Raw genomic sequence first — 114,043 nt, forward strand, 5'->3', positions numbered from 1 at the left:
CCCCGATCGGGGCCCTCGCCATATCCGCCGCTCCCCAACGCCAGTGGCCTGCTTTTACTCCGCCACGCTGGCCTGGAATCCGACCGCCGTTGACAGGACGAACATGCACTCAAGCGACGGTGAGCATCTTCACCGTTTGCCGCTCAGGAGAGAAGTTTCTTCGGTCGGCGGGATCGGTTCGATGCCCTCCGCCATCGCCTCCTCCATCTCCCTCACGCTGAACTTATTCTGCCGAAATGAGCTTTTGAGCTGGCGCTCCCCATCGCCCGCTTTCTTGGGTGAAAGCATTGCCCCAAACCAATCCGGGCCGAACTCGCCCCAGCCGCCTTTCGCGATGACCTTCTCGATCAAATCGACAGTGAGTTCCTCGCCCCTACGCCGTTTTCCCCAGCCCTTCGCATAGGGCCACATGACGTGGGCGAGCCATACGCGCTGCGGGATAAGGTTGCGCTTCTCCGCGCTGGAAGCTGCGCCGCGTTCCGCGACGAGCACCCGGCTATCGTCCATGATATAATTCAGGGTGTGGCCGTAGCTGCACATCAGCACGCCCCACGCTTGGGCAAACTCGGGCGTCAGTTGCCGCTCGGAAATCAGGACCTCCAAGCGATCGATCTGGCCATTTCCTAAATTATAGAAATAGTCGCGCTGATCATTCTCCGACGAGGCTCCGCGATAGGGAATGAACGACGGAAGAAAAGCATCGTAAGGCTCGGATTGAAGCGCTTCTTCACGAGTTTGCAGCGGAAATGCGAAAATCTGCTTCGCCGCCACGAAATTCTCGTCGACCATCCTCCAGAAATCTTGTTCATCCGCTGGGGCCTTTGTCACGTCTTCATACAGCATCGTCATCGTCTGCCCTGAATGCGCTACCGCCGAACGGATGGGAGCTGGAGGCTACTCTAACGGTCACTCGACCCTACTGCAGCCTCCCGCGTATGCGCGCGCGTAGCTGCCGCCTGTGGAGTATTCTGGTACGCACGAACGGGGCGTCAGGGGGATATGACGCAGTACGCTCAAGCGCAAGGCAACTGCTCGGAAAGCCAGCTTCTTTGCAGCCAAATAAGCGGTACGACCGCGCCTAAATCCATGCCACTTGGGTACAGCGTACCGGTCTTTAGAGGAGCGTTCGCCAAATGTCGGGCGGCGCTCAGCCTGTATTCGGAGCGCGACGAAGGCCAAGAATCGCTGCCGCACGTTACCCTGAGGACGGTCGGATTCGGTGCCGCAGATAGTCAATGAAGATGCGGATCTTCGGCGGAACCAACGAAGTGCTCTTGTAGGCCGCGTAGATCGGCATCGCCTCCTGCGGCTCGAATTCACGGAGGATCGGCTCGAGTCGACCGGCTCTGATGTCCTCCAGCACCCGAAGATCCGTCATGCGGCCGATGCCAAGGCCGGCGATCACCGCCTCGTAGTTGCCGTGCCCGCCGTTCACCACATAGTTGCCCTGGACCTTGAGCTTAAGCGGCGTTCCCTCGACGACGAAGGACCACTCGTTGGCATTCATCCCAAGGCGGCTCATCAGGACGCAGTTGTGACCGAGAAGATCCTGGGGCGCGGCCGGCAGTGGAGTGCGCCCCCCTGAGGCGGACAGTGTGACGGCGAACAATTGAACGGGGAGCCGGGCTTTCGAAGGATGGAAGCCCATGGCCCAACACCACACCAACAGCATCGAGTTCAAACGCCAGGTGGCACAAGATTACCTGGCCGGCGAGACGCTCCATAGCCTCGCCCGCCGGCACGACCTGTCACGCAACCTGGTCCGGATCTGGATCCAGAAGTTTGAAACCGGGGCTTTCGACGACGAGGCGGCCGCCGCCGATAAGATCGAAGCCTACGAGGCGCGCATCGCCGCTCTGGAGCGGCTCGTTGGCAGACAGGTGCGGATTCCGATTCCGACCGGCCATCATTCCGATAATTGACCGGTCGGGATTCCGATAATTCTCCGGCCACCATTCCGATTAATGACCGGCCACCCGCCGGGGGTATGAGCGCTCTGGGTCAGCCACTCGGGCATCAGGATTTTCGTTTCATCCGAGACGGAGCCGGTGATGCCGATGAAGAGGAAGCTGACGATGAGAGAACTGCGGCAGATGCTGCGGCTTGCATATGGCGGGGTGAGCGCCCGCGAGATCGGTCGGGTGCTGGGGATTGCCCGCAGCACCGTCCAGGAGAACCTCGGGCGCGCGACCCAGGCGGGGTTGAGCTGGCCGCTGCCGGCGGAGCTGACGGACGATGCCCTTGCTGGCAGGCTGTTCGCGCGATCCGGCACGAAGACCGGCCAGCGGCGGCGGGTCGAGCCGAACTGGGGCGAACTGATCGTCGAGTTGAAGAAGCCCGGCGTGACGATGGCGATCCTGTGGGAGGAGTATCGCGCCGTCCACCCGCAGGGTTACGGCTACAGCCGGTTCTGCGGGTGGACGGCGCGGTTTCCAGCGCCGGCTATCGCCGACGATGCGCCAGGAGCATGTCGCCGGCGACAAGGTCTTCGTCGACTATTCCGGCAAGAAGCTCGGCATCGTCGATGCCCGGACCGGCGTCGTCCGGGAGGCGGAGATTTTCGTCGGTGTGTTCGGCGCCTCGAACTTCACCTTCGCCGAGGCGAGCTGGACCCAGGCCCTGCCGGACTGGATCGGCTCGCATGTGCGGATGTTCCGGTTTTTCGGCGGCGTCCCGCGCCTGATCGTGCCGGACAACCTCAAGGCTGGGGTCAACAAGGCCTCGTTCTACGATCCGCAGCTCAACCGCAGCTATGGCATGATGGCCTCGCATTACGGCGTCGGCGTGCTGCCGGCCCGCGTCCGCAAGCCGCGCGACAAGGCGAAGGTCGAGAACGGGGTTCGCTTCGCGCAGAGCGCCATACTGGGACACTTGCGCAACCAGACCTTCTTCTCGCTGGCCGAGGCCAATGCCGCGATTCGCGATGCCGTCGACCGGATCAACGACCATGTCATCCGTCGCCTCGGCGTGACCCGTCGCCATCTCTTCGAGACCGTCGAGCGGCCGGCCCTGGCGGCGCTGCCCGAGGATTATGAGTTCGCCGAGTGGCGCCTGGCTCGCGCCGGCGTCGATTACCATGTCGAGTATGACGGCTATTTCTACTCCGTCCCCCACGGGCTGATCCGCGAGCAGGTCGATCTGCGGGCCACCAGCCGCACGATCGAGGTTTTCCATCGCGGCCAGCGCGTTGCCGCCCACCAGCGTCGCTATGGCGGCCGCCGGCATGGCACCAACCCGGACCACATGCCAAGCTCGCACCGGCGCTATGCCGACTGGAGCCCGGAACGGCTCCGGCGCTGGGCCGCGTCGGTCGGCCCGAGCACGGAAGGCCTGGTCATCGCCATCCTGGCCAATCGCCCGCATCCCGAGCACGGCTTCAGAACCTGTCTCGGCGTGCTGCGGCTGTTCCGCGATCTCAAGCCGCCCCAGGCCGAAGCCGTTTCCGCACGCGCCCTCGAGATCGGCGCTTTTGCCTACCGCGCTGTCGCCGCCATCGCTGCCAGGCAGGCCGCGGCTGCGACCAAGCCCACCGCCGAAGCCGCCGCCATCATCGAGCACAGCAATCTGCGCGGTCCCGGCTACTTCCACTGACCAGGAGACATCATGTTGATCCATCCCACCATGGCCTTGCTCGCCGAACTCGGACTGCACGGCATGGCCAAAGGCTTCCAGGAGCTCCAGGCCCAGCTCGAACATGCCGACTGGCTCGCCCTCCTGCTCGAACGCGAGAGCACGGTCCGCCGTCAGAAGCGCTTCGAGAACCGCGCTCGCGCTGCGGCGCTGCGCCACAACGCCAGCATCGAGGATGTCGACTTCAAGGCGTCGCGCGGCCTCGATCGCGGGCTCTTCCTCAGCCTCGCCGGCGGCGACTGGATCCGCCAGCATCGCAGCTTGCTGATCACCGGGCCGGCCGGCGTCGGCAAGAGCTGGCTCGCCTGCGCCCTCGGACACAAGGCTTGCCGTGACGATGTTTCGGTCGCCTATCATCGCGCCCCAAGACTCTTCGCCACCCTGGCCCAGGCCCGTGACCAGGGCCGTTACGCCCGCCTGCTCAAGGCCCTCGCCAGGGTCGAGCTCCTGATTATCGACGACTGGGGCCCGGAAAAACTCGACGACACCCAGCGGCGCGACCTCCTCGAACTCACCGAGGATCGCTACGAGCGCCGCGCCACCATCATCACCAGCCAGATCCCCGTGGATCGCTGGTACGAGATCATTGGGAATCCCACGATCGCTGACGCCGTCATGGATCGCATTGCCCACAATGCCTACCGCATCGAACTCGCCGGCGAGAGCATGCGAAAACGCCAGCCGGGACCGTCTCCAGCCGCCCCGGCTTGACCAGCGGCACCAATCACGACATCCAGAAACAGGACCCAGAACCAACGCCCGCCATGGCCGGATAATTGTCGGAACCCCGACCGGTTAATTCTCGGAACAGTGGCCGGTTAATGATTGGATCAGGCGGCCGGTCTCATCGGAATCCGCACAGACAGGCTCTGAAGATCGAGTTCCTAAAGGGGTCTCTGAAGCACGGACCGCGGCCAAGAAGCGGGACTATATCCGTCGTCACCGGCCCCGCGGCATCTCCGTCGCAGAAAGATGTCGGCTGATGGGGATCGCGCGCTCGACCTATTATGACAAGCCGGCCGTCAGCATCGACGACACGGCGCTCGTCGAGACGATGGCGGCGATCTCCGACAGTTTCGAGGCCTATGGCTACCGCCGGATGCAGGCAGCGCTGCGCCACCGCGGCTTCGTCGTCAGTCACAAGAAAATCAGGCGCCTGATGCGCGAGCATGGTCTTCAGCCACGTCAGAAACGGCAGGGCGCATGGGATACGAACGCCGTTCTATCGTCGTTCCGCCTGGACGACGCAGGACGCCTGATCTTTGGAAGTGTCGGAGCACTGCGCTTCGGCGGACAGAAGGTCCGCAAGGAATGGGCCCAGCGGGCAATCTCACGGATCTTCCCCCAATTGCCTTGCACCAGCATCGAATTCAGCTGGTTCGGTTCGCAGCCGGCCGCCTCGCTGGGCTGAGGGAGGCGGCAGAGGCGGGAGATGTCGAGACATCGATTTCGATCTGGATCAAGAGACCTCGCTGGGACTCCGCGGAAGGCCGAGCCTGGGAGGGAGGCGCGCGCCAAGCCTTCCGCTGGAAGTCAGCTGCGATCCTCGCACTCGCGTCCGGCAACGTCGCGCCCCAGGCCTGTCCATGATCGGGCCGAAGTCGATCACGATGGTCGCGCTGCTTGTTGCCCTGGCGATTTCCGGGTGTGCGAGTGACGAGACCCCGTCCGTGACATGCCACACGCATAAAGTCAGCAATGGCGAACTGACCGAGTGTCAAAGAGGCTGAGGCGCAGTCAAATCAGCCCAAACAACCGAAGCGCCATCGCCACTACCCCTATCGGGACAGTTGCTGACATGCCCTTCTTCATCTCTGTCTCCCGATGGAGTCCTAAGCAAACCGGGGACATTTCAAGGGGCAAGGTCAGCCGGCGTCGCAACCTCGGCGGCCTATTGGAAGCCACGAAAAACGTTAAGCGGCGATGACATTCTGCCGATACGCGGGCGGCCTCAGCCTGGGCAAGAGCTGCCAAGCGCGACGGGGCGGCGACAGCACTGCCGCGATGCTCGCGCCAGGAACCCGAAGGTTGATCTGAACGGCGCGGCGGCTGCTGGCTTCAGCCAAGCTGGAAGATGTGCAGTTGCGCCGGGTTCCAGCCGACTTGCGTTCGCTCGCCTTCTCGCAGGGCACAATCCTCGGGGAGATTTATCGTCAGGCGCGTGCCGTCGGACAATACGGCCTCTCCGCGTTGATGATCACCCTTGAAGCGCAGAATTTCGAGGGTCGCCGGCAGGGCATTCGGCCCGGCGCGCTCACCGACGCGGATATGCTCGGGACGCACGCCACAGGTCACGGCCGTGCCCACCGGGAACGGGCCATGCCCGAGCGGGATCTGCAATCCAGCCGATGTTTCCAGCGCCAGCCCCGATGGCGTTTCAGCGACACGCCCCTCGATGCAGTTCAGGTCCCCGACGAAGTCGGCCACGAAGCGCGCCTTCGGCAAGCGATAGATCTCGGACGGCGTCGCGATCTGCAGGATCGCGCCCTTGTCCATCACCGCGATCCGGTCGGAAATGGTGAAGGCTTCGTCCTGGTCATGCGTGACGTATACGGTCGTGATCCCGACCTCCTTCTGGAGCTTGCGGATCTCGAGCTGGAGCTGCTGGCGCAGGCGCTTGTCGAGCGAACCTAGCGGCTCGTCCATCAGCAGAACCCGCGGGCGGAATACCAGTGCGCGCGCGATCGCGACGCGCTGCTGCTGTCCGCCGCTCAGTTGGCCGGGATAGCGTGGGCCATGGCTGGGAAGGCCGACCAGCTCCAGCGCAGCGCCGACGCGCTGCGTGATCTCCTGCCTTGACAGCTTGCGGATGAGTAGCGGGAAAGCGACGTTCTCGAAGATCGTCAGATGCGGGAACAAGGCATAGTTCTGGAAGACCATGCCGATATCGCGCTTCTCCGTCGGGAGATAGGTGACGTCCTGTCCACCGATATGGACGCTGCCGCCGGTCGGCAGCACGAGCCCGGCCAGGATGCGCAGCAGCGTCGTCTTGCCGGAGCCGCTGGGTCCGAGAAGTGTGACGAACTCCCCGCTCGCTACCGCCAGATCGACATTGTGCAATGCCGTGAAAGTGCCGAATTCCTGGCGACAGGCCCGAACCTCGATCGCCGCGCCGCTGGCAGCCATCGTCGCCGGCGATGAACTCAATGGCTGCATGACCGACCTTTCCCCAACCTATGCGAACGTCCCGGGCGAACTGCCAACTCGGCCATCAAATGCGCCCGGCCGCGCGAAGCTCGCGCTCATAGGCCGCAAGCGTATCGGCGAGTTTGCCGACGATCTCGTCGATCTCGGCGTCGGTGACGGTCAGCGCCGGCGTAATCATCAGCCACTCCCCGTAGAGCCCGTTTGCCGTGCGCCGCGAGTAGAGCAGCAGCCCGCGCTCCAGCCCGAGTTCGATGAGACGATAGACTGCCTGGCATTCGGCCGGAAGAATGGTCTTGCTGTCACGAACGGCGACGATCTCGATCGCCATCAGCAGGCCTTTGCCACGGATGTCGCCTAGGATCGCGCTGCCGCGTTGAATCTCTTCCAGCCTGCGGCGGAGATAGGCGCCCTGCGTCGCTGCCCTTGCGACGAGCCCATGGTCGATGACCTCTCGCAGCACAGCGGCACCGATCGCGCAGGAAAGCGGATTGGCTGCGTAGGTGTGACCATGGAGGAAGCCGCCGGCATTGGCGACGGCCTCGACCATCGCTGCCGGCGCCAGCACGGCCCCCATTGGCGTGTAGCCGGCCGCCACACCCTTGGCGAGGATCGCCAGATCGGGCCGCGCATCCGGCCAGTGCTCGGCGGCGAGGAAGGTGCCGGTGCGGCCGGCCCCACTCATCACCTCGTCATAGATCAGCAGCACCCCGTAACGATCGCAGATCTGGCGGACGGTGCTGTAGTAGCTGTCCGGCGCCACCAGCGCGCCCGTCGCAAGGCCGCCGACGGGCTCCATGATGAATGCCAGTACCTGTTCGGGACCTTCCGCCAGGATGGTGCGCTCCAGCTCCGCAGCACAGAACTCGGCATAGCCTGCCACGTCGAAGTTTGGTGGCAGGCGGTAGCTGAACGGCGCCGGCACCTTGGGCATGATCTGCAGCATCGGCCCGTAGCAAGCGAGCGAGACGGGATCGCCGGTCACCGACATCGCACCGAAGGAGGTGCCGTGGAAGCCCGGATCCCGGGAGATGACCTTGTGGCGGGAGGCCTCGCCGCGCACGACGGCATAGTTGCGGGCGAGCTTCAGCACAGCCTCGGTTGCCTCGGAGCCGCCGGAGACGAAAAAGGCCCGCTCGAAGCCGGATCCGGCCAGACCCGTGATCAGGTCCGCCAGCTCGATATTCGGCTCGTTCTCGAACACCGCGCGGCTGGCGAAGCAGACCTTCTGGGCCTGCTCCGTCATCGCCTGCAGGACCCGGCGGTTGCCATGGCCGATATTGGTCGCGACCGGTCCTGAGGAGGCGTCGATATACTGCCGCCCCTCGCTGTCCCACATGTAGAGGCCTTCGGCCCGCGCGATCACGGGGCGGCGCGGCGCGCCGGCCTTCGAATAGAAGGCCTGGACCGGCCCGCCCCGTTGCGGGAACCCCGTCGATGCCCTGGCGCCGTGCATACGCGTCTCCATCAACTCGCCAGTCGGCGCTTCATTGTCCCGGTCAGAAACGGTCGACCCGAAACGGTTCCAGATCCATCGATGCCGGCCGGCCCGCGATCAACTCGGCAATCACCTTGCCGGTCTGCGAAGCACCGAGCAGGCCCTGATGCCCATGCCCGAAGGCATAATAGACATTCGGGAATTTCGGCGAAGATCCGAGCACCGGCAGGCTATCGGGCGTGCAGGGCCGGTGCCCCATCCAGCGGGTATGGCCCTCGGCATTGAGGCCGGGCAGCACTTCGGCACCGACCTTCAGGAGCTTCTCGGCCCGCCGGTAGTCGGGCGGCGCGTCGACGCCCGCGAGTTCGACCGTCCCAGCCAGCCTGAGGCCCATCTCCATCGGCGTGATCGCGACCTTGTAGTCGGCCGAGAGCACCATCCGGCGCGGAGCGAAGCGCGGATCGGGCAGCGTCACGTGATAGCCGCGATGGCTCTCCAGCGGCACCTTGTGACCGAGCTGCCGAGTCAAACCATCCGACCACATTCCGGCGGCGACGACGACCGTATCGAGCGGGCGGCGCCCGCTATCGGTGATCACCGCTTCGGGTCCGTGAGGACCGAACTCGAAGCCCTTGACCTGATCGCGGAGCAGAATCCCGCCATTGCGGACGAAGTGCTCGGCCAGGCCCTGGACCAGGCCGAACGGATTCTTGCAGTGGCCATGGGTCTCGATGAAGTGCGCCTTCACGAAGATCGGGGCCAGAGCGGGCTCGAGCTGGCGGATCTCGTCGGCGTTGAGGATGTCGACATTCACCCCAGTGTCGCGCCGCAGATCGATGCCGAAGCGCTCGTGCTCGAAGGCTTCTTCCGACTTGTAGACGGTGAGCTGCCCCGTGCGATGGAACAGGTGGAGCAGCCCGGCATCGCGCAAGAGCGGCTCATAGGCGTCGAAGGTCGGCATGTTCAGCGCGGTCAGCGCCCGCGAGATCGCCTTCGCCCTCTCGGTGCCGCTGGCGCGCAGGAAGCGCAGCAGCCAGGGCAGGCACTTCGGCAGATGGCTCCATTTGATGTGCAGCGGCCCTTCCGGATCGCTCAGCCATTTTGGCACGTCCCTGAGGATGCCAGGCGTCGCCACCGGCACGACCGAGGCTGGACTGATGCCGCCGGTGTTGCCAAAGGATGTCTGCGCGCCCGGATCGCCGCGATCGATCAGCGTAACGCGATGGCCTTCGCGCAGCAGATAGCTCGCGCAGACGGTTCCGACGATGCCGGCTCCGATAATGGTGACGTCCCTGCCTGAGGTGCTCGGATTCATCGTCAGCCCTTCAGCTTCAGGATTTCACGCGCCTCATCCGCGGAAGCGAGCATCGCCCCGAGGCTTTCGAGAATAGAACGGGCCTTCGCCACCAGTTCGCCGTTGCCATCGGTGAGCTTGCCGCGGCTGATATGGACCGTGTCCTCCATGCCGATGCGGACATGGCCGCCGAGGATGTAGGACTGCGCGAGCATGGGGAAGGCGGCGCGGCCGATGCCGAAGCCGGTCCAATGCAGCCCTGCCGGCAGCCGCGACTTCGCGTAGATCATCGCCTCGGCCGTGGGTGCGAAGCCGTATTTTACGCCGAGCACCAGGCAGGCGAGCGCGGGCACCCTGAGACTGCCCTCGCGGATCAGGTCGGCGCCCATCTCGATGTCACCGGAGTCGAAGAATTCGAGTTCGGGCATGACGCCGCTGTCATAGATCGCCTGCGCCATCACCCGCGCGCTGACCGGCGTGTTGACCACGATCTCGCCACCGAAATTCATCGTATTGAGGTCGAGCGTGGCGATGTCCGGTTTCAGCGCGACAATGTGCTCGATACGCCGCTGCGGCGGCAGAAAATTGGTCTTTGGCCCCGGCACCAGCGGGTCGTCCCTGCCGGGCTCGAAGCGCCCGCCGGGGCCGGTCGTCAGGTTGATCAGCAGCGACGAGTTCTTCGCGCGGATGCGGTCGACCACGGTCCGGTAGTGCTCGACATCCATCGACTGGCGCCCGTCGGGGTGGCGCACATGGATATGGACGATGCTCGCACCGGCCTCGGCCGCCTCGAGGCAAGAATCGGCGATCTGCTCCGGGCTGATCGGGAGGTTGGGATTCATGTCGCGGCGGGTCAACCCGCCCGTCACAGCACAGGTCAATATGACACGCCGATCAGCCACCGAAATCTCCTTTGTCGATGGCGTATCGTATTCCATGTATACTCAGTATGTCAACGATGGCAGTATGTGCGAATGCGCTGCCCATGGCTGTCTGGCCACGCGCCATCGGCAGCGTGCGACAACCCACCGGAAACGACCGGGAATTGTCTCGCGTGCTCGTTGGTGGCCGTGTATACGCAGAATGCGCAGTTCGGCGAGGATTCGATGGTCAATGTCAGGGAAATGGGCGGGAAACCGCTCTACGAGATTGCGCGCGAGACGATCGAGGCCCGCATCGCTGAAGGTATTTTCAAGCCCGATCAGCCCTTGCCGTCCGTGCTCAATCTTGCTGCCGAACTCGGCGTCAGCGGTATCACCGTCCGCCGCGCCCTCACCGATCTTCAGAATGCCGGGCTGCTGCGCACCGTGCCGGGGCTCGGCACCTTCATCAACACCACCCGGCGCTTCGTCCGCCACCTGAACCGTGTGCCGGACCCTCACTATGGCGCCTTCGAGGAAGCCCTCCATATCGGCAAGAACGCAACCGTGAAGACATTGTCGGTCGAGTTGCAGAACCCCAAGGACCCGGTGTTCGCGATCTTCGGCCCTGCCGAGGGCAAGCATGTCTGCGTCAACAAGCTCGTCCTCATCGACGGCGAGGCCATGGCGCTCGAGCACACCTTCGTTGCCTTCCCTTATGACGAGGATCTCGTCGACGAACTGCGCAACGACTTGCTGACCCGCGTGCTGCGCCGGCGCAAGCTCCCGCTCGAACAAAACAGGCTCTATTTCGATGCGGCACCCGCATCGCCGGAGGTTTCGGCGACGCTCAACGTCCCTATCGGCTATCCAACGGTCCGGCTGTTCTACAATCCTGTGATGAAGGGCAAGAATGCGCCGCGCATCTATGGCGTCTCGGTCTCGCCATTCGACCGCCTTGCCTACACCGTGGACCTGCCGGGAGAAGGTTAGCCGGTACGCCTTTCGAGATGAGCGATGCGCTCCTCGTCGAGCGTAAAGCCCCAGCCCGGACGATCCGGCACGAGCGCGTCGCCGTCCCGCAGTTCGATCCGCTCGCGATAGAGCGGCTCGAACCAGGGCATGTACTCGATGAAGCTCTTGCCCGGCAGCGCCGCCATCAACTGGATGCTCATCTCCGTGAAAAGATGACTCGAAACCGGCACATCGTAGGCTTCAGCCATCCTTGCCACGCGCATGAACTCGCTGACGCCGCCGACGCGCTGGAGATCGGGCATGAGCGTATCGGCCGCGCGCAGCTCCAGCATCTGGCGGAAGGCGTAGCGGGTATAGTCGGTCTCGCCGCTGGCGATCGGCGTCGAGATCGCGGACTTGACGCGGCCGAGCCCTTCCAGATCCCATGCGGGCAAAGGCTCCTCGAACCAGGTGATATCGAACTCGTCCAGCATGCGACCGCGGCGGATCGCCTCGCTCTCGGTCAGCCCCTGATTTGCGTCGACCATGAGGCCTACCGAGGGACCGATGGCCTCACGCACGGCTTTGATACGCTCGCGGTCCTCCCGCAGCGTCGGCGCTCCGAGCCGCAGCTTGATCGTGCGAAACCCGCTGGCGACCATCCCGCCGGCCTGCTCGGCCAGTGCCGCCGGCTTCATCGAGAGCCAGAGGCCGCCGCTGTGATAGGCCGGCACGCTGCTGCGCGCAGCGCCGAGCATATGCGACAGCGGCAGCCCGGCGGCTCTCGCATTGAGATCCCAGAGCGCACTGTCGATCGCGGAGATGCCCATGATCGACACTCCCTTGTGCCCGATGAAGTTGATGGACCGCCAGGCCTTGTCCCATATCCCGGCCGTGAAGGCCGGATCGGCGCCGACGACCAGCGACGCCAGGCTCTCCACCATCTCGCGCAATACGCGGCTGCGGACGTCGTTCAGCGTGAAAATCAGGCTCTCGCCCGCAGGTCCCTCATTGGTCGTGATCCTGACAAGGATGACGCCGAATGAGTGGATCTCACCGAGCGCAAAGCCGATCGGCTCATCCAGTGGCAGCACGACATGCCGCGTGTCGACGCTTCTGACCTTCACCGCTTGTTCCTCCCTGGTCGTGTCCTGTTGGCGCGAGGGCCGATCTAGCGGCCGCCTCCCGCCCTCTTCCGGCGGAATTGCGCCTGATAGAATTCGGCCGCCCGGGCCGGATAGCCCGGGTCGAGCGGCTGGAGTTCGGCCAGCAGCCGCTTCGTCGCCGCGATCGCAGCGCGATCGCAGCGTGCGAGCCGCACCAGCAGATCGGCGCGAGCCTGTTCGAGATCGGTTTCCTCCGATATCGCCTCGTGCACGAGGCCGATCCGGATCGCCTCGACCGTCTCGATCCTGGTGCCGGTCAGGAGCATCCGCCGCGCCTGGCTGGCACCGACCCGCCTGACGAGATGCGGCGAGATTTGCGCCGGAACCGCCCCGTCGGCGACCTCGGGCGCGGCGAAGACGCTGCCCTCGCGCGCCAAGACCAGATCGCAGACGCAGAGCATGCCGAGGCCGGCTCCGACTGCGCCGCCCTCGACGAGGCCGACGACCAACTGCGGCAACCCGGCCATCGCATTCAGAAGCTCGCCCTCGCGCCGGTTCCGCCGCGCGAGCCCTTCGCCATCGGGGCCGGCCGCGATCGTCGCGCGCTCCGTGAGATCGCCGCCAGCGCAGAAATAGCCGCCCTCACCTTCCAGGACGACGATGCGCAGGCATCCATCCAACGCGGCCTCGGCAATGATGGCCTCGAGGCCTCGCAGCATGCCGTCGTCAACGGCGTTCCGCACGCGCGGCCGTGATAGCGTCGCAACAAGTGTGTCGCCGTCACGGCGCAGCCGCAGGGCCGAGGCGGTGGCGGGGATGTCCGTCACCGATCAGTAGCCGAGGCTGGTATCGACGACGTTCTCCAGCGGCTCCCCCGCCAGGAGGCGGCGCAAGTTGGCGATGAAGATGTCGATGGCGCGGGCAAGATAGGCATCCAGGTCATCAATCGCGCAATGGGCGCTGATCACGACGTTCTCCATCTCCCAGAGTGGCGAGGCTTCTGGCAGCGGCTCCACCTCGAAGACGTCGAGCACCGCTCCTCCGAGATGGCCGGACCGCAATGCCTTGATGAGGGCGGGCTCGTCGATCGCCTGTCCGCGTCCGATGCTGAGGAAGCCGGCTCCCTTCGGCAGCAGCGCGAATTGCGGTGCACCAATGCGCCTCCTCGCTTCCGGCGTATTCGGCATCGTGCTGACCAGAAAATCGGCCTGCGGCAGTACGCTTTCGAGCCCTCCGATCGGCAGCACCTGGTCGAAGCCCTCGACCGGCAGACCGCGCCGGCTGACACCGATGGCGCGCATACCGAAATGACGAGCCTGCGCCGCGAGTGCAACACCGAGCTTGCCCGTGCCGACGATCACCACCGTCTTGCCGGCGATGACGGGCGTGAAATGCGGTTCCCAGCGTCGCCTGCGCTGGCTCGCCATGAACCGGGGCACATTGCTGTTCAGCATGAGCAGGGCGCAGATGCCGTACTCGGCCGCCTTCGGAGCGTGAACGCCGCTGCCATTGGTCAGCACGACATCCGACGGGATGGATGGCGCGAGCTTTTCGACGCCGGCGAAGATCGACTGCACCCAGCGCAGCTTCGGCGCGCGCTCGCGCAGGTTCTCGGACTCGAAATTTCCGACCAGCATGACCTCCGCTTCGTGCAAGCCCTGGTCGAGCGCCGCGCGATCGGCCCCGAACGACAGATCGAGCTTCGCCAGTAGCGCGGGGTCCGCTTCCAGCGCCGGCATCAGACGCTCGCGCGTCACCTGGAAGACATCGAGCGAGCCCTTGCTCTGCTGCACGTGGATTCGAAGCCTACCTTGGTCCATTTCCCGCTCCTCAAGCCTTGCCGCAGCCTACCCGCTCATCACGCCGCTGGACACGGGTTCGATATTCCATGTATACAAAGTATGTCAACTCGCCTACAAACGATGTTGGGCCGGCGGCCCCGACCTTGTGTCCGGCGCGCCGCGGCCCCCAATAGAGGGGAAAAACCAATGTGCAGCTGGCTATACTCAAATCGATCTCGTTTGCGCTCGCTTGCCCTGCTCGGCACCGCCCTGATGGCGTTCAGCGGCGCGGCCGCGGCGCAGGACTTGCGCAGCAAATTTCCTGCCGACGTGCAGCCGCTCCTCAAAGAGTTGCCCGACGCGCTGGTGAAGGCGTTGCTGGACGTCCGCCAGTCGCCCCCCGACACGCTGATCTGGCGCGATGGCGGCGGCGCGCTCGGCGAGGCGGAGCGCAAGGCCTATTGGGACAATTGGGAGAAGATCACCGGCTGGAAGGTGCGCAATGTCTCGCCTTCGGCCAATCCACCCGATGTCGAGGCGCAAGTCCAGTCTGGCAATCCGCAGTTCGACGTGTTCGAGACCAAATCGGGCGCGAACGCCATTCTCGAACAGGAGCAGGGCCTGCTCGAAAAGCTCGATCCGGAACTTTTCGACCCGATCTTCGCCAAGTTCCCGAAAGGCTATCTGCATTCGCCCTATTGGCTCGAATACACCAAGAGCACGGGCATCGTGATCTTCAATACCAAGAAGTGGCCGCTCTCCGGCAAGCACCCGACCGATGTCACCGATCTGTTCAACACCAAGGATTTTCCAGGCAAGCGCTGCCTCTATAAATTCCTGAACGCGACCGGGACATTGGAGTATCCGCTGCTGGCCGACGGCGTGCCGCGTGACAAGCTGTTCCCGCTCGACGTGACGCGGGCGCTGAAGAAGCTCGACACGATCCGCAACGACATCGTCTGGTGGACCGGCGGCGCCCAGTCGGTCCAGCTCGTGCTCGACGGCGAATGCGATATCGGAATCACCTGGCATGGCCGGGCGGCCGCCCTCTTCGCCAAGGATCCGAAGACGCCGCTCGGCGTCGTCTGGAAGAACGCCCAGGTCGGCAACGCCCCGTTCGCCATCGTCAAGGGCACGAAGCGGGCTAAGGCCGCGCAGACCGCGCTCGCCTACGCCTTCCAGGCCAAGCCGATGTGCACGCTGCTTAACAGCCTGGGCTATGGCGTGCCGATCGACGAATCCTGCCTCAGCGATTTCGCCAAGACCTGGGCGGTCACCGCCGACAAGATTCCGCTCGTCATTCCGGCCGACAACGGCTGGTACCTCAAGAACTACAATGAGGCGACGGATCAGTTCAACGCCTGGCTGCAGAAGTAGCCGCGGCAGGCTGGTGCAGCATGAAAGGGATATCGTCGTGACGGCCGCTGATCCGACGCTGGAACGGCAAGCACCCCTTCAACTCGTCCTCGGGCTGGCGCTGCTGGCGCCAGCCCTGCTGATCCTGACCCTCGTCTTTCTTTACCCCGTGCTGGTTGTGCTGCTGCGCAGCGTCACCGTCCCGGAACCGGGGTTTCAGAACTATGTCTCGCTGTGGTCGGTGCCCGCCAATATCCTGATCATCCGCAAGACCTTCTCGGTGGCGCTGTGGACGACGCTGGCATGCCTCGTCATCGCATACCCTTTCGCCTATTACGTCTCCCAGTTGCCGAAGAAGACAGCACGGCTTTTCCTTTTCCTGAGCCTTGCGCCGCTATTCACGGCGATCCTCGCCAGGCTCTACGCCTGGACCGTGATCCTTGGCCGCCGCGGCGTCATCAACGAGACGCTGATGGCGCTCGGCCTGATCGAGCGCCCGCTCGATCTGCTCTTCACGCCCTTTGCCGTAACCGTCGGCATGGTCCATGTGCTGCTGCCCTACATGATCCTGGTGCTCTATTCGGTCATGGTGAAGATCGACGGCGCGATGCTGGAGGCGTCCCGCACGCTCGGTGCCGGCGCCTTCCAGACCTTCCGCCGCGTCTTCTTGCCGCTATCGATGCGCGGCGTCTATGCCGGGAGCCTGCTCGTCTTCATCGTCGCGCTCGGCTTCTTCATCACTCCCGCCGTGCTGGCGGGCGGCGACCACCTCACCGTCGCCGTCTATATCGAGCAGCAGATCAGCACATTGCGCTGGGGCACCGCGTCGGCCATGGCGACGATCCTGCTCGTGGCCTCGATCGCGATCTTCCTTGTCTTCGATCATCTCTTCGGCACGAAGACGCTGCTGACCGGAGGGACCCGGAAATGAGCGCCCCTGCCCGGTCCTGGTCGAACCTGCCGCTCGCCATCGTCGCCTATGCGATCCTGTTCTTTCTCATCGCGCCGCTCCTGATCGTGGTGCCGGTCTCGCTGACCGGCGGCGAGCTCTCGCGCTTCCCGCCCGACGGCCTCTCGCTGCGCTGGTACCGGGATTTTTTCCAGGACCATGAGTGGATGGAAGCCCTCTGGCTCAGCTTTTCGCTCGGCATATCGGTAGCGGTACTCTCTACGGCGGTCGGCCTCGGTGCCGCGCTGGCGCTCGCCCGCTTCATGCCGAATGCGCTGAAGCCCGTCATCCGCGTGCTCGTGCTGACGCCGATGATCGTGCCGGGCGTGGTCGGCGCCATCGCCATGTTTCTGATCCTGTCGCAGGCGGGCCTCGTCTCGACCTTCACCGGGCTCCTGCTCGCACATACGGTGCTCGCCCTGCCCTATTCGGTCATCGTGATCGAGAACGCATTGTTGCACCTGGATCCGGCGCTCGACGAGGCGGCCCGCACGCTCGGTGCCTCGAACACGGTTCGGATGCGCCGGATCACCTTGCCGATGATCGCGCCCAGCCTCGTCGGCTCGGCCGTGTTCGCCTTCATCACCTCGTTCGACGAGATCGTGGTGGTGCTCCTGGTTGGCGGAGCACGCTCGCAGACCCTGCCGGTCAAGATGTTCAACTTCCTGGAAAACGAACTGCGGCCGACGCCCGCCGTGGTGTCATCCCTGCTGATCCTCGCGCTGATCCTCGGGCAACTCGCCGCGAGGCTGGTGCGCCGGCAGATCGAACGACGCCGCGGCCTGGCCGGCGGCCAGATTGCGGAGGCATGATGAACACACCCCTTCCAAGCGCCAACCGGGCCAATGCGTATCCGGACTCCGGCTCTGCCTCGTCAGCGCTCTACGAACGCGCCTGTGGCGTCATGCCCGGCGGCAACACACGCACCACCGTCTTCATGGCGCCCTACCCGATCTATGCGGTGCGCGGCGCCGGCGCGCGCGTCTACGACGCCGACGGGCACGAACGGCTCGACTTCATCAACAACTACACCTCGCTGATCCACGGGCACGCCCATCCACAGATCGTGAAGGCCGCGAAGGAGCAGCTGGACAACGGCACCTGTTTCGCGATGCCGACGGAATCGGAGGTGTCGTTGGCGGGCCTGCTGTGCGAGCGGATCGAGAGCGCCGACGCGATCCGCTTCATGAACTCCGGCACCGAAGCGGTGATGATGGCCGTGAAGGCGGCGCGCGCCTACACGCTGCGCCCGAAGATCGCCAAGCTTGAAGGCGCTTATCACGGCAGCTACGACCTCGTCGAAACCAGCGAGGAATCAAGTCCCGAGAACTGGGGAGAAGACGCCCCCGCACGCGTGGCCTACAGCGCCGGCACCCCCGAGAGCGTCCTCAATGAAGTCGTCGTGCTGCCCCTCAACGACACGGCGAAGGCGGAGGCCATCCTGCGCGCCAATGCGCGCGCGCTTGCCGCGATCATCATCGATGCCATGCCGCCGCGTGCCGGACTGATCCCCTGTCGTCCCGATTTCCTCGCCATGCTCCGGCGCGTGGCGGACGAGTTCGGGATCGTCCTGATCAGCGACGAGGTGATCTCCTTCCGCCTTGGCTATCATGGCGCACAGGGCGCCTTCGATTTCGAGGCGGACCTCATCACCCTCGGCAAGATCATCGGTGGCGGCTTCCCGATCGGCGCGGTGGCGGGGAACGCGAAGGTCATGTCGGTCTTCGACGGCACGAAGGGCAAGCCGCCTGCACCCCATGGCGGTACCTTCAACGCCAACCCGATGTCGATGACGGCCGGACGGACGGCAATGGAGCTGATGGACCGCGCCGAGTTCGCGCGGATCGACGCACTCGGCGACCAATTGCGTGCTGACGTCACTCAGCTCTTTGCGGAAGAACGCTTTCCGGCCCAGATCACCGGCCGCGGCTCGCTCGCCCGGCTGCACATGAAGTCGACGCCGATCCTCGACTACCGCTCCGGCTATCCGAGCCCGGAGGAACGACACATGATGAACGCCCTGTTCCGGAGCTTGATCAATAACGGGATTCTCATCGGCTCGACCGGTCTCATGGCCATTTCGACCGCGATGAAGGCATCGGATATTCAGGATTTCATCTCTGCTCTGCGGGAGAGCCTACGCCAAGTTCGAGATGCGCCAGCTTGAGGTTCGCAATGGGGCGCACAGAGGCTCCAGTCGTCGCAGAATCGGATATCTGCCTCGGCGCGTGGCGCGGGTTACCTCGCGGTTGCAATCTCTGCCGTTCGCGGGATTTCACCTAAGTCGCCCGCTTCTGCTCCAGTCGCGCTGGTGCAACTTCAACCGCATCGCACTGACGCGACACTGACCGACTCGCGCGCACCCAGGTAAACCCCTGGAACAACTCGATAAATCGCTTGCCAAGGTTGGGGTCGTGGGTTCGAATCCCATCGCCCGCTCCAGACAGTCTCTGATTAAGAGAAGCATGCAAGCGTCGGGTTTCCCGGCGCTTTTTGCTTTTCTAGTCCAGTGTTCTTGGCACCTATTTGGCTAGGCGTCGAAAGGCCGTGGTTACATCGCGGTTACAGGCTTGCCTTGGCGCGCAGTCGCCGACGCTCGCACGGATCGCTAGCTAGGGGACTCATTTGAGCCACTGCGTCGCAAGAGCGGCAAGAGCGATGGCTGCAAGGAAGTTTACGGCTAGCCTGTCGTATCTAGTTGCGATGCGCTTCCAGTTTTTGAGCTTCCAGAACATACGTTCGATGACATTTCGACGCCGGTAGGCAGAGTGGTTGAGAGGATAGGCGGCATTTCGGATCACACGGCCCGGTATGACGGCTTCGATCCGCCTGTCGGCTAGCCAGTATCGCAGCCGATCGGCGTCATAGGCTTTATCTGCCAGGAGGCGCTTGGCCGGCGCGATGGCTTCCAGCAAGGGTATGGCCATGCTGTTATCGGCGATATTCTCCGGTGTCAGCACAATGGCGACGAGCCTGCCGCAAGCATCGGCCAGGCAATGGATTTTGGTCGTTCGGCCCCTCTCGATATGCCGACCACCTGCGTCCACTCCCCCCTTTTTCCGCCGGACGCGGACCGATGCGCCTTCACATGAAAGCTGTCGAGCATCAGTTCGTCGGGATTGCGCCTGCTGCGGCGACCTTGGCGAAAATCCGCTGCCAGACACCACGATCCGCCCAGCGAGTGTAACGATTGTAGATCGTCTTTACCGGGCCGTATGCGGGCGGCACATCGCGCCAGCGCGCTCCTGCCTTGAGGATGTGGAGGATGCCGCTGATGACGCGCCGGTCGTCGACACGGGGGCGTCCCGGCGGGTTATGCGGTAGGTGTGGTTCGAAACGCGCCCACGCGTCATCCGATAGCCAAAAGAGATCAAGCATGGTGCACTCCATGCCCCGCGACCCATACCCGCAGAGAATCTCTCAATCTTGACAATTATTTGGTTGGGTCCCTACCTAACGTTCATGTCGCGATCAAGACAGTTAGGCAAGAGTCGCCAAAGGGCTCGGTGAGAGCTATCCCTGATCGGGAATTTACGTTGGCGCAGCCAGCATCCCGGTCAGCACCGTTCGTAGCCGGTTACCTCGCAGGCACGACCAGCTCCCGTTTACCTATGTCGGAAGCACCGTCGCAAGATGGCCGAGGCAGTCGCCGGCTTCGACGAGAGAATATGTACGAATGCACATCGCGACACCTCCCGCGCGGAAATGCACTGGAACGGGATCGGCCCATGGAATGTCGATGTCGTGGATCAGCCCGGCCAACGCGCCAGCCTCCAGCGATTGCCCCAGGACGAATTTCGGTTCGAAGTAGCCGCGACGATCGGCAAAGGCAAAAAGGCCTGGATCGTCCATCACCAGGCGCCGGACCGGCCCGGCCGGAGGAAGGCGCGTGGGCAATATGCCGAGATGAGCCAGGACCCCCCGGACACCCCGTTCGGCGACGGCAAGGCCAGCGACGTTCACGGTGGAGCCCCCGCCGAACTCGCCCGTGAGAAAATCCACGTTGTGACGGTTCGCATAATTGCCGAGCACTCTGTCCTCGCCACTGAGCGCACGGACGGAATCAAAGTAGATCACATTCTCTGCCGCGAACGCGGCGACCAGAGCCTCGGTGCGTGCGGTCTTGTCGGGATCCGACCAGCGGGGCGCGAGCAGGGCCGGCATGTATTGCAGCGAACTCCCCCCGGCATGCAGGTCGATGAGACAGTCGGTGCGCGGCAGCAGCTCAGTGGTAACGTAATGCGCGATCATTTCGGTCGCAGTTCCGTCCTGCTTGCCGGGAAATGTACGATTGAGATTAATCCCGTCGGTCGGAGAGGTCCGCGTGCCCGCGACGAAGGCGGGGTGGTTCAGCGTCGGCAGGATGATGATCCGGCCATTGACGTCGGCGACGTCGATTTCGCGGGCGAGGCGCGAGAGTGCGACGGGGCCTTCGTACTCATCCCCATGCACGCCCCCCGTCAGCAAGACCGTCGGACCGCTCCCATTTACGAACACCGCGACCGGGATGGCGATGTGACCGTAGGCCGATCGATGCACGGAATTGGGGAGACGCAGCGTGCCGAACTGCGCACCCGGCCGGTCGTAATCGATATTGGTGGATATCATGGTCCTAGCCGTCGCCATTCGCTGAAACCTTCTGCTGATGTCACTGCGCCAGACCCAGGAACTGGCGCAATTCCGGGGTCTGAGGTGTGCCGAACACGTCCTCAGGCAGCCCGATCTCGTGAATCTGACCCTGATGCATGAACGCGACCCGTGAACAGACGCTGCGGGCAAACGCCATCTCATGTGTGACCATGATGACCGTCATGCCTTCGCGGGCCAGCTGGCGGATCACCTGAAGCACCTCTTCGACCAGCTCGGGATCCAGCGCCGAGGTGACCTCGTCGCAGAGCAGGATCAGCGGGTCCATCGCCAGCGCCCGTGCGATCGCAACGCGCTGCTGTTGTCCGCCTGAGAGCTCATGCGGCCGGGCCTGCGCCCGATGTCCCAGCCCGACCTTCTCCAGCTTCTCCATGCCGAGGGCGCGGGCCTCGGCGGTGCCCATGCCCTTGACGACCTTCAAGGCCAGGGCTGCGTTGTCGATCGCCGTGAGGTGCGGAAAGAGGTTGAACTGCTGGAAGATCATGCCGACCTTCAGCCGCAGTTGCTGCAGTTTCCTGTCGTCGCCGGCGATGGCTTCGCCATCGACGGTTATGCTGCCCTTGTTGAAAGGCTCGAGCCCGTTGATGCATCGCAAGAGGGTCGATTTGCCCGAGCCGCTCTTGCCGACCAGGGCTATGACTTCGCCACGCGCGACGCTGAGGTCGATGCCACGCAGCACCTCCATCTGTCCGTAGCTCTTGTACAGACCCTCGACGTTAACGAGTGGCATCGAGACGCACCTCCATGCGGCGGCTGACGAGCGACAGCGGATAGCAGAGGCAGAAATAGACGATCGAAACCAGTCCATAGACGACGAAAGGATCGAGAGTCACATTCGACAATACGGTTCCGGTCTTCATCAGTTCGGTAAACCCTACGATGGAAGTCAGAGAAGTACTTTTGACGATTTGTACCATGAAGCCCGCAGTCGGGGGCAAGGCCATGCGGATCGCCTGCGGCAGGACGACGTGGCGCAGGCTTTGCCGTGGCAACATGGCCAGGCAAAGCGCCGCCTCGGCCTGGCCGGGAGGCACGGCGCGGACGGCGCCACGCCACATCTCCGCCAGGTAGACTGCCGACCAGAGCGTCAGAGCGGTGCAGGCCGCTGCCCAGGCCGAGATGCTCCAGCCGAAAAGGGCCGGGCCGAAAAAGACCAGGAAGAGCTGCATCAGGAGCGGCGTACCCTGGATGAACCAGATGAACGACAGGGCGGGCACCCGCACGATGGTGCGCTTCGAGATGGTGCAGAGCATGAGGGCGAAACCCAGCAGCCCGCCCAGGACGAAGGCTGCGAGCGACAGCGCCACGGTCCATCGCGCGCCGAGGATGAGCGCCCAGAGGATTTGGGAAAGGGTGAACGTCATCACGGCATTTGCCTCGTGCCCAACAGGCGGCTGCCGACGAGTTGGAGGGCGAGGCGAACCAGCGCGGCGAGAACGATGTAGATCGCAGTTACGACGAAATAGGTTTCGAAGGCGCGGAAGGTACGCGACTGGATGAGGCTCGCCACATAGGTCAGGTCCGTAACCGAAATTTGCGAGACGACGGCGGAGCCGAGCATCACGATGACGATCTGCGACGAAAGCGTGGCCCACATCTTTTGCACCGCGGGCAGCAGGATCACATGCCAGAAAGTCTGGTTGCGCGTCATGCCGAGGCTCATCCCGGCTTCCCACTGGCCATTTGTGGCGGCCTGCACGCCCGCCCGGACGATCTCGGTGCCGTAGGCGCCGAGGTTGATGGCCATCGCGACGACGGCGGCGGTCATCTCCGACATGCTGATGCCGATCCTGGGCAGGCCGAAGAAAATGAAGAAGAGCTGAATGAGGAACGGCGTGTTGCGGATGAACTCGACATAGAAGGTCACCGCGGCGCGGACCGGGGCCGGGCCGAACAGCCGCAGCCAGTTGCAGGAGATGGCCGTAGCGAGGCCGAGCGTCGCCCCGATGGTGATGAGGATGAGCGTGACGCCGATCCCGTGCAGGATCATGCCGCCATAGCTGTGCAGGAACGTGAAATCGAAACTATGGCTCATGTTTGCGGCTTGTCTCTCCTCAAGACGAGTGCAGGCGAGCCGCGACGGCGCGCCTGCATAGGTTTGCCGGGATCAGAACTTTTCGGGGAGGTCTCGGCCCAGCCATTTCTGCGAGGCGGTCCGGAGGCTGCCGTCGGCGATCATCTCGGCAATGATCTTGTTGACGCGCTCGACCAGCGCCTTCTCGCCCTTTTTCACGCCGATATGGAGCGGCGATTTATTGAGGATGAACTTCTCGACCGGGACGCGCGCCGGCTTGCGTGCGACGAGAGCGTTGATGATGAGATCGCCGGTCGCGATAGCGTCGACCTGGCCGGACAGGAAGGCCTGCGTGTTGCCGTTCTCGTCCTCGTAACGCTTGATGGTGGCCTTCGGGGGCGCGACCTCCGTCAGCAAGGTGTCGGCGATGCCGCCGCGCAGGGCCGACACCGATTTACCAGCCAGATCGGCCGGGCCGCTGATCTTGGTGCCCGCTTCGGCGAAGACCGAGTTGTTCAGGATGCCGTAGGCATTGGTGAAGTCGATCACCGCCTCGCGCTCGGCATTCTTGCCCAGGACCGCGATAATGAGGTCCGCCTTGTTGGTTTGCAGGGCGGGTATGCGGTTCGCGCCGCCGACGGGGACGAGTTCGAGGGTGGCGCCGAGCTTCCTAGCCACATAGGCAGCGACATCAACGTCATAGCCGACGGGCTTGAGATCAGGGCCCATCATGCCGTAGCCGGAGAAGTCCTCGGGAACGGCAATCCGGATGACGCCGGTCTTGGTGATGTTTTCAAGCGAATCGGCGGAGGCGACCGCCGGCGCCAGGGCGGCGAGCGACAAAGCAACGATCACGGCTTTGATCATGCGGATGGACATTCGTGTTTCCTTTTTGACTGGCAGCAAGGGAAAGAGTTGTTCCTGGCGGCAAGAGGGATCAGCGCGACCCGCGCCCGTGATGTTGAGAGGCCTCACCTGAGGTTCCGTGCACTTCCCGAGCCAGCCGCGTGCGATGTCGCGCCACCGTCCTGCGCAGTTCGCACCATGATACGGCCCAAGGCTAGGAAAGACCCGCGGCTGTGAAAAGTTCGAATCCTCGGCCGGAGCGTGGCGGGCGAACGGAAGGGTACGGATATGAAAAAACGGGCGCTCAGATGAAACGCCCAGGATCGACAGCGCCGGTTGCATCGGGAAAGCTTTTCGCGGCCTGACGATCGAGTGCGGCTGCGGCGGGATGCCCGGCGAACCGAAGTGGAAATGATCGCCCGCCTAGTGGCTGAGGCCGGCCTGCCCGAGGGCGTCCTGAACATCGTGACGGGACGGGCTTCGGAGCGGGCGCGGCGTCGAGCATCTGGAGGAACATCTCGACACGAAGGCGATCTGGATCAACACTGAATAGCGGCGGGGCGAGACTTGCTTGACCGCCCCAAAATCGTCCAGATAGTCGCAAACTCCGCAGACCCAGGACCAGACCGGAAAGACGCCGCGGAATGGGCACGCAGAAGTGGGCGACATACGCGGATTTCTACAAAAAATCCGATTACAGGGTCTTTCCGCAGGAGCATCGCCGCTCGAAGGGCCTGTATAGTTTCAACATGATCTGCGTCGATCAGGGTCCTCATGATTTCGAGGACCCCGAGGTCCCGGAGACCATCGTCGCCCTGCCGGTGACAGTCGACCGGCATTGCACTTGGCGATGGTCGATGCTGGGCAGGCGCCATGAGGAGACCGCCACCCCCAGCCGCATGGTCGTGGTCCCCTCGGGTGTGGAAAGCCGCTGGGCAATCGACGGCAGCCGCAAGATCATCATCCTGACGATCCCTGATACGACGGCGCGGCTTGTGCTGGGCTCGTCCTCGACCGGGAAGATCCGGGAGGCGCTAATCCCGCTCTGCGCGGACAGCATCGTCGATCCGTTCGTCGAGGACCTGATCGGCCGGATGTGGGGGTGCAGCGACGGCGGCCATGCCGTCGACCGCCATATGGCGGACGGCATCCTGATGACCCTGCTCGCCGTGCTGATCAAGAAGGCCGACCGGTTCCGCTTCGAGGAACCGTTGATCGCCTTTCCGAAATGGCGGCTCGCACGGGTCGTGGACTACGTCGATGCCCATCTCGATCAGAGCATCTCGCTGGAGGACCTGTCGAACGCGGCGGGGATCAGCCGGACGCATTTCGTGCGAAGCTTCCGCAACCAGACCGGCGAGACGCCCCACAGGTGGCTGATGAAGCGACGGCTGGAAAAGGCGAAGGACCTCCTGCAATCCACCGGCGAAGACCTGCCGCAGATCGCCAGCAAATGCGGATTCTCCAGCCAGAGCCATCTGTGCACGGCGATGAAGGCGGCTGTCGGAATGACCCCCAAGGGCTGGCGCGATCGCTTCAGGTTCTGAAATCGCGCGCTAGCGCGTCCGTCCCGAAACCTTCAACGCCATCGCCATGTCGCTGAGCAACCCGTAAGCGGCGCCCGCCTTCCGATGCCTGCGGGCGGCGGCGGCCTGCCGCTCGACGACGATGCGACGGTCGCCGCGCGCCGCCGGCCCGCTCAGCCCCGCCCGGGGATCCAGTACCAGCACGTTCTCGACCGTGGAGGCACATCGCCTTCGATGCCGTAGAGCGTTCCCGGAAAATTCCCGATCGCTATCGCAGGGTTGGCGAAGGAGAAGACGGGATGAGCGCTCGCGAGCCGGCATCCGCAAGGTCGAATCCAGCAATGACGTCGAGCAATCGACCATGACCGCTCTCTGCCGCAGAGCCGACAGCACGCCATCGGCGCCCTTCAGCACCGCCTCGACCTGGGGAGCCCCCGTGACGCAAAGAATCTGGACCTCGAACGCCGTGGCAACCTCCGCGGGCGTAGACGCCGACCGCGCGCCGAGGCTCAAAAGCTCGCCCACCGACTGATTGCACGCGATGCCGTGCCCCACGAGCTCGACGCCGACGATGCCCGTTCACGCACCGCTCCTTCGGGTCAGCCCGCCGCGCGCGGCGGGACATCGATCCGCCAGCCGTAAGGGTCGGGGCCGGGCATGGTATGAAGCCGGGTGATCGCGTCGTAAAGTCGCTGCGTGACCGCCCCGGTCCTTCCGCCACCGATCACCACGCTGCGGTCGCTATAGGTCAATTGTCCGACTGGCGAGACGACGGCCGCCGTCCCGACGCCCCAGACCTCGTCCACGAGGCCGGACCGAACACCGTCCATGAGGTCGTTGATATCGACCTGGCGTTCGCTGACCTTGAGCCCCCATTCGCGCAGGAGCTGGAGCGCGCTGAGGCGGGTCACACCGGGCAGGATCGAATCCGTCAAGGGCGGGGTGACGATCTCGTCACCGATCTTCATCATGATGTTCATGGTCCCGACCTCCTCGATGAAGCGCCGCTCGACGGAATCGAGCCACAGGACCTGGGTGTACTCCTTCGCTTTCGCCTCCTCGGTCGCCAGCAGGCTCGCGCCGTAGTTGGCGGCCGCCTTCGCGGCGCCGATGCCGCCGCGCGCAGCCCGGACATAGCTGTCGGAGACCAGGATATTCACCGGGTTGACACCCTCGGCGTAGTAGTTGCCGACCGGTGACAGGAACAGCAGGAAAAGATATTCCGCCGACGGGCGGACTGCCATGTAGCCTTCGGTGCCGATCATGGTCTCGCGCACGTAGAGCGCCTTGCCCTTCTGATGCGGGATCCAGTCCCTGTCGAGGTCGACCAGCTGCACCATGGCAGCGAGCAGATCCTGCGGATCGACCTGCGGCATGCACATGCGGGCCGTCGACCGATTGATCCGCTCGATATGCGCCTGCGGCCGGAAAAGGCGGACCATGCCGTCCTCGCAGCGATAGGCCTTGTAGCCGTCGAAGATCGACTGTCCGTACTGGATGGCGGAAGCCGAGGGATGCACAGGCACCGGCCCGAACGGAACGATGCGATGATCGTGCCAGCCCCGGCCGGCCGTGTAGTTCATCAGGAACATGTGGTCGGTGAAATAGGCGCCGAACGTGTCGCCAACATCCTCGGGGATCGGTTTCGGTTCGGTGGTGAGGGTTACCGGGACGTTCATGATCACGCCTTTCATGCAGACAGGTTCCGCAGCGCGGCTTGCGAAATGGGCAGCCTTGTCGCGTTTCCGCGACGGTGAAGCTGCGGGGCTTGCATTCGATTCTAATCCTGATCTTGCGCAGGAGCGTGCGATCGATTCCGGTCGCCGGCTCGTCCAGCGGCACGAGTTGCGCGTTTGCCACCGCCGCCGCGAGGGCTGACGATCCCTTATGATCGGACCGGGCATGACCTTGAAGGAACATCTAGCCAACGTCCGGAACCGACCGAACATCTAAAATGGGTTCAGACAGTCAAGGAGCGGCGCCTGGGAAGGAGGGTGGCGACCGCCGGGTTGGCCGATATGTGTCGATAGGGTGCCGCAGGCGCCTCCGCAGTCGTCGATTTCATCGTTTCCCGTTGGACTGCCGCTCGATGGGTGAACGAACCATGCCCACTTCGAGAACAGCTTTCCCGCCAACATAGCTGGAACGTATTTCGCGCGCTTTCGCCAACGGCCCACAGTTTTCACAATCTGACCACAAGCACCGTCGCTGATAGCCGACATACGGCGCTGGTGCCTGTTTGGAGAACAGCTTCTTGATGCCGGTCGTTTCAGGTCCCGCTCCTGCGCTGGAACCTTTAGGAAATCGGCCGCGCGAAAGGCTTCGACGCGGCCGTCGGGCTCATTTGGGCCGGCAGCTGGAGTGGAAATTCTCCTAAATCAAGACAGAAGCCACTGGTTGAAGCGCGGCGTGATCTTGCTGCCGTTCTCTGCCCACCAATCGTAATCCTGGAACACGCCCTTGCCGATATTCATCTCGGACGAAGGAACGTCCTTGAGCCGCTCCGGCGGCAGCAGGGCGAGCGCATTCTTGTTGACCGGGCCGTAGGGGATCAGCTTCGCATAGGCCGCCTGTTGCTCGGGCTGCAGCGCGAAGGCGATGAACTCCATCGCAGCCTTCTTGTTCTTGGCGCCCTTCAGAATCTGCATCGCGTTGGCGACGAAGAGCGACTGGTTCAATGTGAAATCGAGCGAGCCTCCCTCGGCGCGCGGGTCGTAGAGGCGCCCATTCCAGCCCATCGCCAGCGGCACCTCGTCGTCGAGCAGGATCTGGGTCGACTGGGCGCCGGTGCTCCACCAATAGAGATTGGGCTTGAGCTTATCGAGACTGCGCAGCGCCCGCTCCAGGTCGAGTGGATAGAGCTTGTCCTTGTCGACCCCATCGGCCATCAGCGCGATCTCGAGGGTCTGGAAAGGCTGCTTCCACAGGCCGCGGCGGCCCTTGAACCTCTGCTGGTCCCACATCTCGGCCCAGGTCTTCGGGGCAGCGTCGGACTTGATCGATTTGGTGCTCCAGCCGATCACCGCGGCAGCGACGTCGAAGGGGATGTAGTAGTCGCGTGGCACGCCGGGGATCAGTGCGGATTTATCGATCACGCCGAAATCAAGCCGCTCGAGCAAGCCTTGGGCACCGAAGCTCGCTGCGATCGCAGCGTCGGCGCTGACGACGTCCCATTCGATCGCATTGGCCTCGACCATCGACTTGACCTTGGCATAGACGGTCGAGGTCGTGACGATCTCAATACCGGTCTTCTTCGTGTAGGGCTCGAAGACCGCTTTCTTGAGCGCTTCCTCGGTCTTGCCGCCCGTGGTGGCGATGACCAGGCTGCGGGCTTGGGCGCGCAGCACCGTCGGCGCGGCGATTGTTCCAGCGAGCGTGGCGCCCAGGCCGGCGCGCAGCACTCCACGGCGCGACATGAAGGTCATGGTCATTCGTTCTCTCCCGTTAGGTGAAGCGGCTGGTCTTGCCTTGCTGCCCATGTGCCGCTCCCGCCTCCGGCTGCATGTCGACGGCGGGCCATGAGCACGTCGATCGCGGCGGGTGCGCCACGATCTCGCTCTTGCTGGCAGTCATTCCGGAATGATCAGGGTGTCCTTGGCCTTCCAAGTCACGCTCACGGTCTCCCGGAGATCATGCAGCCTCGCACCGCGCTCGGAGGTCGCCCTGACGATCACCGAACAGCTTGGATTGAGGCGGACGCGGTATTTCACCACTCCCGCCAGATGCACGGCGTCCTCGATCTCGCCGCTGAAGCTGTTGTCGGAGGCCGCGCTGCCCTCCGACAGCTGGATGTTTTCCGGCCTGACGCAGGCGAAGCACGGCCCCGGAAACGCAGCAGCGTGCCAGGTTTTCAGCGGCAGTCCGCTCCGCGTTTCGACGAGCGCGCCGCTGGACGCGTCGTCCCGGAGACGGAACAGGTTTGCCTCGCCGAGGAAGTTCGCGACGAAGGCGTTCCGGGGCTCGTCGTAAAGCTCGCGTGGGGTTCCGACCTGCTCGAGCCGGCCACGATTCATAATGGCCATGCGATCGGCCATCGCCGCAGCCTCCTCCTGATCGTGCGTGACGTATAGAACGGTCGATCCGACCTTTCGATGGAAGGCTTTGATCTCGTCCTGCATGCCCTCGCGCAGCTTCTTGTCGAGCGCCCCGAGCGGCTCGTCCATGAGCAGGAGCGGCGGGTCGTAGACGGCTGCGCGCGCAAGCGCGACGCGCTGCTGCTGGCCGCCCGAGAGCTGCTTTGGCAGGCGGTCACACAGATGGCCGAGCTGGACCATCGCCAGCATCGCATCGACCTTCGCCTGCGCCTCCTGTTTCGAGGCGCCCCGCATCTCCAGGGGGAAGGCGACGTTCTGCGCGACCGTCCGGAACGGAAACAGCGAGTAGTTCTGGAAGACCATCCCGATGTTGCGCTTGTGAGGCGGGCGGCTGTTGATCGCCTGGCCATCGAGCACGATCGATCCGCTGGTCAGCGGCACGAAACCCGCGACCGTCCCAAGCAGGGTCGACTTTCCCGACCCGCTGGGGCCTAGCAGGGCAAAGAACTCGCCCGGCTCGATATGCAGCGAGGTCGGCTGCAGGACGCTCAGCTCGCCATAACTCTTGGCGACGTCACGAAACTCAAGTGCGGCACCCCTCATGGCTGGCTCCTGGACGTGGACCGTTCGCTCGCGGCGGCGAAACGGAGAAGGACGAAGACGAGGACGAGGATCGCCAGCGACAGCACGAGCGTGGCGATGGCGGCGATGGTGGGGGTGAGCGCATAAGCGAGCTGGTCCCAGATCAGCCGCGGCAGCGTCTCGGTCCGCGGTCCCGTCAGGAACAGCGACAGCATCAGCTCGTCGAACGAAGTGGCGAATGCGAGCACGGCGCCGGTAACGGCGGACGGCGCGATCATGGGGAGCGTGACCTTGCTGAACGCCCGCCATTGATTGGCGCCCAAGGTCATGGCCGCGAGCTCGAGCTGGAAGTCGTAGTTCCGCAACGCGGCACTAACTGCGACGAAGACGAGCGGAATCCCGACGACCGAGTGGCCGAGGATCGGCGCCCAGAAGGTTCCGGTCAGCCGCAGGTCGACGACAATCGGGTAGAGGCCGATCGCGAGGATGACGTGCGGCAGCATCATCGGCGCAGTGACCAGCACGGCTGCCGGGCGGGTCCAGCCGGCGCGCGAGCGCGCGATCGCCAATGCCGCGCAGGTTCCGACCACCGCCGAGATCGCAGCGACCGGCACGCCGATCAGGATGCTGTTCCAGGTTGCGCGCCACCAGCGCGGCTCGTTGAACGCTGCCTGGTACCAGCGCAGGCCCCATCCGCCCGGCGGGAACCGGAGATAGGCGTCGCTGCTGGCCGAAAGCGGCACCACCACCAGGATGGGCAGGACCAGGAAGAGGACGACCAGCACGGCATATGCCGCAAGCAGGACGCGTGCGCTCCGGCCACCACGCGAAGCGTCATTCATGCGGCTCAAGGGCGCAGCTCCTTTCCGGGACCGATGAACCAGTTGGCCGTAAAGTAGATCGCAGCTGTCACCGCCAGCAGCATCGAGGCGAGGGCCGAAGCCAGGGGCCAGTCGAGGAAGGTCGAGGCCTGCTGCTCGATCAGCACGGCCAGCATGGTGTTCGACGCCCCGCCGAGCAGGGCGGGCGTCACGTAGAAGCCGAGCGCGGTGATGAAGACCAGCGAGACTCCAGCAGCGATGCCGGGCATCGACAAGGGCAGATAGACGCGCAGGAACAGCTTGACCGGACCGGCGCCCAGGACCTCGCCGGCGCGCAGCAGCGTCCTGTCCAGCGACCGCAGATTATTGATCAGCGGCAGCATCATGAACGGCAGCAGGATATGGACCATGCCAACCTGGACGGCGATCGACGTCTGCAGGATCTGGAGCGGTCGGTCGATCCAGCCCAGGCCGGTCAGCGCTTCGTTGAGGACGCCGTTCTTCTGGAACAGGATCATCCAGGCATAGCTGCGGATCACGACGCTCGTCCAAAGCGGGATCAGGAGCAGGCCGGTCATGAAGTTGGCCCGGGACGGGCGCAGGCTCGCGACGTAAACGGCGAAGGGATAGGCGATGAGCAGGCAGATCGCGGTTACCGAGAATGCGGTCTGCAGGGTGGTGAGCAGCACGCGCAGATAGGGCCCGCCGGAAAGGATCCGCTCGTAGTTGGACAAGCCGAGGCTCGGCTCGGTGACGCTGCGCGACAGGACGCGCAGCAGAGGCCAGACGAAGAAGAGTCCCAGAAATGCGATTGGTACCGCAATGAGCCGTGCATAGGCCTTGTTGGCATCCCAACTGCCGTCGGCGGCTTGCCGGGCTTGCCCGTTGGGAAGCAGCTTGCGCCATGCGGGAGCACGATAGACTTCGCTCATCGCGGCCGCCTCCCGCCCCGCCCGAGATTTCCGTCGATCGGCGGCATGGAGCCAGGCGGCCGCGATGGTGCGAGAACCGGCCCGGTCATTTCGGACGCCCGAAGAGCTGGAAGACGTTGCCATCCGGGTCGCTCGCCGTGACGACCAGGCCGTGCGAGCCCATGTCGCGCCGCGCCAGGATCGCGCCGCCGGAGCGAACTAGCGCGGCCTCGGCCTCGGCGATATCCGCAGTCTCGAAGACCGCGACCGCCCCCCTCTCGACGGCCGACTCTTCCGGGCTGCTCAGCGCGAAGTTCGAACCGCCGACATCGAACTGCTTCCAGCGCTCACCATCGGCGAATTTGGGCGTCAGCCCCAGGGCGTCGCGATAGAATGCGCTGGCCCGACCCATGTCGGACACGGGGTAATAGACGTTCTGAATTCGTTTCACGGTCATGGCCGATGCCCCCCGGAGTGCCTCAGTAGGCGGTCCAGCCGTCATCGGCCGTGATGTTCTGACCGTTGATGTAGGCGCTCGCATCCGAGGCCAGGAACAGCGCCACCGGGCTGATCTGATCGGGCGTCGCGCGCGAGGGCCGGGTCGCGAGCCCCTTGTCGCGCAGGGAGATCGCGGCAGGAGACGCCTCGCCACCGAACTCGCCGGACGAGATGTCGGTCGCGACAGAACCGGGCGAAATCGCATTGCAGCGGATACCCTGGCTGCCATAGGCGGCGGCGATGCTGCGGGTCAGCCCGATGACGCCGTGCTTTGAGGCGGTATAGGCGGCGCCGCTGCGGCCGCCGAGGAAGCCGGCGATCGAGGCCGTGTTGATGATCACGCCCCTGCCCTGCGCCAGCATGACCGGCATCGCCGCGCGGCACATGAGATACGGACCAGTCAGGTTGACGGCGACGACACGTTCCCAGATCTCCGGGGGTGTTTCAAGCAGCGGGCGCTGGCGGTCCGTGATGCCGGCATTGTTGCAGAGCACGTCGATGCGACCGAACTCTTCGACGACCTGCTTGACCGCCGCGTCGACGTCGGCTGCGCGAGCCCCGTCGGCGACGATGCCGATGGCCTGCACGCCCAGCGCGCGGGCTTCCTCGGCTGCCTCCTCGGCCCGGTCCTGACGTATGTCGAGGATCGCCAGTGCGGCGCCAGCCTCGGCGAAGTTGCGAACCATGGCGCGGCCGATGCCTGAGCCGCCGCCCGTGATGATCGTGACCTTACCAGCAACTGAATTCGTCATGATTTTCCCCTCTTGATTGCGTGTGGCCTGAATGGCGCCGTCTCTCGCGTAGCGCCCGCCGCGATGACCGCGGCGGGCTTTGGCTGGCGCCTGGCTCAGCGAGAGGTCAGGTGTCGCTGGAGATGGGGCATCACCTCGGAGCCGAAGAGCTCCATCGAGCGGAGGGTCTTTTCCGGCGCGATGCCTGGCAAAGCCATGAACAGGCTCCAATGGGTCGGATTCAGCGTCTCGAACTGCTTGTCGAGGCGTGCCGCCACCGTCTCCGGATCGCCGATGATCAGGCGATCGGCGAGCTCGGCGAGCGTCGGTTCCCCGGGCTGCGGCTCCTCCTGCAGGATGACGCCGTCTAGCCGCGCCGAGTTGGCGCGCATGGCGCCGGCCACGCGGCGGATGTAGCGCGCAGCCTCGGCGGCCTCGAGGGCCTCCTTTCGGTCGCGCGTAACATAGACGTATTGCTGCATGGCGAAGGGCATCCCCTCGGCGCGTCCTCCGACCGCCGTGTAGGCATCCAGCGCCTTGCCGCGGAACGCCTGGAGTTCCTCGAGCTTGTTCCAGCCTGCGGTGAAGATCGGGACATAACCCTTGGTGGCGATGCGACGCTGCGTCTCGGGGTCGTTGCCAAGGCCGGCGACATAAACGTCCGGCCGCTTCTGGGTGAAGCGGAGGCTGAAGGTAGTCTCCGGGATGGTGATGTGCTTGCCGGAGTATTCGACGCGGCCGTTCTCGATGAATTGCTCGAACACGTCGAGGGTCTCGAGGAAAATATTGCGGCCCTGCGCGATATCGACACCGAACTTGTGGAATTCGTACTGCTGGTAGCCGCTGCCCAGACCGACCACGGCACGGCCGTCGCTTACGATGTCGAGCAGGCAGAGGTCCTCGAGCATCCGCAGCGGGTGGTAGAGCGGCACCACGATGACGCCGGTGCCGAGCCGGATGCGCTTGGTCCGGGCAGCCATATAGGTCGCGATGCCGATCGGCGCGGGGCAAAGGCAATAGTTCGAGAAGTGATGCTCGGCGAACCAAGCGATATCGAAGCCGATATCCTCGGCGAGCGCGACCTGATCGACCGTTTGGCGGAAGACGGAAGCAAGAGGCTGGCTCGTGTCCCGATACGGCATGAGGCTGAAGAGCCCGAGATGCATGGGTCTATCCTTGAAGATCTGTCTCGTTACGTGGCCGGTCAGGCCAGAATCGCCTGCGCCTGGATCTCGACCAGTGCGCCCTTGCCGGCGAGTGCGGACTCGACCGTCGCCCGCGCCGGCAGCGCGGCCGGGTCGGCCCAGCTTTCCCAGGCGGCGTTCATCTCGGCGAAGGTGGAGATGTTGGTGAGCCAAATGTTGACGCTAACCAGATGTGACTTGTCGCTACCGGCCTGCGCCAGGTAGCCGTCGATCTGCTGCAGGATGTCGAGCGTCTGCTGGCGCACGTCGCCGGACTTGTCCTTGGCCGTCAGTCCGGAGAGGAAGACGAACCCGCCCGCCTTCAGGGCCTTGCTGAGGCGGCCGGTGGTTTCAAAGCGTTGGATCATGACGTCCTCTCGGATGTTTAGCTGCAATGCCGATAGCGGCGGTCGTGGTAGAGAAGAGGATCGGTCGCGGCGGAGCTGTGCACCGCTCGGACGAGCCCCATGAAAAGCGTGTGGCTCGATGCATCGACGATCGTCGTCAGTTCGCATTCGAAGGTCACGACAGCGCCGCGCAGCACGGGAGCGCCGGTTTCTCCCTCGTGCCATTCCCCCGTTGCGAAGCGCTGGTCCGGGCCAGCCCGGCCGCCGAAGGCGTCGGCGATCGGCATCTGGCTCGCATCGAGGATGTTCACGGCAAAGAAACTCGCCCGCCTGATCACCTCGTGCGCGGAGCTCGACTTGTTGATGCAGACCGCCAGCATGGGCGGCTCGGCCGAGACCGAGCAGATCGCAGTCGCGGTCAGGCCGCGGCGCGTTCCCTCGAAGGACGCGGTGACGATCCCGACCGAGCTCGCGACCTTGCGCATGCCGTCCCGGAAGACGGCCGCGGCGTCGGCCTCCGCATCCGGATCGTTCGGGACCACCCCGGACGTCGGAGCCGCCTGCCGGGGTGCACTGCTGTTGGCGACGTCGCATCCGACCAGCTGCGCGCTGTTATCCATCGTCATCGACGCATGCCTTTCCTCGCAATCCCGGTCGCCGCGTGTGGCTTTCATCAAAGATGATAGCGCTACCATTTTTGGGCGTGCTCCGATTTTCGGCTATGGATCAGGGTTCCTTCGGGCCGGCTCGGTTAAACTGAGATGACCCCGCCATTGGCGACGACGACTTCGCCGACGATGTAGCGGTTGCGTTCCGAAGCGAGGAACACGACGATTTCCGCGACATCATCCGCCTCGGCGGCGTAACCGACGGGGATCTCGGTGATCCGCTTCGCCAGCCAGCCCTGCGACTTTGCCGTATCCGTTGCGATTGCGCCCGGGCTGACGGCATTCACGATGACACCGCTGGGCGCGAGTTCCCGAGCGAATGACCGGGTGAGGCTGACGACGCCCGCCTTGGCGGCTGCGTAGTGGCAGTTGGTCGGCTTGGCGATGTGGCCGTCGACAGACGCGATGTTGACGATCCGGCCATAGCCGCGCTCGACCATACCGTCCATGAAGGCGCGGCTCATCAGGAAGACGCTGCGCAGGTTGACGTTGAAGGTGTCGTCCCAATCCTTGAGGGAGATCTCGCGAACCGGCCGCCCAGCGTAGAAGCCGGCATTGTTGATTAGTACGTCGATGGCACCGTTGCGGCCGGCCTTTTCGCCGAAAGCGATGATATCCTCCGGGCTCGAAACGTCGCAGACGAAGGTCTCGACATCAGCGCCGGAATTGGCCAGCTCGGCCTTCGCCGCGTCGAGCGCATCGGCGTCACGGTCGCACAGAACCAGCCTGGCGCCCTGTGCCGCGAGCATCGCCGCGACTGCGAGGCCGAGGCCCTTCGCCCCGCCGGTCACAACGCAGCGGCGCCCCTGGAATTCGGATACAGCCATCGAAATCTTCCTCTGATGCTCGGTCTGAGACGCCCGCGGGCGCATGAAAGGTGTTCAGGTGACGGGGCGCAGATTCGAACGGTGAAACCGGGTCAGAAAGGCCTTGGTTCTTTCGTGCTCCGGCGTCAGCAGGACTTTGTCGGGCGCCCCCTCCTCGACGATGCGGCCGCCACTCATGAAGCAGACCTTGTCCGCGACCTCTTGCGCGAAGCGCATCTCATGGGTGACCAGGATCATGGTCATCCCTTCCTCGGCCAGCGAGCGCAGAACTTGCAGCACCTCGTCGACCAGCTCGGGATCGAGCGCCGAAGTGACCTCGTCGCAGAGCATGACCTCGGGGTTCATAGCTAGGGCGCGGGCGATCGCCACGCGCTGGCGTTGCCCCCCGGATAGTCGCGCCGGATACTCGTCGCGCTTGTCTTGCAGCCCGACACGCGCCAACAGCGCCAGCGCCTTCTCCGCCGCTTCCCGCCTGGATTGACCCAGCACAGAGACCGGCCCCTCCATGACATTTGCCAAGGCGGTCATATGCGGGAACAGATTGAAGTTCTGGAAAACGATGCCGACAGTGCGACGCAGCGTCAGAATGTCCCGCTTGGCCACTTGAGGGCCGTTGTCGTTGAAGTCGATCTGTTGACGACCGATTTTGACCCGCCCTGCATTTGGTCGCTCCAGCAGATTGATGCAGCGTAGCAGCGTCGACTTTCCCGACCCGCTCGAGCCAAGCAGTGCGACAACACTACCCTTCTCCACATGCAGGTCGACGTTCCTGAGGACTTCCAGCGAGCCGAAGCACTTCTGGATACCGGTGAGGCTGACGATCGGTGAGGAGGTCGTCATGTCACTCGCCCTTCCTAATGAGCCGCGCCTCGGCGAATTGGGCGAGCAAGGTCAGTGGAAATAGCATTGCAAAATAAATCACCGCGATCGCCGTGTAGACCTCGAGCGGCCGATAGGTCTCCGCAGTGATCCGGCTGCCCTGATAGACAATCTCGGCGATGGCTAATGTTGAAACCAGAGACGTGTTCTTCAACTGCATGATCGACTGATTGACGAAAGGAGGGATCATGCGCCGGGCCGCCTGTGGCAAGATAATGCGCCACAGCAGCTTGCTATCGGACATTCCCAACCCGCGGCCAGCATCCCATTGGCCGCGATCGATCGAACCGATGCCGGCGCGGAATACCTCGGCATAGAAGACGCTGCCGTACAGTGTCAGAGCGATGATGGCCGCGGTGGGAGCGTCCATGCTGACGCCGACGAGCACCGGGAAAGCGTAGTAGAACCAGATGAGCTGCACGAGAAAGGGGGTGCAGCGGAAGATCTCTATGAATCCAATGATCGGGTAATTGACGAGCCGGAGTGGCGTCATTCGGCAGATTGCAATCGCCATTCCGAGCAAGCAAGCAAACATGATCGAGATCGCGGTGTAGGCCAACGTATTTGCAATGCCGCGCCAGAGCAGATCCTGATACTCGGCCAGGAATCCAAAGTTCCAATCGTAAGCCATGCCGCTTTCCTTATTGCCAGCGGGCGCACGAGCGCCCACTGGTCAACCGCGCTGTCGCCTCAGAACTGAACTTCGGACGGGATGCTCGTCGGCTCGATGCCAATCTTCTCGAGCCCCTCGACAAGCCAGGTTCGGACCTGGCCCATGCCGCGATGGTAGGCGACCCAGACGTTGATGAACTCCATCATGCGCTTATCGGCTTGCGGGACGGTCGCGACACAAGAATCGGTGAACACTACCGGCGCTGGGACCGACATCTTGCCGAGGCCGGGATTTTTCTTGAGCGCATCGAGTCCAAGTAGGGGCGTCATGACCATGCAATCCGCCTTGTTCGAGACAACCGCCAAGATAACCTCATCACGCGTCTTGTAGACAGTTATGCTCGCCTTGGGCGCGTTCCGCTTGGTGATCATCTCATGCGCCGAACCACCGTCGACAGCGATCCGGACTTCGGGCCTGTTGAGGTCGGCCCAGGTCTTGCTTTCGACGTTCCGGCAGATAGTATTGAAAGTGTTGATATGGACCGGGTTGGAGAAATGCAGAACCTTCCCCTTGGCCGGGCTCGGATTCTGACCGAAGTGCACGTCGGTCTTGCCTGATTGAAGATCAAGAACGGCGGTCCCCCAGGAGCCGGTCTCAACAACTTCCAACTGGACGCCGAGGCCTTTGGCCATATCGCGCCCCATCTCAATGAAGATGCCACTCCACTCACCCGTCTTGCGATCTTTGATGTAATACGGCGCCTCGTTCGGAATCCCCGAGACCCGCAGCTTGCCGCCTTGCGTCACGCGGCCCCAGGTCGAATCCTGAGCAGCAGCCGGCGATGCAAGCGCTAGCGCAAGCCCCATTGCCGCAGCATAGCGCTTGATCTTCTGACCAAAAGTCACGGCGTCCTCCCTCGCTGTTTGATCTAGATCAATGATAGCGCTATCATTACGCCTGTCAATCGGGGGGAAGAGCTTTGTTTGAGACCGACCTAGAGCAGCACCGGCCCTCTCTTTTCAAAGGCCCATCAGCGAGATAAGCATAGTCAATTCGCTAGACCGCTCGACCTCGGAAACGGTTGCCGCTAGAAATTCACTCAAGCGAGTGCAAAAGATGGAAGTGTTAGCGCAACCATGATGGCGCATCAGAAACGCCAATTGGCCGGTTCCAGCACATGAAGTCAGGAAGAGCGCCTGCGACAATGAAAAAGGCCGGCTTCGCACGCATGTCCGATATTGCGTCTCGCGCCGGCGTTTCCCTAATGACCGTCTCCCGTGCGCTGCGGGAGCCGTCGAAAGTCGCCCCGGCGACGCTCGCCAAGATCCGAGCGGTCACCGAGGAACTCGGCTACGTGCCCAATCTCGTCGCCGGCTCGCTCGCCGGTAAACGCTCCGGATTCATCGTGGTCATCATCCCCAATCTCAGAGCCGAGATTTACACCGAGTGTTACGAAGGCATCACCAAGGTCTCCGAGGCTGCCGGCATGCGAATCCTGTTGGGCTGCAGCGGCTATTCGACCGACAGCGAGTTCCGCCTTCTGGAATCATTGATGTCCTACCGGCCGTCGGGCGTAATCCTGACAGGCTACACCCATTCGGTCGAGGTCCGGGACTTGATTGAGAGGATCGGCCTCCCGGTGGTCGAGACCTTCAACATCTCCGAGAATCCCATCAGCGTCTGCGTCGGATACTCGAACTACAAGGCGATGTATGACCTGACCGAGGTCCTCATCAGGCGCGGCTGTCGCAACATCGTGCACCTCTGCACCGACTATGCCCCGAATGACCGTAACACCGATCGGAGGGCCGGCTATGCGGCTGCCTTGCGCGCCAACGGGTTTGCCGAAGACGCTATCCGCTATGTCCCGACCGAGTTTACCCATGCCGGAGCCGGCAAGGCGATCGGCGCATATCTCGATCGCTTCCCGGAAGTCGACGGCATCGCCTGCGGCGGCGATGTGCTGGCAATCGGCGCCCTTCTCGAATGTCAGAGCCGGGGGATCAAGGTGCCGAGTCAGATTGCCATAGGCGGTTTCGACGATTTGGAGCTGTCGTCGATCCTATCGCCGTCCATCACGACCGTCCGGGTTCCGCGGCGTGCCATGGGGGAAGCTGCGGCCGAGCAACTTCTGCGACAGATCGACGGGATAGGCACGCGACAAAGAGTGATCGACCTCGGCTATGAGATCGTCATCCGTCAAACTGCGTAGGCTTTGGCAAGATGGGGACAGCGAGAACAACCCAGGACTATCTCGCGGTTGCAGCCTCACACGTCGAGCACCCATGACGGCGCCCGGCACCGGTCGCTTCTTGTTTCATCACCGAACGCGAAAGGACAAGCGCCAGACCATCCAGAAAAGACGGTTGAAGCATCATTTTCGGGCCGGGTAGCCTTAAACTTGGACAAGCCAGATCCTCCGTTCCTGATAAACCGAAACAGTTTCAAAATCATCTGGCGGCGGACAGAATTAGCTGGTTGCGCAGCAGAGCCGTGGCAGGTAACGATCCTCCAGTGAGATGAACGTTGCCTAATTCCTCGAGTGAGCTGCTCCGTTGTTTCCCTTTCGAATTGGCCCTCTGCTCGCGATCATCCTTTTGACGGCTAGTTGTGCGGATCTCGATCAGACCCCGATCAATCGGCCTGCGCTGAGCGCAACCAAGGCGCAGGACGGCCTCCTGCCGGTCGACGATCTGCCCGATATCGCGATCGGGCTCGCCTTTTCGGGAGGTGGCACGCGAGCCGCGGCCTTCTCCTTCGGGGTCCTTCAAGGGTTAGAAAACGTTCGGATTCCGGGCGATCGTCAGCGTCGCACACTGCTCGATGCGATCGATCTTGTCTCGGGCGTTTCTGGGGGCTCGGTCACGGCAGCCTATTTCGGACTCAAACAGCGCGCAGCACTCTCTGATTTTCGCGAGCGCTTTTTACTTCGCGATGCTGAAGTCAGCTTTTCTACCTCGGTGAGTCTGCCAAACATTCTGAACGTGATCGACAAGGGCGGAGCGAATAGCAGCAGCTCGCTCAGCGCCTGGCTCGATGAGGCCTTGTTCGAAGGAGCGACCTTCCGCGACTTCCGTCGCCAGCGAAATCAACCTGCGGTCTGGATCGCCGCCAGCGACATCTACAACCGGGTGCCCTTCGTGTTTTCACGCGAGACCTTCGCGGCTCTCTGTAGTGACCTTGATCAGCTTCCAGTCGCGCACGCAGTAGCAGCGTCAGCCGCCTTCCCACTGGTTTTCGCGCCCGTGAATGTGGAGGCCCATCATCGCAATTGCGATGGACCATTGCCGGCATGGGCCACCAAATCACAGATCGGCAGCGGCTCTTCCGTGAGCAACGCGGTCGCAGCTGGGCTGCGACGCTATCGCGATCCCGCACAGATGCGTTACGTCAAACTCGCCGATGGCGGCGTGACTGACAATTTCGGTTTGCAAGGTGTAGCGCTTGCCCGAAGCGTTGGCGCAACCCCATATGATCCACTAACCCCTGAAATCGCCGTTTCACTGCGCCGCGCCCTATTCTTGGTGGTCAATTCCGGACGGAGTCCCGCCGGTGCTTGGCCAAGCCGTCAGGAGGGCCCTGGTGGTATTACAACTGCTGAAGCTTTGGCGGACGCAGCCATCGATGCCAGCGCGCGCGCCGGCTACGATCACTTCAATCTGTTGATCGCCAATTGGCGCCGTGAACTCGTCCGCTGGCGTTGCGGTCTCTCACTTGGCGACGTCTTCCGGCTCCGTGGTCACACGCGGGGATGGAGCTGTGCGGACCTGCATATGTTCGTCGGTGAATTGACCTTCGCTGACGCTGGACCCGAACGGCAGGAGCTTCTCGACCGGGTGCCAACCCGCTTCTCGCTACCCACGGAGACCGTCGACTTTATCATCGAATCGGGGCGGATCGCCGTCCGAAACGAAGCTGCAACGAGCCAGTTCCTGAACTCACTGCAGAACAGGAATGTACCAACCGCAGCCCGCTGAACGCACGAAGCGGGTTGCGGCTTCTGCTTTCGCACGGCCCTGTGCCCACGATGCGCATTCCACGCAGAAAGACGAACTTCATGCGAGCAATACGATCGCTGTTCCATCTCCCGCCAAAATGATCCTCGACGCTTCAATGCGCCATAGAATGCTGGTGGAGACCGGACATCCTCCAGCATCGCCTCCTAAATCAAATACGATGTCGTCGAAGACCCAGGATGGAAGAAGCACGGCAGTGCTCTCCGAACAGCTTGCTGAAGAGGTCCGTAGCACGGCCGGTCCCGGCATGATTCACTGCGGTCCTGCAGCGGTAGGGCAGAATCGGCACGCTGGTGAGGTTGGCGACCGGATTGGCGAATTGCTGCGACAACGAATCTCCCTTGTCATCGGCCAAGCCTTGTCGGCAGTTCGCGACGGATGTCACTGCAATAACTGCGCATACGGAAGATATCCTCGAAGACTTTATTACCAATACTCCTCTGGCTTTGGCAGCTTAGAAAAGCGCCATTCGATCGATCTCTTGCAGTTCCCGGTTTCGCTCTTCGATGTCTCCGCTTTCGTTCAGTTTCCGCTGGGCGCTCCGAGCAGATAATCCTTCTGCAGAGCCTGATCTGATGAAGGATAAATTGCCTGGCATTCGTCGAAGGAGGATGCACCGGGCTGCCGGTTCGCCGGATCGGCGCAGATGGCGGCGAGTTCCGCTTGCCTCGACTGCGACGTATGGCATCCGGCGAGAGCGAGTCCGGCGACAAGGAGCACGCACAGATATACACCTGTTTTCATAGCGATCTTCCCCTGAGGCGTCGGCCGGAAGGCAGGATCAACGGCAGACGCGTCTCACTGACGACCGCACAGCGGACCGGCGCCGGCCCGAGCACAGCGGCCGCCAGGATCACAGATTTCACCAACCGCCCTCCTGCCATCAGCGGCCGAGCTATTATGGCTTCATCTTGATCCCGAGCTTCGTCCGCATATCCTTGAAGACGACGGCGATTGCCTCGATGATTTTTTTGTTCAGATTGGCCTTGCAATGCACGATGATCTCGTGCTCGGCCTCCTTTGCCCGCGCGACGTTCAGCATATGCTTGCGGGCCAGGCCATTGTACCAGCCGCTATACCAGGTGCTGAGCATGTCGGCGTCTTCCTGGAAGGTTCCGGCAAGCTGAGCGCAGGTGAGCTTTTGGACGTCGATATAGCCGTTCGCATCCGCATAGGCGCTCAGCGGAGTTTGAGCGTGCGCCGCCGGCATGGTCGCAAGCCCGAGAAACGCAGCAACGATCAATGACTTTCGCATGGTGACTCGATTCTGATTTCGACGTGACCGGGAGCGCGGAAAAGGCCTGCAGAGCCCGAGCCGGTTCGCGAGAGCCGGCTCGGGCCTGCTCCGTCAGGAGACCTTTTTTGCCGGCGGAATCGTCCACGAACCGTCGAGGATCGTGGGATTGGTCTCGCTCGGCCAGTACATCCGCAACATGAGGACAAAGTCGCCGGCAGGGGCCGGGAGCCAGTTCGACTCCAGATCCTTGCCCGGAGTTTCGTGCTGGATGTAGAGATCGGTCGAGCCGTCCGGATTCATTTTCGGGTTCTGCCGCGGGCTGATCGAGTACCGATTGAGCGGATTGTCCACGAAGAACATGGCGGGATCGTACATCGTCACGGACCAGAAGGCCTCGACGGGCGGCAGGCGGCCTTTGGGGAAGCGCATGACGTATTTGTTCGCGCCGCTGTACTTGCGGTCGTCCATGTCCGTCTTCGAAACCGGATAGAGCGCGTCCTGCGGGCGGTTGGCGCCGAGGCCGATGGCGGTCACGAGGCCGCGCATCAAATAATCCGTGCCGTAGATGCCGGTCTTCGTGGTGTAGGCCCAGCCGTTCTCCCGTGTGATTGCCTTGTTGATCTTGAACTGGAGCATGATCCGATCGTAACCGACCTCCGGAACGCGCCGCACGAAATCGAACTTGAACTTGCTCGCGTCGAAGGACTGGCCTGGAACGATGCCGAGGCGTGCAAATTTCGCCAGCGCCGGAGCATCCGCTTCCGAGGGCGGGTTAGTCTTCATCAGTTCGCAAAGCAGCGTGAAATACGCCACGGCGTCCATGCGGTTGACCTGCTCGCGAACCGGCGTCTTCATATCGAGCGAAAGATCGACCTTTCCCGGAGGCGGTGTGTAGGGCTTGCCGTACGCGCTCAGCGGAACGAGCTTGAACTCATCCTGGAGCTTGTGCACGGCCGCGTAATCGGCCGGCGTACCGTCGCAATAGATGCGCCCGAGCAGCCAAACGATATTGGTCGGCGACTTGTACTCCTTGACGCCGGCGGGCAGCGTGCCCTTCCAGCCCGGTCCGGTGATTGCATAGGTCTGCGGGCCGGTGCCGGTCGTCCGAGTGCCCGGGACCTGGAAGACGTTGGTCCAGCCGTCGAGCATCGGCAGCAGGAAATAGCGACCCTTCATGTCCGGAACGCTGAGCACCCACGGCTCCTGGCCGACGTCGAAGAACGACGTCGTGTAGAGCGTATCGGCGTTGGGGGCGGTGACTGCCTTGAACGAAGCGTCGGGGTACTGGCGCATCTTGATGAGCTGCCCCATCGGCGCCTTTGTTCCCGCCGGCTCCGCGACATTGGTCAGGACCCGCCGGGTCATCTCCATCGTCACGAGGGGATAGCCATAGATGTAAGCGTCGGTGGCAAGCCAGAAATCCTCCAGCCCCTCGCCCACGCCCAGCAGCGCTCCCTCCTGTGCGAGGGCCGCACGGCTCATGGCCGCCGCCGCAAGCACGCTCATCCCGCCAAAGGCGGCAGATCGACGCGTCATCTTCATATCCGGCTCCTCAATTGCTTTGCGCGAATGGAATGAACGGGACCTGCCACCGTGCCTAAAATCGCGCGGTGACACCGAGGATCGGCCCATGCGTGAGCATGTCGTATTCGTAGCGGCTGCGGCCGGTGCCCCTCTCATAGTCGACATAGAGGGCTCGATAGCCGGCCATCCCGCTCCAGACCGTGCTTTCGGTACGGGCGAATTCCCAGTTGACGGACCCCATGGCCTGCCAAGAGAACCTGCTGCCGGCGCCGAAGCCGCCGACGTCGCCGCGCAGCACCATGTCGAGCTGCGGCGTGAACTGATGGCGCAGGCGCACCCCGACCAGCGGATCGAGCCATGTCACGTCGCCCGAGCTCGCCCGCGCGCGGCCGCGAACCATTGTCAGATCACCGACATTAAGACCGGCGGTCAGCGCCAGATCCGTCTCGGCATCCTGCCACCAGAAGCGACCGCCGCCATAGACGTCGATCGCCGTTTCGGAGACGCCGGCCCCTTGCCAGCGGACCAGTTCGTAGCCCAGAGCCGCTTCGGCGATGAACATCTCGAACTGAGCCGACATCGAAGCGGCGAGCGCTCCGCCGATCGCGGGATGGACGCTGCGCGCACGGGCGCCCCCGCCGTCCGCTCCCAATTTCATATAGACGAGGTCGGTCATCACCGAGACGCGTCCGTTTCGCGCCTCGAAGGCGCCCATCAAGCCAAACAACTGTTCCGGAATCTTGCGGTCCAGCAGATCGCCGAAGCTGGCGTCAATGTCGGCGGTGCGACCCCTGATCGTCGTCGAGCCGTTAATCGAGGGCAGCCAAGCATACGGCGTCACGACATAGCTCCAGGCCGGCGTCGATACGGCCACGGCCGGCTCCGGCGGACGCGCCGGGAGGTCGGCCGCGAAGGACTGCGCCCCGCAGCAAAGAACGGTGCCGATAAGCGCCGACAAGCGAAAGCTCCGCATCGTCATAGACCGGCACTCAGATGCTTCACGCGGCCGTGCTGAGTCCGATCGCTCTGCAACGTCATGCGAGCCTGCCCCGTTGCGGCGGCGAGGGTGATCCGGGCGACGCGAACGGCCTTCAAGACAATCTCCTCGCCCGGGGCCGGGCATGGCTCTCAGTGATCCGCGGCAACGTCGTCTTCCGTCGTTTAGCGGTCGCATGCGACGACTGAAGTCCGGTGGCGGGCCGCAGATCTTGGCTTCAATTTGCCGCGGGCCAGCGGGGAGTTCTTGCCATTTTACGCCAAGACTGCGCTTCGATCGTCATCGGCCAGCGTTGCAGCGATCGTGGACGGATGCCGAGCCGTTTGGCAGAATTCCGCGGAGGGGGGGAGAGACCTGAACGGTTCTCCGGTCCGGATCTTTTCGGCGAGGGCGGCATTCCCGAGAATGTCGGACCTGCCATGGAAGCAAATTCGCGGGAAAGTCATTCGATGGGGGAGATTCCCTTAACTCGTTGCCAGGTCCTTATTCCGTTCGCTGCGATCCTCGACGATCTCGGCGCTCCATCGGCATCGCTTCTGTCCAGGTTTCGACTTCCTTCCTCGCTCGTCGAAAAAGCCGATCACTATGTGCCGATCCTGCCCGCAATCCGCTTTGCGGAAGCCGCACAGAGAGCGCAAGGTATCGTCGATTTCGGGTTTCAAGCGTCGCGGGAGATGCATTTCGGGCTGCTGAGCGAGAAACTGCGGACCGTGATCGGCCACGCGCCGACGCTGCTCGTGGCGCTCCAGCAAGCGTGCAAATGGGCCTCGGTCGAAGACACCAACCTGAAATTGTGGCTCGAACGCTGCGACGACCGCGTACTAGTCTGCAGCAAGCTCGCTGGAACGGCCGGCCTGCCGCATCTTGAACATTCTCAGTGGTTCCAGCTCGTTTTTTCGATCCACATCGTTCGACAGTTCACAGGGCCGCACTGGAGTCCGGCGACGATAGCCTTCGAGGCCCGATACACGCCCAGCATCGAGACCCAATCCTGCTGGCCTCATTCCCGTTTCCTGTCGGGTCAACACGCTTCATGGATCGACGTACCGGTCTCGTATCTGGGCAGGTCCATCCGCTCGAACGCTGCTTCCGCTCCACCCTTTTGCGAGGAAGACGGCCCGTCGGACTATGAATTCGTCGGGCTGCTCAAGATGATGTTGCCATCCTATCTCGACGAGGGCGCCCCCGTCCTGCCGCAGGTCGCAGAAATGGCTGGGCTCAGTCCGCGAAGCCTTCAGCGCAGGCTGTCCCAGGCGGGCGTCAGCTACACCGATCTCGTCGCCTCCGCACGTTTCGAGAACGCCAGCAAGCGTTTGCGCGACACCGACGCGAGAATTGTCGAAATCGCCCTGTCTTCCGGTTACACCGACCACGCGCACTTTACGCGCGCTTTCCGGCGAATGACGGGTGTGACACCCAAGCGATTTCGCGAGCAAGCGCAGCAAGAATCGGGACTTTCGTCGATCAGCGCGTTTTGAACAGGGCCGCACACGGTTTCTCGCTGGACGACTGCCCCCTTGCACGCCATGTCCGTGAAACCGCCGATCAGAGCTTCCTGAACGCCGAGCCGATCGCAGCTGCAAGCCCATGATTGCGCGCGAATTTTCGGCGTGTTTCGGTGCCGATTTTTTGCCGGAGATCAGCATGAATTTCAGGATCATCGCAGCCGCCCTCGCCGCAACCACGCTCGCTGGCTGTCAGACGCCACAGCAGGCTGGGGGGGCACGCACGAAGGTTGTCTGCTTCGAGGCCGGTTATGGGGAGCGGTCGCCACGCCATGCCGACTGCGTTCGGACCATGCTTACAGTCGCGCAACAGATGGAGATGCTCGCCGCATGAACGATATCGACGACGGGCTGGCGTTGATCGCGGATGGGACGCGGCGGCGCTAAATCGGCGCTTAGCGGGTATCGCGCGAGTTCCTTCCACGGAAGGCAGCGCGACACCACGCGAGAAAGTCCACCAGCATCGGCACGCCTGCGAGCAAGAACAACAGCAATGCGAGCGGAATGGCCGAGACGAAGCCGATATGCTTGAAGCCAAGGGCGCCGACCACCCCGCCCAGCAGGAATGCCCCGAGCAACGAGGCGAGCAGACGCAGCTTGCGCCGGTCAGCCAGAACCCGGCCACCGAGCAGGCCTTCCGTGCGATTCCAGTAGAAGAGCTTGCCGAGTTCGATGCCGATGTCGGTGACGATGCCCGTCACATGCGTCGTCCGGATCCGGGCGTGCGAGACCTTGGTGATGACCGCGTTCTGCAATCCCATGATGAAGCAGAGCAGCGGTACCGCGGCGACGACCAGGAACGGCATATATCCCCGCATGCTGCCGATCAGGCCGAATGCGAGCAGCAACGCCGCCTCGAGCAGCAACGGAAAGCTGTACTGGCGATAAGCGACGTGCCGGCGCCCCCAATTGATGAGGACCGCCGAGCAGGCCGCGCCGAGCACGAAGGACATCAGCGCGCCGAGCCCGGCGACCGCGAGGCCGGCTGCACCCAAGGCGACATTGTCGGCCATCGCCGAGACGATGCCTGACATATGCGACGTATATTGGCCGACGGCCAGGAAGCCACCGGCGTTCACCGCCCCCGCGATAAAGCAGAGAGTGAAGCCGAGCTGCGCATCGGCCGCGTCGCTTCGCTCAGCTCCCACCAGCCTGCGTAACGGGCCGATGAGGCGCAATTCAGCCGAACTGGTTCCTCTGGCGTCGGAAGGGACGTTCATTGATATGGCGCAGCCTGCGAACGAGCTTAAAATCGGGAGTGGCTGGCTATATCAGGCCTCTGAGCCCCTCCGGCAACTATGGCGCGCGGAAGCGGCTCCAGTCGAACGCCTCGCATGCCAGCTTCGCAACGAATCTCCCGTACCCGGCATTGTCGCAGGCATGCCGGGCAAAGCCGGTCGAGGGCTGGCACCGGCGTCCTTGCAGCGATCGGCGAAAGCCAGCGAGGGAGCATGAGCCGGCTCGACCGGCCCGTGCAGCGTCCTTTCGGAGCTTGTTGTGTCGGAAGCGGCCGAAGAGGCGCTTCGCTTCTTCCGGACCGCTCCCCGGCGTTTGCCAAGACATCCTCCGCCGGCAGGGCGGCGGAAACGAAGCGCTTTCCGGGGGCATAGCCCGGGCATTGAACAAGGGCGCTGCGGTCGCTGCGAACGGAGCGAGGCCCTGCCCGACGGAATGATGACGGAGCGGCGCCCAGGCCGAAACAGCCGGTTCCGGCTGGCGCACCTTCTCAGCTGATCAGAGGCTTGGGCTGCGTCGTCTCCTTGTCCGGTGCGGACGCGAGGTAGAGCGCATATCCCAGGGCTATGAAGCTAAAAATGCCGAGTACCGGAAGAATCATCACATGCTCCTCTATGCGAGGTGCACTGTGCGGCTGCCCGGTAAAATGAACGGCGCCGATTTGCTTAGCATTGTCCGCATCCGCGCATGTCTCAGCAGCCCTGAGCCCTCACCCATCAAAGGGCGGCAACACAGGGCGGCATGCTCGCGACGGCCGCCGGGTTCGCTCCAGCCGCGCAGGCGGCAACACGAAGACGGTCGCGGCCAATAAGACCGAATTCACATGCGCATCGTCGAGCGGCATGGACAATCCGGACCAAGTAACTGAAACACAATGACAATCAGACAATCAACGCAAGCTCGGCGGCGGCGGTGCTGCCGAGCCGGGACATGCCCGGCAGCAATTCGGTAAATCCGCACATCTCGCCCGGCAGCTCCCTCCGCCACCCGCCTCCTCTCACGCTGCCGAGGCCCTCGCCTCCCGCTTTTCCCATTCCTCGCCCCAGATCATCACGGCATGGCCGGACGAGACCTCACGATATTGCCGGGCCGGCGGGACATAGTCGGGCGGACGGACGGGGCTCCTGATCTCGTCGTTCGAGACCGGCCGCTTCTCGTGGCGGCGGGCGGGATCGGCAACCGGCACGGCGGCGAGCAGGCGCCTTGTATAGGGATGCTGGGGATTGCCGAAGATCGCCTCGCGCGGGCCGATCTCGACGATCTCGCCGAGATACATCACCGCGACGCGGTGGCTGACCCGCTCGACCACGGCCATGTCATGCGAGATGAAGAGATAGGCGAGTTTCATCCGCTCCTGCAGTTCGAGCATCAGGTTGATCACCTGCGCCTTCACGGAGACGTCGAGCGCCGAGACGGCCTCGTCGGCGACGACGAGGCGCGGCTCGACCGCGAGGGCGCGGGCGATCGCGATGCGCTGACGCTGCCCGCCGGAGAATTCATGCGGGAAGCGGCTCGCCATGTCGGGCTGGAGCCCGACACGCTCGAGCAGATCGGCGACCTTGTCCTGCGCCTCCCGGCGGTTGGCGAGCTTGTTGATCAGCAACGGCTCGGCGACCGCCGTCCCGACCGTCATGCGCGGGTTGAGGCTCGCGAACGGGTCCTGGAAGATCATCTGCATGCGCGCCCGGCGCTCGCGCAGAGTCTTCTGGTCGAGCTTCAGCACATCCTCGCCATCGAGCAGCACCGAGCCGGAGAGCGGCTCGATCAGACGCATCACCGAGCGCCCGGTCGTCGACTTGCCGCAACCGGATTCGCCGACCAGCGCCAGCGTCTCGCCCGAGAGCAGGCTGAAGGAGACGTTCTCCACTGCGTGGACCCGGCCGGAGACGCTGCCGAGCAGCCCGGAGCGGATTTCGAAGCGTGTCGTCAGATTGGCGACTTCGAGCACCGGCCGCTCGCTCGCGGCGACGGTATCGGCCGTTTCGGCCGGAACGTCCGAGAGGCCGGTCTTGCGGTCGACCACCGGGAAGCGCATCGGCCGCCGGCGCCCCTCCATCGAGCCGAGCCGCGGTACCGCCGAGAGCAGCGCCTTGGTGTAGGGCTTCTGCGGATTGGCGAAGATATCCTCGGTCCGGCCGGTCTCGACCTGCTCGCCATTGTACATCACCACGGTCCGGTCGGCGATTTCGGCGACGACACCCATATCGTGGGTGATGAAGAGGACGGACATGCCCTCCTCCTCCTGCAGCAGCTTGATCAGCTCTAGGATCTGCGCCTGGATCGTCACGTCCAGCGCGGTGGTCGGCTCGTCGGCGATCAGCAGCTTCGGCTTGCAGGCCAAGGCCATCGCGATCATCACGCGCTGACGCATGCCGCCGGAGAAGCGGTGCGGATAGTCGTGGAAGCGCGCCTTGGCCGCCGGGATCCGCACCTTCTCCAGAAGCCTGACGACCTCGGCCTCCGCGGCCGAGCGCGACAGGCCGCGATGCAGCATCAGCGCCTCCGCGATCTGGAATCCGATGGTCAGGACCGGGTTGAGCGAAGTCATCGGCTCCTGGAAGATCATCGCGATCTCGTTGCCGCGCACCTCGCGCATCTTCGCCTCCGGCAGCGTCAGCAGCTCCTTGCCCGAGAGCCTGACGCTACCTTCGATCCTGCTCGAGCCGGGCGGGGTCAGGCGCATGATCGAGAGCGCGCTCACGCTCTTGCCGGAGCCGGACTCTCCGACCAGCGCCACGGTCTCCTTCGGGGCAATGTCGAAAGTGGCGCCCCGGACCACCGAGCGCCAGGCCCCCTCGACCCGGAAGGAGGTCGTCAGGCCGGAAACTGAGAGAATGGGAGAAGTCATGAGGTCGCCTTCCGGTCGGCTTCAGATGACGCGACGGGGATCGAGGGCGTCGCGCAGGCCGTCGCCGATGAAGTTGATCGAGAGCACGGTCAGGAAGATCGCCGCGCCCGGGAATATCGCCCAATGCGGCGCGACATCGAGATGGTCCTTGGCGTCGAAGAGCAGGCGTCCCCAGGTCGGGATGTCCGGGGGGAAGCCGAGGCCGAGGAAGGAGAGCGTCGATTCCGCGATGATCGCCGAGGAGACCTCGATGGTCGCGGCGACAATGACCGGGCCGATCGCATTGGGCAGGATGTGGACGAGCATCTGGCGCGTCTTCGTCGCGCCCTGCGCCCGCGCCGCCTCGACGAACTCCTTCTCGCGCAGCGAGAAGAACTGGGCCCGGACCAGCCGCGCCACCGGCATCCAGCGCAGGCCGCCGATGACGATGACGATCAGGATGAAGACGCCGCCCTCGACGCCGAACACCGCCTTGAGCTGCTCGCGGAAGAGATAGATCACCAGCAGCAGCAGCGGCAGCTGCGGCAGCGACAGGAAGAGATCCGTCACCCACATCAGGAAGGGGTCGAGCCCGCGGCGCGACATGCCGGCGAGCGCGCCAATGAAGACGCCGACGAGCGTCGCCACCACCATCGCGGCGAGGCCGACGGCGAGCGAGATGCGCCCGCCATACATCATGCGGGCAAGCAGGTCCTGACCGAGATCGTCGGTGCCGAAGGGATGCGCCCAGGACGGCCCCTGCAGCTGCGCCGAGAAATCGATCTCGTTGATCGGCACGGTCCAAATCCATGGGCCGACGACGACACCGAGGATCAACAGGCAGAGGATGACCGTGCTCGCCATGGCGAGCCGGTGGCGGCGGAAGCGCCGCCAGGTTTCGCGCCCGGGCGAGACCGATACGCTCGCCGCGGCGGCGGCCGCAGCCGGATCAGCCGAAGGAGATGCGAGGGTCGAGCCAGCCATAGAGCAGATCCGCAATGAGGTTGAAGAGGACGACCAGGCAGGCGAAGACGAAGGTGACGGCCATGATCACGGGCGTGTCGTTGGCGAGGATCGCGTCGATCAGCAGAGAGCCGATCCCGGGAATCCGGAAGATCTGCTCGGTGACGATCGCGCCGCCGAAGACCGCAGGCATCTGCAGGGCGACCAGGGTGACGACCGGGATCAGCGCGTTGCGCGTGATGTGCCGGAGCGTGACGGTCCTCTCGCCGAGGCCCTTGGCGCGCGCCGTGGTGACGTAGTCCAGCCGGATCACGTCGAGCACGGCAGAGCGGACATAGCGAGTATAGGACGCCGCCTGGAACAACCCGAGCACGGTGATCGGCATGATCGCCTGGCGGAACATCTCCCAGTACCAGCGCCAGCCGGTCGCGGCGATGTCGGAGCGATAGACGAAGGGGAACCAGTCGAGCTTGATCGAGAACAGCAGGATCAGCAGCAGGCCGGTGAAGAAGGTCGGCAGCGAGAAGCCGACGAAGGCGAGCGTGTTGGCGATCTGGTCGAAGACCGAATAGGGCCGCGTCGCCGCATAGATCCCGACCGGCAGCGCGACGCACAGCGCGAGGATCTGCGAGGTTCCGACGATGAAGAGCGTGGTTGGGACGCGCTGCAGGATCAGGTCGTCGACATTGATGCGGCTGGCGAAGGAGAAGCCCCAATCGCCCTGCAGCATGGCGGAGAGCCAGCGCAGATAGCGCACCATGATCGGATCATTGAGGCCGAAGCTGGCGCGCAGCGCCTCGCGCACCTCGGGCGGGACATTGGGATTGGTCGCCATCTCCGAGAACGGGTCGCCCGGCGCCATCGCCAGCACCGTGAACAGGATCAGGCTGATGCCGAGCAGGCTCGGAATGGCGATCAGCAGTCGCCGCAGAAGATAAGTCGCCATCAAGGGTTCCCGTGAACGGGGTCGCTAAAGCGAGCCGCGCGGGCCGATGGCGAGGAGACACCACCGGGCCGGGCCAACTCGCGCGGAAGCGGCAGAGGGCCGCTCACGGACGGTTTCGACCACCCGTGAGCGGTTTAGCCGGCCTCAGCTGCGATACCAGGCAGCCACGTTCCAGGTGTCGACGTCCCAGCCGCTGTGATCGTGCATCAGGTTGCTCGCCGAGGCGGCGACGCGGGTGCGCGAGAGCAGAGGCAGGATCACATTGGCTTCGCAGAAGATCTCGTTGACCTTGATCAGCAGGGCCGCGCGCTTGGCAGGGTCGAGTTCCTTCTGCGCCGCCCTGTAGGCCTTGTCGGCCTCCGGGTCGGAATAGCGCGAGACGTTCCGGCCCAGCCATTTGTTTTCCTTGGTCGCGACCTCCCAGGAAACGAACTGGTTGAGGAAGCGCTCCGGATCGGGCTGCGGCTGCGTCGTGGTGTACATCTCTATGTCGACATAGAGCTTGGTGTAGGTGTCGGGGTTCGCCACGTCGGAGGAGAAGAACACCGACGCCGTCACCGACTTCAGCTCAAGGTCGATGCCGGCCTTCTGGGCCGCTTGCTTGATGATCGCCTGCGTCTTCTGGCGCGGGGCGTTGATCGAGGTCTGGTAGACGTATTTGAGCTTCTTGCCGTCCTTCTCGCGAATGCCGTCCGAGCCACGCTTCCAGCCGGCGTCGTCGAGGATCTTGTTCGCCTTGTCGACGTTGAACTCGTATTTCAGCTTCTGCGACTTGAACTGCTTGGGCTCGTTGACGAAGCTCGCCGTCGCGGTGCCGCCGCGGCCATAGATGAACTTCTGGATCGAGTCGCGGTCGATCAGCAGGTTGAACGCCTCGCGCACCTTCGGGTCCGACAGCGTCGGGTGCTTGGTCTTGATGCTGGAGCGCTCGCCATCGACCTCGGTCCACGGATCCGTGGTGTTGAGGATGATGAACTCGATGTCGCCCGAGGGCACCGCGCTGACCTTGCCGCGGCCGCCGGTCTCCATGCGCTTCAGGACCTCGTCCTCGACCTGCAGGTTCCAGGCATAGTCGAACTCGCCGGTCTGCAGCACGGCGCGGGCCGCCGAGACCGCATCGCCGCCGCCCTTGACCTCGATCGTGTCGAAATGCGGCTGGTTCTTGACGTGATAATCCTCGTTGCGCACGCCCGTGAGAATGTCGCCCGGCTTGAACTCGACGAACTTGTAGGGGCCCGTGCCGACCGGCTTCAGATTTGCCGGCGCCTCGCGGGACTTGGCGCCCTTGTACTCGCCAAAATGGTGCTTCGGCAGGATCTGGCCGACGACCCCGACGAAGGGGTCGGCCCAGAACGGCGTCGGCTCCCTGAAGATCACCTTGACGGTGTGGTCGTCGACCTTCTCGACCTTGATGTTGGTGTAGGAGCCGGTGGTGTAGGCGGCCGTCGCCGGGTCGGCGGCATATTCCCAGGTGAAGACGACATCGTCGGCGGTGAAGGGTTTGCCGTCATGCCATTTGACGCCCTGCTTCAGCTTCCAGGTCACCACCTTGCCGTCTTCGGAGAGCCCGCCATTGGCGCGGGTCGGCACCTCGGCGGCGAGCTGCGGCGTCAGGTTGCCTTCCTTGTCCCAGCCGGCGAGCGGCTCGAAGAAGATGCGCCCGGCAATCTGGTCCTTGGTGCCGCTGGCAAAATGCGGATTGAGCAGCGTCGGCGCCTGCCAGAGCAGAATCTTGAGCGGCCCGCCGCCGCCGGCCTTGGTCGGCTTGTAGGCGAGAGAGGCCTGCGCCATCGCGACGTCGTTCCAGGCCAGGATCTGCGACGCGAAGGGAGCTGCGACACCGACCGCAGCCAGTCGCTGAATGAATGCGCGTCGCGAAACGGAACCGTCCTTCACGCCCTCAACCAGGTCGCGCAACTTATGTTCGTCCATCACTGATCCCCTCTGCTGACATCGGTCAGTCATTCCGAAACCGAGGCTTTTTGCCTCTTTTTTAGTAGTCGGCGGCGCCAGCAAGGCATGTGCCACGAAAGGCGTCAACAGGGGCGTGACGGAAACGGGGCCGCGATGGCCGGCCTGCACGCATAAAACGCAACGGCCACAGCTTGCACGCATCCACGCCGCGTCGGGCTCGCTCATCGCCTCCGGCCGAAACCCGACGACGGCCCCGGGCAGGAGGCCGTTCACCGGGCCGTCCCAAACCTATTAAGACGCTGTGCCGGTTTGCTTTATCTCATCGCTGCAAGCCAGGCGGCTTCTGGCGGGCCCCCTCGCCCGGTGCCGTTACCCTCCGGGGACGCGAGCGGCCGCCGGCGCATGGACCGTCAGCTCGGCACGCCGACCGCGGCGCTGCTGGCGCGCGCACCCGATAGAGGAACCCGGCGGGCATTTGCCATGCTTGGTCAGGCCGGAGGCAGCCCCGCAGGATCTACGCAATACCCATCGTCGGTGGACGACACGATTATCTTATTACAGTAGCGACGGGTTGGCCGCGAAGCACGAATCAATTGTATTGGGCCCAATGGATTTGCTCTCGGCCGACACTCGTTCAACGCGCAGCGCCAAGTAAGTTCTCCTTAACGATTGTTAACGATGGTCAAGACATGACGGCCCGCACCAACCGTTCCGCGCGACAATGACAGGCCCCCGGCAGCTGCCGACCGGATTTTTTAGCAAGCGCGCGATATCGCGCTCCCGGCAGGCGACGCTGGTGACGATGGCGGGTTTGGCGGCGCTGATCGCCGGCTGCGGCGAACAGCGGCTGAGCGATTCCGAGCTGGTGTTCTCGAGCCGCGCGGTGAATGTCGACCCGAGCCGGGCGATGATCGCGCTGCCGCCGGGCGGGCCACCGACCATTGCCGTCGCGCAGCGACATTACGACAACGCCATCGCTCAGACGATCGCGCTCGCGACGCGGGGCCGCACGCCCGGCGAGAACACGATCCATGTGGCGTTCCTGACCGCAGCGGACGTTCCCGACAGCGAAGGCGTCGCCGGAAACCTGCTCAAGGAACCCGGGCTCGACGACCACGTGCTCGCGGCCGAGATGGAGGAGCGCCTGCCCGGAGTGGCAATGGCGACCTCGGCGCTATTCGTGCAGAACAAATACGGCCCGTTCGGCTATGCCTACGGACGCGGCGTCGGCAACGACGCCTGCATCTATGTCTGGCAGCGCCTGATGCGCGGCGACAGCCTGTTTTTGCCGAAGACCGGAGCGGCCTCGATCCGGATCCGCATCTGCGAGCCGGGCGCGAGCGAGGCCGCGCTGCTGCGGCTGGCCTATGGCTACTCGCTGAACGCCTCGCTTGGCCGGACCGGCTGGGATCCGGTCGGCGCCTCGCCCTCGCCGGCGCCCAATCTGGGCGAGGCGGGCGCGCCGATCTATCCGGTGCGGCAGCCTTCCTTCGAGGATGTCCTGCCACCGCGAACCAGCGCGCCGCGCCCGGCGCGACCCATGCGCCAGAGCCCGCCGCGCGAAACTGCGCCAGCCGAACCTGCGATTCCCGACCGGCCGATGGAAGGCTACCCGACCGTGCCACCACCACCCGTACGCTGAGCAAGAAGCGCCAAGTCACCGATGCCAACCGCGATTTACGTTTTCGTCTGGGCCGTCACGGCAGCGCTGGTCACGGCGCTCATTGCGCTGCCGATCAGCCTCCAGGCCCATCTGATCGCCAGCACCATCCTGGTCGGCGCGATGATCCTGCTGAAGCTGCTGCGCCCGCTCGGCGTCTGGCGGCTGATCGCGCTCGGCCTCGGGACGGCGATCGTGCTGCGCTATGTCTATTGGCGCGCCACGAGCACGCTGCCGCCGGTCAACCAGATCGAGGACTTCGTCCCCGGCGTCATCCTCTTCATCGCCGAACTCTACAATATCGGCATGCTGTTCCTCAGCCTGTTCGTGGTGGCGATGCCGCTGCCGCGCCGCGAAACGCCGCCGATCGACCTGGAGAACGCGCCGACCGTCGACGTCTTCGTGCCGTCCTACAACGAGGACGCCGATCTCTTGGCGACGACGCTCTCGGCGGCGCTCGCGATGGACTACCCGGCCGGCAAGCTTCAGGTCTATCTGCTCGACGATGGCGGCACCGACGAGAAGTGCAACTCCGACAATTTCGCCGCCGCCAATGCCGCCAAGCAGCGGCGCGCGACGCTCCAGAAGCTCTGCACGGGGCTGGGGGTCACCTATCTGACGCGCGAACGCAATCTCAGCGCCAAGGCCGGGAACCTCAATAACGGCATCGCCCATTCGCAGGGCGAGCTGATCGTCGTCTTCGACGCCGACCATGCCCCGGCGCGCAGCTTCCTGACCGAGACCGTCGGATTCTTCGCCCGCGACCCCAAGCTCTTCCTGGTCCAGACGCCGCATTTCTTCATCAATCCCGACCCGCTCGAGCGCAATCTGCGGACGTTCAAGGAAATGCCGTCGGAGAACGAGATGTTCTACGGCATCATCCAGCGCGGCCTCGACAAGTGGAACGCGTCCTTCTTCTGCGGCTCCGCCGCGGTGCTGAGCCGCAAAGCGCTGCTGACGACGAACGGTTTCTCCGGACGCTCGATCACCGAAGACGCCGAAACCGCGATCACCCTGCATGCCGCCGGCTGGAACAGCGTCTATGTCGACAAGCCGCTGATCGCCGGACTCCAGCCGGCGACCTTCGCCAGCTTCATCGGCCAGCGTTCGCGCTGGGCCCAGGGGATGATGCAGATCCTGCTCTATCACCGGCCGTTGCTGAAGCGAGGCCTCTCTCTGCCGCAGCGCCTTTGCTACACGTCGACGGCGCTGTTCTGGCTGTTCCCGTTCGCGCGGATGATCTTCCTGATCGCGCCGCTGTTCTATCTGTTCTTCGGACTCGAGATCTTCGTCGCGACCGGTGGCGAGTTCATCGCCTACATCGTCGGCTATATGGTCGTGAACCTGATGATGCAGAACTATCTCTATGGCCGCTATCGCTGGCCATGGATCTCCGAGCTCTACGAGTTCATCCAGTCGCTGTATCTGCTGCCGGCCGTGATCTCGGTCCTGCTCAACCCCAGCAAACCGACCTTCAAGGTCACCGCCAAGAACGAATCCCTCGAGACGCGCCGCGTTTCCGAGCTCGGCATGCCGTTCCTGATCATCTTCATCATCCTGGCGCTGGGGGTGGTCGCGCAGTACTGGCGGACCATCGCCGAGCCCTACAATGCCGACACGACGCTGGTCGTCGGCCTCTGGAACATCATGAACCTGCTGATGGCCGGCTGCGCGCTCGGCGTCGTCTCGGAACGGCCGGAGGGCCGCGCCGCCCGCCGTTTCGCCGTCAAACGCCGTGGCGAGATCACGCTGAACGACGAGAAAACACCGATGGTCACCGAGAATGCCTCGGTCGACGGCATCGCGATCCGGATCGGCGGAACATCGATCGGCAGCAAGCCCGTGATCGGCGATCAGGCGCTGATCTCGTTCGAAACCAGCCTCGCCATGCCCAGCGGAAGGCTGCCGATCCGGATCAAGCGCATCGAGCAGGATGCGGAGGGACTGATGCTCGGCTGCCGCTACGAGCCATCCGAACCCTTGCACAGCCGGATGATCGCCGATCTCGCCTTCTCCGATGCCGAGCGCTGGAGCCGCTTCCAGAAGGCGCGGCGCAACAATATCGGCGTCGTCCGCGGCACGACGCGCTTCCTCCGGATCGCGCTGTTCCAGACCAGCCGCGGCCTGTCCTATTTCATGGGCCTCTATCGGCTGGGCAAGGTCGCCAGCAAGCCGAGTGCCGCGGAATGACGGCGCTCCATCCGCCCCGGCTGTTGCGCGCCCTGGCCATCGCCCTGGCGACGACGACGCTTCCCGCCCTCGCCCAGCAGCCGGGCGCGCCGGGCGGTGCCCCGGCGCCGTTCATGATCGCACCGCCGGCTCCGGCCAGCGCCGCGCCGACGGCCCCTGCCCCCACGCCGATCACGCCGGCGCCGACGGCGGCGATACCGAGCACCGCCTTGCCTTCCGCCGGGGGATTCGGCTTCAAGCCGCTCCTGCCGGCGGCACGGGTGACGCTGGAAGGCGAAGCCGACACGCGCAACTGGGCCTTCTACCTGACCCAGGACGAGGCGAACTCGGACCTCGCCCTCGACGTCGCCTTTCAGAATGCGCTCGTCGTCATGCCGGAAGCCTCGCGCCTGACGGTACGGATCAATGGCGAGCGGGTGCTCGAAACGCCGGTCGCCTCCTCGGACCGCCTGGCGCGCCTTTCGACCAATCTGCGCAGGGGCCTGCTCCGTCCTGGTCAGAACACGATCCGCTTCGAAGCGATCCAGCGTCACCGCACGGATTGCTCGGTCGCGTCGACCTATGAACTCTGGACCCGCATCGACGGTGCCGGCACCAAGCTCAGCTTCCGCTCGCCGAGTGCGACGGATTTGCGCCTGCGCAGCATCGACGACCTGCCGGCGATCGGCACCGACGAGAACGGTCAGACCACCATCCGCATCGTCGCCCCGGGGGCTTCGAGCGCTGCGGCGGCGAACATGATCTTCGCGGTCTCGCAGGCCACCGCATTGCGCGGGCGCTACGGCCAGGCGGTGGTGCAGGTCTCCGAGCGGGCGCCCGGCCGGGCGAGGCCGGGCACGCTGACCGTCGTCCTTGCGACGACCGCGGAACTGCCTGATCTCCTGACGCAGGTTCCCGAGGAGGCCAAGGCACGCAGCTTCGTCGGCTTCGTCTCGGACGCCCGCCTCGGTCCATCGACCCTGCTGGTCACCGGCGCGAGCTGGCCAGACATCGAGAACGTCGTCGCGACCCTGCTCACGGCGCCCGTCTCGCGGCCGACCAATGTCAACCGACAGCTCATGGACACGTCGAGCTGGCATCTGCCGAACGCGCCCTTCCTGTCCGAGGCCCGCGCCTTGCGCTTTTCCGAGCTCGGCATCGCAAGCCAGGAATCCTCCGGCCGCCGGCTGCGCACACGCGCCGTCGTCGCCTTTCCCGGCGATTCCTATGCAAACGCCTATGGCGAGGCGACGCTCTATCTCGATGCGGCCTATGCGGCCGATGTGCTGCCCGGAGGCAGCCATCTCGAGATCTTCGTCAACGGCAATGTCGCGGCGACAGTGCCCTTCAACGCGACCTCCGGCGGGCTGCTCCAGCAGTTTCCGATCACGGTGCCGCTGCGGCATTTCAGGCCGGGGATCAACGAAATCTGGCTCGAGGCGGTGACGCTGACCCATTCCGACCAGGCCTGCGGACCAGGCGCGACCTTGCCCGGCCGGAGCCGCTTCGCGCTGTTCGACACCTCGACCCTCTCCTTCCCGGACTTCGCCAAGATCGGCGTGCAGCCCAATCTCGCGGCGGTCGCCGGAACCGGCTTCCCCTATTCACTGGCGACGCGCATCCCGCTCATCCTGGGCCGCCACGACACGGCCAATTACGGTGCGGCGGCGACCTTGGTCGCGCGCATCGCCCAGCGTGCGGCCAGGCCGCTGGCCGTGGATGCCCTCGCCACCGTCGCGACCACCGACGATCAGCCGGCCCTGATCGTCGGCGCCGCCGGCCAGCTGCCGCAGGGCATTCTGCCGCGCGTCGGGGTCGCGGAAAACGTTCGCACGACCTGGCCGACACGCGCCGACACCGTACTGATCGCACCCGAGAACGACGCCGGGGCGATCTTCGACGCGGTCATCAACCGCTTCCAGGGTCAGAAGGCACCGGGTCCCCAGGAGCAGGCGGAGCCGACGACGGACGCGTTGCGCGATCGCTGGCGCAGCTCGCTCGGCGGGCCCCTGGCCCGCTATTTCGTCGCCTTCGACCAATGGCTGCAGAGGACCTTCCATCTCTCCTTCGCCCAGTTGCGCATCCCGTCCTCCGGCGGCGGGCTCTACGAGCCGGCCGATGGCACCGATATGATCGCCGCCCAGGCCGTTGACCCGGCGAGCCGGCAGGTCTGGACCGCCTTCGTCGCGCGCCGCGAGGAAACGCTGGAAGCGACGGTCTCGCGCATCGTCACGCCCGGCAACTGGGCCAAGCTCGCCGGGCAGGTCACCGCCTTCCGCGGCAGCCAGGATGTCCACGTCGTCGAGCCGAGCCAAACCTCCATGGTGATGACACGCAGCTTCTCGCTGGCGAATATGCGCCTCGTCCTCGCCAATTGGCTGTCGAGCAATATCGGCGTTTATGCGCTGGCCCTGCTCGGCGCCTGCATCGCGCTCGGCATCTCGACCTCGCTGATGCTCGGCCGTCTGGGCCAGAAGCCATGAGACGGAACCCGATGAAAAGGCTGGTCGGAGCCGTCGCCGCGGCGATGCTCGCCTTTGCACCCGCGGCGCAGGCGACCCTGCCGCTCGAAGCCTGGGAGCTCTATCAGCAGAAATTCGTCATGCCGGACGGGCGCGTCGTCGACGACCTCAACGGCGCGATCAGCCACAGTGAGAGCCAGGGCTACGGCCTGCTGCTCGCCTGCCTCGCCGGCGACCGCACGAGCTTTGCCCGCATCCTCGCCTTCACGCGCACGGAGCTGCTGATCCGCGACGATGGGCTCGCGGCCTGGCGCTGGGACCCGAAGGCGACGCCGCGCGTCACCGACATCAACAACGCCACCGATGGCGATCTGCTGATCGCCTATGCGCTGAACTGTGCCGGTTCGGCCTGGGCGATGCCCGGCTACACCAACGCCGCCCGCCAGCTGGCGCGCAACATCGCCAAGGCCACCTTCCTGAAACGCGGCAGCGAAACCTGGCTGATGCCGGCCGTCACCGGCTTCTCGGAGAAGGACCGAGCCGACGGACCGGTGGTCAACCCCTCCTACTGGGTCTTCGAAGCGCTGCCGGTGATGGCGCGCCTCACCGGCGACAATGGCTGGCTCAAGGTCCAGGCGACCGGGCTGAAGCTGCTCGACACGCTCGCCAAGGCGAACATGCCCGCACCCGAATGGATGTCGGTCAAGGCCGAGCCGCGACCGGCCGACGGCTTCCCCGCGCAATTCGGCTACAATGCCATGCGTGTCCCGCTCTATCTGCTGCGGGCCGGCCTCGGCGAACCGGGGCGCCTCGCACCATTCCGCGCGGCCTGGGTGAACGGGCCCGCCATCGTCGACGTCCGCAGCAAGCAGGCAGTCGAACAGCTCTCGGATCCCGGCTACCGGATCCTCGTAGCAGCGCTGGCCTGCGCGGCCGACGGCACCGCGATCCCGCAAGAACTGAAATCCTTCGTGCCGACGGCCTACTACCCCTCAACCCTGCATCTGCTCACGCTGGCGATGCTGAGCGAGAGGTATCAGCGATGCATGTGAAGTCGATCCTGCTGGCTGCCGTCGCATCGGGCGCCATCTTCTACGGTCTCGGTCGCTTCGGACAAGGAGGCGAGCTGCCGCCGGCGCCCAAGCCGGGCACGCCGAGTGCTTTCACGCTGGACCAGCCCGCGGCCGAGGGGGCCGAGATCAAGCCGGAGCTCGCCCAGGCCCCGCCGCCTGCCAATCTGCCCGCCGGGCAGCGTCAGGCCCAACCGGCTCCGCCCGTCGACGAAAGCGCGCTGCGTTATTTCGCCAGCCAGGGCGACACGCGCCGCTTCGAGGCGGAGCTCGCGAGGCTGCGTGCACTCTATCCGCAGTGGAAGCCGCCGACCGACCTCAACACGCCGATCCCGGCCGGAGACCCCGAGCTCGAGCGGATGTGGAAGCTCTTTGCCGAAGGCAAGCTGAGCGAAGTCCGCGCTGCCATCGCCGGGCGCAGCTCCAAGGAAACCGGCTGGAGCCCGCCGGCGGACCTCGCCCAGCAGCTCGACCAGGCCGAGGCAGCCCAGCGCCTGGTCAACGCCTCCAATGCCCGGCAGTGGGAACAGGTCATCAGGATCGGCACCGAGACGCCTGCCCTGCTCACCTGCGCCAATGTCGATGCGCTCTGGCGCGTCGCCGAAGCCTTCGTCCAGACCGAGCGCAGGGACCGGGCACGCGACGCCTATTCCTACATCCTCGCCAATTGCGAGAAGGCGGAGGAGCGGCTCGGGACGATGCAGAAGGCGCTCTCGACCCTGCAGGACGAGCAGGTCAACGCCCTGATGGCGCTGGAACGGCAGAACGAATTCGCCAGCATCCGTGACGAACTGGCCCGCCGCCGCATCGGCCGGGCGGCGGAAGACCCGAAGCTCACCGTCAGCGCAGACGATCTGCGCCGGCTGGAGGTACTCGCCAACGCCGCGACGACGCCGGACGACCCGATCCTGCTCGGCTTCTACGCCCTGCACCATGGCGAGCCGGCCAAGGCGTCCGACTGGTTCCGGATGGCGCTCGCCCGCAATGGCGGCGCCAAAGCGGCGGAGGGCGCCGTACTCGCCTTCGCAGCCAACGGCAAATACCAGGAAGCCGAGGCGCTCGGTTCGCAATGGCTGGAGGCAGGCCCGGCCAACCGCAAGGCCTATCTCGACGCCCTGACGGCGTTGCTGACGCAGGAGCCGCCACCGCGCTTGGAAGCGGTCGTGCTGGAGCGGATCGTCAAGACGGTCAGCGCCGATCGTTACGCGCTCGGCGCCGCCGCGCTCGGCTGGTATGCCTATAATTCCGGCCAGACCGTGCCAGCCGAGCACTGGTTCGAAACCGCCCTGGCCTGGGATCGCGAGCATGAGCCCGCCGCCTTCGGCCTGGCTCTGGCGCGCCAGAGGCTGCGCGACGTGGCGGGCCTGCGTGCCATCGTCGCCGAATGGCGTGGGCGTTCGCAGCGCATCGCCGATATTCTGGATCCGCGCCGGCGCCACCTCTCGGCTCGCGAGGCCCCGCCGCGCGAGACCGGGATCAGGCCGGCCACGCCGGAGCCCATTGCTGTGGAGCGCATGCCGCGGGCGCAGGCACTCGAAGCCTCCCCCCGGCCTCCGACGGCAGTGCGGCGCCTGACAACGGAACCTGCACCGGTCGATACTTACCTGCCTGCCGAACGTCCCCCCGCGCTGCGTGAGGCGGCGCGCCCGGTCCGCGGTGGCAGTTGCGGCAGCGGCAGCGGCAGCTCCGGCGCTGCCGCGCTGGCGCGCGGCTGGTGCCTGCTCAATCTCAAGCGCCCGGCATCGGCGATGCAGGCCTTCGAGGCAGCGATGCGCACAGGCGACGGTCAGGTGGTGGCCGATGCGGCCGCCGGCAAGGCCTATGCCGCGCTCCAGCAAGGGTTGACGAACGAAGCGACGGCCGCAGCGACCTCGGCCGCGCTGCCGCCTGCGCGCCGCCGCGAGCTCTCCGCTTTGCTCCTGTCCGAGCGCTTCTACGCGCAGTACGACGCCAAGAACTTCAACGCCGCGCTGCTCACCTTGGAGGAGCGCGCCAAATACGCCCCGGAGACCACCGACCTGATGCTGATGCGCGGCTGGTCCTATTTCAACGCCCGGCGCTACGAGGATGCGCGCCGGGTGTTTCGCGCGCTCTACAAGGTCAACCGCTCGTCGCAGGCGCTCTCCGGGCTGACGGCGATCGACGACGCGACCCAGCGCAACCGGTACTGAGGCGGCCGCCCTATAGCATCGGACCGAAAAGTGGACTCCACTTTTCGGTCCGATGCGGCAACACTGAGATAGATCACCGTGACCGCGTCCGAACGGACGCGCGGCGATCTAGGACCCGCCGCAGCCGCGGCGGGTAGTTCGCTCAGGATTTGCGCTTCGCACCATTGGCGCCGTTGCCCTCGCCGGCGAGCTCGGCGCGCGCGCGATGCATCGCCGCACGGGCCTCTTCGTCGAGCCTGGGGAATTGCGGGTCGAGTTCCTCGAGCTTGTCGGCGATCGCGGTCGCCACCAGGAGGCGGCTGAACCATTTGTTGTCGGCCGGCACGACATACCAGGGAGCGTGCTTGGTCGCGGTTCCGGCGAGCGCCTCCTCATAGGCATTCATATAGTCCGGCCAGCGCTTGCGTTCGGCCAGGTCGCCCGCATCGAACTTCCAGTTCTTGGCCGGCTCGTCGATACGCTCGAGCAGGCGGCGGCGTTGCTCGCCCTTCGAGACATGCAGGAAGAACTTCAGGACCAGCGTGCCGTTGCGCGCAAGATGCCGCTCGAAATCGCGGATGCTGTCATAGCGATCCTTCCAGATATCCTCCTTGACCAGCGATGGCGGCAAGTTCTGCTTGGCCAGGATCTCCGGGTGCACCCGTGCGACCAGCACCTCCTCGTAATAGGAGCGGTTGAAGATGCCGATATGGCCGCGCTGCGGCAGGGCGCAGGTCGTGCGCCAGAGAAAATCATGGCGCAACTCGACGATGCTCGGCGCCTTGAACGAGGTCACCTCACAGCCCTGCGGATTGATCCCGGACATCACATGCTCGATCATGCCGTCCTTGCCGGCGGCATCCATCGCCTGCAACACGATCAGCACCGCCCAGCGCCCCTCGGCATAGAGGCGCTCCTGCAGGGCATGCAAACGCCTGGTGCCGGCCGCCAGCAGCTCCCTGGCCTCTTCCTTGTCGATATCGAGGCCGACCGTGTCGCCCGGATCGAAGTCGGCGAGCCTGAACTTCTCGCCATTGGTCACCATGAAGCGCTTGATCAGCTCGTCCTTCAGCATCATCCTCTCCGGCGGCAAGACCGCTCCTCTCCGCCTTCAAATCGACGACGATCCATCCCCTGGCTCGAGCCTCGCGAAAGCCCGGCCGAGCTTAGAGCGATGCGCAATGGCCCGGTAGGCCTATTCGCGCTGCCCCTCCCCGGCCGCGACCGACCGCGCAATCGCGACGAAGCGCCGGAGCACCGGAGTCTCGCGATCGAGCGGCCAGGCGGCGACGAGTTCGGAGACCGTCGAGTCCAGGCCCTTCAACGGCCGGTAGACGACATTCTCCAGATTGAGCCGCGACACCGATTGCGGCACCAGCGCGACGCCGATGCCACCGGCGACCAGGCCGATCATAGTATGGAGCTGGTGGACCTCCTGCGCCACCAGCGGCTCGAAGCCGGCCCGGCGGAAGGCGGAGCGGAAACGGCCTTCGACATAGCGGCGCTTGCCGGGCGGGGTCATGATGAAGCGCTCCTCGCGCAGCGCGGTCAGCGGCACCGCCGCCGCTTGCGTCAGGCGATGCCCGGCTGGCAGCGCGACAACGTAATTCTCGCGGAACAGCGGCAGCGTGCCGAGGCCGGGCTCACTGAACATCGGCCGCAGCAGGCCGACATCGATCCGGCCGGAACGCAGCGCCTCGGCCTGCTCCCTGGTAACCATCTCCTGCAGGATCAGCGAGACCTCCGGCAGTTCGCGGCTGAGCCGCGAGACCAGCACCGGCAGGATGTTGAAGGGACAGGCCTCGACGAAGCCGATGGTCAGGCGGCCGATCTGCCCCTGTGCGGCGCGGCGCGCCCCTGCCACCGCCAGATCGAGCTGGCGCAGGATCGCCAGCGCGTCGCTCTGGAAGTTCCGGCCGGCATCGGTCAGCGCGACGCGGCGCTTGGTGCGCTCGAACAATTTTACCGCCAGCGTCTCCTCCAGCTTGGCGATCTGCTGGCTGAGCGCAGGCTGGGTCACGCCGAGCCGCTCCGCCGCCCGCACGAAATGCAGCTCCTCGGCGAGGGTCACGAAAAAGCTGAGCAGTCTCTGGTCCATGAGCCGAAACTAGAGCCCAAGACTAATAAGCAAAACTAATTTCTTGATGGCTTGCGATTGGCTCAGTTTTCGAATCGATGTCGGCGTGAGCAGAAACGCCGCGGGTGGGAGGTTTTCGGAATGAGCGTGACGCACAAGAGCGGGCTGCCCCGCCTGCTGAGCTTGTCGGCGGCGCTGGTGATCACGCCGGCCCTGTTCCCGGCTTCCGCCACGGCGCAGACCGCCTGGCCGAGCAAGACGATGCGGATCGTCGTGCCCTATCCGGCTGGCGGCAATGTCGACCTTCTCGGGCGGCTGATCGGGCCGAAGCTGAGCGAGGCGCTTGGCCAGACCATCGTCATCGACAACAAGCCCGGCGCGGCCGGCGCCATCGGCGCGACCGATGCGGCGCGCTCGGAGCCTGACGGCCATACCCTGCTGATCGGCGATATCGCGACCCATGCGATCACCCCGGCCCTGCAGGACAAGCTGCCCTACAACCCGCTCACCGACTTCACCCCGGTGATGCGGCTGACCTCGGTCTCGCTGCTTCTGGTGATCAATCCGAAGAACCCGGCCAAGGACCTGGCGGCGCTGCTCGCCGATGCCAAGGCCAATCCGGAGAAGGTGACCTATGCTTCGGCCGGCGTCGGCACGCCGCAGCAGCTCGCCTTCGAATTGCTGAAGGAGAAGACCGGCATCAAGGCGACCCATGTGCCCTATCGCGGCTCGGCCCCGGCCATCAACGACGTGATCGCCGGCCATGTCACCGCGATGATCGACGGGACCGCCGTGCCGATGGCGCGCGAGGGTACGCTGCGCGCGCTCGCCGTGACCGGAGCGAAGCGGTCGGCGGCGATGCCGGACGTGCCGACCGTCGCGGAGGCCGGCGTGCCCGGCTATGAGTTTGCCTCCTGGCACGGTGTCTTCGTGCCGGCCGGCACGCCGCCGGCCGTGGTCGAGCGGCTGAATGCCGAGCTCAACAGGATCGTCGCCGATCCGGCGGTGCGCGAGCGCATGGCGGCGCTCAACATCGAGCTGGTCGGCGGCACATCCGCCGCCTTCGGCGACTTCATCAAAGCCGAGACCGGCAAGATCGCGGAGCTCGTCCGCATCTCCGGCGCCAAGGCGAACTGAGCAGGGCCATGCAGCGCGTCTCCGGCGATCAGGCAGGCAATCCAGCGGCAGGAGCTGCGTCCTCTCCGCCTGGCGACCGCCATGTGCTGTTCGTCACCGTCGATCAATGGCCGGCGCGCCTGCTCGGCATCGCCGGCCACCCGACAGTGGAGACGCCGACGCTCGACCAGATCGCCCGCACCGGCACGCGCTTCACCAACGCCTATGCCGAATGCCCGATCTGCATCCCGGCCCGGCGCTCGATGATGACGGGCACGAGCCCGCGCAGCCATGGCGACCGTGTCTTCCAGCCGGCCCTGCCGATGCCGGACGGCCTGCCGACGCTGGCGCGCTCCTTCCGCGACGCCGGCTACCAGACGGCCGCGATCGGCAAGCTCCATGTCTATCCGCAGCGCGACCGGATCGGCTTCGAGGAGGTGCTGCTCGCCGAGGAGGGCCGCGGCCATCTCGGCGGCATGGACGATTACGAGCTGTTCCTGACCGACAAGGGCCAGCCCGGCCAGCAGTTCATGCACGGCATGAGCAACAATGAATACAGCTGGCGGACCTGGCACCTGCCGGAAGAGCTGCACGTCACCAACTGGATCACCTTCGCGGCGGCGCGCACGATCAAGCGGCGCGACCCGACGCGTCCCGGCTTCTGGCACGTCTCCTACACTCATCCGCATCCGCCGATCGTGCCGCTGGCGAGCTATTTCGAACGGTATCGGGCCCGCGACATCGACGTCCCCCTGATGGCCGACTGGGCCAGGGACCCAGCGGCGCTGCCCTATGCGGTGCGCGTCGCGCATCACTACTGGGAGCAGCTTCCGCCAGCGCAGCTCGCAGACATGCGCCGCGCGGTCTATGCGCTGTGCACCCATATCGACCATCAGCTGCGGATCCTGATCGGGACGCTGCGCGAGGAAGGCCTGCTCGACGACACGATCATCCTGATCTGCGGCGATCATGGCGACATGCTCGGCGACAACGGCCTCTACGCCAAGCGGCTGATGTACGAGGCCTCGGCCGGCGTGCCGATGCTGCTCTCGGGAGCGGCGGGGGACAGCCGCGTCGGCACCGGCGCCACCGATGGCCGCCTTGTCGGCCTGCAGGACATCATGCCGACCTTGCTCGATCTCTGCGGCCTGCCGATTCCGGAGAGCTGCGAGGGCCTGTCGATGGTCGGCGAGCAGCGTCGCGACATCCTCTATGGGGAATCGCTCGAAGGGGCGAAGGCGACCCGCATGGTGCATGACGGCCGCTACAAGCTGATCTGGTATCCGGCCGGCAACCATTTCCAGCTCTTCGATCTCGACAAAGACCCGCAGGAAATGGCCGATCTCGCCGGCGATCCCGGCCATGCGGACATCCGGGCGCGGCTCGGCAAGGCGCTGGCGGGAAGCCTCTATGGCGAGGACGAAGCCTGGCTGCGCGATGGCGAGCTTGTCGGCATGGCCGAGCCCGAGCTGGTTATGGCGCCGAACCGCGGCCTCTCCGGCCAGCGCGGGCTGCATTATCCGCCGATCCCGCCGACCGACCCCGCCAAGGCGGTGGGCTCGGGCTGACACCGCGGGCGAGCCGGCGCGTCAGCCCCTCGGATAGGCCGGCGGCATCAGGCTGCGGGCGAACCAGTCGACGAAGCCGATGATGTCGAAGACAGGGCGCCCGGTCGCCTTGGCGATCGCAGCCGAATGCGGCGGCAGATTGGTGCATTCGCACAGGATCGCGCCGACATTCGGATGCTTCTCGACCAGTGCCAGCGCGGCCGCGATCACCTCCTGCTCGAGCGTTGCAAAGTCGGAGACGCCGCCCTTGGCGCCATAGACCTGGCGGAACAGGCTGTCCGGCGCCAGGCCCTCGATCGGCGTGTCCGTGCGCACGCCGACGGCGGCGAGATGGCGCGCGCTCAAGGCCTCCGGCGCGAAGGTCAGGATGCCGACCTGCTGTCCGGCCGGCAGCATCGCCTCGATCAGTGGCGCCTGCAGCAGGCTGCTGGTCGCGACCGGCACGGGGAGCGCCGCCGCGAGCTCCTTCTGCAACAGAGCGAGGAAGCCGCAGCTCGTGGTGATGCCGCGCACCCCGCAGGAAACGAGGTCGAGCGCGGTCGCGATGAAGGGCTGCAGGAAATCCCCCGGCCGGCCATGCACGATCGCGGCCGGGTCGGCACCACGCACGACGCGGAACTGCACCGGCGTCGACCAGCTCCTGGCATTGCCGATATCGCCCGGAAGCCGCCGGAAATGCGTGTCGAGCATCAGGATGCCGATGCCGAGATCGCCGACGGTCCCCGCCTGTCCGCGCAATGTGTCCGTGCCGCTCGTCATGCCGCATTCCTCGGGTTGGTCAGGCCTCCCTCCTCCGCACTAGCCGCGAAGAACCAGGCGAGGAAGCGGTTGGCGCTCAGGGCGGCGAAGGGAATTTCCTCCTGCGCGCAGAGGCCGGACGCGCCGATCACGCCAGTGCGCAGGAGATCGAGCACCGCGGCGACATGGGCGGCGGCGGTGCGCCGCATCGCGCTGACCGTGCTGCCGCCGATCTGAGCCGGCACGACCTCGCGGGTGAACCGCTCCTCGACGGAGCGTCCATCCTGGCGGGATGTCGCGCCGATCGAAATCAGCAGGCGGTCGTCGACGATCTCGGGCAGCGCGTTGAGGAAGAGGTTGCGCAGGAGGTCGGTCCTGGCGCGCAGTTTCAGCTCGTCGAGCAGGAAGCGCATATAGTCGAGATGGCCGGGATAGCGGATCGTGCGCGAGGTCAGCCGGGCAACCTGCCCTTCCAGGCGCGCGCACAGGCTCGCCGGGATGTTCCCGGAAACGAAATCCTCATAGTCACGCCCGCCGAGGCGCAGGCGGCCGAGATCGCTCAGGGCCGGCAGGCTGGCGCGTCTGCCATCGACCAGCGCCGTCGAGGGCTGGATGTATTCGCGCAGCAGGGCATCGACGTCCCAGGTCAGTCCGTAGCCGAGCCGGCTACCCGGCTCGCGCGGCAAGGTGCCGATGCGAACATCGATCTCGACCGGCCCGGAGCTTCGCGAGACCAGATCGAGCACCAGCTGCGAAACCAGCCCCGGAGAGATGCCGCATTGCGGAATGAAGCATCCTGCCGCCGAGCGGGCCTCGCTCAGCACCGCGTCGAGACCGGCGGTATCGTCGCCGAGATCAAGATAATGAATGCCGCTGCGGCGCGCGGCGGCGGCGACCATCGGCGTTGCCGCCGCCGGCAACGCCGCGACCACGGCCTGGGCCTCACCGAGGAGCCGGTCGAGCTGCGTGGCGTTGCCGGGGTCGGCCTCCACCAGCGGCAGGCCGAGCTCGTCCATGCGCCGCTGCGCCGGTTCGGTCGGATCGACCACCACGACCTCGAACTCGGCAGCCTGCTTCAGGAGCAGCGCCAGCGCCGAGCCGACGCGCCCAGCGCCGACGATGACGACCCTGAAGGGAGTTTCAGCCTGTCGCACCGGCTCAGCCATGGAAGCGCGCGAGGAACGCCTTGAGGCGCTCATTGTCGGGGCGGCGCAGGATGGTCTCGGGCAGGCCCTGCGCGACGATGCGGCCATTCTCCATGAAGACGACCCGGTCGGAGACGTCCGCGGCGAAGGAGATCTCGTGGGTGACGATGACCATGGTCATGCCCTGATTGGCGAGATCGCGCACCACGCCGAGCACTTCGCCGACGAGCTCTGGATCGAGCGCGCTGGTGACCTCGTCGAGCAGCAGCGCGTCGGGCTGCATGGCGAGCGCCCGGGCGATGGCGACGCGCTGCTTCTGGCCGCCGGAGAGCTGGTCCGGCCGGGCGTCGCGCTTCTCGGCCAGGCCGACCTTGGCGATGTAGTCCATCGCGATTTCGACGGCCTCGGCGCGCGACTTCCGCTGCACGATCACCGGGCCCTCGATGACGTTCTCCAGCACGCTCATATGCGGGAACAGGTTGAAGTGCTGGAAGACCATGCCAACATGGCGGCGCAGCTCGCCCTGCCCGAGCAGATCGCCGCTGCCGCGATACTTCTCGCCGACGCGGCGATTACGGAAGAGAATCTCGCCGGCGTCGGGCTTCTCCAGCATGTTCATGCAGCGGATGAAGGTCGACTTGCCCGAGCCTGACGGCCCGATGATCGAGACGACCTCGCCGGCCTTGAGGGCGAGATCGATGCCGTGGAGCACGGTCAGCGCCCCGAAGCATTTGGTGATGCCGCGCGCCTCGAGCACGATATCGGAGGCGGCCGGCGACGAAACCGAGGAAGACGAAGCGGGTGCGGATGAAGCGGAGGTCATGGGCGCTCTCGATCAGTTGCCGCGGCGCATGCGGTGTTCGATGTAGTCGGCGAACTTCATCATCGGGAAGAGAATGACGAAGTAGAGCACCGCGACCACCGTGTAGGATTCGAGCGGCCGATAGGTCTGGCCGTTGACGATGCTCGCCATGTAGGTCAGGTCCGCCACCGAGATCACCGAGACCAGCGAGGTGTTCTTGAACTGGGTGACCGACTGGTTGATGAAGGCCGGCATCATCCGGCGGATGGCCTGCGGCAGAATGATGCGGCGCATCACCTGCCAGCCGGACATGCCGATCGCCGCGCCGGCCTCGAACTGGCCCTTGTCGATCGAGACGATGCCGCCGCGGAAGACCTCGGCATAGAACGCCGCCGCATAGAGCGAGAGCGTCAGCAGCGCCGCCGCCCAGTTGGGCATGTCGAAGCCGAGCAGCAGCGGCAGCGCGTAGTAGATCCAGAGCAGCTGGACCAGCAGCGGCGTGCAGCGGAACAGCTCCTGGAAGCCCTGCGCGAACCAGTTCAGCGGTCCGATGCCCGAAAGCCTGGCAAAGCAGACCGCGAGGCCGAGGACGAGACCGATCGCGATCGAGCCCGCCGTGTAGACGACCGTGATCCACGCCCCCCACAGGAAGAGGTCGGAGGCCTGGATGATCGGGGCGAAGCTCCAAGTATACATGTCTTGCTAGCCTTCCTTGGAGGGCGGCCCTTGCGGGCCGCCCTATGCTTCAACCACCGAAGCCGAAACCTTCAGGCATGTCGTCGAGCGTGATGCCGAACGGCGCCAGGCTGTTGACGATCCAGGTCTGGTTGTTGCCGATGCGGCGGTTGTACTCGGCCCAGGCCGAGATGAAGGCGCGCCATTTCTCGTCGCCCTTCCAGTTCAGCGCGACGACCGACGGCGTCGAGAGGACCGGGCTCGGCACCATCACCTTGCCGATGCCGTTCGCCTTCTTGGTCATCACCAGCCCGTTGAGCATGGTGTTGACGAGGCCGTCGGCCTTGCCGCTGACCACGGCGACGATCGCCTCGTCGCGCGTCTTGAAGCGCAGCATCTTGGCCTTGGGCAGATATTGCTGGGCGATCAAATCCTGCGAGGAGCCGAGATCGACCGCGAAGGTGTATTTGGGATCGTTGAGCTCGGCCCAGCTCAGCTTGGAGAGCTCCGGCTTCGGCGAGACGATGACGAAGCTGTTGAAATAGGTCGGCGCCGAGAAGGCGACCGACATGGCGCGCTGCGGCGTCGCGGTCACCCCGAGCGCGAGGTCGACCTTGCCGCTCTGCACGTCGAGGATCGAATTAGGCCAGCTCGACTCGACCACTTCCAGCTTGACGCCGAGCGTCTTGGCGATGTCGCGCGCCATCTCGATGGCGAAGCCGCGCCATTCACCGGTGCGCGGATCCTTGTTGAAATAGGGATCCTCGTTGATGATGCCAGGGATGCGCAGCACGCCGCGCGAACGCACGGATTCGATGCTGTCCTGGGCCTGAGCCGGCGACTGGAATGCAGCCAGCCCAAGGCCGGCCGCAAAAATTGCGCTGATGATCTTCTTCACGACTATTATCCTCCGTTCCCTTGCCGATGATCTTCGGTCTTGCCCCGGCCTGCCGGGTTAGGGAGGAGCCTAAGGAAGGCACCTCCGCAAACAATGCGAGAGTAGGCCGCTCGCCTACCGGTTTTCTTATATGTCCCGAGCGCTTTCGAAGGCGGCCAGACTGGCTTCGAGCGCTTTCAGGTTCTCGGGTCGCAACGGCGCCAGCGGCGCGCGCACCTCAGCCGAAATCGCGCCGCTGCGGGCCAGCGCGGTCTTCACCGGTACCGGGTTGCTCTCGATGAAGAGGTGGCCGGTGACATCGAACAGCGCCTGATGGACACGGCGGGCCTCGCGCAGCTCGCCCTTGGCCCAGGCGGCGCATAGCGCCACGATCTCGCGCGGCAGCAGGTTGGAAGCGACGCTGGTGACGCCATCGGCGCCGACCGCGAGAAATGGCAGGGTCAGCCCGTCATCGCCGGAATGGATGACGAAATCCTCGCCGAGCGCCCGCCGCAGCTCGGTGATCCGCTCGGTCCTGCCGCCGGCCTCCTTGATCGCGACGATATGCGGGTAGGCCTTGGCCAGGCGCGCCGCCGTCGCCGGGGCGATCTCGACTCCGGTCCGGCCGGGCACGCTGTAGAGCATGATCGGGATCTTCACCGCCTCGGCGATGGCGGCGAAATGCGTGAACAGGCCGTCCTGCGAAGGCTTGTTGTAGTAGGGCGTGACGACGAGGATGCCGTCGGCGCCGAGCGCCTCCGCGCGCTTCGCCTTGGCGACGGCGAGAGCGGTCGCGTTCGAGCCGGTGCCGGCCATGATGAAGGCGCGCCCGTTGGCGGCGGCGACCGTGATGCGGATGACCTCGTCGGCCTCCGCCTCGGACAGGGTGGCCGCCTCCCCGGTCGTGCCGACCGGCACCAGCCCGGCGACGCCGGCTTCCAGCTGGGCGGCGATCAGGCGCTCGAAGGCGGGCACGTCGATCGCGCCGGCGCGGAAAGGGGTGACGAGGGCGGTGAAGACGCCGGAGAGGCGCTGGCGCAGCTCTGAATCGATCATGGCTTTCTCTTCCATCTCAGTCAGTCGATGACGACCTTGGTCTCGCTCATCTCGCGCAAGGTCATGTGGATGCCCTCGCGGCCAAGCCCGCTCGACTTGATGCCACCGAAGGGGACGTTCTCGGCGCGGAAATCCGGGCCTTCATTGATCATCACGCCGCCGACGCGCAGCTCGCGCGAGAAGCGCTTCACCAGGGCATGGTCATTGGTGAAGACGCCGGCCTGCAGCCCGTAGGAGCTGTCGCTGACCTCGCCGATCACCTGTTCGGGATCGCTGAAGCGGCGCACCGCGAGCACCGGCCCGAAAGTCTCGCTGCGCACCAGCTCGGCCTCGGCCGGAACATCGTCGAGCAGGGTCGGCGCGAACATGGTTCCACGGCGCCTGCCACCAGCGACGACCTTCGCCCCCTGCGCGACGGCGAGCCTGACCCGCCGCTCGACCTCCGCCGCCGCGGGCTCGTCGATGAGCGTGCCCATCACGGTCGCCTCGTCGGCGGGGTCGCCGGTGCGGATATCCGCGATCAGCGCCGCGATGCGCGCGATCATCGCGTCCCGGATCTCCTCATGCAGATAGAGGCGCTTCACGGCGGCGCAGCTCTGGCCGGCGATCTCGAAGCGATGCCCGATCGCGGTCTGCGCGGCCCGGTCGAGATCGGCATCCGGCATCACGATCAGCGGGTCGTTGCCGCCGAGCTCCATCAGGCAGCGGACGAGGCCCGAGGCGTTTTTGAGCGCGAGACCGGCCGCCGGCCCGCCGGTGAAGCTCAGCAGGTCGATATCGCCGCTGGCGATCATGGCGGCGACCTCGGCCCCGCCATGGACCACGCTGAACAGCCCCTGCGGGAAGCCCGCCTTGATCGCGAGCTCGCCGAGCCGCTCCGCCGCCAGCGGCGCCTTCGGCGACGGCTTGGCGACGACGGCGTTACCGGCGGCGATGGCCGGGCCGAGCTTGTGGCAGAGCAGGTTGAGCGGATAATTGAAGGGCGTGATCGCCCCGACGACGCCGGCCGGCTCATAGGTGATCGCGGCGAGCTTGCTCGGCGCCCCCGCCACGATCGCCGTCGGCAACACCTCGCCATGCAGCACGGTGATCGCATCACCGCTCAGGCGCAGCGTGTTCTGGGCGCGGCGGACCTCGTTGCGCGCTTCGGTGATCGTCTTGCCGACCTCGGCACAGATGATCTGCGCCATCTCCTCCGCGTCCTCCGCGAGCAGTTCGGCGAGGCGATGGAGCAGGCCCTTGCGTTCGGCCGGCGTGCTGAAGCGGAAGGAGCGCCAGGCCTTGCGGGCGGCCCGCAGCGCATCGGCGACCGCAACCTCGTCGGCGACCTCGACCTTGCCGACGCTCACCCCGGAGAAGGGGTTGAGCACGTCGACCACTGGACGGCTACTGCTTCTGAAGGATTTTGCGAGAGTGCCATTCACGGCTCATGACTCCGTTTCGTCGGTCGAGAAATTGGCGAGGGCGGCGACCGAGACCGGCCGCAGCGGCCAACGCGGTGGATTGGCCGTCGGCAGCGCCTCACCCCGCAGTTCCGCCAGCATCGGACCGCAGAAGCGCCCCTGGCAGGCGCCGAGGCCGAAACGGCCCATCAGCCGGATCTCGCGGGCCGATGCGTCGGCCGGCAGTACGGCGAAATCGGCATAGCGGCGCCCCTCGCAGCGGCAGAGCATGGTCTGCGGCGTCGGCGGCGTGGCCTTGCTACGCAGGGCCTCGGCAAGCACGAGCTGAAAGCTCCGCGCCTTGCTCAGAGCTGCTTCGAGCGGCGCAGCCGAAGCGGCGTGTCCCAAGCGCGAAAGGACCGCCGAGGCGGCACGCTGGCCATCGAGGATCGCCGCATCGGCGCCGAGAATTTCGCGCCCGTCGCCGGCGAGCAGCACGGGAACTTCCGCCTCGGGGGCCGGCAGCGGGATACCGGCGCGGTTCGGCTCCAGCCCGTCATGGATCAGCAGATGGCGAGCTTGCAGCAGGCTTTCGGCGGAGCCGGCGCGGACGCGGATCGTCAGCCCATGCCCAGTCTCGCTGACGCCCAGCACCTCGCTGCCACTGCGATAGGGCACACGCTTCAAGGCGAGCGCCGCGGCATAGGCGGCGGCTTCGGCGAGCGGCGACCCGGCCGTCATCAGGCGGGCCAGGGCCTTAGGCTTGTGCCAGGGCCTGCCGCGCTCCAGCACGGCGAGCGGCGGGTTGCCGGCGCGGGCGAGCTGCGCCGCGACGGCGAGCAGCAGCGGACCACTGCCAGCAACGACGATCGGACCTTCGGGCGGCCGGCCGGTCTCCTTGAGCAGGACCTGGGCGCCGCCCGCGCTCATCACGCCCGGCAGTTCCCAGCCTTCGAACGGAGCGATCTTCTCGACCGCACCGACCGCGACGATGGCGGCCCGGACAGGGCGCGCAAAAACGCGGCCGGCCATACGATCATCGAAGAGGAAGCGCCCTGCCCCGTCGATGCCGAGGAAGACCGTCGAGGTCCGCAGCTCGATCCGCTCTGCCACATGTTCGAGGCGCGAGGCGAGTTCCGCCCAGTTGCGCCGATGCCGTGCCGGCCCTCTCCAGATCTGTGGTGCACCGACTGCGGGCTGACGATGGATGGCACCGCCGAGCTGGTCGCGCTGCTCGATCAGCAGCACCCGCAGACCGGCTTCCGCCAGGGCTACGGCCGCAGCAACGCCCGCCGGCCCGCCGCCGACGACAAGGACCGGTAGCTCAGTCATGGTGCAGTCCGATGCCGGGCTGGGGAGCAAGGCGCATTCCGGAACGCGCCGGCGTCAGGCAGGCTTCGACGGGCCCCTCGCCCGCAATCGCGACGACGCAGGCCTGGCAGGCGCCGATGCTGCAGAACACGCGGCCACGCACGGCTCCCCCCTCAGGGCCGAGATCGGCGATGCCGGCGCGCAGCAGCGCCGCAGCGACGGTCTCGCCGGGCCGGAAGGAAACCGGGCGGTCGATCCAGTAGAAGCAAGGGTTCATGCCAGGGCCTCGACGGCGGCGAAGCGCTGGGGCGAGAGCGGGGAAAGATCGACGCCCGGCGCCTCGCCGAGGATCATCCGGGCAGCGCTGGCGCCCATGAACGGGCCGAGGCAGATGCCGTCGCCCTCGAAGCCGGTGGCGATCGTGACCCCGCCGAGATGCGGATGCGGGCCGATGATCGGCAGGCCGTCGCGCGAGGCGGTGCGGACGCCAGCGAAGGTCCGCAGGACGCGGCGCTGGCGCAGCGGCGGATAGAGATCGAGCGCGTCGCGCAGGATCGCCGCGATCGTCGCGGCATCCGTGGCCTGGTCGGCGCGGTGATCCTCGCGGCTGCCGCCGATCAGGAACTGGCCGGTGACCAGCGGGTCGATGACGAGCCCGATATGGGCGTTGTCGCGGACGATGCCGCGCTTGGCGGCGAGATAGGAGGCCGCCATCAGATGACCATCGATCGCCGGCCGGCCGGCCGCGGCCCGGTCGGTCACGACCATCTGTCCCTTGCGCGGGATCAGGATGTCGCCCAGACCGAGCAGGCCGACCGAGCCGATCCCGGCGGCGACGAGCACGGCATCAGCCGCTAGGAGCTCGTCCCGGATCGCGACGCCGGCGGCCTGCCCGGCCCGCATGACGATCTCGGAGACCGGCGCGTTGCGCCGGACCGTGACAGCGCTCCGCTGCAGCAGGCGCTGGGTGATCTCGTAGCCGAGCGCATGCCCGTCATCGGGGATTTCGAGGGCGAAGCAGACGCCGTCGCCGAGGCCGGGAATGCGGTTGAGCAACGTCGGCCGGTCGACATCGAGCACGCGCTCGCCGGCGGCAGCGAGATCGGCGCCGTGCTCGGCGACGAGCTCAGCCTCGAGCCGGGTGCGGGCAACGAGAAAAGTCGAGCGGCGATGGAACAGGCCGCGCAGCAAACCGTCGGCCTCGCAGCTTCCGTAGAAGGCGCGGGCATGGCGGGCGAGGTCCATCATCGGGCCGGGCTTCTTGCTCGCGACCGAGACCGCGCCGTCCGAAGCGCCGGTCGCTCCGGCCGCCGGTCCCGACGCGTCGAGCAGCGTGACCCGCGCCCCGGCCGCCGCCAGGAAATGCGCGGCGGCGGCGCCGACGATTCCGGCGCCGATCACAGCGACATGAAGGGAAGGAGAGCGGGCCATGCGAGGCGACGGGGGCGTCCTTGAAAGCGATGCGCGACCCTCGGTCGCTTCGCCTTTCGGGTCGATCCAAATGATCCGCCCCGACTTGCGCCATTGTTTGAAAGTGGCGAAAGGTCACCGCCTATGGCTAAGAGTGAGGCTCCCCGCCGCGGAACGAGCCATGCGCGAAGCCAATCTGACGCTGATCCAGACCTTCTTCATCGTCGCACGCGACGGCTCCTATTCGGCCGCGGCGCGCAAGCTGGGGATGAGCTACCAGTCGGCCGCGAACCATGTCCGCCGGCTCGAACAGGTGCTCGAGGAGCGCCTCGTCCTCTCCGAGCAGGGCGCCAAGACGGTGACGCTGACGCCGCGCGGGCGCAGCCTCTACAAGCTCCTGCTGCCGGAGCTCGACACGGTTCTGGCGAGGCTCGACCGCACGCTCGACAAGGAGCGGCCGGTGCTGCGCATCGGCCTGCCGCAGGCGATCTTCTACTATCTGCTGCCGCCGATCCTGGCCCGGTTCCGCGAGCTCTTCCCGCAGGTCGAGATCGTCGCCTATGAGCGCGACACCTCCCTGCCCGAGATGATCAAGGACGGCAGTCTCGATCTGTGCATCACCGAGCGCTATTTCGGCGACCCGAACGTGCCGCAGCACCTGATCTGTACCTATCGGCCGGCGCTGGTCTTCCCGACCGCCTGGGGCTCAGCACCCGCTCCCGGCGCGATCCGGGAATGGGCGCAAGGGCGCCCCTTCGTGACCTATGAGCCTGGCCAGCTGCTGCGCAATCTCGCCATCGACTATCTGCGCCCGGACGGCGCGGAGATGGAGATTGCGATCTCGACCTCCGGCAGCTCGAGCGTGAAGCGCTGCGTCGAGGCCGGACTCGGCTTCGCGATCATCCCGGCCTGGTGCCTCGACGGCGGCGAGACCAGTATCGCCGGACTCGAGATCGCTGAGCTGCCGGAGATCCCGATCTATTTCGGCGAGGCGAGCTTCCTGGCCCGCAACCCTTATGTCGTGACGCTACGCCAGCTCTGCGGCAACCTGATGCAGACGGCGCCGGTCCCGTAGGTTCCAGCCGCTTGACGCCGTTCCTCGCCGATCTATGGTCTGGCCCGATCATGGTTCTCTAGGCGTCACGGCCTGGAGCTAAGAGGGAATTCGGTGAGGCGCGCAGCGCCAAGGCCGAGGCTGCCCCCGCAACTGTAAGCGGCGAGCTCTCCACCCATCGTCCACTGGCGCTCGCGTGCCGGGAAGGCCGGGAGGAACCAGCATCGACCCGCGAGCCAGGAGACCTGCCCTGATCGTCGGAAAGGTCTTTCGGGCGGGGTGCTCCGGAGGGTTGCTGGCAGGCGCGGGACGAAGATCCCGCCGCTCCGTCGCAATCGCCTGCTTCCCGCCTTCATCTCGGGGAGCGATGAATCCAGATGCCCATCTCCAACAGCGCCGCCGGCGCCTTTTCCCGCGCCAGCTTGACAGGCCACGGCGCAGGCTTCTATCAGTTTTGTTATAACATTACATATCAACTCCCACCGCACCCGGCGGGCTCACTCCCCGGCGCCGTCCGCTCTCTCCTGCCTTCGAAGGGTCCCATGCGCGCCGTCCAGCGTTTCCGCCTCCCGCTCGCCCTGGCCGCCGGCCTGTGTCTCGCCACGGCCGCACAGGCGGCACCGACGCAGTACCCGCTGACGCTGGAGAACTGCAGGGAGACCGTCACCTTCAGCCAGGCGCCAAAGCGTGTGGTCGCGGTCGGCCAGACGCAGACCGAAATCCTCTATGCGCTCGGCCTCGGCGACCGCGTCGTCGGCACCGCCGTCTGGTTCAGCCCGGTCGCCAAGCCCTATGAGGCCGTGAATGCCAAGGTGAAGCGGCTCGCCGACAATGACCCGAGCTTCGAAGCGGTCGTCGCCCAGGAGCCCGACCTCGTCACCGCGATGTTCGAATGGCATATCGGGCCGAACGGCATCGTCGGGAAGCGCGACCAGTTCGCCAAGGTCAAGGTACCGACCTATGTCTCGCCGACCGATTGCGTCGGCAAGGACAATTCCGGCCCCGGCGACGGCGTGCGGACCAAGATGTTCGGCATGGAACTGGTCTACCAGAACATCCGCGAATTCGGCCAGATCTTCGACGTTTCCGACCGTGCCGAGGCACTGGTCGCCGAGCTGAAAGCGCGCGAGGAGAAGGCGGTCCAGTCGGTCGCCGGACTGAAGGCACGGGACGTGCCCGTCGCCGTCTGGTTCTCCAGCAAGGACATCAAGGGCGACGCCTTCATCGCAGGCAAGAACGGCGTGCCGGCCTATATCCTCTCGAAGCTCGGCGCCCGCAACGTCATCACCACCAATGAGGAATGGCCGCTGGTCGGCTGGGAAAGCATCGCGGCCGCGAACCCCGCCGTGATCGTCGTGGTCAGGATGGATCGCCGGCGCTTTCCCGCCGACGATATCGACCTCAAGCTCAACTTCCTCAGGACCGACCCGGTGGCGAGCAAGCTCGATGCCGTCAAGCAGGACAGGATCGTGGTGATGGATGTCGGCGCGACGCGCGCCGGGCTCGACACCGTCGACGGCATCGAGGCACTGGCGCGCGGCATCGAGCGCTTCGGCCTGGCGCGGTGAGCCACCACCCCGTCCAGCCGAACTGGCCGGCGCGGATCGGCATCGCGGTCGCGGCGCTGGCCGCGCTGGTCTTCGCCATCGCCCTTGCGGTGACGATCGGAGAGATGCGGATTCCGCTGGCGACCGCCTTCCAGGCGCTCGGCAACGGGCTGTTCGATCTCGGCTATCCGGTCAGCGCGATCCAGCAGGGCGTGATCTTCGACTACCGGCTGAGCCGGGCGCTGATGGCGGGGCTGTGCGGCGGGGCACTGGCGCTGTCGGGCGCTATCCTGCAGGCGCTGCTGCGCAACCCGCTGGCCGAGCCCTATATTCTCGGCATCTCGGCCGGCGCCTCGACCGGCGCGGTTGCGGTAATGATCCTCGGCTTCGGCGGGGCGGCGCTGACCGTCTCCGGCGGCGCCTTCCTCGGCTCGGTCGCGGCCCTGCTGATCGTCGCGCTGCTGGCCGCCGGCGCCGGCGGGGCGAGCGACCGCGTCATCCTCGCGGGGGTCGCCGGCTCGCAGCTCTTCAACGCCGCGACGGCGACGATCGTCACGACGCTCGCCAGCGCCGAGCAGGCGCGCGGCGTGATGTTCTGGCTGCTCGGCAATTTCGGCGGTGTGCGCTGGCCGGACGTCTTCGTCGCGACGCCGGTCGCGCTCGCCGGCTTCGCGATCTGCATGCTGCACGCCAAGGCGCTCGACGCCTTCGCCTTCGGGGCCGATGCCGCCGCCTCGCTCGGCGTCGCGGTGACGCGCGTGCGCATCATACTCTTCGCGGTGACCGCGGTGATGACCGCGACCATGGTCAGCATCGTCGGCACGATCGGCTTCGTCGGCCTCGTCATCCCGCACGCGGCCCGCTTCCTGGTCGGCCCCGGCCATACCCGCCTGCTGCCGGTCTGCCTCGTCATCGGCGCAATCTTCATGATCCTCGCCGACATCCTCTCGCGTATCCTGGTGCCGCAGCAGATCCTGCCGATCGGCGTCGTCACCGCGCTGGTCGGCGCACCGGCCTTCGCCATCATCCTCTATCGCGCCAGGCGGCCGGCATGACGCTCTCGGCACGCGACGTTTCCTGGGGCACCTCCGGGCGCATGATCGTCGGCGGCGTGACGCTCGAAGCCGCGCCCGGCAAGATCCTCGGCCTGATCGGGCCGAACGGCTCCGGCAAGTCGAGCCTGCTGCGTCTGCTCTGCCGCTTGCGCAAGGTCTCGTCCGGCGTGATCGAGCTCGATGGCCGCGATATCGGGCAGGTTTCGCGGCGCGAGCTCGCCCGCCGGCTCGCCTTCGTCGAACAGCAGGCGACGACCGAGATCCAGCTCAGCGTCTGCGACGTCGTCCGCCTCGGCCGCACCCCGCACCGCGGCGCCCTCGCCTCCTGGAGCGCGGCCGACGAGCAGGCGGTCGATGCCGCGCTGGCGCGCGTCGGCATGAGCGAACGGCACGAGCAGCACTGGCACACGCTCTCGGGCGGCGAGCGACAGCGCGTCCATATCGCGCGCGCTTTGGCGCAGACGCCGAGCGAGCTCATCCTCGACGAGCCGACCAACCATCTCGACATCCAGCACCAGCTCTCGATCCTGACCCTGGTCCGCCGGCTCGGCGTGACCTGCATCGTCGCGCTACACGATCTCAACCTCGCGGCGCTGTTCTGCGACGAGATCGCACTGCTGCACGAAGGCCGGCTGGTCGCCTCCGGCACGCCCGAGACCGTGCTGACCGAGGAGACGATCCGGCGGGTCTTCGGCGTCGCGGTCAGGATCGGCGCCACAGCCTCCGGCCGGCGCCATATCGAATATCTCGTCGATCCCGATTGCTATGGAGATGCCGCGCCATGACCGCCTCCGACCTGCAGCAAGCCGTGACGGGTTACTGGACCGCGCGCGCGCCGAAATTCGACGGCGTCGCCTCGCATATCGCCCAATCCGCGCTCTGGCGGGAGGTGCTGGAAGCGGCCTTCGCCACCGAACAGCCGCTCGATGTCGTCGATCTCGGAACCGGCACGGGCGCCTGCGCACTGGTCGCGGCCGCGCTCGGCCATCGCGTGCGCGCCTATGACGGGGCGGAAGGCATGCTTGCCGTGGCACGGGCCGCTGGGGAAGCGCAGGGCTTCGCCGTCGACTTCATTGCCGAAACGCTGCAGGACGCGGAAATCGCGCCAGGCTCGGCCGATATCGTGACGCTGCGCAATGTGCTGTGGACGCTGGAGGAGCCGATGGCGGCGCTGCTCAAGGCCCACGCCATCCTGCGTCCGGGCGGACGGATCGTCATCTCGGACGGACTGTGGTCGGTCGCACCGCAATACCGTTCGACCTATCCGGCCGCTGTCGCCGCCCGCCTGCCACTCCATGACGGGCTGAGCGAGGACAGGGCCCGGCAGATGCTGGACGCGGCCGGCTTCGGGCCGGCCATCTCCTGGCAGCACCTGTTCCCGGCCTCTCCCTATCCGGGCGACGTGCCGATGTTCGTGCTCTCGGCCGTCCGGGCCTGAAAGCGCCGCGCCCCTGCCCTCAGTGGCCGGCGTTCGGGACCGGCGGCGTGCCGTGGGTGTGAAAACTCTCGATCGTCTTCAGCCCCCAGGCCTGGCCCTTCTTCCGCTCTTCCTCGGTCCAGGTCACAGTCTGCCAGTCGGGATCGAGGATCAGGCGCGCGCCGGCATTGGCGATCTCGACGCGGTTGCCGGCCGGTTCGTAGACATAGAGGAAGAAGGTCTGCTGCACTGCGTGCTTGTGCGGGCCGGTCTCGATGTAGACGCCGTTCTCGAGGAAGATGTCGGCGGCCTCCAGTACATGCTCGCGCTGGTCGACGGCATAGGTGACGTGGTGGAAGCGTCCCAGGCTGCCGGTGTGGTCGCGGGTATAGGCGATGTCATAGCTCTTGTTGTTGACGGTGAACCAGCAGCCGCCGACCTCGCCTGAATCGAGTACGATCTGCTCGGTGACGCGACTGCCCAGCGCCTTCGGCAGGAAGTCGCGGATCGCCGCGACGTCGCGGGCGAGCAGGTTGAGATGGTCGAGCCGGCGGACCGCGCAGCCGCGGCCGTGATTGCGCTGCGGCTGGTTCTTCAGCGCCGGGCGCTCATGCGGCGGGGCGGCATATTTGTTGGTGTCGAAATAGATCTCGAAGACATGATCGTCCGGGTCGCGGAAGCGATAGGCCCGGCCATGGCCGAGATCGCCATCGACCCAGCCGATGCCGCAACCCATCGCCTCGATCGCCTCGACACGGCGCTGCAGCGCCTGCGCGCTGGTGGCGCGGTAGGCGACATGGCCGATGCCGGTGGTCTTCGCCGCCGTGAGCTTCAGCGTATGGAACTCGTAATCGTCCCAGGCACGCAGGTAGACGCTGTCGCCCTCGCGCCCGCTCTCGGTCAGCCCGTAGATATTGACGAAGAAGTCGAGGCTCTCGGCCGGCTTGTCGGTCAAGAGCTCGACATGGGCGAGATGGGCGATGTCAAAGCAGGGTTCGCCACTCATCCCCAGACCTCCCTGGCGACTTCGAGGATGCGCGAGAGCTTGGCCCATTGCTCATCCTCGGCCAGGACATTGCCCTCCTCGGTGGAGGCGAAGCCGCATTGCGGCGACAGGCAGAGCTGCTCCAGCGGCGCGTATTTCGAGGCTTCCTCGATCCGGCGCTTGAGATTGTCCTTGCTCTCGATCGCGCCGAATTTGGACGTGACGAGGCCGAGCACGACCTGCTTGTCGCCCTTCGGCAGGAAACGCAGCGGCTCGAAGCCGCCGGAGCGGTCGTCGTCCCACTCCATGAAATAGCCGTCGACATCGATCTGGTTGAAGACCATGTCGGCCACCGGCTCATAGCCGCCCGAGGCGATGAAGGTCGACTTGAAGTTGCCGCGGCAGGTGTGGGTGGTGATCTGCATGTCGGCCGGCTTGGCCTTGAGCGCGGCGTTGAGCACGTCGCGGTAGATGAAGATCAGCCTGTCCGGATCGTCGCCGCGCTCGGCCAGCATCTTGCGCTGCTCGGGATCGCAGAAATAGGACAGGCTGGTGTCGTCGAGCTGGAGGTAGCGGCAGCCGGCGTCGTAGAAGGCCTTGATCGCCTTGGCATAGGCCTTGCCGAGATCGTCGTAGTAGTCCTCCATCCTGAGATAGGCGCTCGGGTCGATCGCCTTCCGCCCGCCACGGTAGTGCAGCATGGACGGGCTCGGAATCGTCATCTTCGGCACGCGGCTGGTCACCGACGCAAGGAACTTGAAATGGGCGAGATGCGGATGGTCGGCCGGGAAGTCCAGCTTGCCGGTGACGCGGATGCCGTGCCCCTTGGTCGCGACGCCCTTGAACTGGATCCCCGCATCGGTCTCGTAGGTCGTCACGCCGCTCAAGCCGTCGAGAAAGTCGAAATGCCAGAAGGCGCGGCGATATTCGCCGTCCGTCACCGCCTGCAGGCCGATCTCCTCCTGCTTCCTGACGAGCTTCCTGATCTCCTCGTCCTCGATCACCGTCAGATCGGCCTGGCTCATCTCGCCGGCCGCGTGCCTGGCGCGGGCGTCCTTGACCGGCGCGCTGCGCAGCAGGCTACCGACCATGTCGCCCCGGAAAGGCGGCTTCTTCCTCTGGGTCATGACGTTTCCTCCCGGTTCTTGATGGTCATGCTGCGGCGGCGAGGCCGAGATGATGTTCGAGGCGCTCAGGCTCGGCGATCAGCGTCGCGCTGCGCTCGGCCAGAACCACGCGCCCGCGTTCGAGCACGATGGCGTCGTCGGTCAATTCGAGGATTTTTCGCGCATGCTGCTCGATCACGATGGCGGAGAGCCCCTCCTCACGGAACAGGGCCTTCAGCGCCTTGAGCAGTTCATCGACGATGATCGGGGCGAGGCCCTCGGTCGGCTCGTCGAGCAGCAGCAGCCTCGGATTGAGCATCAGGGCCCGGCCGATCGCCAGCATCTGCTGCTCGCCGCCGGAAAGCTGGTTGCCGAGATTGGTCTTGCGCTCAGCCAGGCGCGGGAACAGGCCAAAGACGCGGGCAGCATCCCACGGCCCCGGCAGGGCGACCGCCGTCAAGTTCTCCAGCACGGTCAGCGACTTGAAGATGTTGCGCTCCTGCGGCACCCAGCCGATGCCGGCATGGGCACGCTGCTCGGGCGAAGCGGTGGAAAGATCGCGTCCCGCCAGCACGATCCGCCCGCCACGCCGGCGCGTCACACCGATGATGCTGTTGACCAAGGTCGTCTTGCCGACGCCGTTGCGGCCGAGCAGTGCGAGCGAATGCCCTTCGGCGAGGCTGAGGTCGATGTCGAACAGCACCTGCGCCTCGCCATAGCCGGCGCTCAGCTTCTCGATCCTAAGGAGTTCAGTCGATGCTGCGTCAGACATGGGCGCTCTCACCGAGATAAGCCGCCCGCACGGCCGGATCGCGCGCCATCTCCTCCGGCGTCCCCTCCGCCAGCACGCGCCCGTTGACCAGCACGGTGATGCGCGTCGCGAAGCGGAAGACGAGATCCATGTCGTGCTCGATCAGCAGGACCGAGACATCGTCCGGAAGCTCGGCGACCGTCTGCATCAGCTCGCGCCGTTCGGCCTCGGGCACACCGGCTGCCGGCTCGTCGAGCAGCAAGACCGTCGGCCGCGCAGCGAAGGCGGCGGCGATCTCGATCTGGCGCTGCTTGCCATAGGGCAGCGTCGCGATGGTGCGGTCCATCATATCATCGAGCCTGAAGCGGGTCAGGATCTCTGCGGTCTGCCCGACCAGTTCCGCATCGAGATCGAGCGCACGGAAAGGCTGACTGCCGCGGCCAAGCCGCTCGGAGGTGACGAGGGCGATCATCTCCAGCGGCGTCATCGTGCCGAAGAGCTGGTTGATCTGGAAGGTGCGAGCGAGGCCGCGCTTGACCCGCGCCTCGCGCGGCAGCCTCGTGATGTCTTCGCCCATCAATGCGATGCGCCCGGAACTCGGCTTGAGCACGCCGGTGAGCTGGTTGACGAAAGTGGTCTTGCCGGCGCCGTTCGGGCCAATCAAGGCATGGCGGGCGCCCTTCGCCAGCGAAAAATCGACATGGTCCGTTGCGGTGATCCCACCGAAATTCTTGCAAAGATCAAAGGTTTGGAGAGCGACGCTCATCGCGCCCCTCCCCGGCCGAAACGGGCGAAACGATCGGCCACGGTCTTCACCGCGCCATGGATGATCTCGCGGCCGCCCAGCACGAAGAGCACGAGGAAGAGCCCGATCCAGAACATCCAGTATTGCGGGGTGAAGCTCGAAATCGCGTCCTGCAGCAGCTTGAAGGCGATGGCGCCGACGAGGCCGCCATAGAGATAGCCGGCGCCGCCGATGATCAGCACCAGCATCAGATCGGCCGAGCGATGGAAATCGAGCACGTCGAGCGAGACGAACTGGGTGGTCTGGGCGAGCAGCGCCCCGGCCGCCCCGGCATAGGCCGCAGCCAGGGTGTAAGCCGCGGCGAGGCGCCGCCCGTTCGGGACGCCCGAGGCCGAGGCGCGCAGCGGATTGTCGCGGACCGCGCGCAAGGAAAGCCCGAAGGGCGAATGCACCACGCGCCGCGCGATCAGGAACAGCAGGAAGAGGACGCTGAGCGAATAGAGATAGGCGGTGCGCCCGAAGATATCGAACTCGAACTGGCCGAGCACCGGCTTCATCATCACGCCCTGCAGGCCATCGGCGCCGCCCGTCAATGAACCGAAGGAATTCGCCAGTTCGTAGAGGATCAGCGCGACGCCGAGCGTCACCATCAGCCGGGTGAGATCGCTGCCGCGCAGGACCAGTGGGCTGGTGAGCAGGCCGAGCAGCCCGGCCGCCGCCATCCCCACGAAAAGGCCCGCCAGCGGATCGCCGGTCACGTATTTGGCGAAGATTCCGGCCGCATAGGCGCCCATGCCGAGGAAGGCGGCATGGCCTAGCGAGACGATGCCGGCATAGCCGAGGATCAGGTCGAGCGAGAGCGCGAACAGGGCGAGAATCGTGATCTCGTTGAGCAGCAGCAGATGGCGCGGGAACAGCAGAAAGGCCGTAAAGGCGAGGATCCAGAAGCCGATCTCGACCGGATGCCAGCGGCGGCCGGCATAGAGCGCCTGCCTGACCCTGGCTTCGAAGCTCTCGGCGCTCATGCCCGCGCCCTCGCGAACAGCCCGTGCGGCCGGGTGATCAGCAGCCCGACCATCAGCGCATAGATGATGAAGGCGCCGACCTGCGGCACGAGGTACTTGCCGACGACATCGGCGACGCCGAGCAGCATCGCGGCGAAGAACGGGCCGGTGATGCTGGAGGTGCCGCCGACCGTGACGACGATCAGGAAGTAGATCATGAACTTCAGCGGAAAGGTCGGGTCGAGCCCCATGAGCTCGACGCCGAGCGCACCCCCGAGACCGGCGAGCCCACAGCCGAGAGCGAAGGTAAGCGCGAAGAGCCGGTTGACCGGGATGCCGAGCCCGCGCGCAACCCGTGCATCGTCCACCGCCGCGCGCAGGCGGCTGCCGAAGCGGGTACGGGTAAACCCCCATTGCAGGGAGACCGCGAGCAGCCCGCAGATCGCGATGACGAAGAGCCGGTAACGGCCAATACCGATGCCGGCGATCTCGAAGCGTCCCTGCAGCCAGACCGGCAGGCGGATGAACTGCTGGGTCGAGCCCATCAGCCAATCGGTCCCGGCGACGGCCATGAAGACCAGGCCGATCGAGAACATCACCTGGTCGAGATGGCTCTTGGCGTACATCGGTCGATAGATCAGGCGTTCGAGCACGATCCCGACCAGGGCCGCGGACAGGAAGGCGAGCGGCAGGCTCGCCAGGAAAGGCAGGCCGAGCCGCTGCATCGCCAGCACGGCGACATAGCCGCCGAGCATGGCGAAGGCGCCGTGGGCGAGGTTGACGAAGTTCATCAACCCCATCGTCACGGAGAGCCCGCAGCCGAGGACGAAAAGCACCATCCCATAGGCGATGCCGTCGAACAGGATGGTCAGCATGCGCTTGGTTCCGCCCCGGCCGGATCGCCAGCCGTCACTTGCGGGCCTTCACCGGGTCCTTGACGTCCTTGATCGTCGCGAACTCGACATTGTGGAGCTCGGATCCGACCTTCTCGGTCTTGCGGACATAGATGTTCTGGATGATGTCGCGGGTGTCCGGATCGATCTTCACCGGCCCGCGCACGCTCTCCCAGGAAGCGCCCTTCATCGCCGCGATCAGCTTGTCGCCATTCGCGTCGCCCTTGGTCGCCTCCAGCGCCTTGGCGATCAGCGCCATGCCGTCATAGCCGCCGACCGCCATGAAGTTCGGCCTCATGCCGGGATTGGCCTTCTGGAAGGCCTCGACGAAGGCCTTGTTGGCCGGGCTGTCATGCGCAGCCGAATAATGATGCGTGGTGATGGCGCCGAGCGCGACGTCGCCGATGCCCTGGAGGATGTCGTCATCGACCACGTCGCCGGGGCCGATCAGCTTGATACCCGCCTTGTCGAGGCCGCGCTCGACGAACTGCTTCATGAACTGTGCGCCGACGCCGGAGGGCACGAAGACGAAGAGCGCGTCGGGCTTGGCCTCCGAGACACGCTGCAGGAAAGGCGCAAAGTCGGGGCCGCGCAGCGGCACGCGCACGCTCTCGACCGTGCCGCCGGCCGCCTTGAACTTGTTGGCGAAGGAGGTTTCGGCATCGATGCCCGGCCCGTAATCGGTGACGACGGTGAAGACCTTCTTGATGCCGTTCGCCCAGGCCCAGTCGGCCATCGGCTCGGAGGCCTGCGGCAGGGTGAAGGAGGTGCGCGCGATATAGGGCGAGGCCTCGGTGATCGTGGCGGTCGCCGCCGCCATCACGATCTGGGGCACTTTCGCCTGCGTCGCGATCTGCGCGGTCGCCATGGCGAGCGGGGTCAGGCCGAAGCCGGCCAGCACCGAGACCTTGTCGTTGACGACGAGTTCCTGCGCGAGGCGGCGCGTCGCGTCGGCATTGCCCGCGTCGTCCTTGAGGATCACTTCGAGCTTGCGCCCGCCATGGACGGCGCCCTCCTTGGCGAGGAAGAGCTTCACCGCCGCGTCGATCTGCCGGCCGGTCGAGGCGAAAGGCCCCGTCATCGGCAGGATGAGGCCGATCTTCAGCGCCTCCTGCGCCAATGCCGCGCTGCTGACCGACGCGGCCAGCGCCAAGCCGAGCACCCCTTTGAGAACAGTCCTGCGATGCGTCATGTCGTTCCTCCCCGAGAGTTCTGGCCGATCCCCGTTTGGGGTTGTTCTTGTGCTCAGTCGTCTTCGTCGTCGCGATAGACGAGGCCCGCCTTGGCGAGGCCCTCGCGCATAGCGTACATGTCGAGGCCAAGTTCGCCAGAGGCCAGACGCCTGCGCTTCTCTTCCTCGCCGGCCTCGCGCTTGCGCCCAGCCGCCGCGACCGAAGCCGCTTCGAGCCGCGGCACCACGACGACCCCGTCATCATCGGCGACGACGACATCGCCGGGATTGACCAGCGCCCCGGCGCAAACGACCGGCACGTTCACCGAGCCCAAAGTCGCCTTGACCGTGCCCTTGGCCGAGATCGCCCGCGACCAGACCGGAAAGCCCATGCGGGTCAGCACGCGCACATCCCTCACCCCGGCATCGATGACGAGGCCGGTGCCTCCGCGCGCCATCAGCGAGGTCGCGAGCAGGTCGCCGAACATGCCGTCGGTGTTGTCGGCCGCGCAGGCGACGACGAGGACGTCGCCGGGCTTCACCTGCTCGATCGCGACATGGATCATCCAGTTGTCGCCGGGCTGGGCCAGCACCGTCACCGCGCTCCCGGCGATCTGCGCGCCCACATAGATCGGCCGCATATAGGGCTTCATCAGCCCACTGCGCCCCATCGCCTCATGCGTGGTCGAGACGCCGAGCTCCGCTAGCGAGGCAATGTCGGCGGCTGCGGCGCGCTTGTTCGTCCTGACGACCACGGGCTTCATGCCAGCGTCTCCAGCGCTTCCGGGAAGAGGCGCTGATAGGCCTCGCCATAGGTCATCGCCTTGCCGGAATTGCGCCCGCCCTGCATGCCGCGGTTCAGCGCGACGCGGCTGTAATATTCCCAGAGATGCTTCTGGGCGGCCAAAATCTCGAAGGCCTGACGCTTCACCTCCCAGACCTCGTCGATATTGAGGATGACATTCGGCCTGAAATTGCACTGCTCGGGCTGATGCGGCTCGAACAGGAAGAGCGGCGGCGCCGCATAGGCGCGGTTCGGATCGGGCTTGTGGCCGGCCGCCTGGGCGATGATGCGCGCTTCCTGAGCGAAACGCGTCGCCTCGGGATGGTCGACATTATAGGGGTCTTCGAGCGCGTGGGTCAGCACGAAGCTCGGATTGAGTTCGTGGAAGATGTCGATCGCGCGCTCCAGCATCGGCTCGGTCGTGCGCAGCGGATAGTCGCCGGCGTCCATGAACTCGATCTCGGCGCCCAGAAGCGCGGCGGCGGCTTCAGCCTCGTCGCGGCGCTGCGCCTTGACCTCCTCCATCTTCACCCCTGCCTTCTTCCAGGCGAACTGGCTCTCGCCGCGCTCGCCATAGGACAGGCAGAGGATCTTGACGCGAAAGCCCCGCCTTACGTGCAGGGCGATGGCGCCGCCGGCCCGCCAGACGAAATCGCCGGGATGGGCGGTGACGACCAGACCTGTCTTCTGCGGGCTCGGCATCGAACGAAAATCCTCTTCTCAGGACGTCAGGAGCCCGGCCGCGGTGCCACGAAGGCCTGGCCGTCCATCAGGACGCGGGCGGTGCGTAGCAGCCCGGCACGTTCGATCACCGGATGCTCGGGCGTACCGCCGACCGTCAGGCGCACGGTGAACTCGCCGGTCGGATGCTCGACCGAGAGCGAACGCTCCCGCCCGGAAGGCATCACCGCGACGGAGGCGGCAGGCGTGCCGGGCAAGGCCGCGGCGGTCGCGACCGTGACCGCGGCGAAGACGCCGATCGAGGCGTGGCATTCATGCGGGATGAAGCTGCGCGTCGCGATCGAGCCGCCCGCCCGCGGCGGCGCGACGAGCGCGATCTTGGGCACGACCTTGGCGGAGACATCGCCGAGATTCATCAAGGGACCGGCCGCCAGCCTGATGCGCTCGATACGCGCCTTGAGCTCGCGGTCCTTGTCGAGCTCTTCGCGCGGCTCATGGCCGGTGCAGCCAACGTCCGCGGCGCGCATCACGATGACCGGCATGCCGTTGTCGATCAGCGTGACCTCGACGCCGTCGACGATGTCGACCGCATTGCCGGTCGGCAGCAGCGCGCCGCAGACCGAGCCTTCGGTTCCGAGGAAGCTGATGTCGATCGGCGCGGACGTGCCGGGCACGCCGTCGATCCGCGCCTCCCCGATAACGCCCGCCTGCCCGTCGCCGGTCTGCATTTCGAGATCGGCGATCGTGCCGGTGTTCAGCGTGCGGACGCGCACCGTGGTCGTAGCACCGGTCGCCGGGACGAGACCGCGCGCCAGGGCGAAGGGGCCGATGCCGGCGAGGATGTTGCCGCAATTCGGCGTGGTGTCGACGCTGGCGGTCTCGACCCCGACCTGGGCGAAGAGGAAATCGATGTCGCAGTCCGGCTCGGTCGAGCGCGAGACGATGGCGACCTTGCTGGTCAGCGGATGGGCACCGCCGAGCCCGTCGATCTGGCGCTTATCGGGCGAGCCCATCACCGCGAGCAGGAGAGCATCGCGCTCACCCCTATCCGCGGGCAGGTCCTGGCTGAGGAAATAGGCGCCTTTCGACGTGCCCCCGCGGATCAGCATGCAGGGGATCGCGGTCTGCATCGGCTGTCGGCCTCCCAGCGGAATCCCGGCGCCGACGATCAGGCGCTCTGCTAGCTGCAACCATGGCGGCCGATGATTGCTTATTCAAATGACTAGAATGCAGCGTTTCATGCACAACTCTCAGTAATTCTCTCAGCTCGTCAGGCGCTCCCTTTTCAGCGCGTCGACGACCAGCGAGAGCAGTTCGCGCGCGGCGGGCTTCAGCGCCACGCCTTTGCGCGTGATGATCCCGAGCGTGCGCGTCACCGTCGGCGAACGCAGCGGAATCGCTGCCAGTTCCCCGGAGGCGGCCAGGTCGAGCGCCAGCTGCGGCAGGATCGTGCAGCCGAGGCCGGCACGCACGAAGCTCACGGCAGTCGCGACACGCTGGACCTCGTAGCGCCAGGCCAGCGTCTCGCGGCGCGCGCCGAGCGCATCGTCGATCAGGATGCGGTTGCCGGTCTCGGCGCTGATGCGCACCAGCGGCAGGCCCTCGAGCTGGGCCCAGCTCAGCGAGGACGCCGCCGCGAGCGGCGAGTCGCGCGGGCAGACCAGCACGAAGGGTTCCTTGACCACCGGCTTCAGCTCGAGGTCCCAGCGATTGGCGGCGACGATGGTGATGCCGAACTCGGCCTCGCCGGACTGGACCTTGTCGGCGATCTCCGAGGCGGAGTTGTCGTGCACCCTGACGCGGATATCGGGATGGCGGCGCGCGAACGCCGCGATCACATCCGGCATGCTGCACATCGCGATGGTCGGCAGGCAGCCGACCTTGATGCTCTCGCTGATCTCCTCGGCGTCGAGCCGGAGCTCGTCCAGGGAGGAGCCGAGCTCCTCGAAGACCCTGCGCGCCTTGGGCAGGAGGGCCGTGCCGGCCTTGGTCAGCGAAACCTGGCGCGTTGTCCGCTGCAGGAGCTGGATGCCGAGCCCTTCTTCCAGCTTGCGGATGCGGTGGCTCAGCGCCGTCTGCGACAGGTTGAGATGGGAGGCGGCAGCATGAAAGCTGCCGCGCTCGGCAATGCTGACGAAGGCCTGCAGGCCAAGCACGTCGATCCTCACCGCCCACCCTTCCCTGCGCGCCGTCGATTCTGATGCAAGATTTTCATCAAACCTGCCATTGTTCAAATTTGTCTTCGTGAGCGCGCGGCGGCAGCCTGAGCGCCGGCCCGGCCTGCCGCGCCGCCCGGCTCCGCCGGTCTTCCGAAAGGCATGAACGATGAGCCAATCCGCCCCCCCACGCGCCAATCAGCCTCGGCTCTGCTTCATCGGCTTCGGCGAGGCGGGGCAGGCGCTCGCCGGCGGGCTGCGCGAGGCCGGCATCGCCGAGATCGCCGCCTTCGACATCGCCGGCGGGGAACCGCGGGTCCACGAGCCGGCGACGCGGCTCGGCGTGCGTCTGGCGGCCAGCCTCGGCGAGGCATTGGCCGGAGCGGATTTCGTCTTCTCGGCGGTGACCGCGGCATCGAGCGTCGCGGCAGCACGACAGGCGGCCGGCCATCTCACCCCCGGTCAACTCTTCGTCGACGTGAACTCGGTTTCGCCCGGCAGAAAACGCGAGGCGGCAGCGCTTTTCAGCGGCGACGGTGCCTATCTCGACCTCGCCATCATGGCGCCGGTCCATCCCAGGCGCCATGCCACGCCCTGTCTCGTCGCCGGTGAGGCCGGCCAGCGCTTCATCGAGAGCTTCGCCGCGTTCGGCATGAAGCTGACCCTGGCGGGGCCTGAGATCGGCGCAGCGACGACCGTCAAGATGGTCCGCAGCGTCATGGTCAAGGGGCTGGAGGCGCTGAGCTATGAATGCTTCATGGCAGCGCGCCGCGCCGGCGTGCAGGACGAGATCCTGGCCTCACTCGGGGCGAGCTATCCCGGCTTCGACTGGCCCCGGCAGGTTCCCTACAATGTCAGCCGCATGCTGCAGCACGGCGTCCGGCGCGCCGCCGAAATGCGGGAGGTCGCACTGACCTTGCGCGAACTCGGGCTCGACCCCGCCGTGACGGGGGGCGTCGTCGCCCAGCAGGAGCGGCTCGGCCGGCTCGGCCTGTGGCTCGAACCGGAGGAAGGCCTCGCCATTCTCGGCGCAGTCGATGCCGCGCTTGCGGCCGAAGAGGCTCGGACGGGCCTGGCGACCGGTGAGACATAGATTCCGCCGACCATCGCAACCCTCTGTAAAATTGATCGAAGATCGATCGGTCGAAGAGCTCTCCATCGCGCAGACATTCGGGCCGCCCGTGCCCGGCGCCCCGCTACGGGACCGGCGTCGTCGACGCGCGCAGCTGCCGCCTTGACGAATCCCGCCGCTGGCTGACTTCATCCGGCCAGAGGCATGATGTTCCGTTTCATCCACTCATCGGACCTGCATATCGGCAAGCGCTTCGGCAACATGCCGGAGGAGCTGCGCGGCCGGCTGCGCGATGCCCGCCACACCGTGCTCGATCGGCTCGCCGAGCAGGCGCGCATAGCCGGCGCCGGCACGATCCTGCTGGCGGGCGACTGCTTCGACACGGAGACGCCGAGCCCGGCCATGCTGCGCCAGGCGCTCGCCGCCATGGCCGGCCATGCCGGCCTGCGCTGGGTGATGCTGCCGGGCAATCACGATTCCCTGCTCGCCGACGAGCTATGGGCCGCCGCCCGCGCCGCCTTGCCCGGCAATGTCGTGCTGGCGACCGAGCCGGGGCCGATCCTGCTGGAACCCGGTATCGCACTGCTGCCCGCTCCCTGCACCACGCGCCGCCCCGGCCGCGACCTGACCGAGTGGATGGACCGGGCGGCGACGCCCGAAGGCGCGCTCCGGATCGGCCTCGCCCACGGCGCGATCCAGAGCTTCTCCGAGGACGGTTCCGGCCTCGACATCATCGCGCCCGACCGCGCCTCCCGCGCCGGGCTCGACTATCTCGCGCTCGGCGACTGGCACGGCCAGATGGCGGTCAATACCCGCAGCTGGTACAGCGGCACGCCCGAGCCCGACCGTTTCAAGCATGACGAGCCCGGGCGGGCGCTGCTGGTCGCCCTGCCCCGCCCCGGCGCACTGCCCGAGGTCGCGCCCGTCGAGACCGGCAGCTTCGTCTGGCGCAGCCTTTTCCTGGAACTGCTCTCGGGCGACGATGCCGCCGCCGCGCTCGCCGCCGAGCTTCCCGCCGGAGCGGCCCGCCGCCAGACGCTGCTGCGCATCGTCGCCTCCGGCCGTCTGCGCCCGGCGGCGCGGATGGCGCTCGAAGCCGGCATCGCCGCCGTGGCGCCGGAATTTGCCGCTCTGCAGCTCGACAGCGAAGCGCTCACAGCCGATTGCGAGGATACCGATCTCGACGCGATCGACCGGGCCGGCGCCCTGCGCCAGGCGGCCGAGCTGCTGCTCGCCGAGAGCCACGACGAGAACCGCCCGGAGGCCGAGCGCGAGATCGCAGGCGAGGCGCTGGTCCGGCTGTTCTCCTATTGCGACGCGATGCAGCCATGAAGCTCAAGGCGCTGCGCCTGCACAATGTCCGACGCTTCGCCGGCACCGGCGTCGCCGTCGAGGGTATCGGCGACGGCGTCAACGTGCTCTGCGCCGTCAACGAATTCGGCAAGTCGACCTGCTTCGACGCGCTGCACGCCCTGTTCTTCCAGCCTCATAGCGGCACGCCCGGCGCGGTGCAGGCGCTGCGGCCCTATAGCGGCGGAAGCCCCCTGGTCGAGGCGGATATCGCGACGCCCGAGGGGGCATTCCGCCTGACCAAGCAGTTCTATGGCGGCAAGCGGGCGATGGTGCGCGAGCTTTCGAGCGGCCGCCTGATCGCTCAAGCCGACGAGGCGGAAAAATTCATCGGCTCTCTGGTGCAGGGCGGCACCACCGGCCCCGCCGGGCTGCTCTGGGTGCGCCAGGGCATCACCGGCATCGAGCGGCGCGCCAAGAGCGAGGAAGAGAGTGAGAAGCGGGCGCGCGAATCCGTGCTGGTCTCGGTGCAGGGCGAGGTCGAATCCCTGACCGGCGGCCGGCGCATGGCGCAGGCCGTCGCCGCCTGCGATGAGGAACTCTCGCGGCTCGTCACCGCGACGCGACGGCCAAAGGCCGGCGGCCCCTACGCCCTCGCCTTGGAGGAACGCGACCGCCTCGCCGAAACCGAGCGCAAGCTGGCGACGGAAGTCGCCGAACTGCGCGCAGCGCTGGACCGGCGCCGTAGCATTCGCAACCGGCTGGACGAACTCGAGGATCGCGAGACGGAGAATGCCCGGCGCAGCGCCCTGGCGCAGGCCGAGAAGGACCTCGCCACCGCCAAGACCCAGGGCGAGGCGCTGAAGACCGCCGAGGCGCAGGCCGCGCTGGCCCGCAGCCAGCATGATGCGGCCGGCCAGGCGCTCTCGACCTATCGGCGCAGCCTGGCGCGCCTTGCCGAGTTGCAGGCGCTGGAAAGCGAAGGCACGGGCAGGCGCGACGAGGCGCTGGCCCGGCAACGAACCGCGGCGGAGGCCAGCCGGACAGCGACTGCCGCGGTCGAGACCGCCGAAAGCGAGGAAAGGCAGGCCCGCGACCTGCTCGCCCGACTCGACAAGGCACTGCGGGCCCGGGACGCGGCCGAGCGCCTGTCCGGCCTGCGCGAGGCCCATGCCGGCGCCGAGGCCGAGCGCGGCGCGATCGAAGCCGCCGAGGCCGAGATCAGGGCGCTCGCTTTGCCCGCAGCCGGCCTGCGGCAGCTCGAGGCCCTCGAAACCGAACTCGTCGGGCTGCGCGCCGTCGTCGCCGCACGGATGCCGCTGCTGCGCGTCGACTATCGCGACGGCGTCAAGGCCGCCCTCAGCATCGCCGGTACGGCGCTGAGCGATGGCGAAGAGAAGGCCCTGACCGGCAGCACAACACTGGACATCGCCGAGATCGGCAGGATTACGCTGACCCTGCCGCAGGGCCAGGACGGGCAGGCAGAGCTCGCCCAGGCCGAAGCTCGGCGGCAGAAAGCGTTGAAGGCGCTCGGCATCGCCAGCCTCGCGGAAGGCCGCCAGCGCGAAGGCAAGCTTCGCGAGCTGGAGACCGCGCTGCGGCTCGGCCAGCAGCGCCTTGCCCTGCTCGCACCGCAAGGCCTGGCGGCGCTGCAGGAGAGCATCGCCCGGCTGGAGGCCCAGCGCGGCGAGGCCATCGAGGTCAAGGCCGATCCGGAAGCGGCGCGCCTTGCTCTCGAAGCCGCCGAGGCCCGCGTCACCGCATCGCGCAATGCGGTGCGGGAGGCTCAGCCGCAGCGCGAGGCCGCCGACGCCGCCATCCTCGCAGCCGAGCGGTCTCTCGCGACGATCGCCTCCGAGCGTACCGGGCTCACGGCCCTGCTCGGTGCCGAGGACGGCCGCGCCGCCCATGCCACCGGGCTCGAAGCCGCGTTCGCGTTGGCGGAAGCCGAACTGGCAGCGGCCTCGGAACGCGTCGAGAGCCTGCGCGCCAGTGCGATCGACCTTGCCGGCGCCGAGGCGAAGCTGCGGCGAATGCGCTCGATCGTCGACTCCACCGCGAACGAGATCGCGAAACTGCGGGAGGATGCCGCCGAGCTCAACGGCCAGATCCGCGCCCGCGCCGATGCCGCCGTCGAGGAGGCCTGGCAGGAAACCGGTGAGAAGCTGGCAGCGGCCGAGAAGCGCCGCGCCGGGCTGGAACGCGAGGTCGCCCTGCTCTCGCGCCTGCGCGACGCGCTGGAAGCGGCCCGCACCACGGCGCGCGACCATTATTTCCGCCCGGTGATGGCCGAGCTGAAGCCCCTGCTCGGCCTGCTCTTCGAGGATGCCTCGGTCACCTTCGACGAGGACACCCTGCTGCCGCGCACCGTCCGCCGCAATGGCCTCGAGGAGCCGGTCGGCGTGCTCAGCGGCGGCATGCGCGAGCAGCTCGCGGTGCTTACCCGCCTCGCCTTCGCCCGGCTGCTGGCCAAGGATGGCCAGCCGGCACCGGTCATCCTCGACGACGCGCTGGTCTATTCCGACGACGACCGCATCGAGCGGATGTTCGACGCCCTGCACCGGCAGGCCAGTGACCAGCAGATCATCGTCTTCTCCTGCCGGCAGCGCGCCTTCTCCCAGCTCGGCGGCAACATCCTGCGGATGAAGCCCTGGAGCCCGGAGACATGAGGCAACGCGCACTCGGCGAGGGCGTCGCCGCTCGCGGCCGGTCGTCTATCGGCTGACAGGTTCGGCCTTTCGCCTGTCTCTTGGCCGCTAGGCAGTCGAAGATAATCGGCGATTCTACCTAGCAACAAACTCGCCTGAATAGCAATTATTACGAATAAATTTCGATATTAGAATAATTCAAGATTAGATTTTGTAGAACAGATTTCAGATCTATATTTGAATAATTACAATCTATATATTTTTTATCTGTTTGCGCTGGATCAAATTCAGTGACGAGGAGTTAATCTATAAATTCACGATAGAATTTCCGTTGACAAAATCGCTGCCTTTGCCCCAGAAAAGAAACATCTGAAATTCATGTTTACCCCGTCCCGCAACGGAGCGCCAGCCAGCGCCGCCGGCCGATGCTGCACGCCCGTTCGAGACACGCCGACGAGAGCCGACATGACCGAGAAGACCTCAGGCCCCGCCCCAGTCGCTGGCAAGCGCGCTCGCTGCGTGCACCGGCTCATGCTGGCGACGCTGCTCGCCTCGGTGTCCGGCCAGGCCTGCCTTGCCCAGTCCGCCTCGCCAGGGTCGACGATCAGCCTCGACACGATCGTCGTCGAAGGGACTGCCAACGGCGTTCCCAGCTTCGTACGCGAGCGCTTCTTCGCCACGGCCGGCGGCGCGACGTTGCTGACGGAAGACGACATCCCGCAAACTGGGAACCCGACCCTGGCGCAGGCGCTGCAGAACGCGCCGGGCGTCGTCGTCCAGCAGTTCTTCGGCGGCAACGACCAGCCGCGCATCCAGATCCGCGGTTCCGGCCTGCAGCAGAACCCGGTCGAGCGTGGCATCCTGGTCCTGCGCGACGGGCTGCCGCTCAACCGGGCCGACGGCTCCTATATCGTCGGCCTGGCCAATCCCGGCCAGGCGCAGTCGATCGAAGTCTATCGTGGCCAGACCGCACACCGGCTCGGCGCGACCGTGCTCGGCGGCGCGCTGAACTTCGTTTCCCCGACCGGCAGCAATGCACCGGGCTCGAAGGTGCAGATTTCCGGCGGCAGCTTCGGCCAGTTCAATGCCTCCGGCCAGACCGGCTTCGCCAAGGACGGCGTCGACGGGTTGCTCCAGGCCGATATCAGCCGCTCGGACGGCTATCGCACCTACAACGACTCGCAGCGCATCAGCGCGAGCGCCAATGTCGGTATCGCCCTGAGCGAGACCATCAAGACTCGCTTTTTCGTCGGCTATACCGATCTTGGCTTCGACGTTTCGGGCCCGCTGACCAAGCAGGGCCTGCGCCTCGATCCAAAACAGGTCCATGGCGGTCCGCGCGTCGTCGGCGGCGTGGCGGTCGATCCCGGCCCGAATGTGCTGCGCGACCGGCCGCGGCGCGAAGCCAAGCAGTTCTTCATCGGCAACCGCACCACTGCCGAATACGGGCCGCATCTTATCGACCTCGGCCTCGGCTATACCTATACCGACGACATGTTCCGCTTCCCGATGTCATCGGGCGTGCGCGTCACGAAGGGCGGCGATCTCACCGCGGTCGCCCGCTATGCCTACAAACCGGTCGAGAGTGCGGCGCTGCCGCTGTTCGAGACCACTGCGCAATATGTGGTCGGCTCGGCGAAACGCGAGAACTATCTGAACCAGGACGGCGTGACGGGAGCCCTGTTCGGGCAGAGCGATCTCGATGCCAGCACGCTCTCGCTCTATGCCGGGGCCAATATCCCGGTCTGGCAGAACATAACCGTCTCGCCGGCGCTCTCCTATGCCTATGCGACGCGCGACAACAGCGACACCTACCCTTACGCTCGGCGTCCGACGAACGCCTACAACCCGGCCTCGCCCTATAGATTGCTGCCCAACGGCTCGGTACCGACGCAGAGCACGACCTATTCGCGCAGCTATGCCGGCTGGAGTCCGAGCCTCAGCGCCAGTTGGCGCCCCGACACCAACCAGATCCTCTATGCGGCGGTCTCGCGCAGCTTCGAGCCGCCGACCCATGACGATCTGCTGGCGACGGTGAACGGCACGCCCAACAGCAGCCCCGGCCGCCCGAATCCGGGGGCGCCGATGGCCGCCGCTGCCGCCTTCTCGACGCCCGACCTCAAGGCGCAGACCGCGACGACTCTGGAGGGCGGCTGGCGCGGCCGGCATGGCAGCTTCTCCTGGGACGGCGTCGTCTATTATTCCTGGGTCGACAAGGAGCTGCTCAGCCTGCGCGATGCCACCGGCGCCTCGCTCGGCGCGGTCAACGCCGACAAGACCCGGCATTTCGGCGTCGAGCTCGGCCTTGGCGCGCAAATCTTCGAGCGGCTGACCGGGCGCCTCGCCTACACCTATCAGGATTTCCGCTTCGTCGACGATCCCGTGCGCGGCGACAATCGCATCGCCGGCGCGCCCCGCCACGTCATCCACGCCACGCTGCAATACCAGGCAACCGAAGCCTGGATGCTGCAGGCGGCGCTGCGCTGGAATCCGGAGAAGACCCCGGTCGACAACATGAACACGCTCTATGCCGACCCCTATGCGCTCTTCGATCTGCGCACCGAATACAAGCTCAATGAGCGGCTCACGATGTTCGGCGAGGTCACCAATCTCTTCGACAAGACCTATGCCGCCTCGACGCTGATCGTCGACCAGGCTCGTATCGATCAGGCCGCCTTTCTGCCGGGAACCGGCCGCGCCTTCTATGCCGGTCTGAAGGCGACCTTCTGAACTTTGGACCATTCAGAATGCGCGGCAGCCGGTTTGGCCCGCGCCAAGGAGGGCATCATGCTCGACCGCCGCCATTTCCTCGCCGCCGCCGCGGCCAGCCTTGCCATGCCGCATGTCGCGCGCGCAGCGGAGCCGCTGCTGCTCTGGGGGCCGCCGGCCACGCCCGGCCTGCTGCTGGTCGCCGCAGCGCGCGAGGCGGCGCTGAAGGCGCTTCCGATGCCGGTCGAGGTCAGGATCTGGCGCACGCCCGACGAGATGCGGGCGGGCCTGTCCTCCGGCACGATGAAGGCGGTGGTGATGCCGAGCTATGCCGCAGCCAATCTCCATAATCGCGGCCTCGGCCTGCGGCTGGTCAACATCCTGACCCAGGGGCTGCTCAGCGTCGTCGCGCCCGCCGGTACGGTGAAGACCCTGGCGGATCTCAAGGGCAAGCGCGTCGTCGTGCCGTTCAAGAACGACATGCCGGACTTCATCTTCCGGCGCCTGCTCGCCTTCAGCCAGATCACGCCCGACGAACTGAGCATCGACTATTCCGGTACGCCGCCCGAGGCGGTGCAGCTCCTGCTCGCCGGCCGCGCCGATGCGGCGCTGCTTTCCGAGCCCGCCTCGGCCGGCGCCCTCCTGCTCGCCGGCCTGCGTGGCAAGGAGCTGGAGCGTGCCATAGACACGCGCCTGGCATGGCGGGAGGCGACCGGGGCCGCGAGCCTGCCGCAAGCGGGGCTCGCGATCAGCGATCCGCTCGGCCGTGAGCTCGGCGAGGCCGGCATCCGAACCTTGCAGCAGGGGATGGAGGCCGCGCTCGCCGCCGTGCTGGCCGATCCCTCGGCCGTCGCCTCGGACGCCGCGACGCTGTTCCAGCTGCCGGGCCCGGTGCTGGCCCGCGCCGTGCCGTTCAGCAATCTCGTCGTTCAGCCCGCCTCGGCCGCGCGCCCCGATCTGGAGAAGCTGTTCGCGGCGCTGGCCGAGGGCGATCCGCGCATCATCGGCGGAAAATTGCCGGGCAACGGCTTCTACGCCCTCTGACGGCATGGCTGCCATTCTCGCCTTCCTCGGCTGGCTCGGCCGCTATCTCTGGTCGGCCTGGGCGGGTGCCGCCGGGCTGTTCTGCCTCGCCGCCGCCTGGCAGGCGGGACATGAGCTCTACGGTTCGTTCGTGCTGCCATCGCCACTGGAAACCGGGCAGGAGGTCGCCAGGTTGATCGGCGAGCCCGATTTCCGCGTCGCAGCGCTGGAGACGGCACAGCGCGCCGGCCTCGGCTTCCTTCTTTCGGTCGCGGTCGGCACGAGCGCCGGCATCGCAGCGGGCTATTCCTTCGCGGCGATGCGCTTGATGCGGCCGATCGTGACGGTGATCCTCGGCGTGCCGCCGATCGCCTGGATCGTGCTCGCCCTGATCTGGTTCGGCGCCAAGGGCGGGACTGCGGTGCTGACGGTGGTGGTCGCCTCGCTGCCGATCTCCTTCGCCGGCGGGCTGGAAGGCGTCGCGACGCGCGACCGGGCTCTGGAAGCCATGGCGAAGAGTTTTGGCGCCGGCCGCTTCATGCGGCTGCGTACGGTGACGGCGCCGCATCTCGTCTCCTATCTTTTTCCGGCCTGGACGACGACCGCCGGCTCGGCCTGGAAGGTCACGGTGATGGCGGAATTGCTCTCCAATGCCGGCGGGCTCGGGGGCGATCTCGCCAGCGCGCGGGCGCTGTTCGACATCCCGCGCGTCACCGCGTTAGTGCTCGCCGTCGTCGGCTTTGCGCTCTTCACCGAATATGTGCTGATCCAGCCTTTGCGCGACCGGCTCGAGCAATGGCGCGAGGCTGGGCGGCCCTGGGGCGTGAAGCGATGAGGCTTGCACTCGAACGCATCGGCCATGCCTTTCTCGGCCGCGCGGTCTTTGAGAATCTGACGCTCCGCCTAGACGCAGGCGAGGTGCTGGCGCTGGTCGGCCCCTCCGGCTGCGGCAAGACCACGGCGCTGCAGATCGCGGCAGGGCTGGTCGATCCGCTGCGCGGACGGGTGCGGCGCGAGTATCGGCGCCATGCCATGGTCTTCCAGGAGCCGCGCCTGCTGCCCTGGCAGCGCACGCGCGACAACATCGCCTACGGGCTCGCGGCGCGCGGAATCGACCGCGAGGAGCGTCACGCTATCGCCGCCGCACGGGCCGCCGAGGTCGGTCTGCACCCGCGCGATCTCGACAAATATCCGGCCGAGCTCTCCGGCGGCATGCGCCAGCGCGCCGCCGTTGCGCGGGCGCTCGCCGTCGATCCGGAGGTGGTCTTCTTCGACGAGCCGTTCACGGCGGTCGATGTCGGCCTGCGGCGGGTGCTTCAGGACCTCGTCATCACCGCCTCGGCTCGCGAAAAATTCGCGGCGCTGTTCGTCACGCACGATCTCTCGGAGGCGGCGCGGCTGGCCCACCGCATCCTCGTCATGTCCGGCCGCGACGGCAGCATTCGCATCGACCGAACGATCGCAGGCACGCCCGGCGAGCGCGACGACCGGACGATCTTCGAGACGGTCCAGGGCTGGATGCACGAGGCGGCCTTCGCCGAGCTGTTCGACCCCGATCGGGACAGGCCATGAGCCAGCACAGCATCGACGCAGCCCACGGCATCCGCCATCCGCTGCTCGCCGAAGGGCTCAAGCTGTTCTTCCCGCTCGCAGCCGCCCATGCCGTGCTGCTGCCGCTGGCCTGGGTCGCGCTGTTCGGCCTCGGCCTGCCCTTCGCACGGGAGGTTCCACCCGGGCAGTGGCATGCCCATGAGATGATCTTCGGCACCTATGGCGCGGCGCTCGCCGGCTTCCTCGCCTCGGCCATGCCGGAATGGACGGATACCAAGGCGCGCAGCGGCAAAGCCCTGCTGCTGCTGGCCGGGCTCTGGCTGCCGGGCAGGTTGATCGGCCTCGTCGGCGCCGATGCGCTGATCATCATCGCCGCTGCGACCGATCTTGCCTTTCTCCTGCTGCTGCTCTTCTTCGTCGCCACCCCGCTGGTCACGCGCTGCAGCACCCGCCATGGCTCCTTCGTGCTTTGGGTCGGTCTCTTCGCGCTGCTTGAACTCGCGATCCGCGCCGCCTGGCTGACCGGCGAGACGGCGCTGTCCGGGCGCCTGCTGCATGCGGCGCTCGCCGTCTTTCTGGTCTTCCTGTCGCTCGCCATCGCAAGGATCAATGTCGTGGTGGTCAACCATGCGCTCGACCCGAGCGGCGAGACGACGCCCTATCGCCCGCATCCCGGCCGCCAGAACCTGACGGCCGGCCTGGTTTCGCTCCAGCTCGCCGCGGCACTGCTCTGGCCGGATTCGGCCGTCTCGGCCTGGCTCGCTTTGGCGGCGGCCGCGGCCTTCTTCGACCGGCTGGCGGAGTGGTTCATCGGCCGTGCCGTGCTGCGGGCGGAAGTGTTGGCACTGGCCGCCGCCAACGCCTATGGCGGGCTGGGTTTCCTGGCAATCGGCCTTTCCGGCCTCGGCGCCCCGCTTTCGCCGACGACCGGGCTGCACCTGCTCTCGGTCGGTGCGCTCGGGCTGGCGGTGATGGCGGTCTTTGTCATCGCGGGCCTGCGCCATAGCGGCCGCGACCTCGTGCTTCCGGCCTCAGCGAAATATGCGCTGGCCGCGATGGCTGCCGCCGGCCTCGTCCGGACGTTGCCGGAACTCGGCATCGGTGCCGGCCTGGCGGGACTGCACTACACCCTGGCGGCCATGCTCTGGTCAGCCGCCTTCGTGATCTGGCTGGTCGGCTTCTGGCCTATCCTCAATGCGGGGAAAGGCGAGGACAGCGGCTGCGGTTGAAGAACAACCAAGCGCTTGACGCGACAGCCTGCCGCGTCACTCCGATTTGTTACCACGTTTTTGATTTTCGCTTTAAATCAACCACCTAGCGAAGTGGCTGGGGGACTAGGATTCGAACCTAGACAACCAGAGTCAGAGTCTGGGGTCCTACCGTTAGACGATCCCCCAACGGGCGCGCTGTGCGTCGCGTCGGATGGCGCGGGTCTAACGAACCTCGGCGATGGTTGCAAGCCTTGTGTGACAGATTTCGACAGGCCGGCGCGAAAGATTGTGCAGGCCCGGCGCCGGCCGCTCGAACGCCCGCCGACGGCGCCAGGAGCCAAGCACATGCAGCCGGCCTGTCGGCGCCTCGCCAGAAGCTGGCGGGCAAGCGGCGCGCGCAGCCATTGCGGCACAGCGGCGGCCCGCGCGCCGGGCAAGAAGGCTGGGCAAGTAGGCTGGGAATGGTTCGTTCGTTAAAGGCCGCAGGAAAGCGAGCCGGAGCTGGCTGGCAGCCACGCGCCCGAGCAACCGGAGCAGCTGCCCGATGCCGTGAAGGGAGGCCATGAGCCAAGGCCCCTGCCGGTCGAGCAGGCGCTCCCGCGCCGTCTTTCTCTCCGGCACCGCCCGCCCGGGGCCACCGCTGCGTCGGCCCACCCTAAGGCGATGTGCTGCTGAGCGTGCGGCGCACCGCATCGCGCCAGCCCGCGACCAGCGCCCGGCGCGGTTCTGCCGCCAAGGTCGGCGTGAAGCGACGCTCCAGCCGCCAGCGATCGCCGAACTGGGCCGGCTCGGGCAGCAGGCCTGCGTCGAGGCCGGCGAGATAGGCAGCTCCGAGAGCCGTGGTCTCGAGCACCTCCGGGCGGTCTACGGGCGCGGAAAGGATGTCGGCGAGGCGCTGCATCGTCCAGTCGGAGGCGACCATGCCGCCATCGACGCGCAGCACCGTCCCCGCCCCCTCGGCCTCCGGCCAGTCGGCGCGCATCGCCTCGAGCAGATCGAGTGTCTGGAAGCAGACCGCCTCCAGCGCCGCGCGAGCGAATTCGCGCGGGCCGGTATTGCGGGTCAGGCCGAACATGGCGCCGCGGGCGTTGGCGTCCCAATGCGGGGCGCCGAGCCCGGTGAAGGCCGGCACGAGATAGACCTGCTGGCCGGGATCGGCATTGGCCGCCAGCGGCCCGCTCTGCGAAGCCCGCTCGATGATGCCGAGTCCGTCGCGCAGCCATTGCACCGCGGCGCCGGCGATGAAGATCGAGCCCTCAAGCGCATAGTGACGCTCGCCGCCGAACTGATAAGCGATGGTGGTCAAAAGTCGGCTTTGCGAAGCGACGGCCTTGGCGCCTGTGTTGAGCAGCGCGAAGCAGCCGGTGCCATAGGTCGATTTCAGCATGCCAGGCGAAAAGCAGGCCTGGCCGATGGTCGCCGCCTGCTGGTCGCCGGCGATGCCGCGAATCGGGATGGCGCCGCCGAACAGCTCGGGTTCGGTCTCGCCGAACAGCGCGGCGCAATCGCGCACCTCCGGCAGCAGCGAAGCGGGAATGTCGAGCAGCGCGAGCAGCTCCGCGTCCCATTCGCCGCGATGGATGTCGAACAGCATGGTGCGCGAGGCGTTCGTCGCGTCGGTGGCATGGACGCGCCCGCCGGTCAGGCGCCAGAGCAGAAAGGAATCGACCGTACCGAAGGCGAGCTCGCCCCGCTCCGCCCGTTCACGCGCACCAGGCACATTGTCGAGGATCCAGGCGATCTTGCTGCCGGAGAAATAGGGATCGAGGCGCAGTCCGGTGCGGGCAGCGACCAGACCCCCATGGCCTTGCGCCTCAAGCGCAGCGCAGCGCTCGGCGGTGCGCCGATCCTGCCAGACAATGGCGCGGTGGATCGCCGCGCCGGTGCGCCGGTCCCAGAGCAGCGTGGTTTCGCGCTGATTGGTGATGCCGATGGCGGCAACCTCGCCGGCCCCTGCCCCGGCCTGGACGAGCGCCTCGCGACAAACCGCCAGCGTGCTCTCCCAGAGGTCCTCCGGCTCGTGCTCGACCCAGCCGGAAGCCGGATAGTGCTGCACGAACTCCTGCTGGGCGCTGGTCACCGGCCGCAATTGCGCATCGAACAGGATGGCGCGCGAGGAAGTGGTGCCCTGGTCGATCGCCAGGATCAGGTGCCGCGCCGCCATGCCGTCTCTCCCCTCGCCTTCGCCGCCAGGATCTGGTGCCCCGATGCGCCGGAGCTTTGCCGCCAAGCCGCTGTTCAGGCAAGCGCCGTTGCCGGCGGGCAATGCTTCGCCTTCGCAGGTTCTGCTTGGCAGGCGCGTCGCGCTGTTGTTACGCTGCCCGGGAATGGAAACGCTCCGGCTTCTGGCCGGGCTCCGGCGGGTCATCGCGATGACCCCGGCCGGCAAAGGATTGCAAGGTGACGGTCGAGGACCGCCAGGAATCGGACGGCCCCGCCGTGGCAGCCCGCGCTGCGACGGGGGATGGCGTCGTGGCCAGCGCCGGCGGCCGGGAGGCACCGAGCCATCCGCGCCGCCCGACCGCGACCTATGCCGCGCTCGATCTCGGCACCAATAATTGCCGCCTGCTGATCGCGCGGCCCGCTCAGCACGGTTTTCGCGTCGTCGATGCCTTCTCGCGAATCGTGCGGCTCGGCGAAGGGCTTTCGGCGAGCGGGCGGCTCGGCGAAGGCGCGATGGAGCGCGCCGTCGAGGCGCTGAAGATCTGCAAGAGCAAGATGGACCATCGCGGCGTCACCCGCGCCCGGCTGGTCACCACCGAAGCCTGCCGGTCGGCGGCAAACGGCGTCGACTTCGTGCAGCGTGTCGGGCGCGAGGCCCAGCTCGAGCTCGAGATCGTCGACCAGCGCACCGAGGCCTCGCTCGCCGTCACCGGCTGCGCAGCGCTGGCGGCCCCCGGCGCCGATTCGGTCATCGTCTTCGACATTGGCGGCGGCTCGACCGAGATCGTCTGGCTCGGTGGCCGCGAATCCGGGCGCGATCCGGCCGCGCGAATCCGCGAATGGGCTTCGCTGCCAATCGGCGTGGTCTCGGTCGCCGAGCGCTATGGCGGCGTCGAAGTCGGGCGCGAGCTGTTCGAGCGGATGGTGACGGACTGCAGTGCCGCGCTGAAGCCGTTCGCAGACAAGGCCGCAACCGCGCGCCTGGCTGCGGGCTTCCACCTGCTCGGCACCTCCGGCACGGTCACCACCGTCGCGGGCATCCATCTGCGGCTGCCGCGCTATGATCGCCGCCAGGTCGACGGGCTCTGGATGCGCGAGGCCGACGTGCTGAGCGTGATCGATGAGCTCGTGGCGATGGATTATTCGCAGCGCCAGGCCAATGCCTGCATCGGCCGCGACCGGGCCGATCTCGTGCTGGCGGGCTGCGCCATTTTCGAGGCGATCCGGCGGGCCTTTCCGAGCCCGATGGTGCGGATCGCCGATCGCGGCCTGCGCGAGGGCATACTCCTGCGCATGATGCATGAAGACCGGGCTTGGTGGCGACGCCGCCAATGAGCTAAGTGCAGGGCATGAACCCGTCCAAACCGAGCGGCGGCGCCCGCGACCTGCGCGTCAAGGTCAAGAAGCCGGCCAAGCGCAGCCATTCCTCGCAGCTCTGGCTCGAGCGGCAGCTGAACGATCCCTATGTCAAGCGCGCCCGCGAAATGGGCTATCGCTCGCGGGCGGCCTTCAAGCTCGCCGAGATGGATGAGCGCTACAAATTCCTCAAACCCGGCCAGAAGCTGCTCGATCTCGGCTGCGCGCCGGGCGGCTGGTGCCAGGTCGCCGCGGCGAAGATCGGGCTCGAGAAGGGCAAGGGCCGGATCGTCGGCATCGACCTTCTGCCGGTCGACCCGATTCCGGGGGTTGAGCTGATCCAGCTCGATTTCATGGCCGATGAGGCCCCTGCCCTGCTGACCGAGAAACTGGGCGGCAAGGCCGATGGCGTGATGTCGGACATGGCGGCCAACACCACCGGCCACAAGAAGACCGATCACCTCAAGATCATCGGCCTGGCCGAGGCGGCGCTCGAATTCGCCAATGACGTGCTGGCGCCAGGCGGATTCTTCCTCGCCAAGCTGTTCCAGGGCGGCGACAGCGCCGAACTACTCAGCCAGCTCAAGCGCGACTTCACCAGCGTGCGCAATCTCAAGCCGGCGGCGAGCCGCGCCGATTCCTCCGAGCTCTACGTGCTCGCGACGGGTTTCCGGCGCAAGAACGAGCCAGTCTCCGAAGACTGACGCGCGCCCGGCTCAGCTTGCAGCCAGCCTGCCATCGACGAGATGGATGCGCCGGCTCGCCCGCGCCGCCATGTCGGTGTCGTGAGTCACGGCGATGACGGTCTTGCCACGCTCGCGCACCAGCGCATCGAGGATCGCGAAGACCTGCTCGGAGTTCTTGCTGTCGAGGCTGCCTGTCGGCTCGTCGGCCAGCACGATCGGCGGATCGTTCGCCAGAGAACGGGCGACCGCGACCCGCTGACGCTGCCCTCCGGAAAGCTGATCGGGCCGCTTGTCGAGATGGCCGGCAAGGCCGAGCGCTTCGAGCAGTTGCGTCGAGCGCGCCCGCATCGCGGCCTTGTCGAGGCGCCCGAGCCGCCGCATCGGAATCTCGACATTCTCGCGCACGGTGAATTCCGGCAGCAGGAAGTGGAACTGGAAGACGAAACCGAGCGTCGCCAGCCTGATCTGCGCCCGCTCGCGCTCGCCGAGTTCCGCCGTGTCGCGGTCAGAGATGCGCAGCACGCCGGCGCTCGGCCGGTCGAGCAAGCCGAGCAGATAGAGCAGCGACGACTTGCCGGATCCGGATGGTCCGGTGATCGCGACGAATTCGCCCTCGCCGATCGACAAGGTCACGTCCTGCACCAGCGTCACCGGCACGATTCCGGGCAGGATCCGGGTCAGCCCCACGGTCTCGATCAGCGTGCTCATGTCGCCCCCCGGATGATGTCGACCGGGTTGAGCCGCGCCGCCTGCCGCGCCGGCAGATAGCCGGCGATGCCGGCCGAGGTCAGCGCGAAGCCGGCGGCGATCAGATAGTGCCAGATGCTCCAGGCCAGAGGCAGGCGCGTGATCTCCTGCGCGACCGCTGCGCCCGACAACTCGAAGCGTACGAGCGAGAGCGCAAAGCAGAGTCCGAAGCCGACGGCCCAGCCGATCAGCGAGCCGCAGGCCCCCAGCGCCAGCCCTTCCAGCAGGAAAAGCCGGCGCATATCGGCCTCGGTGAACCCCAGCGATTTGAGAATGGCGATATCGCGCGCCTTCTCATGGGTGATCGTCGAGATGATGTTGAAGATGCCGAAGCCGGCGACGAGGAGGATGGCGCCGACAACGGTGTACATGATGACGTTTCGGATCACCAAAGCCTCTAGCAGCGATTCGTTCGCCTCCTGCCACGCCACGGCCTTGTAGCCGACCTGCGCCTCGGCCCGTCGCGCCACCTGCGGCGCAGCGTTCGGATCGTCGAGCTTCAGCCTGATCTCGTTGATCGCGTTCGGCCGCTCGCTCAGGATCTGGGCGTTCTTGAGCAGCACATAGCCCTCGCCCTCGTCGCGGGCGGTCGTGCCGGTGTGGAACAGGCCGACGATCTTGAAGGCGCGGCTCTGACCGGTCGCCGAGACGACCGTGACCGTCGTGCCCAGCCCGGCGCCGAGACGCTGGGCCAGCCGGCTACCGACGACGATGTTGTTGCCGCCCGCGATCAGCGAGGCGAAGCTGCCCTCGCGAAAATCCTTGGTCAGCGAGGATATCTGCATCTCGGCCAGCGGCTCGACGCCGATGATGCCGATGCCGACATCGCGCCCGGCATAGCGCACCACGCCCTGCGTCTTCAGGCTGAGCGCCATCTTGCCGGGCACCCAGGCGCGCAGCATCGCGGTCACCTCCGTCGGGTTCAGGATGCCGCGCCGGTCCTCCCGGGGGCGCAGTCCGGCGATGTGCAGCGCCGCGAACTCGTCCTGCGCCGGCTGCCGACGCACGGCGCGGCGCTCATCAGTGACGTCGACATGCGGCATGGTGTCGACGAGCTTGGCGATGAAATCATCCTCGCCGCCCTGCATCAGCGAGGCCATGGCGATCGAGAAGCCGACGCCGAGCGCGACGCCGAGCACGGCGACCAGCGTCTGCCGGCCCCGCCCGATGATATGCGTCAGCGCGAGTGTCAGGATCAGCGGCATCGCTTACTCATCCCGCAGCCGGATACGGGCGCCCTCGCCCAGCTTGTCCGGATAGGGCGCGATGACGCGCGCCTCTTCGGGCAGGCCCGACAGCACCTCGACCTCGCCGGTGCCGCGAATGCCGATCGCGAGTTCGCGACGGCGGGCGACGCCCCCCTCGGCGAGCACGACGGCATTGCCCTGGACCGCATTGACCGGCAGCAGCAGCGCGTTGCGCGCGACACGCACGATGATGTTGAGCTCCGCCGTCATGCCGATCAGCAGCGGCGTGTCGTCGGGCAAGGCAAGATAGACCCGGTAATTCTTGGCGACGGGATCGCCCTTGGGGGTGATGCTGTCGACCGTCGCCTCCAGGGTCCGGCCGGGAAAGGCGTCAGCCCGGATCAGGGCGCGCTGGCCCGGCTTGACCTGCGGGATGTCCTCCTCGTTCACCTCGGCGACGATGCGCAGCGGCTTCGCTTCGCCGATCCAGAACAGCACCGTTCCGGGCTCCGCGATCTCGCCGACCTCGCCATCGCGGCGCAGGACGGTGCCGCTCATCGGCGCCCGCAGGATGTGGTTCTCCAGCCGGGCGGTCTGGCCGGCGACCAGCGCCGCCGCCTGCCCGACCTCGCTGCGGACCCGGTCGAGCGCCTGCTGGCTCATGACGTTGCGCTCGACGAGGACGGCCTGGCGCTCGTGCTCGGCAGCGGCGAGTTTGTGGCGGGCCTTGAGCTCGGCGAGGGCGGTCTCGGCGAGGACGCTGTCGAGTCTGGCCAGGACCTCGCCCTTCTCGACCCGGCGGCCCTCGCAATCGCAGCGCTCAACGATGCGCTCGCGCACGAGCGGCGTGACCTTGGCCCAGTTGCGCGGCTCGACGACGCCGGTGGCGTAGACGATATCGGCGGCATCGCCGCGCCTGGCGGTCACGGTCGCGACCGCCGCGGGCCGGCTATAGGACCAGAAGGCCGCGCCTGCCCCCGACAGCACGACGAGCACGATGAGGCTGCGAACGATCTTCAAGGCATTCCCCTGCGCAGGCCTCGGCGGCGAGCGGACGAAATCGGCTTGCAAGGCAGGCCCGTCGACGCGTGATCGCCGTTGCATCACCCGCCGCCATAGCCGTATCATGCATTAGACCGACCGTCGGTCATTTTACCGACCGCGGGTCGGTCGTCAAGAAGACGCGAGATCGGAACCGCATGCCGCGCATCGTCAAACATCCGGAGGATCGCAGGAGCGAGCTACTCGACTGCGCGCAGGCGCTGTTCTTCGAGCATGGCTATGAAGGCACGACAATCAGCGACGTCATTGCCAAGGCGGGCATTTCGAAGGGCGGCTTCTACCACCATTTCGCGTCGAAAGAGGCGCTTCTGGAAGCGCTCGCCGCCCGCTTGGCGCATGAGGCGGTCGCCAAGGTCCGCGACGTGCTCGACGACCCCACCCTCGGCGCCCTCGACCGCCTGAACAGCTTCCTCGCCCGCTCGCGCCAGACCAATCTGGAGGATGCGCCGAAGCTGCGGGCGGCCTTCGACGTGGTTTTCCGCCCGGAGAACATCGTGCTCTACCACCGGGTCAATGCCGCCTCGATCGCGGTGATGCTGCCGGTGCTCGCCGGCATCATCGCGGAAGGAGCGGCCGAGGGCGCGTTCGCGGTGTCCGCTCCGGAGGATGCGGCCGAGACGATCCTGCATCTCGGCGCCAGCGCCCATGACGCCTGGGGACGAGCGATCGCAGTCTCTGGAACAGCGGAAGAAGAAGCGGCGATCGAAGCGCTCGAGCGCCGCTTCCAGTTTCTCGGCCTCGCGGTCAACCGGATTCTCGGCCTGCCGGACGGCAGCGTGATCTTCGTCGAGCCGGGCTTCATGCGGGCAGTGATGACGGCGCGCTGAAAGCACGCGCCGCCCTTCTCCGCGGCAGCGTCTCAGTCGAGGTTAAACTTCGCGAACTCGCGATGCTCGCCATAGATCCGGCGGACCGTGCCGGTGATCGAGCGGTAGACGATGGTCTCGGTCTCGATCACCTCGGGCCCGAAGCGCACGCCGGAGAGCATGCCGCCATCGGTGACGCCGGTGGCGCAGACGATGACGTCGCCCGAGGCCATCTCGGCCATGTCGTATTTCTTGTTCGGGTCCTTGACGCCCATGGTCGCGGCGCGCTGGCGCTTCTCCTCGGTGTCGAGGATCAGGCGGCCCTGCATCTGGCCGCCGACGCAGCGCAGCGCCGCCGCGGCGAGAACGCCCTCAGGGGCGCCGCCAATGCCGAGATAAAGGTCGATACCGGTCTTCTCCGGCTCGGTGCAGAAGATCACGCCGGCGACGTCGCCATCGGTGATCAGGCGGATCGAGGCGCCGGTCTTGCGGACTTCGGCGATCAGCTTCTCATGGCGCGGGCGGTCCATGATCAGCGTGTTGATCTCGTGCGGCTTGACGCCCTTGGCCCTGGCCAGCGCGTTGATGTTGTCGGCGGCCGAGGCGTCGAGGTCGACGATGCCAGCCGGGTAGCCCGGGCCGATGGCGATCTTGTCCATGTAGACGTCAGGCGCGTAGAGCAGATGGCCGGCGCCGGCCATCGCCATCAC

General features: G+C 66.0%; 100 protein-coding genes, 1 tRNA gene, 3 pseudogenes and 1 riboswitch (1 of these 105 cut by a window edge). Of the genes and pseudogenes, 37 read left to right on the forward strand and 67 right to left on the reverse strand.

The genetic code is table 11. The features are described from left to right. Positions 1 to 129 precede the first annotated feature (129 nt). Both ACWGRX_RS13565 and ACWGRX_RS13570 read right to left on the reverse strand, forming a co-directional pair. Positions 130 to 849, reverse strand: coding sequence for a hypothetical protein (locus ACWGRX_RS13565; RefSeq protein ID WP_452117954.1), 720 nt, complete (start codon positions 847 to 849; stop codon positions 130 to 132). Between the two features lie 346 nt (positions 850 to 1,195). After that, positions 1,196 to 1,672: a LysR substrate-binding domain-containing protein gene (locus ACWGRX_RS13570; RefSeq protein ID WP_452117955.1), complete on the reverse strand. Its 477-nt coding sequence runs from the start codon at positions 1,670 to 1,672 to the stop codon at positions 1,196 to 1,198. Here ACWGRX_RS13570 and ACWGRX_RS13575 point away from each other — a divergent pair. The 4 genes and pseudogenes from ACWGRX_RS13575 (at position 1,647) to ACWGRX_RS13590 (ending at position 5,041) form a co-directional block, all read left to right on the forward strand. Continuing rightward, positions 1,647 to 1,922 carry a transposase gene (locus tag ACWGRX_RS13575; protein WP_452117956.1) on the forward strand — a complete coding sequence of 92 codons (276 nt, stop codon included), beginning with the start codon at positions 1,647 to 1,649 and terminating at the stop codon, positions 1,920 to 1,922. The two genes, ACWGRX_RS13570 and ACWGRX_RS13575, sit on opposite strands and share 26 nt — an antisense overlap. 129 nt (positions 1,923 to 2,051) lie before the next feature. Next, a pseudogene (istA, locus tag ACWGRX_RS13580) lies at positions 2,052 to 3,591 on the forward strand (IS21 family transposase). 12 nt (positions 3,592 to 3,603) lie between these two features. Further along, a complete protein-coding gene (gene istB / locus ACWGRX_RS13585) occupies positions 3,604 to 4,341 on the forward strand; it encodes an IS21-like element helper ATPase IstB (RefSeq protein ID WP_452117957.1) in 738 nt (245 codons plus the stop codon). A gap of 271 nt (positions 4,342 to 4,612) precedes the next feature. Further along, positions 4,613 to 5,041, forward strand: a complete 429-nt coding sequence (locus ACWGRX_RS13590; protein ID WP_452117958.1) for an IS3 family transposase — start codon at positions 4,613 to 4,615, stop codon at positions 5,039 to 5,041. Positions 5,042 to 5,688: 647 nt separating this feature from the next. Here the strand turns inward: ACWGRX_RS13590 and ACWGRX_RS13595 are convergent. From ACWGRX_RS13595 to ACWGRX_RS13610, 4 genes are read right to left on the reverse strand one after another with little or no spacing between them, the layout of a single operon-like run. Then, the gene (locus tag ACWGRX_RS13595) at positions 5,689 to 6,786 is read right to left on the reverse strand and encodes an ABC transporter ATP-binding protein (RefSeq protein ID WP_452117959.1); all 1,098 of its coding nucleotides are present in this window, start codon (positions 6,784 to 6,786) and stop codon (positions 5,689 to 5,691) included. A 55-nt stretch (positions 6,787 to 6,841) separates the two neighbouring features. Further along, entirely contained in the window at positions 6,842 to 8,230 is a 1,389-nt protein-coding gene (locus tag ACWGRX_RS13600) for an aminotransferase family protein (protein WP_452117960.1), read from the reverse strand. Positions 8,231 to 8,273: 43 nt separating this feature from the next. After that, positions 8,274 to 9,527 carry an NAD(P)/FAD-dependent oxidoreductase gene (locus ACWGRX_RS13605; protein ID WP_452117961.1) on the reverse strand — a complete coding sequence of 418 codons (1,254 nt, stop codon included), beginning with the start codon at positions 9,525 to 9,527 and terminating at the stop codon, positions 8,274 to 8,276. Between the two features lie 2 nt (positions 9,528 to 9,529). Beyond that, positions 9,530 to 10,408: a beta-keto acid cleavage family enzyme gene (locus ACWGRX_RS13610; RefSeq protein WP_452117962.1), complete on the reverse strand. Its 879-nt coding sequence runs from the start codon at positions 10,406 to 10,408 to the stop codon at positions 9,530 to 9,532. 72 nt (positions 10,409 to 10,480) lie between these two features. On the opposite strand from ACWGRX_RS13610, the gene ACWGRX_RS13615 reads away from it, so the two are divergent. After that, entirely contained in the window at positions 10,481 to 11,359 is an 879-nt protein-coding gene (locus tag ACWGRX_RS13615) for a GntR family transcriptional regulator (protein WP_452118216.1), read from the forward strand. Here ACWGRX_RS13615 and ACWGRX_RS13620 read toward each other — a convergent pair. From ACWGRX_RS13620 to ACWGRX_RS13630, 3 genes are read right to left on the reverse strand one after another with little or no spacing between them, the layout of a single operon-like run. Next, positions 11,356 to 12,447 carry a mandelate racemase/muconate lactonizing enzyme family protein gene (locus ACWGRX_RS13620; RefSeq protein ID WP_452117963.1) on the reverse strand — a complete coding sequence of 364 codons (1,092 nt, stop codon included), beginning with the start codon at positions 12,445 to 12,447 and terminating at the stop codon, positions 11,356 to 11,358. The two genes, ACWGRX_RS13615 and ACWGRX_RS13620, sit on opposite strands and share 4 nt — an antisense overlap. A 44-nt stretch (positions 12,448 to 12,491) precedes the next feature. Further along, positions 12,492 to 13,253, reverse strand: a complete 762-nt coding sequence (locus tag ACWGRX_RS13625) for an enoyl-CoA hydratase/isomerase family protein (RefSeq protein ID WP_452117964.1) — start codon at positions 13,251 to 13,253, stop codon at positions 12,492 to 12,494. 3 nt (positions 13,254 to 13,256) lie between these two features. Beyond that, the gene (locus ACWGRX_RS13630; RefSeq protein ID WP_452117965.1) at positions 13,257 to 14,165 is read right to left on the reverse strand and encodes a D-2-hydroxyacid dehydrogenase; all 909 of its coding nucleotides are present in this window, start codon (positions 14,163 to 14,165) and stop codon (positions 13,257 to 13,259) included. A 282-nt stretch (positions 14,166 to 14,447) separates the two neighbouring features. Here ACWGRX_RS13630 and ACWGRX_RS13635 point away from each other — a divergent pair, with 282 nt between their 5' ends. The 4 genes from ACWGRX_RS13635 to ACWGRX_RS13650 are packed head-to-tail and all read left to right on the forward strand — an operon-like array spanning position 14,448 to position 18,679. Further along, positions 14,448 to 15,584 (forward strand): extracellular solute-binding protein, encoded by a 1,137-nt coding sequence (locus tag ACWGRX_RS13635; protein ID WP_452117966.1) that lies wholly within the window; start codon positions 14,448 to 14,450, stop codon positions 15,582 to 15,584. A gap of 37 nt (positions 15,585 to 15,621) precedes the next feature. Beyond that, complete coding sequence (locus ACWGRX_RS13640) at positions 15,622 to 16,494, forward strand: ABC transporter permease (protein ID WP_452117967.1); 873 nt, start codon at positions 15,622 to 15,624, stop codon at positions 16,492 to 16,494. After that, positions 16,491 to 17,324: an ABC transporter permease gene (locus ACWGRX_RS13645; protein WP_452117968.1), complete on the forward strand. Its 834-nt coding sequence runs from the start codon at positions 16,491 to 16,493 to the stop codon at positions 17,322 to 17,324. Before ACWGRX_RS13640 ends, ACWGRX_RS13645 begins: the two co-directional genes overlap by 4 nt. Continuing rightward, positions 17,324 to 18,679 carry an aspartate aminotransferase family protein gene (locus ACWGRX_RS13650; protein WP_452117969.1) on the forward strand — a complete coding sequence of 452 codons (1,356 nt, stop codon included), beginning with the start codon at positions 17,324 to 17,326 and terminating at the stop codon, positions 18,677 to 18,679. The genes ACWGRX_RS13645 and ACWGRX_RS13650 overlap by 1 nt, the downstream gene beginning before the upstream one ends. A 454-nt stretch (positions 18,680 to 19,133) precedes the next feature. Here the strand turns inward: ACWGRX_RS13650 and ACWGRX_RS13655 are convergent. The 6 genes and pseudogenes from ACWGRX_RS13655 to ACWGRX_RS13680 form a co-directional block, all read right to left on the reverse strand. Continuing rightward, positions 19,134 to 19,890 (reverse strand): annotated as a pseudogene (locus ACWGRX_RS13655) (IS5 family transposase). A 231-nt stretch (positions 19,891 to 20,121) separates the two neighbouring features. Next, positions 20,122 to 21,120, reverse strand: a complete 999-nt coding sequence (locus ACWGRX_RS13660; protein ID WP_452117970.1) for a succinylglutamate desuccinylase/aspartoacylase family protein — start codon at positions 21,118 to 21,120, stop codon at positions 20,122 to 20,124. Between the two features lie 40 nt (positions 21,121 to 21,160). Next, positions 21,161 to 21,889 carry an amino acid ABC transporter ATP-binding protein gene (locus ACWGRX_RS13665; protein WP_452117971.1) on the reverse strand — a complete coding sequence of 243 codons (729 nt, stop codon included), beginning with the start codon at positions 21,887 to 21,889 and terminating at the stop codon, positions 21,161 to 21,163. After that, a complete protein-coding gene (locus ACWGRX_RS13670; protein ID WP_452117972.1) occupies positions 21,876 to 22,526 on the reverse strand; it encodes an amino acid ABC transporter permease in 651 nt (216 codons plus the stop codon). Before ACWGRX_RS13670 ends, ACWGRX_RS13665 begins: the two co-directional genes overlap by 14 nt. Next, positions 22,523 to 23,194, reverse strand: a complete 672-nt coding sequence (locus ACWGRX_RS13675) for an amino acid ABC transporter permease (protein WP_291636327.1) — start codon at positions 23,192 to 23,194, stop codon at positions 22,523 to 22,525. Before ACWGRX_RS13675 ends, ACWGRX_RS13670 begins: the two co-directional genes overlap by 4 nt. 72 nt (positions 23,195 to 23,266) lie before the next feature. After that, positions 23,267 to 24,052 (reverse strand): transporter substrate-binding domain-containing protein, encoded by a 786-nt coding sequence (locus tag ACWGRX_RS13680; RefSeq protein WP_452118217.1) that lies wholly within the window; start codon positions 24,050 to 24,052, stop codon positions 23,267 to 23,269. Between the two features lie 611 nt (positions 24,053 to 24,663). Here ACWGRX_RS13680 and ACWGRX_RS13685 point away from each other — a divergent pair. Further along, a complete protein-coding gene (locus ACWGRX_RS13685) occupies positions 24,664 to 25,566 on the forward strand; it encodes a helix-turn-helix domain-containing protein (RefSeq protein ID WP_452117973.1) in 903 nt (300 codons plus the stop codon). Between the two features lie 9 nt (positions 25,567 to 25,575). Here the strand turns inward: ACWGRX_RS13685 and ACWGRX_RS13690 are convergent, their stop codons facing one another. From ACWGRX_RS13690 to ACWGRX_RS13760, 15 genes are all read right to left on the reverse strand, one after another. Then, positions 25,576 to 26,100: an NAD(P)-binding domain-containing protein gene (locus tag ACWGRX_RS13690; RefSeq protein ID WP_452117974.1), complete on the reverse strand. Its 525-nt coding sequence runs from the start codon at positions 26,098 to 26,100 to the stop codon at positions 25,576 to 25,578. Positions 26,101 to 26,144: 44 nt separating this feature from the next. Beyond that, complete coding sequence (locus ACWGRX_RS13695) at positions 26,145 to 27,239, reverse strand: branched-chain amino acid aminotransferase (protein ID WP_452117975.1); 1,095 nt, start codon at positions 27,237 to 27,239, stop codon at positions 26,145 to 26,147. 684 nt (positions 27,240 to 27,923) lie between these two features. Then, the gene (locus tag ACWGRX_RS13700) at positions 27,924 to 28,976 is read right to left on the reverse strand and encodes an ABC transporter substrate-binding protein (protein ID WP_452117976.1); all 1,053 of its coding nucleotides are present in this window, start codon (positions 28,974 to 28,976) and stop codon (positions 27,924 to 27,926) included. A gap of 138 nt (positions 28,977 to 29,114) precedes the next feature. Beyond that, positions 29,115 to 30,182, reverse strand: a complete 1,068-nt coding sequence (locus ACWGRX_RS13705) for an ABC transporter ATP-binding protein (protein ID WP_452117977.1) — start codon at positions 30,180 to 30,182, stop codon at positions 29,115 to 29,117. After that, positions 30,179 to 30,946 carry an ABC transporter permease gene (locus tag ACWGRX_RS13710; RefSeq protein WP_452117978.1) on the reverse strand — a complete coding sequence of 256 codons (768 nt, stop codon included), beginning with the start codon at positions 30,944 to 30,946 and terminating at the stop codon, positions 30,179 to 30,181. The genes ACWGRX_RS13705 and ACWGRX_RS13710 overlap by 4 nt, the downstream gene beginning before the upstream one ends. Before the next feature lie 62 nt (positions 30,947 to 31,008). After that, a complete protein-coding gene (locus ACWGRX_RS13715; protein WP_452117979.1) occupies positions 31,009 to 31,914 on the reverse strand; it encodes an ABC transporter permease in 906 nt (301 codons plus the stop codon). An 85-nt stretch (positions 31,915 to 31,999) separates the two neighbouring features. After that, on the reverse strand, positions 32,000 to 32,350 hold the full coding sequence (locus ACWGRX_RS13720) for a VOC family protein (protein WP_452117980.1): 351 nt from the start codon (positions 32,348 to 32,350) through the stop codon (positions 32,000 to 32,002). Between the two features lie 22 nt (positions 32,351 to 32,372). Continuing rightward, positions 32,373 to 33,143 carry an SDR family NAD(P)-dependent oxidoreductase gene (locus ACWGRX_RS13725; protein WP_452117981.1) on the reverse strand — a complete coding sequence of 257 codons (771 nt, stop codon included), beginning with the start codon at positions 33,141 to 33,143 and terminating at the stop codon, positions 32,373 to 32,375. Between the two features lie 95 nt (positions 33,144 to 33,238). Continuing rightward, a complete protein-coding gene (locus tag ACWGRX_RS13730; protein WP_452117982.1) occupies positions 33,239 to 34,288 on the reverse strand; it encodes an LLM class flavin-dependent oxidoreductase in 1,050 nt (349 codons plus the stop codon). Between the two features lie 38 nt (positions 34,289 to 34,326). Continuing rightward, positions 34,327 to 34,674: a RidA family protein gene (locus tag ACWGRX_RS13735; RefSeq protein ID WP_452117983.1), complete on the reverse strand. Its 348-nt coding sequence runs from the start codon at positions 34,672 to 34,674 to the stop codon at positions 34,327 to 34,329. 17 nt (positions 34,675 to 34,691) lie between these two features. Then, on the reverse strand, positions 34,692 to 35,327 hold the full coding sequence (locus ACWGRX_RS13740; protein WP_452117984.1) for a flavin reductase family protein: 636 nt from the start codon (positions 35,325 to 35,327) through the stop codon (positions 34,692 to 34,694). A gap of 77 nt (positions 35,328 to 35,404) precedes the next feature. Beyond that, positions 35,405 to 36,148, reverse strand: a complete 744-nt coding sequence (locus tag ACWGRX_RS13745; RefSeq protein ID WP_452117985.1) for an SDR family NAD(P)-dependent oxidoreductase — start codon at positions 36,146 to 36,148, stop codon at positions 35,405 to 35,407. 54 nt (positions 36,149 to 36,202) lie between these two features. Then, on the reverse strand, positions 36,203 to 36,988 hold the full coding sequence (locus ACWGRX_RS13750; RefSeq protein WP_452117986.1) for an amino acid ABC transporter ATP-binding protein: 786 nt from the start codon (positions 36,986 to 36,988) through the stop codon (positions 36,203 to 36,205). A 1-nt stretch (position 36,989) separates the two neighbouring features. After that, positions 36,990 to 37,658, reverse strand: a complete 669-nt coding sequence (locus ACWGRX_RS13755; RefSeq protein WP_452117987.1) for an amino acid ABC transporter permease — start codon at positions 37,656 to 37,658, stop codon at positions 36,990 to 36,992. 59 nt (positions 37,659 to 37,717) lie between these two features. Further along, positions 37,718 to 38,545, reverse strand: a complete 828-nt coding sequence (locus ACWGRX_RS13760; protein WP_452117988.1) for a transporter substrate-binding domain-containing protein — start codon at positions 38,543 to 38,545, stop codon at positions 37,718 to 37,720. A 299-nt stretch (positions 38,546 to 38,844) separates the two neighbouring features. Between ACWGRX_RS13760 and ACWGRX_RS13765 the strand changes: the two genes are divergently transcribed. From ACWGRX_RS13765 to ACWGRX_RS13775, 3 genes are all read left to right on the forward strand, one after another. After that, positions 38,845 to 39,852, forward strand: a complete 1,008-nt coding sequence (locus ACWGRX_RS13765; RefSeq protein ID WP_452117989.1) for a LacI family DNA-binding transcriptional regulator — start codon at positions 38,845 to 38,847, stop codon at positions 39,850 to 39,852. A gap of 343 nt (positions 39,853 to 40,195) precedes the next feature. Beyond that, a complete protein-coding gene (locus tag ACWGRX_RS13770) occupies positions 40,196 to 41,617 on the forward strand; it encodes a patatin-like phospholipase family protein (protein ID WP_452117990.1) in 1,422 nt (473 codons plus the stop codon). Continuing rightward, positions 41,595 to 42,209 carry a hypothetical protein gene (locus ACWGRX_RS13775; RefSeq protein WP_452117991.1) on the forward strand — a complete coding sequence of 205 codons (615 nt, stop codon included), beginning with the start codon at positions 41,595 to 41,597 and terminating at the stop codon, positions 42,207 to 42,209. The genes ACWGRX_RS13770 and ACWGRX_RS13775 overlap by 23 nt, the downstream gene beginning before the upstream one ends. Before the next feature lie 345 nt (positions 42,210 to 42,554). On the opposite strand, the gene ACWGRX_RS13780 is transcribed toward ACWGRX_RS13775, so the two are convergent. From ACWGRX_RS13780 to ACWGRX_RS13790, 3 genes are all read right to left on the reverse strand, one after another. After that, on the reverse strand, positions 42,555 to 42,911 hold the full coding sequence (locus ACWGRX_RS13780; protein WP_452117992.1) for an HdeA/HdeB family chaperone: 357 nt from the start codon (positions 42,909 to 42,911) through the stop codon (positions 42,555 to 42,557). A 93-nt stretch (positions 42,912 to 43,004) separates the two neighbouring features. Next, positions 43,005 to 44,435 carry a DUF1254 domain-containing protein gene (locus ACWGRX_RS13785; RefSeq protein ID WP_452117993.1) on the reverse strand — a complete coding sequence of 477 codons (1,431 nt, stop codon included), beginning with the start codon at positions 44,433 to 44,435 and terminating at the stop codon, positions 43,005 to 43,007. A 55-nt stretch (positions 44,436 to 44,490) separates the two neighbouring features. Next, positions 44,491 to 45,396, reverse strand: coding sequence for a hypothetical protein (locus tag ACWGRX_RS13790; RefSeq protein ID WP_452117994.1), 906 nt, complete (start codon positions 45,394 to 45,396; stop codon positions 44,491 to 44,493). 341 nt (positions 45,397 to 45,737) lie between these two features. Between ACWGRX_RS13790 and ACWGRX_RS13795 the strand changes: the two genes are divergently transcribed. Then, positions 45,738 to 46,892: an AraC family transcriptional regulator gene (locus ACWGRX_RS13795; protein ID WP_452117995.1), complete on the forward strand. Its 1,155-nt coding sequence runs from the start codon at positions 45,738 to 45,740 to the stop codon at positions 46,890 to 46,892. A 479-nt stretch (positions 46,893 to 47,371) separates the two neighbouring features. Here the strand turns inward: ACWGRX_RS13795 and ACWGRX_RS13800 are convergent. The 5 genes and pseudogenes from ACWGRX_RS13800 to ACWGRX_RS13820 form a co-directional block, all read right to left on the reverse strand. Next, positions 47,372 to 48,139, reverse strand: a pseudogene (locus ACWGRX_RS13800) (YoaK family protein); the annotation flags it as partial. A 1,013-nt stretch (positions 48,140 to 49,152) separates the two neighbouring features. After that, a complete protein-coding gene (locus ACWGRX_RS13805; protein ID WP_452117996.1) occupies positions 49,153 to 51,003 on the reverse strand; it encodes an ABC transporter ATP-binding protein in 1,851 nt (616 codons plus the stop codon). A gap of 21 nt (positions 51,004 to 51,024) precedes the next feature. Then, positions 51,025 to 51,966, reverse strand: a complete 942-nt coding sequence (locus ACWGRX_RS13810) for an ABC transporter permease (protein WP_452117997.1) — start codon at positions 51,964 to 51,966, stop codon at positions 51,025 to 51,027. Then, on the reverse strand, positions 51,932 to 52,891 hold the full coding sequence (locus ACWGRX_RS13815) for an ABC transporter permease (RefSeq protein WP_452117998.1): 960 nt from the start codon (positions 52,889 to 52,891) through the stop codon (positions 51,932 to 51,934). The genes ACWGRX_RS13810 and ACWGRX_RS13815 overlap by 35 nt, the downstream gene beginning before the upstream one ends. 144 nt (positions 52,892 to 53,035) lie before the next feature. After that, a complete protein-coding gene (locus tag ACWGRX_RS13820) occupies positions 53,036 to 54,823 on the reverse strand; it encodes a peptide ABC transporter substrate-binding protein (RefSeq protein ID WP_452117999.1) in 1,788 nt (595 codons plus the stop codon). 784 nt (positions 54,824 to 55,607) lie between these two features. Here ACWGRX_RS13820 and bcsN point away from each other — a divergent pair. The 5 genes from bcsN to ACWGRX_RS13845 are packed head-to-tail and all read left to right on the forward strand — an operon-like array spanning position 55,608 to position 64,337. Further along, a complete protein-coding gene (gene bcsN / locus ACWGRX_RS13825; RefSeq protein ID WP_452118218.1) occupies positions 55,608 to 56,447 on the forward strand; it encodes a cellulose biosynthesis protein BcsN in 840 nt (279 codons plus the stop codon). Between the two features lie 21 nt (positions 56,448 to 56,468). Next, positions 56,469 to 58,655: a UDP-forming cellulose synthase catalytic subunit gene (bcsA, locus tag ACWGRX_RS13830; RefSeq protein WP_452118000.1), complete on the forward strand. Its 2,187-nt coding sequence runs from the start codon at positions 56,469 to 56,471 to the stop codon at positions 58,653 to 58,655. Beyond that, positions 58,652 to 61,117: a cellulose biosynthesis cyclic di-GMP-binding regulatory protein BcsB gene (locus ACWGRX_RS13835; RefSeq protein WP_452118001.1), complete on the forward strand. Its 2,466-nt coding sequence runs from the start codon at positions 58,652 to 58,654 to the stop codon at positions 61,115 to 61,117. The genes bcsA and ACWGRX_RS13835 overlap by 4 nt, the downstream gene beginning before the upstream one ends. A gap of 11 nt (positions 61,118 to 61,128) precedes the next feature. After that, complete coding sequence (locus tag ACWGRX_RS13840; RefSeq protein WP_452118002.1) at positions 61,129 to 62,148, forward strand: glycosyl hydrolase family 8; 1,020 nt, start codon at positions 61,129 to 61,131, stop codon at positions 62,146 to 62,148. Continuing rightward, on the forward strand, positions 62,139 to 64,337 hold the full coding sequence (locus ACWGRX_RS13845) for a hypothetical protein (protein WP_452118003.1): 2,199 nt from the start codon (positions 62,139 to 62,141) through the stop codon (positions 64,335 to 64,337). Before ACWGRX_RS13840 ends, ACWGRX_RS13845 begins: the two co-directional genes overlap by 10 nt. A gap of 142 nt (positions 64,338 to 64,479) precedes the next feature. Here the strand turns inward: ACWGRX_RS13845 and ACWGRX_RS13850 are convergent, their stop codons facing one another. Together ACWGRX_RS13850 and ACWGRX_RS13855 are read right to left on the reverse strand one after the other, a co-directional pair. Continuing rightward, positions 64,480 to 65,391: a polyphosphate kinase 2 family protein gene (locus ACWGRX_RS13850; RefSeq protein WP_452118004.1), complete on the reverse strand. Its 912-nt coding sequence runs from the start codon at positions 65,389 to 65,391 to the stop codon at positions 64,480 to 64,482. A 120-nt stretch (positions 65,392 to 65,511) separates the two neighbouring features. Then, the gene (locus ACWGRX_RS13855; RefSeq protein WP_452118005.1) at positions 65,512 to 66,414 is read right to left on the reverse strand and encodes a LysR family transcriptional regulator; all 903 of its coding nucleotides are present in this window, start codon (positions 66,412 to 66,414) and stop codon (positions 65,512 to 65,514) included. A 120-nt stretch (positions 66,415 to 66,534) separates the two neighbouring features. Here ACWGRX_RS13855 and ACWGRX_RS13860 point away from each other — a divergent pair, with 120 nt between their 5' ends. Then, positions 66,535 to 67,530, forward strand: a complete 996-nt coding sequence (locus ACWGRX_RS13860) for a Bug family tripartite tricarboxylate transporter substrate binding protein (RefSeq protein WP_452118006.1) — start codon at positions 66,535 to 66,537, stop codon at positions 67,528 to 67,530. Positions 67,531 to 67,538: 8 nt separating this feature from the next. Then, positions 67,539 to 69,077 carry a sulfatase-like hydrolase/transferase gene (locus ACWGRX_RS13865; protein ID WP_452118007.1) on the forward strand — a complete coding sequence of 513 codons (1,539 nt, stop codon included), beginning with the start codon at positions 67,539 to 67,541 and terminating at the stop codon, positions 69,075 to 69,077. Between the two features lie 21 nt (positions 69,078 to 69,098). Here ACWGRX_RS13865 and ACWGRX_RS13870 read toward each other — a convergent pair whose 3' ends face one another. The 10 genes from ACWGRX_RS13870 to ACWGRX_RS13915 all read right to left on the reverse strand — a co-directional run bounded on the left by ACWGRX_RS13870 (position 69,099) and on the right by ACWGRX_RS13915 (position 78,494). Next, positions 69,099 to 69,836 (reverse strand): aspartate/glutamate racemase family protein, encoded by a 738-nt coding sequence (locus ACWGRX_RS13870; protein WP_452118008.1) that lies wholly within the window; start codon positions 69,834 to 69,836, stop codon positions 69,099 to 69,101. Further along, a complete protein-coding gene (locus ACWGRX_RS13875; RefSeq protein WP_452118009.1) occupies positions 69,833 to 70,981 on the reverse strand; it encodes a saccharopine dehydrogenase family protein in 1,149 nt (382 codons plus the stop codon). Before ACWGRX_RS13875 ends, ACWGRX_RS13870 begins: the two co-directional genes overlap by 4 nt. Then, positions 70,974 to 71,783 carry an amino acid ABC transporter ATP-binding protein gene (locus tag ACWGRX_RS13880; RefSeq protein WP_452118010.1) on the reverse strand — a complete coding sequence of 270 codons (810 nt, stop codon included), beginning with the start codon at positions 71,781 to 71,783 and terminating at the stop codon, positions 70,974 to 70,976. The genes ACWGRX_RS13875 and ACWGRX_RS13880 overlap by 8 nt, the downstream gene beginning before the upstream one ends. 12 nt (positions 71,784 to 71,795) lie before the next feature. Next, complete coding sequence (locus tag ACWGRX_RS13885) at positions 71,796 to 72,458, reverse strand: amino acid ABC transporter permease (protein ID WP_291637037.1); 663 nt, start codon at positions 72,456 to 72,458, stop codon at positions 71,796 to 71,798. 49 nt (positions 72,459 to 72,507) lie between these two features. Then, complete coding sequence (locus ACWGRX_RS13890; RefSeq protein WP_291650216.1) at positions 72,508 to 73,335, reverse strand: transporter substrate-binding domain-containing protein; 828 nt, start codon at positions 73,333 to 73,335, stop codon at positions 72,508 to 72,510. 126 nt (positions 73,336 to 73,461) lie between these two features. Beyond that, positions 73,462 to 74,370 carry a 4-hydroxy-tetrahydrodipicolinate synthase gene (gene dapA / locus ACWGRX_RS13895; RefSeq protein WP_452118011.1) on the reverse strand — a complete coding sequence of 303 codons (909 nt, stop codon included), beginning with the start codon at positions 74,368 to 74,370 and terminating at the stop codon, positions 73,462 to 73,464. A 20-nt stretch (positions 74,371 to 74,390) separates the two neighbouring features. Further along, the gene (locus tag ACWGRX_RS13900; protein ID WP_452118012.1) at positions 74,391 to 75,794 is read right to left on the reverse strand and encodes an aldehyde dehydrogenase family protein; all 1,404 of its coding nucleotides are present in this window, start codon (positions 75,792 to 75,794) and stop codon (positions 74,391 to 74,393) included. A gap of 3 nt (positions 75,795 to 75,797) precedes the next feature. Beyond that, positions 75,798 to 77,084, reverse strand: a complete 1,287-nt coding sequence (locus ACWGRX_RS13905) for an FAD-dependent oxidoreductase (RefSeq protein ID WP_452118013.1) — start codon at positions 77,082 to 77,084, stop codon at positions 75,798 to 75,800. After that, a complete protein-coding gene (locus ACWGRX_RS13910; protein WP_452118014.1) occupies positions 77,077 to 77,340 on the reverse strand; it encodes a 2Fe-2S iron-sulfur cluster-binding protein in 264 nt (87 codons plus the stop codon). The genes ACWGRX_RS13905 and ACWGRX_RS13910 overlap by 8 nt, the downstream gene beginning before the upstream one ends. Then, a complete protein-coding gene (locus ACWGRX_RS13915; RefSeq protein ID WP_452118015.1) occupies positions 77,337 to 78,494 on the reverse strand; it encodes an NAD(P)/FAD-dependent oxidoreductase in 1,158 nt (385 codons plus the stop codon). The genes ACWGRX_RS13910 and ACWGRX_RS13915 overlap by 4 nt, the downstream gene beginning before the upstream one ends. A gap of 160 nt (positions 78,495 to 78,654) precedes the next feature. On the opposite strand from ACWGRX_RS13915, the gene ACWGRX_RS13920 reads away from it, so the two are divergent. From ACWGRX_RS13920 to ACWGRX_RS13940, 5 genes are all read left to right on the forward strand, one after another. Then, positions 78,655 to 79,548 (forward strand): LysR family transcriptional regulator, encoded by an 894-nt coding sequence (locus ACWGRX_RS13920; protein ID WP_452118016.1) that lies wholly within the window; start codon positions 78,655 to 78,657, stop codon positions 79,546 to 79,548. A 34-nt stretch (positions 79,549 to 79,582) separates the two neighbouring features. Next, positions 79,583 to 79,794: riboswitch (cobalamin riboswitch) on the forward strand. A gap of 275 nt (positions 79,795 to 80,069) precedes the next feature. Next, the gene (locus ACWGRX_RS13925; protein WP_452118017.1) at positions 80,070 to 81,095 is read left to right on the forward strand and encodes an ABC transporter substrate-binding protein; all 1,026 of its coding nucleotides are present in this window, start codon (positions 80,070 to 80,072) and stop codon (positions 81,093 to 81,095) included. Continuing rightward, entirely contained in the window at positions 81,092 to 82,129 is a 1,038-nt protein-coding gene (locus ACWGRX_RS13930) for a FecCD family ABC transporter permease (protein ID WP_452118018.1), read from the forward strand. Before ACWGRX_RS13925 ends, ACWGRX_RS13930 begins: the two co-directional genes overlap by 4 nt. Further along, on the forward strand, positions 82,126 to 82,914 hold the full coding sequence (locus ACWGRX_RS13935) for an ABC transporter ATP-binding protein (protein ID WP_452118019.1): 789 nt from the start codon (positions 82,126 to 82,128) through the stop codon (positions 82,912 to 82,914). The genes ACWGRX_RS13930 and ACWGRX_RS13935 overlap by 4 nt, the downstream gene beginning before the upstream one ends. After that, entirely contained in the window at positions 82,911 to 83,567 is a 657-nt protein-coding gene (locus ACWGRX_RS13940; protein WP_452118020.1) for a class I SAM-dependent methyltransferase, read from the forward strand. The genes ACWGRX_RS13935 and ACWGRX_RS13940 overlap by 4 nt, the downstream gene beginning before the upstream one ends. 19 nt (positions 83,568 to 83,586) lie before the next feature. On the opposite strand, the gene ACWGRX_RS13945 is transcribed toward ACWGRX_RS13940, so the two are convergent. The 11 genes from ACWGRX_RS13945 to ACWGRX_RS13995 form a co-directional block, all read right to left on the reverse strand. Beyond that, positions 83,587 to 84,552 carry a catechol 2,3-dioxygenase gene (locus ACWGRX_RS13945; RefSeq protein ID WP_452118021.1) on the reverse strand — a complete coding sequence of 322 codons (966 nt, stop codon included), beginning with the start codon at positions 84,550 to 84,552 and terminating at the stop codon, positions 83,587 to 83,589. Continuing rightward, a complete protein-coding gene (locus ACWGRX_RS13950; protein ID WP_452118022.1) occupies positions 84,549 to 85,658 on the reverse strand; it encodes a 5-methyltetrahydropteroyltriglutamate--homocysteine S-methyltransferase in 1,110 nt (369 codons plus the stop codon). Before ACWGRX_RS13950 ends, ACWGRX_RS13945 begins: the two co-directional genes overlap by 4 nt. A gap of 25 nt (positions 85,659 to 85,683) precedes the next feature. Further along, entirely contained in the window at positions 85,684 to 86,409 is a 726-nt protein-coding gene (locus ACWGRX_RS13955; RefSeq protein ID WP_452118023.1) for an ABC transporter ATP-binding protein, read from the reverse strand. Continuing rightward, positions 86,402 to 87,154 (reverse strand): ABC transporter ATP-binding protein, encoded by a 753-nt coding sequence (locus tag ACWGRX_RS13960; RefSeq protein WP_452118024.1) that lies wholly within the window; start codon positions 87,152 to 87,154, stop codon positions 86,402 to 86,404. Before ACWGRX_RS13960 ends, ACWGRX_RS13955 begins: the two co-directional genes overlap by 8 nt. After that, positions 87,151 to 88,158, reverse strand: coding sequence for a branched-chain amino acid ABC transporter permease (locus ACWGRX_RS13965; RefSeq protein ID WP_452118025.1), 1,008 nt, complete (start codon positions 88,156 to 88,158; stop codon positions 87,151 to 87,153). Before ACWGRX_RS13965 ends, ACWGRX_RS13960 begins: the two co-directional genes overlap by 4 nt. Then, a complete protein-coding gene (locus ACWGRX_RS13970; protein WP_291650248.1) occupies positions 88,155 to 89,012 on the reverse strand; it encodes a branched-chain amino acid ABC transporter permease in 858 nt (285 codons plus the stop codon). The genes ACWGRX_RS13965 and ACWGRX_RS13970 overlap by 4 nt, the downstream gene beginning before the upstream one ends. Before the next feature lie 34 nt (positions 89,013 to 89,046). Next, the gene (locus ACWGRX_RS13975; protein WP_291650250.1) at positions 89,047 to 90,222 is read right to left on the reverse strand and encodes an ABC transporter substrate-binding protein; all 1,176 of its coding nucleotides are present in this window, start codon (positions 90,220 to 90,222) and stop codon (positions 89,047 to 89,049) included. A gap of 53 nt (positions 90,223 to 90,275) precedes the next feature. Next, on the reverse strand, positions 90,276 to 90,965 hold the full coding sequence (locus ACWGRX_RS13980; protein WP_452118026.1) for a 4-carboxy-4-hydroxy-2-oxoadipate aldolase/oxaloacetate decarboxylase: 690 nt from the start codon (positions 90,963 to 90,965) through the stop codon (positions 90,276 to 90,278). Further along, on the reverse strand, positions 90,962 to 91,687 hold the full coding sequence (locus tag ACWGRX_RS13985; RefSeq protein ID WP_452118027.1) for a PIG-L deacetylase family protein: 726 nt from the start codon (positions 91,685 to 91,687) through the stop codon (positions 90,962 to 90,964). The genes ACWGRX_RS13980 and ACWGRX_RS13985 overlap by 4 nt, the downstream gene beginning before the upstream one ends. A gap of 26 nt (positions 91,688 to 91,713) precedes the next feature. Next, positions 91,714 to 92,796, reverse strand: coding sequence for a 4-oxalomesaconate tautomerase (locus ACWGRX_RS13990; RefSeq protein ID WP_452118028.1), 1,083 nt, complete (start codon positions 92,794 to 92,796; stop codon positions 91,714 to 91,716). Positions 92,797 to 92,928: 132 nt separating this feature from the next. Continuing rightward, positions 92,929 to 93,834, reverse strand: coding sequence for a LysR family transcriptional regulator (locus ACWGRX_RS13995; protein WP_452118029.1), 906 nt, complete (start codon positions 93,832 to 93,834; stop codon positions 92,929 to 92,931). Between the two features lie 157 nt (positions 93,835 to 93,991). Between ACWGRX_RS13995 and ACWGRX_RS14000 the strand changes: the two genes are divergently transcribed. From ACWGRX_RS14000 to ACWGRX_RS14035, 8 genes are all read left to right on the forward strand, one after another. Beyond that, on the forward strand, positions 93,992 to 94,915 hold the full coding sequence (locus ACWGRX_RS14000; RefSeq protein WP_452118030.1) for an NAD(P)-dependent oxidoreductase: 924 nt from the start codon (positions 93,992 to 93,994) through the stop codon (positions 94,913 to 94,915). 186 nt (positions 94,916 to 95,101) lie between these two features. Continuing rightward, positions 95,102 to 96,226 carry a metallophosphoesterase family protein gene (locus tag ACWGRX_RS14005; protein ID WP_452118031.1) on the forward strand — a complete coding sequence of 375 codons (1,125 nt, stop codon included), beginning with the start codon at positions 95,102 to 95,104 and terminating at the stop codon, positions 96,224 to 96,226. Next, complete coding sequence (locus ACWGRX_RS14010; RefSeq protein ID WP_452118032.1) at positions 96,223 to 98,853, forward strand: AAA family ATPase; 2,631 nt, start codon at positions 96,223 to 96,225, stop codon at positions 98,851 to 98,853. Before ACWGRX_RS14005 ends, ACWGRX_RS14010 begins: the two co-directional genes overlap by 4 nt. Before the next feature lie 444 nt (positions 98,854 to 99,297). Next, the gene (locus tag ACWGRX_RS14015; protein WP_291642026.1) at positions 99,298 to 101,562 is read left to right on the forward strand and encodes a TonB-dependent receptor family protein; all 2,265 of its coding nucleotides are present in this window, start codon (positions 99,298 to 99,300) and stop codon (positions 101,560 to 101,562) included. Between the two features lie 57 nt (positions 101,563 to 101,619). Further along, on the forward strand, positions 101,620 to 102,585 hold the full coding sequence (locus tag ACWGRX_RS14020; protein WP_452118033.1) for an ABC transporter substrate-binding protein: 966 nt from the start codon (positions 101,620 to 101,622) through the stop codon (positions 102,583 to 102,585). A gap of 4 nt (positions 102,586 to 102,589) precedes the next feature. Then, positions 102,590 to 103,399 (forward strand): ABC transporter permease, encoded by an 810-nt coding sequence (locus ACWGRX_RS14025; RefSeq protein ID WP_452118034.1) that lies wholly within the window; start codon positions 102,590 to 102,592, stop codon positions 103,397 to 103,399. After that, complete coding sequence (locus ACWGRX_RS14030; RefSeq protein WP_452118035.1) at positions 103,396 to 104,136, forward strand: ABC transporter ATP-binding protein; 741 nt, start codon at positions 103,396 to 103,398, stop codon at positions 104,134 to 104,136. Before ACWGRX_RS14025 ends, ACWGRX_RS14030 begins: the two co-directional genes overlap by 4 nt. Beyond that, a complete protein-coding gene (locus ACWGRX_RS14035) occupies positions 104,133 to 105,344 on the forward strand; it encodes an NnrS family protein (RefSeq protein ID WP_452118036.1) in 1,212 nt (403 codons plus the stop codon). Before ACWGRX_RS14030 ends, ACWGRX_RS14035 begins: the two co-directional genes overlap by 4 nt. 94 nt (positions 105,345 to 105,438) lie before the next feature. Here ACWGRX_RS14035 and ACWGRX_RS14040 read toward each other — a convergent pair. Then, a tRNA-Gln gene (locus tag ACWGRX_RS14040) sits at positions 105,439 to 105,512 on the reverse strand. Between the two features lie 469 nt (positions 105,513 to 105,981). After that, entirely contained in the window at positions 105,982 to 107,490 is a 1,509-nt protein-coding gene (glpK, locus tag ACWGRX_RS14045) for a glycerol kinase GlpK (RefSeq protein WP_452118037.1), read from the reverse strand. A 236-nt stretch (positions 107,491 to 107,726) separates the two neighbouring features. On the opposite strand from glpK, the gene ACWGRX_RS14050 reads away from it, so the two are divergent. Both ACWGRX_RS14050 and ACWGRX_RS14055 read left to right on the forward strand, forming a co-directional pair. Beyond that, positions 107,727 to 108,824, forward strand: a complete 1,098-nt coding sequence (locus ACWGRX_RS14050) for a Ppx/GppA phosphatase family protein (RefSeq protein ID WP_452118038.1) — start codon at positions 107,727 to 107,729, stop codon at positions 108,822 to 108,824. Between the two features lie 14 nt (positions 108,825 to 108,838). After that, on the forward strand, positions 108,839 to 109,549 hold the full coding sequence (locus tag ACWGRX_RS14055) for an RlmE family RNA methyltransferase (RefSeq protein ID WP_291636391.1): 711 nt from the start codon (positions 108,839 to 108,841) through the stop codon (positions 109,547 to 109,549). A gap of 12 nt (positions 109,550 to 109,561) precedes the next feature. Here the strand turns inward: ACWGRX_RS14055 and ACWGRX_RS14060 are convergent, their stop codons facing one another. From ACWGRX_RS14060 to ACWGRX_RS14070, 3 genes are read right to left on the reverse strand one after another with little or no spacing between them, the layout of a single operon-like run. After that, entirely contained in the window at positions 109,562 to 110,239 is a 678-nt protein-coding gene (locus ACWGRX_RS14060; RefSeq protein WP_452118039.1) for an ABC transporter ATP-binding protein, read from the reverse strand. Further along, positions 110,236 to 111,483, reverse strand: coding sequence for an ABC transporter permease (locus ACWGRX_RS14065; protein ID WP_452118040.1), 1,248 nt, complete (start codon positions 111,481 to 111,483; stop codon positions 110,236 to 110,238). Before ACWGRX_RS14065 ends, ACWGRX_RS14060 begins: the two co-directional genes overlap by 4 nt. Positions 111,484 to 111,486: 3 nt before the next feature. After that, complete coding sequence (locus ACWGRX_RS14070; RefSeq protein ID WP_452118041.1) at positions 111,487 to 112,485, reverse strand: efflux RND transporter periplasmic adaptor subunit; 999 nt, start codon at positions 112,483 to 112,485, stop codon at positions 111,487 to 111,489. Between the two features lie 179 nt (positions 112,486 to 112,664). On the opposite strand from ACWGRX_RS14070, the gene ACWGRX_RS14075 reads away from it, so the two are divergent. Next, entirely contained in the window at positions 112,665 to 113,354 is a 690-nt protein-coding gene (locus ACWGRX_RS14075; protein WP_452118042.1) for a TetR/AcrR family transcriptional regulator, read from the forward strand. Positions 113,355 to 113,386: 32 nt separating this feature from the next. Here the strand turns inward: ACWGRX_RS14075 and glpX are convergent, their stop codons facing one another. Continuing rightward, on the reverse strand, positions 113,387 to 114,043 hold the 3' portion of the coding sequence (gene glpX / locus ACWGRX_RS14080; protein WP_291636401.1) for a class II fructose-bisphosphatase. 342 nt of this gene lie beyond the right edge of the window; the window shows 657 of its 999 coding nt (coding positions 343–999); its start codon lies off the right edge, out of view; it ends in the stop codon at positions 113,387 to 113,389.

Source organism: Allobosea sp. NPDC055594 (assembly GCF_053618995.1).

Coding starts and splice junctions, on each gene's coding strand:
- ACWGRX_RS13565 (WP_452117954.1), bottom strand. CDS start 849: ATGACGATGCTGTATGAAGACGTGACAAAGGCCCCAGCGGATGAACAA.
- ACWGRX_RS13575 (WP_452117956.1), top strand. CDS start 1,647: ATGGCCCAACACCACACCAACAGCATCGAGTTCAAACGCCAGGTGGCA.
- ACWGRX_RS13570 (WP_452117955.1), bottom strand. CDS start 1,672: ATGCTGTTGGTGTGGTGTTGGGCCATGGGCTTCCATCCTTCGAAAGCC.
- istB (WP_452117957.1), top strand. CDS start 3,604: ATGTTGATCCATCCCACCATGGCCTTGCTCGCCGAACTCGGACTGCAC.
- ACWGRX_RS13590 (WP_452117958.1), top strand. CDS start 4,613: ATGGGGATCGCGCGCTCGACCTATTATGACAAGCCGGCCGTCAGCATC.
- ACWGRX_RS13595 (WP_452117959.1), bottom strand. CDS start 6,786: ATGCAGCCATTGAGTTCATCGCCGGCGACGATGGCTGCCAGCGGCGCG.
- ACWGRX_RS13600 (WP_452117960.1), bottom strand. CDS start 8,230: ATGCACGGCGCCAGGGCATCGACGGGGTTCCCGCAACGGGGCGGGCCG.
- ACWGRX_RS13605 (WP_452117961.1), bottom strand. CDS start 9,527: ATGAATCCGAGCACCTCAGGCAGGGACGTCACCATTATCGGAGCCGGC.
- ACWGRX_RS13615 (WP_452118216.1), top strand. CDS start 10,481: ATGCGCTGCCCATGGCTGTCTGGCCACGCGCCATCGGCAGCGTGCGAC.
- ACWGRX_RS13630 (WP_452117965.1), bottom strand. CDS start 14,165: ATGCCGGCGCTGGAAGCGGACCCCGCGCTACTGGCGAAGCTCGATCTG.
- ACWGRX_RS13645 (WP_452117968.1), top strand. CDS start 16,491: ATGAGCGCCCCTGCCCGGTCCTGGTCGAACCTGCCGCTCGCCATCGTC.
- ACWGRX_RS13650 (WP_452117969.1), top strand. CDS start 17,324: ATGAACACACCCCTTCCAAGCGCCAACCGGGCCAATGCGTATCCGGAC.
- ACWGRX_RS13660 (WP_452117970.1), bottom strand. CDS start 21,120: ATGATATCCACCAATATCGATTACGACCGGCCGGGTGCGCAGTTCGGC.
- ACWGRX_RS13665 (WP_452117971.1), bottom strand. CDS start 21,889: ATGCCACTCGTTAACGTCGAGGGTCTGTACAAGAGCTACGGACAGATG.
- ACWGRX_RS13675 (WP_291636327.1), bottom strand. CDS start 23,194: ATGAGCCATAGTTTCGATTTCACGTTCCTGCACAGCTATGGCGGCATG.
- ACWGRX_RS13680 (WP_452118217.1), bottom strand. CDS start 24,052: ATGTCCATCCGCATGATCAAAGCCGTGATCGTTGCTTTGTCGCTCGCC.
- ACWGRX_RS13685 (WP_452117973.1), top strand. CDS start 24,664: ATGGGCACGCAGAAGTGGGCGACATACGCGGATTTCTACAAAAAATCC.
- ACWGRX_RS13695 (WP_452117975.1), bottom strand. CDS start 27,239: ATGAAAGGCGTGATCATGAACGTCCCGGTAACCCTCACCACCGAACCG.
- ACWGRX_RS13700 (WP_452117976.1), bottom strand. CDS start 28,976: ATGACCATGACCTTCATGTCGCGCCGTGGAGTGCTGCGCGCCGGCCTG.
- ACWGRX_RS13705 (WP_452117977.1), bottom strand. CDS start 30,182: ATGAGGGGTGCCGCACTTGAGTTTCGTGACGTCGCCAAGAGTTATGGC.
- ACWGRX_RS13715 (WP_452117979.1), bottom strand. CDS start 31,914: ATGAGCGAAGTCTATCGTGCTCCCGCATGGCGCAAGCTGCTTCCCAAC.
- ACWGRX_RS13720 (WP_452117980.1), bottom strand. CDS start 32,350: ATGACCGTGAAACGAATTCAGAACGTCTATTACCCCGTGTCCGACATG.
- ACWGRX_RS13725 (WP_452117981.1), bottom strand. CDS start 33,143: ATGACGAATTCAGTTGCTGGTAAGGTCACGATCATCACGGGCGGCGGC.
- ACWGRX_RS13730 (WP_452117982.1), bottom strand. CDS start 34,288: ATGCATCTCGGGCTCTTCAGCCTCATGCCGTATCGGGACACGAGCCAG.
- ACWGRX_RS13735 (WP_452117983.1), bottom strand. CDS start 34,674: ATGATCCAACGCTTTGAAACCACCGGCCGCCTCAGCAAGGCCCTGAAG.
- ACWGRX_RS13740 (WP_452117984.1), bottom strand. CDS start 35,327: ATGAAAGCCACACGCGGCGACCGGGATTGCGAGGAAAGGCATGCGTCG.
- ACWGRX_RS13745 (WP_452117985.1), bottom strand. CDS start 36,148: ATGGCTGTATCCGAATTCCAGGGGCGCCGCTGCGTTGTGACCGGCGGG.
- ACWGRX_RS13750 (WP_452117986.1), bottom strand. CDS start 36,988: ATGACGACCTCCTCACCGATCGTCAGCCTCACCGGTATCCAGAAGTGC.
- ACWGRX_RS13755 (WP_452117987.1), bottom strand. CDS start 37,658: ATGGCTTACGATTGGAACTTTGGATTCCTGGCCGAGTATCAGGATCTG.
- ACWGRX_RS13765 (WP_452117989.1), top strand. CDS start 38,845: ATGAAAAAGGCCGGCTTCGCACGCATGTCCGATATTGCGTCTCGCGCC.
- ACWGRX_RS13775 (WP_452117991.1), top strand. CDS start 41,595: ATGTACCAACCGCAGCCCGCTGAACGCACGAAGCGGGTTGCGGCTTCT.
- ACWGRX_RS13780 (WP_452117992.1), bottom strand. CDS start 42,911: ATGCGAAAGTCATTGATCGTTGCTGCGTTTCTCGGGCTTGCGACCATG.
- ACWGRX_RS13785 (WP_452117993.1), bottom strand. CDS start 44,435: ATGAAGATGACGCGTCGATCTGCCGCCTTTGGCGGGATGAGCGTGCTT.
- ACWGRX_RS13790 (WP_452117994.1), bottom strand. CDS start 45,396: ATGACGATGCGGAGCTTTCGCTTGTCGGCGCTTATCGGCACCGTTCTT.
- ACWGRX_RS13805 (WP_452117996.1), bottom strand. CDS start 51,003: ATGACTTCTCCCATTCTCTCAGTTTCCGGCCTGACGACCTCCTTCCGG.
- ACWGRX_RS13810 (WP_452117997.1), bottom strand. CDS start 51,966: ATGGCTGGCTCGACCCTCGCATCTCCTTCGGCTGATCCGGCTGCGGCC.
- ACWGRX_RS13815 (WP_452117998.1), bottom strand. CDS start 52,891: ATGGCGACTTATCTTCTGCGGCGACTGCTGATCGCCATTCCGAGCCTG.
- ACWGRX_RS13820 (WP_452117999.1), bottom strand. CDS start 54,823: ATGGACGAACATAAGTTGCGCGACCTGGTTGAGGGCGTGAAGGACGGT.
- bcsN (WP_452118218.1), top strand. CDS start 55,608: ATGGCGGGTTTGGCGGCGCTGATCGCCGGCTGCGGCGAACAGCGGCTG.
- bcsA (WP_452118000.1), top strand. CDS start 56,469: ATGCCAACCGCGATTTACGTTTTCGTCTGGGCCGTCACGGCAGCGCTG.
- ACWGRX_RS13835 (WP_452118001.1), top strand. CDS start 58,652: ATGACGGCGCTCCATCCGCCCCGGCTGTTGCGCGCCCTGGCCATCGCC.
- ACWGRX_RS13840 (WP_452118002.1), top strand. CDS start 61,129: ATGAAAAGGCTGGTCGGAGCCGTCGCCGCGGCGATGCTCGCCTTTGCA.
- ACWGRX_RS13845 (WP_452118003.1), top strand. CDS start 62,139: ATGCATGTGAAGTCGATCCTGCTGGCTGCCGTCGCATCGGGCGCCATC.
- ACWGRX_RS13850 (WP_452118004.1), bottom strand. CDS start 65,391: ATGCTGAAGGACGAGCTGATCAAGCGCTTCATGGTGACCAATGGCGAG.
- ACWGRX_RS13855 (WP_452118005.1), bottom strand. CDS start 66,414: ATGGACCAGAGACTGCTCAGCTTTTTCGTGACCCTCGCCGAGGAGCTG.
- ACWGRX_RS13860 (WP_452118006.1), top strand. CDS start 66,535: ATGAGCGTGACGCACAAGAGCGGGCTGCCCCGCCTGCTGAGCTTGTCG.
- ACWGRX_RS13865 (WP_452118007.1), top strand. CDS start 67,539: ATGCAGCGCGTCTCCGGCGATCAGGCAGGCAATCCAGCGGCAGGAGCT.
- ACWGRX_RS13870 (WP_452118008.1), bottom strand. CDS start 69,836: ATGACGAGCGGCACGGACACATTGCGCGGACAGGCGGGGACCGTCGGC.
- ACWGRX_RS13875 (WP_452118009.1), bottom strand. CDS start 70,981: ATGGCTGAGCCGGTGCGACAGGCTGAAACTCCCTTCAGGGTCGTCATC.
- ACWGRX_RS13880 (WP_452118010.1), bottom strand. CDS start 71,783: ATGACCTCCGCTTCATCCGCACCCGCTTCGTCTTCCTCGGTTTCGTCG.
- ACWGRX_RS13885 (WP_291637037.1), bottom strand. CDS start 72,458: ATGTATACTTGGAGCTTCGCCCCGATCATCCAGGCCTCCGACCTCTTC.
- dapA (WP_452118011.1), bottom strand. CDS start 74,370: ATGATCGATTCAGAGCTGCGCCAGCGCCTCTCCGGCGTCTTCACCGCC.
- ACWGRX_RS13905 (WP_452118013.1), bottom strand. CDS start 77,084: ATGACTGAGCTACCGGTCCTTGTCGTCGGCGGCGGGCCGGCGGGCGTT.
- ACWGRX_RS13910 (WP_452118014.1), bottom strand. CDS start 77,340: ATGAACCCTTGCTTCTACTGGATCGACCGCCCGGTTTCCTTCCGGCCC.
- ACWGRX_RS13915 (WP_452118015.1), bottom strand. CDS start 78,494: ATGGCCCGCTCTCCTTCCCTTCATGTCGCTGTGATCGGCGCCGGAATC.
- ACWGRX_RS13920 (WP_452118016.1), top strand. CDS start 78,655: ATGCGCGAAGCCAATCTGACGCTGATCCAGACCTTCTTCATCGTCGCA.
- ACWGRX_RS13925 (WP_452118017.1), top strand. CDS start 80,070: ATGCGCGCCGTCCAGCGTTTCCGCCTCCCGCTCGCCCTGGCCGCCGGC.
- ACWGRX_RS13935 (WP_452118019.1), top strand. CDS start 82,126: ATGACGCTCTCGGCACGCGACGTTTCCTGGGGCACCTCCGGGCGCATG.
- ACWGRX_RS13940 (WP_452118020.1), top strand. CDS start 82,911: ATGACCGCCTCCGACCTGCAGCAAGCCGTGACGGGTTACTGGACCGCG.
- ACWGRX_RS13945 (WP_452118021.1), bottom strand. CDS start 84,552: ATGAGTGGCGAACCCTGCTTTGACATCGCCCATCTCGCCCATGTCGAG.
- ACWGRX_RS13950 (WP_452118022.1), bottom strand. CDS start 85,658: ATGACCCAGAGGAAGAAGCCGCCTTTCCGGGGCGACATGGTCGGTAGC.
- ACWGRX_RS13955 (WP_452118023.1), bottom strand. CDS start 86,409: ATGTCTGACGCAGCATCGACTGAACTCCTTAGGATCGAGAAGCTGAGC.
- ACWGRX_RS13960 (WP_452118024.1), bottom strand. CDS start 87,154: ATGAGCGTCGCTCTCCAAACCTTTGATCTTTGCAAGAATTTCGGTGGG.
- ACWGRX_RS13965 (WP_452118025.1), bottom strand. CDS start 88,158: ATGAGCGCCGAGAGCTTCGAAGCCAGGGTCAGGCAGGCGCTCTATGCC.
- ACWGRX_RS13970 (WP_291650248.1), bottom strand. CDS start 89,012: ATGCTGACCATCCTGTTCGACGGCATCGCCTATGGGATGGTGCTTTTC.
- ACWGRX_RS13975 (WP_291650250.1), bottom strand. CDS start 90,222: ATGACGCATCGCAGGACTGTTCTCAAAGGGGTGCTCGGCTTGGCGCTG.
- ACWGRX_RS13980 (WP_452118026.1), bottom strand. CDS start 90,965: ATGAAGCCCGTGGTCGTCAGGACGAACAAGCGCGCCGCAGCCGCCGAC.
- ACWGRX_RS13985 (WP_452118027.1), bottom strand. CDS start 91,687: ATGCCGAGCCCGCAGAAGACAGGTCTGGTCGTCACCGCCCATCCCGGC.
- ACWGRX_RS13990 (WP_452118028.1), bottom strand. CDS start 92,796: ATGCAGACCGCGATCCCCTGCATGCTGATCCGCGGGGGCACGTCGAAA.
- ACWGRX_RS14000 (WP_452118030.1), top strand. CDS start 93,992: ATGAGCCAATCCGCCCCCCCACGCGCCAATCAGCCTCGGCTCTGCTTC.
- ACWGRX_RS14005 (WP_452118031.1), top strand. CDS start 95,102: ATGTTCCGTTTCATCCACTCATCGGACCTGCATATCGGCAAGCGCTTC.
- ACWGRX_RS14010 (WP_452118032.1), top strand. CDS start 96,223: ATGAAGCTCAAGGCGCTGCGCCTGCACAATGTCCGACGCTTCGCCGGC.
- ACWGRX_RS14015 (WP_291642026.1), top strand. CDS start 99,298: ATGACCGAGAAGACCTCAGGCCCCGCCCCAGTCGCTGGCAAGCGCGCT.
- ACWGRX_RS14020 (WP_452118033.1), top strand. CDS start 101,620: ATGCTCGACCGCCGCCATTTCCTCGCCGCCGCCGCGGCCAGCCTTGCC.
- ACWGRX_RS14025 (WP_452118034.1), top strand. CDS start 102,590: ATGGCTGCCATTCTCGCCTTCCTCGGCTGGCTCGGCCGCTATCTCTGG.
- ACWGRX_RS14030 (WP_452118035.1), top strand. CDS start 103,396: ATGAGGCTTGCACTCGAACGCATCGGCCATGCCTTTCTCGGCCGCGCG.
- ACWGRX_RS14035 (WP_452118036.1), top strand. CDS start 104,133: ATGAGCCAGCACAGCATCGACGCAGCCCACGGCATCCGCCATCCGCTG.
- glpK (WP_452118037.1), bottom strand. CDS start 107,490: ATGGCGGCGCGGCACCTGATCCTGGCGATCGACCAGGGCACCACTTCC.
- ACWGRX_RS14055 (WP_291636391.1), top strand. CDS start 108,839: ATGAACCCGTCCAAACCGAGCGGCGGCGCCCGCGACCTGCGCGTCAAG.
- ACWGRX_RS14060 (WP_452118039.1), bottom strand. CDS start 110,239: ATGAGCACGCTGATCGAGACCGTGGGGCTGACCCGGATCCTGCCCGGA.
- ACWGRX_RS14065 (WP_452118040.1), bottom strand. CDS start 111,483: ATGCCGCTGATCCTGACACTCGCGCTGACGCATATCATCGGGCGGGGC.
- ACWGRX_RS14075 (WP_452118042.1), top strand. CDS start 112,665: ATGCCGCGCATCGTCAAACATCCGGAGGATCGCAGGAGCGAGCTACTC.